The organism is Gordonia alkaliphila, from assembly GCF_023017165.1.
In the GTDB taxonomy this organism is placed as follows: Bacteria; Actinomycetota; Actinomycetes; order Mycobacteriales; family Mycobacteriaceae; genus Gordonia; species Gordonia alkaliphila.
The window spans coordinates 1254187-1369529 of record NZ_JALKBW010000001.1 but is presented as its reverse complement, the minus strand read 5'-3'; the positions used below and the strand labels follow the sequence as shown (position 1 = coordinate 1369529).

Genomic DNA, 115343 nt, shown 5'->3' with positions numbered 1-115343 from the left:
TCCTGTGGATAACTCTGTGAACAAGCCTGTGCAGCATTGGGCGACGCCGATCCCCGCCGGCGTCGCGTTGATCGGTGTCGGTGCCGCCTTCGCGGTCGCCGCGGCCGCGTCGTACACCGAGGGCGCGGCGATGATCCTCTTCGCGATCGCCGCCGCCGTGGTGATCGCGTCCGGAGCGGCGGCACTGCTGCGTCGACCGCGGTTGTCGTTGGCGGCCGGACCGCTGCTGACCGTGGGCACGCTCCGCGGTCGGTTCGACCTGGGGCCCGACGACATCGAGTCCATCGAACTGCTCGCGACCCGACGCCTCGCCTTTCGCGCACGCCAGCTGCTGGTGGAGACCACCGAGCATCGCCTGATGGTGTTCGGGCAGTGGGATCTCGGCGTCAATCCGGCGGCGGTGGCCGAGGAACTGGTCGCCGCGGGTTTCGTCGTGAAAGATCGAACCCGCGGCGACGCTGCCGCGCAGGAGCCAGATCTCGACTGATCCGGCGGTTTATGCCGGGCCGGTCACACGCTGAGCGCGGTCACCAGACCGATTCCGGCGCCGAGCGCGATCACGAAAAGGCCGGCGAGGCCGAGCCAGCCGACCTGATTCACCTTCGCCGCCGTGCGTTGCGCGGGTTTCAGCGCCACCGCGGGCAGCCACACCACCGAGAGCGCGCCGAGCGCACCGAACAGCAGACCGCCCAGGTGCGCCCACAGCGAGATGCCCGGGAGGCTCCACGAGATGACGACGTTCAAGCCGATCACCACCAACAGCGAGGTGGTCGGCAGCTTCATGCGGACGACCACCACCAGCAGGGCGCCCATCAAGCCGTAGACCGCGCCGGAGGCGCCTGCGGCGAGGCTCGGCTCGTGCTGCAGGGCGAGCACCGCGGCGCTACCGCCGACCAGACTGGTGAGGTAGATCGTCAGATACCGGGCCGGGCCGAAGAGGCGTTCCAGGTCGCGGCCGATGATGTACAGCGACACCATGTTGACCAGGACGTGGGTCACCGACCAATGCAGGAAACCCGAGGTCAGCAGACGCCAGTACTGGTAGTCGAGGTAGAAGCCGGTCGGCAGCATGCCGTCGGCCATGATCATCGACTGGGTCAGATCAGTGCCGCCGGCCTGCACCAAGCAGGCGAGGAACAGCACCAGGTTGATGCCGATCAGCGCGTAGGTGACGTACGGCGTCGCCGTGCGGCGGTCTTCGGTCTCCACCGGGCTGGCCGTGCCGACGCGGGCTGAACCCGCCTCCTCGGCGATGCAGTCGACGCAATGCTGGCCCACCGGGGCGGGCCGTAGACACTCCGGACAAGCCGACCGCCCGCACCGCGTACACGAGAGCGCGGTGGGGCGGTCGGGATGCCTATAGCAATACTGCTGCACTTCTCAGCTGAGTTCGATGCTCTCGATGACCACGTCGTCCACGGGACGATCGGCGCGATCGGTAGCGGTGGCTCCGATGGCATCGACGACGGCACGCGACGCGGCGTCGGTGACCTCACCGAAGATGCTGTGGCGACGGTTCAGGTGCGGCGTCGGGGCCACGGTGATGAAGAACTGCGAGCCGTTGGTGCCCGGTCCGGCATTGGCCATCGCCAGCAGGTAGGGACGATCGAACTGCAGGTCGGGGTGGAACTCGTCGTCGAACTTGTAGCCGGGGCCGCCGCGACCGGTGCCGGTCGGGTCGCCGCCCTGCAGCATGAAGCCGTCGATCACGCGGTGGAAGATGCTGCCGTCGTAGAACGGGCCGCTGTCACCGCCCTTGGCGTTGGCCGTGGAGTAGTCGCGCGAGCCGTCGGCCAGGCCGACGAAGTTGGCGACCGTCTTGGGCGCATGGTTCGGGAACAGTTCAATGATGATGTCGCCGCGATTGGTGTGCAGGGTCGCGGTCTTCTTCTCTTCGCTCACCCTTTCCATCCAACCACGTCAAGTGGCTCCGGGCCCGGTGACCTGGCACGCTGGAAGCATGTCGATCAAAGCCGCAGGCATTGCCGCGTCCGCCGTTGCCGCCGTCCTGACCGTGATCGTGCTGGCCGCGCGCCGGGCGCGCACCGTGCATCCGCCGGTGGCCGCTGCGCCGCCGCGGATCGAGGACGTGCGCTGAGTATCGCGGGAGAAAGTGGGGCCGACGGCGCCGAGCGGGTAGTTTAGTTTCGTGGCACCCGAAGAGTCTCGCGATTCCGCGGCAGGTCCGACGCCGAGTGCGGCCGGTCCCGCCGGCTTTACGCCTCCTCCCGGTTCTCCCGGACAGACACCACCGCGTCCTCCAGCCCCTGCCGGTTCCCCGGCCGCCGGCGGACCGACCACGTCGAGTCCGACCCCTCCCGCATCACCTGCGCAGAGTTCCTCGAGCGCGCCGCGACCGCCGAACCCGCATCGCAAGCTGCAGCTGCCCCCCCCGGATCCCGCCGCATCCGGTCACGGCCCTCGGCACCGCATCCCCGGTACGCCGCAGCCCGCAGGCCCGTCCCCGGCAGCACAGGCGCCGTCGCAGCAGTCTGCTGCGCCGCAGGCCCCGGCACCGCGGCCGTCGGGACCGTCATCGAGCGCCCCCATGCCGAACACCCCAGCGCCTAACACCCCAGCGCCGGGACCGCGGGCGCCGGGACCTCAAGCACCCGGTTCCCCGCCGTCGGCCCAGCGCGGCCCGGCCGCAGGTGCCCATTCTCCCGCTGGTCAGGCAGCCATCGCTCAGGCGCCGGGTGGTCAGACGCCTCCGGGTGCCGGTCGGCCGTCGAACCCGGCCGGACCCGCCCAGGACGGCGGCCCGCAGCCGGGTCAGTCCCCCCGTTATCCGGTGCAGAGCGGTCCGGTCACGCCGGAGCCCCGACCGAGCACACCGCCCACACCCGAATCCGCACCCCCGCGCGCATACTCGGCACTGCCACCGCAGGGCGCACCCGGACCGCAGAGCACCTCGGTGCTGAATCCGGCCGCACCCGCCGAGAAGACCACGAGCTACTCGGCCGACCGCACCACCGAGCCCGCGAGCAAATCCCCCGATGCTGCAGAAGGGAAGGCGCCCGTGACGCCCCCGGCCTCCACCTCCTCGGCGACGGCTGCCACCGGCAGCAGCGGGAAGCTGAGCGTGTCGGCGATCGTCGGCTTCGTGCTTTCCGGCCTGGGCTTTTTCTTGATCACCGTGCCGTTCGGTATCTGGCTGGGCTACCGCGGCCGTTCGGAGACCGCGGACGACCGTCTCGAGGGCGGACCGTTCGCCCGATGGGCGATCGTCCTGGGCTGGCTGTGGGTGGCGTTCTGGTTGCTGGCCTTGCTGTCGTACCTGTGGATTCTGCTCTGACGTCAGCGTGAACCTGTCCGCGAACCGGGACTAAAGTCCCGTACGATCGATCACATGCTCAGACGCGCACTGGTGATCGCCGTTACTGCTCTCGCGACCATGACCGCGGTGATCGTCGGAAGCGGGGCTCCCGCGACCGCGGCGCCCGGATGCGCCGGTGTTCAGGTGGTCTTCGCACGCGGAACCGCCGAGATGGCACCGCCGATCGGCATCACCGGGCTGTCGTTCAACCAGGCACTCGACGACAGAGTGCACGGGAAGTCCGTTCGCACCTCGGCGGTGAACTATCCCGCGAGCAGTAACTTCTCCGACCGGTTGGGGTTCGCCCACAACGTCGTCGACGGCATCAAGGATGCGCAGCGCCAGATCAAGTCGATCGCTCGCCGCTGCCCGAACACCGACATCGTGCTCGGCGGATATTCGCAGGGTGCGGTGGTCGCCACCTACGCCGTGGCCGACCGCATCAATATCCCCGCCAAGTACTTCCGTTACCGCTCCTACGCACCCGAGCCGCTCGGCGCCGAGTACTCCAAGCACATCTCCGCGGTGGTGCTGTTCGGTACGCCGTCGTCCCATTGGATCCGCCAGGTCGGCGCACCCGGTATGAAGGTCGGCGCGGCCTATCGCGGCAAGACCGTGCGGTATTGCGTCGCCGGCGACAACGTCTGCGACGGCAGCCCCGTCGGCGGACCGACCGCGCAGCACGTCCTGTACTCGGTGAACGGCGACACCATTCGAGCCGCCGACTTTGTGGCCCGCCGCGTCCACTGACCCGGCGGTACTCGCCATCTCCTGCCGCGTGACCTCGCCGCCCGGGCTGTTTGTCGCATAAGGTCGACCACATGGTTATGGCTGATCGTGAAGGTGTGAAGACCGCGTCGAAGCCGATTGCGGCACTGACGGTGATCGGCATGGCCGACACCATGCTCAACGGGCTGGCGCGCGTGCCGTTCCAGAAGCCGCTGAGCGGCCCGGGCGGCGTTCTCGACAACATCGGTCAGGCGGTGACCCGCCAGACCATCCGATCGTTCCTCGGCTACTCGGTGAGTCTGCCGATCGAGGAGTTCCGGTCGATGGAGAAGATCCTCGACAACATCTGCAAGACGATCCTTCCCCCGATCGTCGGCGCGGCCGGTGGCGTCGAGATCGAGGCCGGCGTCGTCGGCGGCCAGGAAGGCTTCTGGTGCCGGGAGAAGCCGGCCGTCGCCGCGCACGAGGACCCGCCCAAGGCGCACGACAAGACCATCCTGTACCTGCACGGCGGTGGCTACTTCGGTACCACGCCGTCGATGTACACGGCGTTCGCTGCCGCCCTCGTTCGACTGTCCGGCTGCCAGATCTTCATCCCCGACTACCGGATGTCGCCGGAGTTCCCGTTCCCGGCGGCCCTGCACGACGCCGCCGACGCCTACCGCGGCCTCCTCGAGATGGGCATCGGTGCCGACGACATCATCGTGGCCGGTGACTCGGGCGGCGGCGGACTGTCGACGTCACTAATCGTGTACCTGCAGGAGCAGGGCCTCCAGAAGCCCGCCGGTCTCGCACTCTTCTCCCCCGAGGTGGACCTGGACCTCAACCAGGAATCGGTGATAGAGAACTCGCAATCGGACGTGCTCCCGTGGAACATCCCGGTGACCGCCTACCTGCGCGGCATCCAGCCGAACGACGGCCGTGTCTCGGTGGTGTACACCCAGCCGAAACCCGAGTGGTTCCCGCCCACCTTCGTCGCGTGGGGCGACAAGGAGATGTTCCGCGACGGGATCCGCGAGTTCTGCGACAAACTTCGCGACGGCGGCGTCCGCCTGCGAGCGATGGAGCAGCCGGGCATGTTCCACGTCTTCCCGATCCTGATGCCGTGGGCGGAGGCCTCGAAGGACGTGTTCCGCGCCATCGCCGAGCTCGCCGAATCGGAAGGCGTGACCCACAACTACGCGAACACCCCGGACGGGCTCCAGGACTTCAACGGACCAACCGACTCCACTCCTCCACCCGTCGCCCCGGTTGCCTCCGTGGCCTCCGTCGCTTCTGCTACGGATGAGCCGGAGAGCGATCAGCCCGGCCTCGTCGGCCTGTCCTGACTCCCTCCGGCCCGGCTCGACCCGGCCGTCGGTAGAACAACGGCGTCCTGGCGTCCACCAATGCGTATATGCCATCGGTGGGCGTCAGGACGCCGTTGTTTTACCAACCGTCGAGAATCGCGATCCTCTGGGTGTCTGCGGCAGAGGAAAAACCCGGCAAGCGAACGGGCGCTTACCGGGTCTGACGGGAATCTCTCTTTGTGGAGCCTAGGAGATTCGAACTCCTGACATCTGCCTTGCAAAGGCAGCGCTCTACCAACTGAGCTAAGGCCCCGTACCGGCCGGGGCCGGTGGGTCAAGGTGGTGGGCCTAGGAGGACTTGAACCTCCGACCTCTTCGTTATCAGCGAAGCGCTCTAACCGCCTGAGCTATAGGCCCTTGAACCGAAATGGAACATTACCCGACGGATCTTGATCAACCAAAACGGCTGGTCAGCGACGTAAATCCGCGTGCTACCGGGGTCAGTCCAAATCAGCCAAAGTGATCTCGAATCCACCGACGACGTCGGCGCAGACGTTGTAGACGTAGGCCAGGATGGTCGCCAGCGCGGTCATCACGATCGCGGCGAACACACCGAACAGCGCCGAGAAGCCGAAGACCTGCCCGGAGGAGATCAGGTTGGCGCTGTCGCTGGTGCCGTCAGCGCTCACCAGGGTGCCGAACGAGCTGTTGATCTGATCCCAGATCCCCATGCCCGACAGCACGCCGTAGAGCACGGCGATCGCGATCATCCAGATCAGGAAGCCGGCCACGGCGAGCACGCCGGTCACCTTGAAGATCGACCACGGATCCACGCGCCGCACCTGCACCGCCGCGCGCATCGGGGTGCCGATGGTGGCAGCGGCCGAGATCCGGCGCACCGAGGCGCGGTCGACGGCGTCGCTCTTGCCCGCCTCGCCGGCCGGTTCGCGTCGTGCAGGCTCGTTGACCGCCGGACCCGCGGGGGCCGACTTCTTCGGACCTGCCGCGGGCGGCACCGGAGCGGCCGCTGCCGGACCGGTGGCACCCGTCGCCGTCGGTGTCTTCGGGCCCGGTGGCTTCGGACCTTGCGGACCGCCCTGCGGCGGCCTCGGAGGCTCCGGCTGGGGCCGCGACGGCCCCGCCGGCGGGCGGCTGCGGGCGGCGGCCGGAACAGCCGTCGTCGGGGCTCCGGGGCCTCCTCCGGCTGCTGCGCGGGCACGGCGCGCGTCGGCGTGCTCGACGGCGAACCCTCGCCGGGAGCGTTGGTGCGCGGCGGCGGGCCGAGCGGTGCCGACGACTGTCCGGGTCCCGCTGCTGCGGCCTTGGCGACGTCGCCGGCCGTCAAACCGGTCGCGGCGGTCGTCTCCCCGCGCTTCCACGGCGGCGGCACGGCACCGCGCTCGGAAGCGGAGTCCTCGGGCTGATTGCCTTTGGTCACAAACCTGTCCTCACTGCTGGGTTGGTGACAACCCTACGACTCATCGAGCGATTACTGCGGTTCCGCCGCGGGCTCGTCGTCCGGCTCGTCGGCATTGCGCGCGATCGCCAGCAGACTGTCGCCGTCGCCCAGATTCATCAGGCGCACGCCCTTGGTCTGACGTCCGGCCTTGCGCACCTGCTTGGCCATCGTGCGGATCACGCCGCCACCGGAGGTGATCGCATACACCTCGCTGTCGAGGTCGACGATGATGGCGCCGACCAGTTCGCCGCGCTTCGGGTCGTACTGAATGGTCAGCACGCCCTTGCCGCCGCGACCCTGCGCCGTGTACTCGGCGATCTCGGTGCGCTTCGCGTAGCCGCCGGAGGTGGCGACCAGCAGGAACGTGTCGTCCTGCACCACGTTCAGCGACAGCAGTTCGTCGTCGTCGTTGAACCGCATGCCCTGCACGCCGGAGGTCTGACGACCCATCGGACGCAGCGTCTCGTCGTCGGCGTGGAACCGGATCGACTGGCCCTTCTTGGAGACCAGCAGCAGATCGTCGTCGGCCGCGCACAGCTGCGCGCCGACCAGTTCGTCGTCGCCGCGGAGGTTGATCGCCGCGATGCCGCCGGCACGGTTGGAGTCGAAGGCCTCCAGCGCCGACTTCTTGACCAGACCGTTGCGGGTGGCCAGCACCAGGTACGGGGCATCGGTGTAGCCGCTGATGCGGATCACCTGCGCGATGCGCTCCTCCGGCTGGAAGGCCAGCAGGTTCGCCACGTGCTGACCGCGGGCGGTGCGGTTGGCCTCGGGCAGCTCGTACGCCTTGGCCCGGTAGACGCGACCCTTGGTGGTGAAGAACAGCAGCCAGTCGTGGGTGCTGGTGACGAAGAAGTGGGCGACGATGTCGTCCTGCTTCAGACCCGCGCCCTGCACACCCTTGCCGCCGCGCTTCTGGCTGCGGTACAGGTCGGTCTTGGTGCGCTTGGCGTAGCCGGTCTCGGTGATCGTGACGACGACGTCCTCGCGCGCGATCAGATCCTCGTCGGCAACGTCGCCTTCGGCGGCGATGATCTTGGTGCGGCGCTCATCGCCGTACTTGTCGACCACTTCCTTGAGCTCATCGCGCACGATGGAACGCTGACGCTCCGGGCTCGCCAGGATGTCCTTCAGGTCGGCGATCTCGCGCTCGATCTCGGCGAGCTCGTCGATGATCTTCTGGCGTTCCAGGGCCGACAGGCGACGCAGCTGCATCGCGAGGATCGCGTCAGCCTGGATCTCGTCGATGTCGAGCAGGTCCATCAGGCCCGAGCGCGCGGCGTCGGTGTTGGCCGACGCACGGATCAGCGCGATGACCTCGTCGAGGGCGTCCAACGCCTTCACCAGACCGCGCAGGATGTGCGCGCGCTCCTCCGCCTTGCGCAGCCGGTATCGGGTGCGACGCACGATGACGTCGATCTGGTGGGCGACGTAGAAGCGGATCATCTGATCCAGGCGCAGCGTGCGCGGCACGCCGTCGACGATCGACAGCATGTTGGCGCCGAAGTTCGTCTGCAGCTGGGTGTGCTTGTAGAGGTTGTTGAGCACCACGCGAGCGACGGCGTCGCGGCGCAGGGTGATCGCGATCTTCAGGCCGGCGCGATCGGACGACAGGTCGTCGATCTTGCTGATGCCCTTGAGGCGGCCGTCGTTGATCTGCTCGCCGATGTTGTGGATCAGGTTGTCGATGTTCACCTGATACGGCAGCTCGGTGACGATCAGCTGCGTGCCACCGGTCTTGGTCTCTTCGATGTCGACGACGCTGCGCATGCGGATGCTGCCGCGACCGGTGGTGTAGGCGTCCTTGATGCCCTGACCGCCGACGATCAAACCCGCGGTCGGGAAGTCCGGCCCCTTGACCGCGGCCATGCAGGCCTCGAGGGTGGTTTCCTCATCCGCATCCGGATTCTCCAACGCCCAGAACACCGCGTCGGCCACCTCGTTGAGGTTGTGCGGCGGAATGTTGGTGGCCATACCGACGGCGATACCGCCGGAACCGTTGATCAGCAGGTTGGGGATGCGCGACGGCAGCACCGTCGGCTCCTCGGTCTTGCCGTCGTAGTTGGGCGTGAAGTCGACGGTCTCCTCGGTGATGTCGCGCAGCATCTCCATGGCCAGCGGCGTCAGCCGAGCCTCGGTGTAGCGCATGGCGGCGGCGCCGTCGTTGCCGCGCGAGCCGAAGTTGCCCTGCCCGTCGATCAGCGGATAGCGCAGCGACCAGGGCTGAGCCAGACGCACCAGGGCGTCGTAGATCGAGCTGTCGCCGTGCGGGTGGTAGTTGCCCATGGTCTCCGAGACCGGGCGGGCCGACTTCACGTAACCGCGATCGGGGCGGAAACCGGCGTCGAAGGACGCGTACAGGAGACGACGATGCACGGGCTTGAGGCCGTCGCGCACCTCGGGCAGCGCACGGCCCACGATCACGCTCATCGCGTAGTCGATGTAGCTGCTCTGCATCTCCTGCCCGAGATCGACGGGCTCGATGCGGTCGTGGGTGACCGCCGCTGCGTCGTCCGGGACGTTGGTGTCGTCGCTCATGGGTTCACTTTCTGGTTTCGGCGGGCCGAACCGGCGGAGGCGAGGCGGTGCTCGACCTGCAACTCAGGTTCCGACGGGTTCGACCGGCGCGAGGATGGTGAGGGAGTCGCGAGGTGTCTCAGACGTCCAGGAAACGGACGTCCTTGGCGTTGCGAGCGATGAAGCCGCGACGTGCGGCGACGTCCTCGCCCATCAGGATGGAGAACAGTTCGTCGGCGGCGGCCGCGTCGTCGAGGGTGACCTGCTTGAGCACGCGGACCTCGGGATCCATGGTGGTCTCCCACAGCTCGCTGGCGTTCATCTCGCCCAGACCCTTGTAGCGCTGGATGCCGTCGTCCATGTTGATCTTCTTGCCTGCAGCCTTGCCGGCCTCGAGCAGGGCGTCCCGCTCGCGGTCGCTGTAGGCGAAGTCCGGGGCGGCACCCTTCTGCCACTTCAGCTTGTACAGCGGCGGCTGCGCCAGGAAGACGTGACCGTGTTCGATGAGCGGCCGCATGAAGCGGAACAGCAGGGTGAGCAGCAGCGTCGCGATGTGCTGGCCGTCGACGTCGGCGTCGGCCATCAGCACGATCTTGTGGTACCGCAGCTTGGCGATGTCGAACTCGTCGTGGATGCCGGTACCGAAGGCGGTGATGATCGACTGCACTTCGGCGTTCTTCAGCACGCGGTCGATGCGAGCCTTCTCGACGTTGATGATCTTGCCGCGCAGCGGGAGGATCGCCTGGTACATGGAGTCTCGGCCGGACTTGGCGCTGCCGCCTGCCGAGTCGCCCTCCACGATGTAGACCTCGCACTTGGTGGGGTCGTTGCTGCGGCAGTCGGCGAGCTTGCCGGGCAGACCGCCGATGTCGGTGGCGGTCTTGCGGCGGACCAGTTCGCGGGCACGACGGGCCGCCATCCGGGCCTGCGCCGAGTCGGCGGCCTTGCGGATGATGATCTTGGCTTCGGCCGGGTTGGCCTCGAACCAGTGGCCGAGATGCTCATTGCAGGCCTTCTGGACGAAGCCCTTGACCTCGGTGTTGCCGAGCTTGGTCTTGGTCTGACCCTCGAACTGGGGATCGCCGACCTTCACCGAGATCACCGCGGCGAGACCCTCGCGGATGTCGTCACCGGTGAGCTTGCCGTCCTTCTCCTTGATCAGCTTCTTGTCCAGCGCATACTTGTTGACCGTGCTGGTCAGCGCGGCGCGGAAGCCTTCTTCGTGGGTACCGCCCTCGATCGTGTTGATCGTGTTGGCAAAGGTGTGCACCGACTCGGAGTAGCCGGCATTCCACTGCATGGCGATCTCCACCTCGTGGCCTTCACCCTTGGCGCCGAAGCCCACGATGGTGCTGTGGATGGCGGTCTTGGTGCGGTTGAGGTGGCGGATGTAGTCGACCAGGCCGTCCGGGTAGTGGTAGGTCCGGGACTTCACCTTGGCGATGGCCGAGGCCTTCTCCTCCGACGACTTGATGCTGGCGTCGTCCTCTTCGGCCTCGGCGTCGTTGTCGGTGACCCGCTCATCGGTGAGGGTCATCGTCAGGCCCTTGTTGAGGAAGGCCATCTCCTGCAGACGACGGGCGACCGTCTCGGCGTGGAAGTCGGTGGTCTCGAAGATCTCCGGGTCCGGCCAGAACCGCACGGTGGTGCCGGTCTTGGTGCTGGCACCGACCTCGGTGAGGGGTCCCGGCTTGGCGTAGTCGTAGGTCTGCTGCCAGAGGCCGCCGTTGCGCGCGATCTCCAGCTCCACCTTGGTCGAGAGGGCGTTGACCACCGAGATACCGACGCCGTGCAGGCCGCCGGACACCGCGTAGGAGTCGGAGTCGAACTTTCCGCCCGCGTGCAGCTGGGTCATGATGACCTCCACTGCCGGCACGCCGGTCGCGTGCATGCCGACGGGCATGCCTCGACCGTCGTCGACCACCTCGACACCACCGTCGGCGGTGAGCGTCACGTCCACGCGCGTCGCGTGACCTGCCATCGCCTCGTCCACCGAGTTGTCGACGACTTCCCAGATCAGGTGGTGCAGACCCCGCTCACCGGTGGAACCGATGTACATACCGGGTCGTTTGCGGACGGCTTCGAGGCCCTCCAGGATGCTGATGGAGTCGGCGCCGTAATCGCCGGGGTTGCTCTTGCCAGTCTTCTTCGACTCGGATTTGCTGGTGTCGGCCACGGGACGCGTCCGCTCCTTCTCGTTGAGAACACTTGGAGCCAGTGTACTTCGTAGGCGTGCAGAACGTTGCTTCGCCACGTCCTCACGTCGCCGTAGATCGGCGAATCTCGGTCAACATGGGTCCGATTGTGTTCAGCCGAGTTCTATCGCGTCTCGACGCGCGCAGCGACGCGAAACGGATTTCCCGCGACCAGCGGGTTACCCGTAGGTGTCGCGGGGTCCTCGACCGGACACATGCAGCGGTCCCTTGCGCCACGACGGCGCCGCGGGTCCGGTGATCCGCAGGCTCTTGACCACACCGTGGCCGACGGCCGCGGCGATGCTGGCCAGGATCTGCGACTGCATGTAGCGGAGCTGGGTGGCCCATGCGGTCGACTCGGCGCGCACGTGCAGCACGCCGTCGGTGAGCGAGGTGGGTTCGGCGTGCGCGGCGATGTCCGCGCCGACCACCGCGGCCCAGGAACCGAAGACCGTGCCCTCGTTGATCTTCGACGACCAGCCCCGCGCTTGCGCCACCGCGCCGGTCAGACTGCCCAGCGTCTGCGGATCACGACTGTCCGGACCTGCGCCCGACCAGCGACGACGCTTACGATCCCGCCCACCGGTGCTACCGGAGCGAATCGGCCCGCTGCGTCCGCGGCCCACCTGTTTGCCCGCGGCCTGCGCCTCCGCACGCGCCTGCTCCAGCGCGCGCCGCGCCACCTCGTAGCCCGATGAGCGTTCGGCCTGATCGTCGTTCATCCCGCCTCCTCGCTTGCCCGCTCGTCGCCGATGATCGCCGAGCGACGCCCTGCATCGTCCTCCACGACACCGACAGAGATGCGACGTCCGGACAGCACCTGCGGGATGTCGGCGCCGACCGCGGCGGTGATCAGCAGCTGCTCCGCGTCGGCGGTGAACTCGGCCAGCTTCTCCCGTCGGGCGACGTCGAGTTCGGCGAAGACGTCGTCGAGCATGATCACCGGCTCCACTCCGTCGGCCCGCAGAATTTCGACGCACGCCAAGCGCAGTGCGAGCGCCATGGACCACGACTCCCCGTGGCTGGCGAACCCCTTGGCCGGCTCCTCGCCCAGGTGCAGGTAGAGGTCGTCGCGGTGCGGACCGATCAGGCAGACGCCCCGATCGATCTCTCGGCTACGCACCTCGCGGAGTCGATCGCCGAGGATCTCCCGGATGTCGGCCACCGTCTCCGCCCCGCCCGCGATCTCGTCCAAGTCCGGACCGGCCGCCGAGCGGTACGCGATGCCGGCCCGACGCGAATGCGGTGCGATCGACGCGTACGCCTGCTCCACCAGCGGATTCAGTGCGCGCACCACCGCCAACCGATCGGCGGTGACCTCCGCACCGAACTGCGCCAACTGCTCGTCCCACACGTCGAGCGTGCTCATCACCGAATCCGCCTCGGCCGAGGACCGACGCATCGCCGAGCCCGCGGTCTTGAGCAGCGCCGAGCGTTGCCGCAGCACCCGTTCGTAATCGGTGCGCGCCGCGGCCGCGATGGGTCGCAGCTGCACGGTGATCTCGTCGACGAAACGTCGTCGCTCCCCCGGCTCGCCGCGCACCAGAGCCAAGTCTTCCGGCGCGAACAGCACCGTGCGCAAGACACCGAGGACATCACGCGTGCGACGCACCGGTGCGGTGTTCAGGGTGGCCTTGTTGGCGCCCTTCTCCCGGATCGTCAGTTCGACGGTGAGCTCCCGGCCGTCGTTCTCGACGGTGGTCCGAATGCGCGCCGCCGCCGCCCCGGTCCGCACCAGCGGAGCATCCGAGGACACCCGGTGCGAGCGGAGCGTCGCGACGTAGAAGAGCGATTCGAGCAAGTTGGTCTTGCCGAAACCGTTGCGCCCCACCAGGATCGTGGGTTCTGGACGCAGCTCGAGATGCACCGTGTCCCACGACCGGTAGTCGGTCAGCGCGAGATCGCGGACGAACAAGAGGAGATCAGCCCGGCAGGCGCACCGGCATCAGCAGGTAGCTGAAGTCGCTCGCCGGTGCCAGGTAGGCGCCGCTCTCGTCGGCCACCGGCTCGTCCTCCGAACCCGGGCGCAGCACCGCCGGACGGATCGCCGCACGACGCTCACCGGAGCCGTCGGGCTCGGGGTTGGTGAAGCCGAACTGCACCGTCTTGGCACCGATCGCGGCCAGGCCGTCGAGCAGGTAGGTCGGGTTGAAGGCGATCAGGATGGGATCACCGTAGAACTGCACGTCGACCGACTCCTCGGCCTTGCCGGCCTCGTCGCCGCCGGCGGTCAGCAGCACCGAGTCGTTGGAGAAGTCCATGCGGATCTGGGCGCCGCGCTCGGCGACCAGCGAGACGCGCTTGATCGCTTCGATCAGCGCCGCGCTCTCGATCGAGGCCACCGAGGTGTGGCTGGCCGGGAAGAGCTGGCGGAACTTGGGGAACTCGGCGTCGAGCAGCCGGGTGGTGGTCTTCTTCGCGTTGCTCGTGATGCCGAGGATGCCCTCGGCGCCGATCGCGGTGCTCGACCCGAAGGCGAGGGCCACCGAGCCGGCGTGGTCCGCGCCGGCGGACTTGGCCGCGTCGGAGAGCGTCTTGGCCGGGACCAGGGCGGCGCCGGTGGCGCCGGCGTCCCGCGGGTGCCATTCGAGCTCGCGGACCGCGAGACGGAAACGGTCGGTGGCGGCCAGCACCACGCGGTCGCCGTCGATCTCCATGCGGACGCCGGTCAGCATCGGCAGGGTGTCGTCCCGGCCGGCCGCGACGGCCACCTGCGAGACGGCCTCGGCGAAGAGATCACCGGACACGGTGCCGGTCTCTTCGGGCACGTCGGGAAGTTCGGGGTAGTCCTCGACCGGCATGGTCGGCAGCGAGAACTTGGAGCTGCCGCAGGCGATCGCGACGCGGGCGCCGTCGATCGTCACGTCGACCGGCTTGTTCGGCAGTGCCTTGGTGATCTCGGCGAGCAGGCGACCGGAGACCAGCGCGGTACCGATCTCGGCGACCTCCGCGGAGATCACCTCGGAGGCGGAGACCTCGTAGTCGAATCCGGAGACGCGCAGACCGTCCTCGCCGGCGGTCAGGACCACGCAGCCGAGCACCGGGACCGGGGGACGGGACGGCAGGCTGCGGGCAACCCAGGTGACGGCATCGGCGAACTCGTCGCGCACGACACGGAACTTCATCTGCTCTGATTGCCCTTCTCGACGAACCGACCGCGAGCGAACTCGGGTCAGGCGACGGGTGGTCGCCGAATCCCACTGTAGAGCCCGGCGGACGGATCTTGTGACTCAGATCGGGAAGCGACTTGGCCGACCCTGGCGTGTCGCGAGCCGAGTGGCGTTGTGGGTGTGTATCCCCAAGCTTGTTTTAAAAAGAAGATCTTTAGAGACAAAATACTTGTAGTAATAAGTCCTGTGGAACCTGTGGAAATCAGCTGTCGATGCAGGTGAACACACATTTTCTGATGTGGACCGTCAGTGGACGACGGCGGTGGACAACTCCCGATGCCTGTGGAAGACCCTGTGTATCCCCAGCCGTCCAGATGCGGTCCACAGGTTCGGGGGCAGTTGTCCGCAGGCTTTCCACAGGCCGTGGGAGAACTGCGACCTGGGATTTCGCCGACTGCGGCCGCACGCGCCGATGGGCGCGGCGGCCGCAGTCACGACGAATCACAACCCTGCAGGAGTACTTGAGACTCAGCTGCGAGTCTTCTGCTTGATACGAGCAGTGAGCTGCTGAACGTCGTTGTAAACGTCCTGGTCGGAGCCGATCGTGTTGCGGATCTTCCGATCGGCGTGGATCACGGTCGAGTGATCGCGGTTGAACGCCTCACCGATCTGCGGCAGGGAGAGGTCGGTGAGTTCGCGGCACAGGTACATGGAGATGTGCCGGTAGCCCACGAGCGGCCGACTCTTACTGGTGCCGATCAGATCGTCGACGCTGATGCCGTAGTAGTCCGCCGCGATCGCGATGATTCCGGCCGCACTGATGTCGGTCACGCCCGACTCCGGGATGAACTGCTTGAGCACCATCTCGGCCAGCGACAGATCCAGGGCGGTGTTCTGCAGCGAGGAGAACGCGGTGACGCGGATCAGGGCGCCTTCGAGCTCGCGGATGTTCCGTTCCACGCGGGAAGCGATGAGCTCGAGCACCTCATCCGGCACGTCGAGCTGGTCGCTGAGCGCCTTCTTCCGCAGGATCGCGATGCGGGTCTCCAGGTCGGGCGGCTGGACATCGGTGATCAGGCCCCACTCGAAGCGGGTCCGCAGCCGATCCTCCAGCGTTGCGAGCTTGCTCGGCGGACGGTCCGAGGAGATGACGATCTGCTTGTTCGAATTGTGCAGCGTGTTGAAGGTATGGAAGAACTCCTCCTGGATACCTTCCTTGCCCTCGAGGAACTGGATGTCGTCGACCAGCAGCATGTCCACTTCGCGGTAGCGCGTCTTGAACGCCTGCTGACGGTCGTCACGCAGCGAGTTGATGAAGTCGTTGGTGAACTCCTCGGTGGAGACGTACTTGACGCGCATGCCCGGGAACAGTCGTTGCGCGTAGTGGCCCGCGGCGTGCAGCAGGTGGGTCTTCCCCAGTCCCGACTCGCCCCAGATGAACAGCGGGTTGTAGGCGCGAGCAGGGGCTTCGGCCACGGCGACGGCCGAAGCGTGGGCGAACCGGTTCGACGCGCCGATGACGAACGTGTCGAAGGTGTACTTCGGGTGCAGCGTGACCGTGCTGTCGGAGGGCGCGGTGGTGTCGCGATCCTCGAAGTAGGCGGCCCAGTCGCGGGTGCCGCCGGAATCCTGCGTCGGCACGGCGCGCACGGGGGCCTCCGGCTCGGGAGCCGCCGGCGCTGCAGGTCGGGCGGTCGCGGCACCGGTATCGACGGCGGGCTCGACGACCAGGGGGGCGGCGGGCGGCTCGTCCTGGTGTTCGGCGATGCGGACCGCCACTTCCACCGGCTGCCCGAGGTGACGGCTCAGCGAATCGCTGATGGTGTCGCGCAGGTTTCGCTCGATCTGTTCCTGGATCAGTGCATTCGGTGCGGTGAGCAGTGCGAATCCGGAGGTGAAGGTCAACGGTCGGACGTTCGAGAGCCACGCTTTCTGCATGCGGCTCAGCGGCTGGGTGTCCGGTGCGAGGTCGTTGTGCAGTTCGTCGACCACGCGACTCCAGATCGCGCTGAACGAGCCATGTTCGTCGGCCACCGATGTCCTCCTAGATGTTTGAGCTTCGACGTGGATCGTCGCCTCGATCGAGAGGGACATCCACAACGCACTTCCACAGGGCGTCGACAACCGCTGGGTCCGAAACCTGCACCTGCCGACGAACTGTCCACAATGTTATCCACAAGTGTGGAACTCGGGTGACACGATTTCCACAGGCGACGGGAGCGATTGTGTCGTCTGCCGGGTGAAGCGAGCAGAATAGCCGACGCGACGGTGCTCGTTTGATTTGGACACGCACCCTGAGTAGTCTCGACTGGTCGCCCGAGCATGGGCTGAATCGAACCTGGCCGGGCCGGGTTCGGCGCGGTCTGCGCCGCTGGAACCATGCGGGCCGTAGACCACAGTTGTAACGAGACCGAGGAGTTCCCATGGCTAAGGGGAAGCGCACTTTCCAGCCCAACAACCGTCGTCGTGCCCGTGTGCACGGCTTCCGTCTGCGTATGCGGACGCGCGCCGGCCGCGCCATCGTCACCGGCCGTCGTCGCAAGGGCCGCGCCAAGCTCACCGCCTGAGCTGGTCGAGAGTCGGGTCGACCCCTCCGGTGTCTGCTGACTCAACGCGACTGCAGCGCAGTTCCGATTTCACCCGCACACTCGATAAGGGCGTGCGGGTTTCGGCGCGTGATCTGACGATCAACGTACTCCCGCTGCCGGCCCGCTGGCCCGACTCCACCGATGCTCGCAGCGACGTGGCCGTCTTCGGCGGACCGCGGCTCGGGCTCATCGTCTCCAAGAAGGTCGGCAACGCGGTGACGCGGCATGCGGTGGCTCGACGCCTCCGGCACGCGTTCGCGCAGTCGCGGAGCGCACTGGGCTCCTCCGAGGCCTACGTGGTGGTTCGCGCGCGCCCGAGCGCAGCAGCGTGCTCCTCGACAGACTTCGAACGCCAGCTCCGGCGCGGTTTCGAGCATCGCAAGGTGGCGACCGCGGTCGCGGCGGCCGAATCGGTGCACTGATGACGTCCTTCGGCGCGAAGCTCTACGCCTTTCCGCGACAAGCGCTCATCTTCGTCATCGAGCTGTACCGCACGTGGGTCTCCCCGATGCGGATGCCGACCTGCCGATTCGAGCCGACCTGCAGCACCTACGCCGTTGAAGCCCTGCAGAAGCGCGGTTTCGTGTACGGCTCGCTGCTGTCGATCTGGCGACTTCTCAAATGTGGACCGTGGCACAAGCCCGGTTACGACCCGGTACCCGAACGACGCCCACGCCGTCGTGACCGGGATGCCCAGACTTCCCATACCAATGGCTCCACCTCAGACGGTGGGCAAGCTATGTCAGATAGGGGTCAGTGAGCCGTGCTCAACTTCATCTACTACCCGGTGTCCTGGATCATGTGGGTCTGGCACTGGGTGTTCGACAAGCTCACCCCAGACAGCCCCGGGTGGTCGGGCCTCGCGTGGGCGCTCTCGGTGGTCTTCCTGGTCTTCACCCTGCGCGCCATCCTGTACAAGCCCTTCGTCAAGCAGATTCGCACGACGAAGAAGATGCAGGAAATCAATCCTCAGATGCAGGCGATCCGCAAGAAGTACAAAAACGATCGCGTGAAGATGACCGAGGAGATGCAGAAGCTCCAGAAGGAGCACGGCTTCAACCCGCTCCTCGGCTGCCTGCCGATGCTCCTGCAGATCCCGGTGTTCATCGGTCTGTTCCACGTGCTGCGCTCGTTCAACCGGATGGGCACCGGCATGGGCCAGGAAGGCCTGAGCGCGGAGGCCACCCGCTCGCTGGGCAACTACGCCTTCAGCCCGGAGCAGGTGGAGAACTTCCTCGACTCGCGGCTGTTCGGCGTGCCGCTGTCGTCGTTCATCACCCAGCCCACCACTGAGTTCGCCGCGTTCCTGCAGCCCGGTGCACCCCTGGACTTCACCCGCTGGCAGATCGCCGCGGTGGTGGTGCCGCTGATGATCGTCGCCTCGTTCGCCACGCACATGAACTCACGCGCTTCGGTCGCCCGCCAGACTCCGGAAGCCCTGGAGAACCCGCAGACCCGCATCATGAACCGGCTGTCGCTGTGGATCTTCCCGCTCGGCATTCTCGTCACCGGTCCGTTCTTCCCCGTCGCCATCCTGCTCTACTGGGTGGCGAACAATGGGTGGACCTACGTGCAGCAGCACATCGTGTTCGGACGCATCGCGAAGGAAGAAGACCACGCGAAGGCGATCCGCGAGGAGAAGCGTCGCGCCTCCGCTCCCCGACCGGGCGAGCGTCCCCTGCCGGGCAACTTCGCCCCGGGCAAGGCCATGGATCGCGGCTACCTGGCCCTCGCGGAAGGCCGCGTCGGCGACGCCATCGGCGAGTTCCGCAAGGTGACCCGCTACGGCCAGCGCAACACCGAATGGGCCTACAAGGGCCGCAACGGTCTGGTGCAGGCCGCCGACGAACTGGTGCGCCTGTCCGACGACGCGGAGCTTCGTGCGTCCCTGGCCTTCCAGTGGACCGACGCCGCTCGTAAGGAAGCCACCGCTGAGGACGCCGAGATGGGCGCTCTCGATGCCTACCTGACCCTGCGTCGCCAGCAGCTTCTCGCTTGGCTGAACGACGGACACGATGCCCGTCTGAACACCGTGATGCGGGAGGACAACGGCATTCTGACCGCGTACGAAGAGTCGTGGGAGAAGGCGAACGAGAACGCACCGGTGCCCGAGCTGAGTCGGGACCGGAAGGCCGACTGGGCGCGCATGGTGTCGATCGCGATGTTCCGCGCGGGCAAGTACGACGACGCTCGCATCTACGCCCGCCAGGCCGCGGCGATCTACGACCGGATCATCGAGCAGGCCGAAGCGGCCGGCCCCGAGGCGCAGGTGGATGTGGCCGGCTACAAGCGGGAACTGGCGCAGGTGAAGCTGATCGCCGCCGCCCCGTCGGATGGCACGTGGAAGCAGGCCTCGGTGCCCGCCGCGGAGAAGAACACCCGGGAACTGGAAGGCCGCGAAGGCGTCTCGCTGCTGGGTGAGTCGGCCGGGGTCGACCCCGAGCACGTGGCGGCCGCGCAGGCCTGGCACGAGGCAGCCGTCGCCGCGCACGGCAAGAAGGTCGGCGGTTCGGGCGCGATTTCGGACACTGCGTCGGCGCTGAGCGACTCGGTGCTGAAGCCCGGCGAGGCCGGGCCGCAGTCGCGGACCGAGGCCGAACGTCGAGTGCCCGAAACCGCAGTGGTGCGGGAGAACACGGCACCGGCGAAGCCGAAGCAGCAGGGTGCCCCGGGACACAAGCCGGGCCAGCGCAAGGGCAACAAGGGCAAGAAGAACCGCCGCGGCGGTCGCTAGCCCGCCCGCCATTGAACTTCTCGTGAATCAAGTGAGGTACTGAAATGACTGAGCAAGCAACACCGGCACAGGTCGACGACGAGACCATCGTCGACGACGCTGTGGTGGAGTCCCCCGCCGTGGACGATGCCGCGGTGGACTCCCCCGCCCAGAACGACGCGGTGGATTCTGACGATGACGATGATGAGGACCGGTTGGTCGAGGAAGGCGAGATCGCCGGCGATTACCTCGAGCAGCTCCTCGATGTGCTGGACTTCGACGGTGACATCGACCTCGACGTCGATGGCGACCGTGCGATCGTCAGCATCGACGGCGGCGAAGATCTCGATCAGTTGGTGGGGCGCAAGGGTGAGATCCTGGATGCGCTCCAGGAACTCACGCGTCTCGCCGTCCAGCAGGCTACCGGCGACCGCAGCCGACTGATGCTCGACATCGCCCGGTGGCGAGCCACCCGTCGTGAGCGTCTGGCCGCACTCGGCACCGAAGTCGCCGAACGCGTCCGGGATTCCGGCGAGCGCGAGTCGCTGGATCCGATGACTCCGTTCGAGCGGAAGATCGTGCACGACGCGGTCGCCGCCGTCGACGGCGTCTACAGCGAGAGCGAGGGCGCCGAGCCCAAGCGTCGCGTCGTGGTCCTGAAGGGCTGACCGCACGCGTTCCAGTTTCCCCGGGCTCGGCCCGAGAGCGACTCACAGGATCGCCGCAATTCCCTCGACGAGGGTTGCGGCGATTTTGTCGTTTCAGGGGTGGTGTTGGTGCGTTGCGTATCAACGCGTCACGTGACGTTCTGACTCTGGTGTCCGCGTGTGGATGAATTACATCGCTGATATTCCGATGTTTCGCGTGAAGCACTCGTGCCCCGCAGGCTGAGCTTCACTCGCGGGGTGAGCTTGTCGAAGCCTCCGCGGCGCGGCCGATGAGACGCACGCCGCCGAGGTGCTCGCTCTCGCCCGCCGGCGCGCCCCTCGCCATCCCGTCTACGAAACGCGAGTCATGGAGGAACTGCCGTCGGGCGATCTCTCTAGCTGATTGCGCGCTCGGGGTTGCTGGGCCGGATGGCGGGCTACCCACTCCCCTCGCCCGTCGAGTGGCGGTCGATGTCGCGCCTCGAGTGTGCTCGCGAGTTTCACGTGAAACGGGGCTGATGCCTCTGTTTGCTTGGTCGCCGCGCCGCCATGTCGCGAGGGATCAGTCAACGACGGCGGCTGCTTTCAGGCGGGGCAGTTCTTGTCAGGTGCGGCTTATGGGTAGACGAGCTACTGAGTTTCACGTGGAACAGGATGGGAAGGTGTTTCTCGAGGTCTTGCCGGACGGCTTGCCGGGGCGGTGGGTGTGCGTCGGCAGTTCCAGGCGGCGTGGATCGATCGGGTCTTGCATGGGGTGGTGGATGTGCGGTGGGCCCGGAGGGTGCGCGGTGTTTGCTATCGGGTTGGCCTCGGCAGGTCGAGTCCGGGGGCGCTCGGGGGTGTCACCGAGGGGCGAGATAGGGCACTCCGCGGCTGCCGGACTTCCGGGGCTGTCCGGGAGGGCCGCGGCGCGATTGAGAAGAGTGCGGCTGAGAGGTTGGATGTGGCGGATCATGTTTCACGTGAAGCATGTCTGTCAACGGAGGGAGATATGTTGACTCCCCTCCCCGGCGGAATCGCGTCGTCCGGTAGCGGCTGCGGTGTCGTCAACCTCAGTCATCGGCGGACGTTCCCATGTCCCGATGAGCGGAGGCACGAGGGCATGGTCATCGATCGGGTGGGCGTGAACGGGCCGATGCGTCTTAGCCGCGATGGGCTGGAGGATGGCGTGTCCACGGGCACGCTGCATCAGGTTCGGCTGGGCGTCGAGTGGTTCAGCCAACAGGAGCGCACGGAGCATCGGTGATGATCGGGTCTCGACGGGATTGGGTAGCGGAGGGGCTACGACAAGCTCGGCCGGCGAGACGGGCTTTCGATGGATTCAGCCGACCGCGGTGTTCGGTGTCTGCGTTTCACGTGGAACGTGCCCGGAGAGGTGTGCGGAACGTCGAAATCCGTCTATCTGGACGCTCGACTAGGTGGGTGTCGGTTCAACGTGAAACAGTGGACTCAGACAAAAGGAGTTGTGGCGTGAACCAGACAACCGATGGTTGTGAGCCGCGCCCAGAGATCGCCGAGGAGATCTTCGGCGATCGTGTGGGACTGGCAGATCAGTACGTCGAGATCCTCAGCGAGGAAGGCGTGCTCCGCGGATTGATTGGCCCGAGTGAGCCGGCGCGGCTGTGGACCCGACACGTGTTGAACAGTGCGGCGGTTGCGGAGGCGATCGGACCGAATCTGCGCGTCGTCGACATCGGTAGCGGAGCGGGCTTCCCGGGGATCCCGCTCGCCATCGCTCGACCGGATCTGGACGTCGTGCTGATCGATCCCCTGCTGCGTCGGACCACCTTCCTCGCCGAGGTGATCGAGAAGCTCGGCCTCGACAACGTGACGGTAGTGCGTGGCCGAGCGGAAGAGCAGGCGGTGATCGATCAGGTGGTGTCCGCCGACGTGGTGACGTCGCGGGCGGTCGCCCCCCTGGATCGGCTGGCGCGGTGGTCCGCTCCCCTGGTTCGGGTCGGCGGACAGTTGGTGGCTCTCAAGGGACGTACCGCCGCGGACGAGATCGTCGAGCATCGCGAGGCGGCGGCGCGCGTGGGGCTCAAAGAGCTGACCACCCGCGAAGTCGGCTCTCGACTCAGTGAGCCGACCACCGTGGTGATCGCCTCGCGCGTGGAGACCGCAGGCGACCGCAAGGCACAGCGACGTGCGGAGCGCCGGGCGAAGAGGAAGGGCTGAGAGTTGGTTTCCTTCCGGCGTAAGACGCAGAATAGTGACAACAACCAGAGGGGTGACGGGGTGGCGAACCACAGCAAGAGTGAAGCGCAGAGCGCGGTTCCACGTGAAACTCCGGTGGCTAACAGCACCGTGGAACTGGCGGACACACCGATCGCGGCGGCTGCCGAACGGGCCAGCCAGATCCTCACCCCGGGTGGAGCCGGTACCCTCCCCCGCCCGGCCACCCGCCGGATCATGACCGTCGCCAATCAGAAGGGCGGCGTCGGCAAGACCACCTCGGCCGTGAACCTGGCCGCGGGTCTGGCGCTCCACGGTCTGGGTGTGCTCGTGATCGATCTCGATCCGCAGGGCAACGCGAGCACCGCCCTGGGCATCGATCACCGTAGGCCGGGCATCGCCTCGGTCTATGAGATGCTCCTCGACGACGTACCGTTGCGCGAAGCGATTCAGCAGTCGCCCTCGAACGAGCGACTGTACTGCGTACCGTCGACCCTCGATCTGGCCGGTGCGGAGATCGAGCTGGTGTCGGTGGTGGCCCGCGAGAGCCGTCTGCGCAACGCGCTGGACGACGAGGTGCTCGACGAGCTCGGTGTCGACTACGTCCTCATCGACTGCCCGCCGTCGCTCGGTCTGCTGACGGTCAACGCGATGGTGGCCGCGCGCGAGGTGCTCATCCCCATCCAGTGCGAGTACTACGCCCTCGAGGGCGTGGGTCAGTTGCTGCGCAACATCGAACTGATTCAGGCGCACTTGAATCGGGAGCTGCACGTGTCCACGATCCTGCTCACGATGTACGACGGCCGGACCAAGCTTGCCGATCAGGTGGCCGAGGAGGTGCGGTCGCACTTCGGTAGCAAGGTGTTGCAGACGATCATTCCGCGCAGTGTGAAGGTGTCCGAGGCACCGGGCTACGGGATGACGATCATCGACTACGACCCGGGTTCACGTGGCGCCATGAGCTACCTGGACGCCTCGCGGGAACTGGCCATGCAGGTACTGAAGGAGAATGCGAAGTGACCCAGCGGGACACTCCCAAGCGCGGTGGACTGGGACGCGGTCTGGCGGCCCTGATCCCGACCGGCCCGGTGGAGACCGAGCAGCCCGCGGACGCCGCGGGTGCGGGTTCGGCAGCGGCGTCGACGACGGCGACCGGAACCACGGCGACGAAGACCAAGCGACAGGGCATCAACACCACCCGGATGGGCAGCGCCGCGGCGGATGTTCTTCTCGGCGGCGCCGTCCGCCCCGATCCGGAACCGACGGTCGACGAGGTCGGTGCCGTCTACCGTGAGATCCCGCCGGCGGAGATCGAGCCCAATCCGGAACAGCCGCGCACCGTGTTCGATGAGGAAGCCCTCGCCGAGTTGGAGCACTCCATCCGCGAGTTCGGGCTGATGCAGCCGATCGTCGTGCGGGAGCTCGCCGAGCCGAAGGCCGACGGCGTTCGCTATCAGTTGATCATGGGCGAGCGCCGCTGGCGCGCGAGCACCAGCGTCGGCATCGAGCGGATTCCGGCGATCGTCCGCGAGACCAGCGACAGTGATCTGCTGCGCGATGCACTGCTGGAGAACATCCACCGCGCACAGCTGAATCCGTTGGAAGAGGCGGCGGCCTATCAGCAGCTGCTCGACGAGTTCGAGGTGACGCACGAGGAGCTGGCCAACCGGCTGGGTCGCTCGCGCCCGGTGATCACCAACATGATCCGTCTGCTGAAGCTGCCCATCCCCGTCCAACGTCGGGTGGCCGCCGGTGTATTGTCGGCCGGCCATGCGCGGGCCCTTCTCGCACTGGACGCCGGCGCCGAGGCGCAGGAGGCGTTGGCCGCACGCATCGTCGCCGAGGGTCTTTCGGTGCGAGCCACCGAGGAAGCGGTCACGCTCGCCAACCACGACGGTGCGCCCGACTCCCCCACCCCGACCAAGCGTCGGCCCCCGATGCAGATGCCGGGCCTGAAGGATGTGGCCGATCGGCTCGCGGATCGGCTCGACACCAAGGTCACCGTCAGCCTGTCCAAGCGGAAGGGCAAGGTGGTCATCGAGTTCGGGTCGGTCGACGATCTGGAACGCATCGTCGGTGTGATCGCCGAACAGCAAGCTTGATCGACCGTGTGACAGTGACACGGAGGCACCCGCTAATAACGTCACTGTGACACTAGAGCACTATCCCGGTGGCGGCGAGATCGCCGACGGGGAACTGACAGCGAGAGGAGGCGGGCGCGATGGGGGTTACCGTAGCGCCGTTGGAGTTGGACGGCTTCGAGTGCCTACCGCTCCACACTCGTCGTTGCGTGTTCTGGGAGGTGGACCCGGAAGCGGTCGCCGATACGCTCGACGATGCCTTAACCGGTTCGCTCGGCGGCTTCGAGAGTGAGTTCGACAAAGAGGCGTGGGTGTCGGGTCTGCTCCTGGAATGGGGCACCTGCTGCCAGACGGCGATCGAGTCGACGACGGGCCGCGTGGTCGGCACCGCGTTCTACGCGCCGCCGGGTCGGGTTCCGCGGGCCAAGCGGTTCCCGACGGCGCCGGTGAGTGCCGATGCCGTCCTGCTGACCAAGATCACCACCGAACCCGGTTTCGACGACGTCGCTCCCCTGCTCCTGGACGCCGTGGTGGCGGATGCGATCGGTCGCGGTGTGCGGGCGATCGAGGCCTTTGGATACTCGGCATCGGATGCGGACCTCGCGAAGGATCTGGTCGCACTCCTGCTCGGCGGTGGTGTCTCGGGAAACGTGTGCGACGAGTGCCTGATGGGCACCGAGTTTCTGGTCTCCTCCGGCTTCGAGGTGGTGGCCGACGATCAGTACCTGCCGCGGTTGCGGCTGGATCTAGATGAGGGGCTTGGCTGGAAGAGTCAGGTGGAACGAGCCCTGTCCAAGCTGGTGATCTCGGAGACGATCTTGCTGCAGGCCGTGCACTGATCGCGTGTCGTCGTCCATCGAGGTCAACAGAAAGGGCTGAGGTTTCACGTGGAACCTCGGCCCTTTCCGGTCTGTCGAGTGCCCGAGAACTAGTACGAAAGTCGTTCTGCCTCAAGGAGGTCCGCGAAAGTGTAGGTCCCGGTGGGACGGTCGTTCTGGCCCTGCAGATACAGCCGCTTGACAGCTACCAGGATCGCTTCGGCGATGGTGTCCCGGAACTCGGGTGAGTTCAGTAGCTGGGCGTCGGACGGATTAGTCCAGTAGCCGACATCGAGAATCACGGTCGGCATCCGGGTGAGCCGCAACAGATTCCAGGTGCGTTCGTGCACGCGGCAGTCCAGCAACGGCGTTCGAGCCACCACTTCCCGTTGGATGTAGCCGGCGAGATGACGACCGATCGTCGAATACGAGCCGTGGTGGTTGCCGAAGTAGAAGCTTGCGGCGCCGTGCGCCTGCTCGTTCGGGTAACGCCCCAGACGCAACGAGATCATCAGGTCCGCGTCGATCATGTTCGCGATGCGGGCCTTCTCGTCGTCGCTGGGCGACGACGTGCGGTCGTGAGACAGCGATGTGGTCATGCCGGCGGCGGCCATGCGGCCTTCCAACCGCGCGGCCAGATCCCAGAGAATCGCCTTCTCGGCCTCGTCGACGTCGGTGCCGTACGGATCGATCAGAATCCGCTTGCCGGTGAGCTGCGGACCGGAACTGCGGACCAGCTCTTCCTGCCGGATGGCGTGTGGCGATCCGCCGGTCACTCGGGAGCCGAGCCGATTGAGCGAGAGCAGCGTCGCCGGTCCGCAGATGCCGTCCGACGTGAGGCCGTACTCGGCCTGGTACAGCCGCACCGCATCGTGGGTGGTCTCGGCGAAGATGCCGTCGACCAGACCGTGGTAGTAGCCCAGGTTCTGCAGGCGCCCCTGGAGGGTGGCGACGTCGTCGCCGGACATCGGTGCCGACAGCCGGTAGGTGAGCACCCGGCTGCCGAGCCGGTAGGAGGCTTCGCGGAGGGCGGCATAGGTCGAGCGTCCGACGATGCCATCCGCCATCAACCCGCGCTGTTGCTGAAACGCCCGCACGGCTCGTTCGCAGGCTGCATCGAAGAGATCGTCCGCCTGGTCGGAAGCTGCCAGCAGTCCCTGACCGATGAGAATGGCGCGGATCTCGGCCACACCCGAGCCACGATCCCCCGGACGCAACGTTGCCATACAAAACCCGCTTCCCTCATCGATCTGACACCCGCGACGGCGGTTCGTGGACGTCACGACACCGCTCATTCTCTCAGGTCGGCGTTGGACCCGACAAATGTTCTGGCCGAATGCTGTTTCGGTTGATCCGGCCGAATGCTGTATCCGACTAGGCCGAGCCGAGGACGGGTGCCAGCTCGCGCAGGATGGCCGCCTTCGACTTCACGCCGCGCATCGTGGTGACCGCCTTGCCGCCCTGGAACAGGATGAGGCTCGGCACCGCCATGATCTGCAGATCACGCGCGGTCCGCGGGTTGGCGTCGACGTCGACCTTCGCGACGGTGAGGGCATCGCCGTGGTCGCGGGCAATCTCCTCGACCACCGGGGAGAGCATTTTGCAGGGACCGCACCAGGTGGCCCAGAAGTCCACGAGAACGGGCTTGTCGGACTCGAGGACCGTGCTCTGGAAGGTGTCGTCGGTGACATCGATGGTGTGGGCGCCCATGGGTTTCTCCTTCGATAGGCAGATGGTCAGGACTCGCGGGCGGCGAGCCAGCGTTCGGCGTCGATGGCTGCGCTGCAGCCGCTCCCGGCGGCCGTGATGGCCTGGCGGTAGGTGGAATCGACCAGATCGCCGCAGGCGAAGACGCCGGGCAGCGCGGTGTAGGTGGACCGGCCCTCGACCTGGACGTAGCCGTCGTCGTCGAGTTCCACCTGCCCACGAACGAGCTCGCTGCGCGGATCGTGTCCGATCGCGACGAACATGCCCGTCATCGGCAGGACGGTGGCCTCGCCGGTGCGGGTGTCGGTGATCTCCAGTTCCTCCACACCGTTGGTGCCGCGTACCTCGCTGACCGTGGCGTTGGTGAGGAACTCGATCTTCTCGTTGGCGCGGGCCCGCTCGAGCATGATCTTGGACGCGCGGAACTCGTCGCGACGGTGGATCAGGGTGACCTTCCGTGCGAACTTGGTGAGGAAGGTGGCTTCCTCCATCGCCGAGTCGCCGCCGCCGACGACGACGATGTCCTGGTCGCGGAAGAAGAAGCCGTCGCAGGTGGCGCACGACGAGACGCCGCGACCGAGGAAATCCTGTTCGCCGACCACGTCGAGGTAGCGGGCGGCGGCGCCCATCGCCAGGATCACGGCGCGGGCGCGGTAGACCTCACCGGCGACCTCGACTTCCTTGATCTCGCCTTCCAGGCGGAGCGCATCGACGTCCTCGGTTCGCAGGTCGGCACCGAAGCGGGTGGCCTGCTCGCGCATCTCCTCCATCAGGTCCGGACCCTGGATGCCGTTGCGGAAGCCGGGGAAGTTCTCCACCTCGGTGGTGGTCATCAGCGCGCCGCCGTACGAAATGCCTTCGAAGACAAGGGGTTTGAGCTCTGCGCGCGCGGCATAGATCGCGGCGGTGTAACCGGCCGGCCCGGATCCGACGATGATGAGGTCGTGGATCGTGTTGTCGGTCTCGGTCATGGGTCCTCCGTGCTGCAGGGTTTGGGGCGGGATGTGTCGTCAAGCTTCAACAACAGCCTAGGTGGTGGTGTTCCCGCGGCCGCGATTCAGGTGAGTCCGCGGTCGCAACGGTAGATTCGGGTCATCACCCGCCGGTCCTCGTCCGACCGCCGCATTCGACACCCGAAGGGGAGCTACCGATGAACGACGACGCGCCGCTGCAGGTCTGGAAGGCTCGTCGCCCGGTGGGGCGCGGCCTGGCCGCCGGCCGACTGATACTGACGAAGACGCACATCACCTTCGAGCCGAAGGGTCTCGCGGCGCGGGTGGACGGGATGCGCTTCTCCGTGGCGACCAAGCATGTGGCGGCCATCGGCACGATCGAAGGTCAGGGCGGACGCTTCGCCCGGAAGATCGAGCGCCTGTGCCTCACCCTGGGCGACGGTTCGCAGTGGGAGTTCGTCGTCGACGATCTTCCCGAGGTGGTCACCGTGCTCGGTGCCGCCGTGCCGCGCCGAGCATGAGGGGGCTCAGAGTCGCAGGATGTGCTCGTACGTGGCGACGAGCATCGAGGTGATGACCTCGTGAATGGCCTCGGTGGAGAAGAGTTCCGGACCGGACTGCGGGCCGATCGGATCCACCGTCGCCATCTGCCAGTCGACCAGCAGCTGGGTGATGGCGCCGACGAGACCGATCGCGGCCAGGCGCCGACGCGGTGATTCGCGCTCGGTCGGTGCGGTGAAACTCAGGATCAAGTCGGCCCAGTCGTGGATGGCGCCGATGCGGAGCCGTTCCAGTGCCGGGCTCACACCGACCACCTCGATGAAGATGATGCGTGCGCGCCGCGGATCGAACGTCAGCTGGTGCAGGAACGCGCCGAAGGTGACGTTGGCGAGGCCGGGCATGTGCTCGTCCGGAATGGGCTCCCCCGCCATCACTTCCGGGATCTCGGCCAGATAACCGAGCGCCGCGGTGGTGATTCCGGTGCGCGCCTCTTCGACGCAGAAGCGGTACACGGCATCGAGCAGTGCTTCGCGTTCACTGAACGACTCGTAGAAATAGCGCTGGGTGAGTCCGGCTTCGTCACAGATGGCCTTCACCGGCACATTGGGATATCCCTCGGTACCGAAGAGCTGGAGGCCGGCTTCGATCAGCGCGGCACGGCGCTGCTTGCGGCGCTGGTCGGCGCTCACTCCGCGGTAGACCCGTTCACTGTCGTTCGTCATCACGCTCATACTATCGAGCGTTCTCCTCGAAAACCGCGCCGGGCAAATTCTGAGCAGTGTGAATGTCAGAAGCAGGCGAAGATTCGTCCGAATGGAGGACCATGCTGGATCTTCTGCCTCGCCCGCGATGTCGCCGGTGCGCCGCGCTTCCGCGACAAACTCGGTTACGTCCTCGGTCCGCCCGGATGGACTCCGGCGCGCCGGCCGGAGCCGGTCACGACCGGGTGAACGAGATCTGCTTGATGATCGCCTGATACAGCCCGTCGTCGTTCTCGGGCAGTGCCGTGATCCAGATCAGCAGGTAGCCCGACTTCGCCGGCGCGTCGAGCGTCAGCGTGGTGGTGGTCTTGTCGACCTTCCCGCTGCCGACCACCGACGTGCTGTTCAATGCGGGCTTGGCCCTGTTCGCGGTCCGGATGTCGACGGCGAACCCCGGCGTCGGGGTGCGCACCTGGATCTGCGAGACCGACGCACCCTCGGGCAGGCGGAACATGAGCCCGATCCCGTCCTTGAGACCGCCGTATGCGGCCAGACCGCGGTACTGCGACGTCTTCCACGCCGGCGCGGCCCCGGTCAGCACGTTGCCGACGTTCGCGGCGGCCGTGGTGTCGGGTTCGCCCTCCGGATCGAAGACGGTGACCCCGAGCGGCGTCACCGGGACGCTCTTCCCCGGCGACGCGGGTGCGGAGGACGTGTTGTCGGGCAGGAAGGCGTCCAGATCGTTCGGATCGTCGCCGCTGAAGGCGTTGGTCAGCCACAGCACGAGCGCGACGATGACGAACAGGACGAACAGTCCGGCGCCGATCAGCAGTGCCCCGTTCCGTTTGCCCGCCTCACCCTCGCCGAGCAGCCGTTCCTTGCGGGTGCGGCTGAGCGGGGCCACCGACACCGGAGTCCGGTCGTCGGCGACGCGAGGAATCACATCGGTCGCGAGGTCGACGACGGTCGCCTGGTCCAGGATGTGCTGCACGGTGCCGGCGGTGCGGATGCCGCCGCCGCCCTCCAGTGCGCGCGTGGCCACCGCCGAGATCTCGAACGGGATCTCCGAGTGCACGCGCACCGGCGGCACCGGCCGGTCGGGGTCGCTGCCCCGCGTGTCCGGGTCGGCGATCGCCAGGCCGCCGATCGGGTCGGTGCGCTGTGCGGTGGTGATCACCGTGCGGCCGGTCTCGGCGTCGAGCGGCCAGCGATCGAGCAGCAGGGCGTAGAGCACCGCGCCCAGACCGCGCACGTCGGAGGCCCGGTCGTCGCCGGACAGGACGGCCGGGAAGGCCAGGACGGCGTCGCCGTCGATACTGACCCGGATGCGGTCCGGGTGATCGATCGACAGTGCGGCCCCGGCGCGATGCGCGGCTTCGGCACCGGCGGCGAGGGTGCGTACGGCGCGGGCGGCACCGGTGGCGGACGGGTTGGCCTGCGCGGCGTCGGCCAGCGACGTTCCGGGGATCCACTCGGTGACGACGATGCCGCCGGACGCGCCGCGGATCACATCGAGAACGCGGGCCACACCGGCGGTGTGCAGCTGCCCCAGGCGACGCGTGCGGTTCAGGATGGCCTGCGGACCGTCGGGCGCCGTGTCGCGGTCTTCCGGCCGGTACGGCGGAGCGAGCTGATCGGGGTCGACGAAGGTCAGGCCCACCTCGCGGTTGAGCTGGCCGTCGTGCGCCTGCCAGAACTGGAGACCGCGTGTGCCGCCGTGCGGCTCGAGCAGTCGGTAGCGTCCGCCGGCGATCGCCGCGCCCGCGACCAGTCGGGGTCCGCGCGGCTGCGCGGGCGAAGTGTCGGTCATCGGGGGTCGTCCTCGTCCGGGCGTGGCTGGTGGCTTGGGCAGGTCGGTGCGCGTCACCATCTGCGACGGCAGGGGGCGGGGATCGGCGCCGATGCGCGGAATCACGGTGGTCTCCCCGGCAGCGCCACCGCTGGTCACCGCGTACTCCTGCCAGCTGGCGGAACCGCGGTCGAACCGTCGTCGAACCTCGACTTGGCCGGAGTACGGGAGCGCCTCGTCCGGATTGATCCGCGGGAACTGCACCGTCATGGTGGTGGCGTCGCGCTGGTCGTCCGCGTCCGAGCTCGACGGCGTCGGTGCCAGCGCCGGAATGAACCGGCCGACGAGGCGCATCACCGCGTTGCTGATGGTGACCATGTCCGGGATGCGTAGGGCCACCAGCAGCAGGTAGATCACGCCGAGGACCACGATGCCGGTGATGGCGAGGTACGCGACCGAGCCGATCTTGCCGGCCTGGGTGGCCATCGCGGAGAACCGGGTGAGTCGCGCGATGCCCCAGACGGCCGCCGTCACGGCCAGCGAGACCACGATGGTGAGCGTCGTGGTGCGCGCCAGGTGTCGCATCTTCGCGTCGCCCAGGCGTCGATACAGCAGGTAGTGACCCACCAGGGCGCCCACCAGGTACCCCAGACCGTTGGAGAGGGCGAGCCAGCGCACCACCAGTTCGGGGTCGGAGAACAGCACCGGACCGAGGAACGACGCGGCGACCTTGACGACGGTGATGCCGAGGACCATCAGGGTGGGGGTCCAGGCGTCCTCGCGGGCGTAGAAGACACGCAGCTGGACGAGGGTCATCGCGTACGGGATGAGGGTGAAGGCGCCCCACGCCAGGACCGAACCCAGCTGGGCGGCCTGCCCCTGGTCGAATCGGCCGAAGTTGAAGACGGCCACGCCGAGGGCCGGCCCGAAGAAGGTCATGTAGACCACGGTCGGCACCAGTGCGAGCATGGTCAGCCGGGTCGCCAGCGACATGTCGTCGATCACCGCGTCGGTGTCGTCGGCGGCAGCGTTGCGCGACAGCCGCGGCATGATCGCGGTCAGAATGGTGACGCCGAGAACGCCGTACGGGAGCTGCAGCAGTTGCCAGTGCGTGGCGTAGACGGAGATGCCCGAGTCGGTGGCCGAGGCGGCGATCCGGTAGGTGATCACCATGCCGACCTGCAGGATGAGCACGTACGCCACGATCGCCACGGCCATCCCGCCGAAGCGACGGAGCCGGTCGTCGATCCCCCACTGGAGGCGGAGCTTGATTCCGGCGCGCTTGAGGTACGGCAGCAGGATGCCGGCCTGGATCACCACGCCGATGGTGGTGCCGACGCCGAGGACCAGCAGCTTCGGGTCGCTCATCTTGACCGGGTTGAGGGTCAACTCGCCCGGCATGACGTAGAACAGCACCAGCGTCGCGATCTGCACGACGTTGTTCAGGACCGGGGCCCAGGCACCCGGTTTGAACACGTTCTTCATGTTCAAGATGGCCATGAACAGCGCCGACAGGCCGTAGAACAGGATCGCGGGCAGCAGGAGGTAGGCCAGCGCTGTGGTCAGCTGTCTGTCGACCTTGCCGTCGCCCACGTTGAGGAAGGTCAACAGTGGCGCGGCGATGACCGCGATCACGGTGGCCGCGCCGAGAATCACCACGGTGAGCGTGAAGATCCGATTGATGAAGCCGGCGCCGCCGTCGGAGTCCTCCATCTCCGCGCGCACCAGGACCGGGATGACGATCGCGGTCAACACCGCGCCGAGGACCACCTCGGCGATCATGTTCGGCAGTACGTAGGCGGCCTGGAAGGCGGACGACAGGGCGCCGCCGAGCATCGCCAGAACCAGAACGGTCCGCACGAAGCCGGTGATGCGGCTGACGAGCGTGGCGACGGCGATGGAGCCGCCGGTCCGCATCACCGAGGCGTCGGAGTCGTCGACTCCCCCGTCTCGCTGGGCGCCTTGGGCCGCGGTCTCCTCGGCGAGGATCTCACTGCTGGCGAGCGCGTGGGGTTCGGGCGCCTCGGCGAGCGGGCCGGACGGCCGCGGGGATCCGGGCGGGCGGTGTCGATCTGCACTCATGAGTCGTCCTCCCGGTCGCTCGTGGGCGGAGGCAGTGGCGCCTCGGGCTGCTCGCGGGCCCGTTCGACGCGCTCGGCGTAAGGAGCGGAAGCGAGGCGGAGCGAATCGGCGTCCGGCTCCGGTCGGTCTTCGTCGGCCGGATCCGGTTCGCCCCGGAAGCGGTGCCAGAGGCGTCGTGCCGTCAACAGGACGAGGGCGACGCCGGCGGCGATGGTGATCCAGAACAGCGGCTTGCCGTAGGCGTTGGAGTAGATGGAGAGGGAGATCGGTTCGCTGAGCGGGACGCCGGTGGAGGTCAGCATCGAGATCTCGACGGTGGCGCGCTCCGAGGTGGAGGCGCGCGTCGGGATCTGGATCTGCCGGGTGCCCAGCGGCGGGATCTCCTGCACGCCGACGTCGCCGACGTTGAGAGCGTCCGGCGCCTCGATGTCCATCTGGACGCGAATGGGCAGCGCGAGGTCGTTCCGCACGATCAGCAGCAGCGGACTGCGCTCGGAGGCCAGCGTGTACCGGCCTCCGGGGTCGAGCAGCGCCACCGACTGTTTCATGCGATCCAGTGTGGTGGTGACCGCGGTGATTCGCATGGACCGCGCCGCGCGAGTCTGCTCCAGGGTCTGCGACTGCGGGGTGGCGATGGCGCGGAGCGCGTCCTCGCGCAGCGGCGCCAGGTACGACTGCGGGGTCGCGGTGACATTGGGCGAGCGCACCAGGGAACCCTCCAGGGCGCCGGTGACGCCCTGATTGCTCCGCACCATCGCCGCGTCGGCCGCACTGATCGGGAAGCCTTGCGCCACCAGGGGTTCGACGTCGCCCGGTGTCACCAGCTTCGCGGCGTTCGACGCCGCGGGCAGCTGCTCGGACAGGGTGCGCAGGCTCAGCGGTTCGGCGGTGCCCGAGGCCAGCAGCAGATCGGCCGCGTTGAGCAGGCTCATCGCGTCGTCGACCGTCGGTGACCAGTAGGTCGGCGGCATCACGAAGGCGCTGCGCCCGGTCAGGGGACCGGGGCCGTCGCCGTTCTCGGAGTCGGGAACGGTCAGCATCGGGAAGGCCAGGGCCGCGACGGCGGCTTGGCGGCGGGTGACGGCGGATTCGTCGTTGAGTGTGGGCTGCTGCCAGCTCGGCAGGATCGACGGCACCACCGGTGCGGTGCCCGCAGCGCCGAGCGCCGCGCTGATCGGCACCTCGTACGACTGCAGTGCCACCGGTCCGGAACGGTAGCGACCGGCCTCGTCGGGACGTTCCGGCTCGAGCGACGACGAGGCGACGGCGGCCTGCAGATCGTGCGTGGACAGGACGGTGCGGCCGGCCTCGGACAGCGTGCCGACGGCTGGGATGGCGATCCCGCGCAGCGATTCGACGTCGAGCAGTGCGTCGACGATGTCCGAGGCGCCGGTGACCGCCACCGTCGACAGGCCGGCGTCGTCGATCGTCGCCAGGGAGTCCAGGCCGGCCTGCGCGAACGGCAGAGCGGTGATGCACAGGTCGTCGGCGATCGCGCGCAGCTTGGCTAGCCAGTCCGTCGCCGCCTCCTGGCCGGTGCCCGGACTACTCCCCGACGTCTGATCGGCTGGATCGTCGCTGACTTCGTACCCCAGCGTCATGCCGTGGACGGTGACCAGGAGATCGGGGTCGACGGCGACGCAGAGCGTCTCCGCCACGCGCGAATCGACACCCTCGCGGACCTTCTCCAGGGCCTCGAGTTGGGCGCCGAGGCGGCCCTGTGGGGCGAGGGAAGCCGCGAGTTGATCACTGATCAGCCGCACGGGTTCGGTGCCGCCGCCGAGCACTCCGGGCGCGAGCTGCGGTGCCGCCGCCAACGGCCAGATCATGGTGAGGGCGGCCGGTGCCGAGGTGTCCGGTGCCAGCGAGCCGTCGCGGCCGAGTCGTGAGTCGCTGCCGTCGCCGGCCGCGCCGGTGAACTCGGCGGCGCGTCGGGCGTCGGCGGGCAGGGAGACCACCGGCAACTGCGTGCGGGACTGCGCCAGCTGGACGGCGCCGCCGGATTCGGGCACCCCGCTGGCGGTGATCTGCAGCGGATAGACGCCGGTGGTGTCGATCTGCAGGCCCTCCGGTCCGCTGACCGGGGCGGTGAGCTCGAACTCGGCGCTCTCCCCCGGCGCGAGGGTCTGGTCCATGGTCTGCGGTGCGGTCTGCACCGCGAAACTCGACGGCGGCGCCATCAGCGAGGTCCGCAGGGCGACGGCGGTCCGCACCAGCGGACCGCGCTGCAGCCGGAACTGGAGGTTGTTGATCGGCCGGTCGAAGGTGTTGGTGAGGCGACCGCGCACTTTCACCTCGTCTTCGCCGGCGCTGGTGACCGACGACGGGGTGAGTTCGGTGACGGTCAACGTCGCGTAGCGGGGCTCTTCGGCGTGGGCGGGTGCCGCCAGGAACGGTGCCGCGGACAGACCGAGCACCAGCAGCACGCTCGCCAGCAGGGCGGCCAGATGCCGCGCGAGGTCAGCCCGCACCGTCGGTACGATTCCCGGCTCCCCCGCGTCGCGGTCGACGGCGTCGCCGTCGGGGCTTGGCCGGCGGCTCGTTGCGGCGCTGATTGCGGGCTGCGGCGGCTTTCTCATAGTCGTTCGGCTCGGTGCGATTGGCCTCGGCTTCCGACTGCGCCAGCCGAGCCGGGTCATCGCGGAGTTCCTCGATGACCTTCTCGGCGGTGCGGGCGAGCCGTCGCTCGTCAGAATACGTGAGCCGACGCGGCAGCTCGCTCAACGGCACCCACGCCACGGCGCTCACTTCGTAGTCGCCGTCGCAGAGCTCGCCGCCGGTGTAGCGCAGCAGGTAGTGGTGCACCGTCTTGTGGATGCGGCGCCCGTCGCTCACGAACCAGTAGTCGATCTTGCCGAGGGTCGCCACCACGGTTCCGCTGACGCCGGTCTCCTCGGCGATCTCCCGGATCGCGGTGGTCTCCGCGGTCTCACCGGTCTCGATGTGCCCCTTGGGCAGCGACCACATCATGCGTCCGCGACGATCGATCCGGCCGATGAGCACGGCCTTCAACTGATCGAACGGGTCGTGCAGGTTCGACAGCACCAGACCGCCGGCCGACGTCTCCCGCACGGTGCGCAGTCGCTGGGCGGGCTGCTGGCCGTTGGTGCCGCCGGTGTTGGTCCGCTGATGGGTCTCGGCGGTCTTGCCGCCGGCGGGGCTCGCCGGTTTGGTCGACGACCGGGACGCACTGTTCGGACGCCGGCGGGTGGGCGGCATGGCGGCCGGGGTGCCGGCTTCGCTGCGCACGCGCGGGCCCGCCAGATCCGACGGTTTCGGGCCGGTGGGTGCCGACGGCTTCTTCTGGTTCTGCGAGTTCTTCTGGTCGCCGCCGTTGTCGCGGGCCGCGTCGCCCTGGCCGGTGGTGGACGGGACGGCCGCGGCGTTCTGACCGCCGCCTTTACCGCGTCGACGACCGCGTCGACGGCCCCTGCGCTTGGATCGGGACCGGGGGGTTTGGCCGTCGGCAGATGCCGGACCGTCGTTCACGACGTCCGGTCGGCTCACCGACGACTCAGCAGACACACTACGACTCTATCCGCTCGTTACCCACCGTTAGCTCAAGCGACCCGGCAGGCTCGGTAGGCTGGCATGTCATGACCGAAAGTGCTGCCGCAGATGCCGCCGTGATCGCGGCTCGAGCGGAGCGACGCGCTCGGCTCCTCGCCGCCGCCGCGATCACCCTGCGCGACCTCGGCGACGTCCTCACGCCCCTCGCGGAGCTCTTCACCGCGCGCGGGCACGAGCTGTACCTGGTGGGCGGCAGTGTGCGCGACGCCGTCCTCGGGCGCTTGGGCGACGACCTGGATTTCACCACCGACGCCCGACCCGAGGTGATCGCCGACATCCTCGACGCGTGGGCCGACGTGATCTGGAAGACGGGGATCGAGTTCGGCACGGTCAGCGCCGCCAAGGGCGACCAGACCATCGAGATCACCACCTACCGGGCCGACGTCTACGACCGGATCAGCCGCAACCCGCAAGTCACCTTCGGCGACACGCTGGACGGCGACCTGATTCGGCGTGACTTCCGCATCAACGCGATGGCGGTGAAGCTCGCCGCCGACGGCAGCCAGGAGTTCGTCGACCCGCTCAACGGCATGGACGATCTGCTCGCCGGCATTATCGACACCCCCGCCGCGCCGGAGGATTCGTTCCACGACGATCCGCTGCGCATGCTTCGGGGTCTGCGGTTCGTCTCCCAGCTCGGCTTCACCCTGTCGCCGCGGACGTTGGCGGCCACCACGGCGATGGCCGGGGAGATCGACCGCATCACCGTCGAACGCATCGCGGTGGAGCTCGACAAACTGCTGTGCGGCGAGCACCCGATCGAGGCGATCGACCTGCTGGTGCAGACCGGGCTGGCCGAGCGGATCATTCCGGAGATCCCCGGCATGCAGCTCACCATCGACGAACACCACCAGCACAAGGACGTCTACCAGCACTCGCTGACGGTGCTGCGGCAGGCGATCGAGCTGGAGGAGAACGGCCCCGATCCGATCCTGCGCTGGGCGGCGCTGCTGCACGACATCGGCAAGCCGGCCACGCGCAGGCACGAAGACGGCGGCGGCGTCAGCTTCCACCACCACGAGGTGGTCGGCGCCAAGCTCGTGCGCAAGCGGATGCGGGCGCTGAAGTATCCGAAGGCGACCGTCGACGACGTCGCCCAGCTCGTTTTCCTGCATCTGCGCTTCCACGGCTACGGCGAAGGCAAGTGGACCGATTCGGCGGTGCGCCGGTACGTGACCGACGCCGGTCCCCTGCTCGATCGCTTGCACAAGCTGGTGCGGGCCGACTGCACCACGCGCAATCGGCGTCGTGCGCGTCGCCTGCAGGAGACCTACGACGACCTCGAGCACCGCATCGCCGACCTGAAGTCGGCCGAGGATTTGGATCGGGTGCGCCCGGACCTGGACGGCAACGCCATCATGGAGATCCTCGATCTCCCGCCGGGCCCCGAGGTCGGCGAGGCGTGGCGCTTCCTCAAGGAGTTGCGCCTGGATGCGGGACCGCTGTCCCGGGACGACGCAGCCGCGGCATTACGCCAATGGTGGGCACAACGGTAGATTCGAGAGTATGTACTGCAGCGATCTGGGCGAACAGTGGCATGCCGCGCGAATCGAGCCGACGATCGCGCACCTGGACTCCGCCTCGGCGGGCCGTGCGTCGCGCGCGACCATCGACACGATCACCGCGCACCTGTGGCGCGAAGCCGAGCGCGGTTCGTACGTCGCCGCCGATGAGCAGGCGGAGCAGCTGGCGCGGGGACGCCGCGATCTCGCCACCCTGATCGGACATCTGCCCGAGGAGCTCTCGTTCCGGGACAGTGCACGGACCTGCCTGCGCGCGCTGCTGAACAATTGGAACCTGCCGCTCGCGGCCACCGTCTGGGTGGCGGTCAACGAGTTCGGTCCGAACCTCGACGAGTTCGAGCGCCGCGGCATCGCCGTGCGGACCATGCCGTCGGCGGACCGATACGGGCATGTCGATACCGACGCGCTGGAGAACATGCTGCAGTTCGAGCAGCCGGACTTCATCCACGTGTGTCAGGTCGGCTCGGCCAGCGGCGTGGTGCAGCCGGTGATGGACATCGTCGAGGTGGCCCACAATGCGGGCGTCGCGGTGGTCGTCGACATGGCGCAGGCCGTCGGGCACGTCCCCACCGTGACCGGGGCCGACATCGTCTACGGCACCTCTCGCAAGTGGCTCACCGGGCCGCGCGGCGTGGGTTTCCTCGCGGTGCGCGGCGACGCGATCCGTCCGGTGGAAGTGGAGTCGTCGGAGGCCTACGTGGCCGGCGGTCTCGGTCTGGGACAGGCGGTGGCCGACCTGCAGGCGTTCGGTCAGCAGCGGGTGTACCGGGAGTTGGCGAAGATCGGTCAGATCACGCGGGAGCGACTCGACGGCATCGGTTCGTGGGAGGTACTGGAGCCGATCGACGAGCCGTCGGCCCTGGTGACCCTGGCGCCGCCCCCGGGCTGGCAGGCCAGTGACGTCGCCACCGCGCAGGTCGCGCTGCGCGAGACGGGCATCCTGGTGACCGCCGCGGAGTCGTGGCGCGCACCGTTGGCCGGCGACCAGTCGTTGCTGCGCATCTCGCCGCACCTGGACGTGCAGCGCTCGCAGCTCGACGACCTCGCCGCCGCCATCCGCACGATGGGCTACTGACGCCGGATCCGTTACCCGGGGACCCGCCGTCGGGCGTGTCGCGGAACCGTGCCGGGGCGCCGAGCGTCTAACCGGTATGGACGGCCTCGAGTACTTCTTCGGCACCGGCGACGGCACGCTGTCGACGTGGCACAGCCCGGCGGATCTGGATCTGGATCACGACGGCACCCTCGACGCCGTCGCGCTGGATTTCGACGGTGACGGCCTGCGCGACGATGCGATGTGGGACACGGATGCCGACGGCGTCGCCGACCGGGCGATGCTCGACCTCGATGACGACGGCATCGCCGAAACCGGCTTCACCGACTCGGGGGCCGGACTGTGGGAGCTCCCCGCCACCCTCGGCCGCCTGGAGATCGACGACGACGGCGACGGCCTGCCCGATCAGGCCCTGGAAGACACCGACGGCGACGGTCGCGCCGACCGGGTGGTGCCGCTGTTCTGAGCACTGCGGTCAGAACGGCGGTTCGCTCTCCGGATCCATCGTGAGTCGGGTCGCAGCCCGACCGGCTGCGCGCGCGTCGAGCTGTGTCTTGGTCAGGTGCGCTTCGGCCGCCCGCCGTCGTGCCGCGTTCGCGTTCCGCTCGGCCCGGCGTCGTGCGTGCTTGGCCTCGGTCCGCGTCAGCCCGCTCGCCCGCTGCGGCCACTCGTCGACGCTGCCGGTCGCGATCCCGGTGGCCGACGGCTCGGCCAGCTGGTGCCGGCACCGCAGCTGCGCGAGCCGCGGCATCAGCCACTGATTCGGCGCCAGGGCTTCGACGGTCTGCCCGCCCGGAGTGGTGACGGCCGAGTGATACCGGCCGTCGGCGTCGATCCAGAGCTCGTCGACGAAGCCTTCCAGGCTGGTTTTCAACAGGTGATGGAAGCGACACTTGGGAAGTAGATTGCAAATGCAAGTAGGGCCGCCGCGGTCTGGGCAGATGTTGTCGAACTCGGCCACATGGTCCAGATCGCAGGCGAAAGCCGCCCGTTCACACCCCGGGATCGAGCACGTTCCCCACAGGAACCGGGCGAGGAGATCGACGAGCAGATTCGGCCGATACGGATCGCTCGGCAACGCCGTTTTCGCGATCAGGAACCGCGGCTTCAACGCCGATCCGGGCTCGGATTCGCTTGCGGCAGTGCCATTCTCACGATTTTCCGGATCAGGGTGTGCGTCATCGGCCCGGCACTCGTCCGGGCTGTCGGGGCGGGGTCCTTTTCGATGGACCGCCGCCTCGTCGAGGTCGTCGCGGATCTGCGCGGCGGCAGGATCGGGTTCGAGGAGATCGTCGAGGCGGTGTTCGTGAATCACCGCATCGTCACGCTCGGCGATCTGCCGCACGTGATCGCCCGAGATGGGCCCGTAGCCGTCGAGATACCCGCACTGATCGCCGCCCGCGAGGGTCGCGGCATCGCACAGCACATGCACGACGATCCGCGCCGCCCGCGCATCGAGCTGCGGCTCAGCGATCTGCGCGGCGCAGCCATCGCTCTCACACAGGCAGGTGAACGGCTTGCGCTGCAGCAAGGCGATCGCCGCATCCGACCGCGCCTGCGCCTTGGTCCGCGGATCCGCGTCGCAGCGACCGGCGATCACCGCATCCAACATCTGCCACACCAGCCGCACGTCCTCGGCCGTGGCGGTGACCGACAGCTGCGCCATCCCCGCTTCCAGCGTCGACATGCTCACACTCCGGCCCGACTTGGCACCTTCGCGCTCGCGACGTTCAGCGTCGGGGTCGTGGACCGCGACGTACCGTCGCGCAAGCGCGGTGGTCTTGGTCAACGACAGCGACGTCAGACCACCGCCCACACCGCGGATCTCGATGGCAAGGAGTCGGTCGATCTCGGCGATGATCTTCTCGTCGAACACCAACGCCGTCGCCATGGCGATCTTGTGGAAGCGGTCGTGATCGATCAGACCGGACCGCATGGTGTCGTACACCTTCGGCAGCCGATCCCGCGCACAGAGCGCGTCACCGAGCAGGCGATGCGCGGCGTAGTTGGTCGTCCGCATACTCAGCTGCAGTTCCAGCGCGGTCTGCACTTCCAGATCCAACAGCGAACGTTGGGTCGCCGCCGGGTTCGGACTCTGCGCCAGCAGCCGATCGAACATCGACATCGCGTACTGGAACTGCAGCCACTCGAGCTGGCAACGCCGCAGCGTAGTCCCGCCGATCGCCGCCCCGAGCTCGGCGGTCGACAGCTTCGCGAGTTCCTCGCCGGCCGCGGGCAGGCCGAAGCCGACGCCGATTCCCGCAGCCGCGGTCGCCTTCGCCATGCCCTCACCTCCCTAAGCGAGTCAGTGCACCCAGTCGATCAGGCGTACTAATTCCACGTTACCCCGATCCACTTAATAGAACAAGCGTTCGGAGCGGTTTATTTGGCGATTTTTGAAAGAGGCTTTCCCGACCCGGGTGACCGAGCGTGACCGGCTCATCGAACGGGTTGCACGTCGACCGGCGTCTCGAGTCGGGTGGGGACATGCCGCGGATGCATCAGCGTCACGCCGATCGCGGCGAACAGGTAGAGGCCGGCGGCGAGGATCACCAGCATCGGGTCGATGCCGTCGGCGGGCAAGACGGTCGCCGCCAGGATCATCGCGAGGACGAAAGCAGTGTTGAACAGGCCGTCCTGCACGGCGAAGACCTGGCCGCGATAGGTGTCCGAGATGTCGGCCTGCATCGCGAGGTCGCCGCACAGTTTGATGGTCTGACCGACCAGCCCGAGCAGGAGGGCGCTGACGATGACGGTGATCCAGGTGATGTGCGCCAGCGTGGCTTCGGCGACGACCGCCACGGCGAGCGAGGCGACGATGGTCCATCGTCGACCGAGCCGATGGACCGCGGCGGGGGTGGTGAACGCGGCGACCAGAGCGCCCAGCGCCACCCCTGCACCGATCACCGCCAGCGCCCCGACGTCGTGCCCGCGAATGGGGCCGAGGTCTGCGGAACGCACGATGAGCAGGAGCATCAGCGTGTTGACCCCGAAGACGAAGCGGTGCACTCCGATCGCCGAGAGCACCACGGCCACCGTTCGGGTAGTCGCGGCGGCCCGCAGGCCGTGGCCGAGGCCGTGCGCCATCGCATAGACCGCGTTGTGCCCGGCGTCGTCGGGTACGTCGGGACCGAGGAAGCGGCGGGGAAAACCGACGGCGATGCTCGCGGAGATGAGGGCGATCGCGGCGCCGGCGAGCAGCGTGGCGGCCGAGCCGGCGTTGTTGGCTCCGAAGACGGCGCGCAGGCCCACCGAGATCAGGGTGCCGCCGGCCAGTAGCCCGGCGCCCAGCGTGGTGAAGAAGGCGTTCATCTCGATCAACACGTCGCGGGAGGCCACGTGCGGCAGCGCGGCCGAGAGACCGGAGGCCACGAATCGGCTGCAGCCGGTCACCAGAAGCGCCGCGACCAGCACGAAACCGTCGGGTGCGCTGGTGCCCATCGCGAGAGCGACCAGCGCGACGGCGATCGCTCGGAGCACATTGACCCACACCAGGACTCGGCGTCGATCCCAGTGGTCCAGCAGGGCGCCGGCGAACGGGCCGACCACCGAATACGGCAGCAGCAGCACCGCGAACCCGAGCGCGACGGCCATCGGATCGGTGTGGCGGTCCGGGTTGAACAGGATCGAGAACGCCAGGGCGGCCTGGAAGGCGCCGTCGCTGAGCTGGCTTGTGAGCCGCACCAGCAGCAAGCGCCACAGACCGGGTGAATGCCCTAGCGCTCGAATGAATCCCACTAATTGAGCCTACCGATCTCGCAGGCGCCGGGAGGGCGGAGACGACTCGAAGATCGCTGTGCCATGATTGGTTGGTGACTGGCGATGACTTTCGCGATCCGGCGCAGGTCGGACCGGGTTCGGTGTTGATCGCGTCGACGACGTTGACCGGTCCGACCTTCGCCCGCACGGTCATCTATGTCATCGAGCACGACGAGCACGGCACGCTGGGCGTCGTGCTCAACCGCATGAGCCAAGCCGCCGTCTTCAACGTGCTCCCCGCCTGGTCCGAATTGGCGGCGTCGCCGCGCGCGGTCTTCATCGGCGGACCGGTGCAAGCCGAGTCCGCGGTGTGTCTGGCGGTGGCCAAGACCGGTATCGATCTGGCGACCCAGCCGAAGCTGCACCAGGTGCGCGGCCCGGTCTGCATGGTCGATCTCGACGCCGATCCGGAAGACCTGGAACCGGTCCTCACGGGCCTGCGTATCTTCGCCGGTTACGCCGGCTGGGATGGGGGTCAGTTGGACGACGAACTCGCCGAGGGCAGCTGGTTGGTCGCGCCCGGCCTGCCGTCGGACCTGCTGGCGCCGGCCACCGTCGACGTCTGGCAGGCTGTTCTGCGCAGGCAGGACTGGCCGCTCCCCCTGTTGGCCACCTACCCGATGGATCCGCTGACCAACTGACATGCACGAGATCTCCGAATGGTTGACGTCGGTCGTCGACATGGCACCGGCGTGGGCGGTGTACCTCGTCGTCTGCTGCGTGGTCTACCTCGAGACGTCGGTGCTGATCCTCGGCCTGATCCTGCCCAGCGAAGCGGTGCTGATCGCGGCGGGCGTGGCGGCCGCGATCGGTCAGCCCAACATCTACGTGCTCATCGCCTGCGCCTGTGTCGCGGCCCTGTGCGGCGACATGACCGGCTATGCCCTCGGCCACTATTCGGGGCCGCGGATCCAGAACTCGTGGGCGGGCCGCAAGTTCGGTGCCGAGCAATGGATACGCGCGGAGGAGCGCGTGCGGCACAACAGCTACGTCACGGTCCCGGTGGGACGCTGGATCGGTTACGTCCGAACGCTGGTGCCGATCGCCGCCGGCATGTCCGAAGTGCCCGCACACCGCTATGCACTGGCGACCTTCCTCGGCGGCAGCACGTGGGCCACGTGTGTGCTGCTCCTCGCGTACGTGCTCGGTGCCACCGTCGGAGTGCAGTTGATGGGCGTCCTGGTCATCGGGCTGATCGGCGCGGCCGCGGTCCTGGTGCTGGTGCGATGGCTGGTCCATCGCGTCCAGGTCCGTCATGCGGAATCGGGTCGGCTGCCGTAGTGCTGCGGCGCGGCTTCCGCCGTGCGCGCCGATCAGCCGAAGGTCCGCCGCTGATAGGCGGACCGACCGGAACCGGTGGCGGCGACCTGATCGGGCACCGCTCGACGCAGCACCGCATCGCGCAGCGCCTGCGGCAGCAGGCCGGTGACCGCGACCAAGGGGCCGATGTACCCCGGCACGGTGGTGACGAACCGCGGTGCCGCGATCACGTCGACGACGGTCCGCGCCACCTGCTGGGGCGTCAGTAGTTTGGCCGCGCCGGTCGCCGTCCCGACGGCCAGCTCGGTGTCCACGACGCCCGGCAGGATCGCCGAGATCTGCACGCCGCTCCCCCGCAGTTCCTCGCGCACGCCGGTCAGGTAGCCGAGCACGGCGTGCTTGGTCGCGGCGTAGGTCGACTCCCCCGGCGGCGAGAGTTTGGCGGCCGCCGATGCGATGGTGACGATGTGGCCGCGGCCGCGGGCGGCCATCTCGGGGGCGACCAAGCGCACGCCGCGGATCACGCCGATGACGTTCACGTCGAACATGGCGGCCGTGGCGGCTTCCGGTTCGTCGTCGAACGGCCCCACCCACATCACGCCGGCGTTGTTCACCAGGACGTCGATCGGTCCGAGATCGGCGGCGACGGCGTCGAGGAACCCGCGGTACGACGCCTCGTCGGTCACGTCCAGCGGATAGCCGCGGATGCCCAGGTCGGCGGCGGTCGTGGTCGCCTGATCGAGGTCCCGGTCGCCGATGGCCACGCGGGCGCCTGCGGCCTGTGCGGCGGCGGCGATCTCGCGACCGATACCGGCGGCGCCGCCGGTCACCGCGACGACGAGTCCGTGCAACTGTGAGGTTCCCATCGTCTCAGCCTCGCACAGCGGTCCGACGGGGCTGATCCCACGGGGCCGCTCAGGCGGCAGGCGCCGGCTCCGGTTCCGACTGCCGCCCGTAGCGCGTGGCCAGCCAGGAGCACAGGATCAGCTGCACCTGGTGGAAGATCATCAGCGGGAGCACGATCAGGCCCACCGATGATCCCGCGAAGAGCACGGTGGCCATCGGCAGACCCGTGGCCAGCGACTTCTTGGTGCCGCAGAACTGGATGGCGATGGTGTCCTCGCGCGAGAAGCCCAACCGTTTGGGCAGCCATCCGGACAGCATCAGCATCACGATCACCAGCACCGTCGCGATGATCGTCATGAGAACCACCTGCCAGGCGCTCACCAGTGACCACAGGCCCTCCCGGACGCCCTCGCTGAAGGCCACGTAGACCACCAGCACGATGGAACCGCGGTCGACATACTTGGTCGGTTCGGCGTAGCGCGCCAGCCACGGACCCACCCAGGGTCGGAGCAACTGACCCACGATGAACGGCAGCAGGATCTCCAGCATCAGTTTGGTGATCGACGCCCCGGAGAACTGGACGCCCGAATCGGTGCTCATCAGCCACACCACCAACAACGGCGTCAGGAACACGCCGAGCAGGTTGGAGACCGAGGCGCTCACGATGGCACCCGGGATGTTGCCTCGGGCGATCGACGTGAACGCGATCGACGACTGCACGGTCGACGGCACCAGCGTCAGGTACAGCATGCCCATCGACAGGTCGTCGCCGATGAGGTGCTTGAGCAGCGGCGCGAGCACGACGCCGATGATCGGGAACAGGATGAACGTGAAGCTCAGGATGGTCAGGTGCAGGCGCCAGTGCGTGAGGCCTTCCAGCGCCTCCCGGGGATGCAGTCGTGTCCCGTACAGGAAGAACAGCAGCGCGATGGCGGCGATGACGACGTAGTCGAGCACCTCGGCGAAGACACCGGTCGCCGGGAGAAAAGCGGCGACGACCACCGCGAGCATGATGGAGAGAACGAAGCCGTCCAGCGGCGACTTCGCCATGATTCTGCCGAACATCAGCGCCCGCTGGTGCTGCCCGATTCGGAGGAGGCGGCCTCGGATTGCGGCAGGCACATGCCGCTCAGTGCGCAGGATCCGCAGCTCGACTCACCGCAGTCGGCCGCCGCAGCGGCCTCCCCCGCGGCGTCGGGCTCAGCCGCGTCGTCGGGCGTCGAGGAACAGCAGTCGCTGCTGCAACCGCTCGACTCGACGGGTTCGGCGACGGTTTCGGCGGCCCGCACGGCCACGCCGCTCACCACCGAGATGGCCAGCAGGCCCAGGAGGATGCCGGCGAGGGCGTAGAGGAAGCCCCACGAGTTGACCAGCGCGAGCGCGCCGCCGAGCGCTGCCGCCACACCGCCACCGAGGAAACCGGGAGCCGCGACGCGGTGCGCCAACACCCACGCGCGCTCGGAACGGATCGTCTCCGGGGTGCGGACTCCGACCCACCGATTGCCGGGCAGCTTCTGCGCCAGCCCGGCCGCGCCGACGACGATCCACAGCGCGGCGAGCGCGAACGCGAGGACGGCGACGATCAAGGAGGCGGCATACACGCCCCCAACTGTACGACCGAGGCGCTGTGCGAGCGACATCGGCGAGGATTTACCCTGGTCGGGTGAGCATCGCCGACAGCACCCCGGGACATCGTTACACCGCACAGATCGCCGGTGACATCGAATCGCGCTGGCAGGAGTACTGGACCACCGAGCAGACCTTCGCGGCCCCGAACCCGGTGGGGCCGCTCGCCGGTGACTTCTCCGCCTTCTCCGGTTCGGACGCGCAGGCGCCGGACAAGCTGTTCGTCCAGGACATGTTCCCCTACCCGTCCGGAGCCGGCCTGCACGTGGGCCACCCGCTCGGCTTCATCGCCTCCGACGTGTACGCGCGCTTCGCGCGGATGACCGGACGCAACGTGCTGCACACGATGGGCTTCGACTCGTTCGGTCTCCCGGCCGAGCAGTACGCGGTGCAGACCGGCACGCACCCGCGGACCACCACCGAGGCCAACATCGAGCGGTACCTGCAGCAGATCCGCCGCTTGGGCCTCGGCCACGACGAACGACGACGCGTCGCCACCACCGACGTCGACTTCTACCGCTGGACGCAGTGGATCTTCCTGCAGATCTACAACTCCTGGTTCGACGCCGACCAGGGTAAGGCCCGCCGGATGTCCGAGCTGATCGCCGAATTCGATTCCGGCGCACGGACTCTGGACGACGGCCGGGTCTGGTCCGAGCTGGATCAGGCCGCGCGCCGCGAGGTGCTCGACTCGTACCGCCTGGTGTACCTGAGCGATTCGCTGGTCAACTGGTGCCCCGGACTGGGCACCGTGCTGGCCAACGAAGAGGTCACCGCCGACGGACGCAGCGAGCGCGGCAACTTCCCGGTGTTCCGTAAGAACCTGCGCCAGTGGATGATGCGGATCACTGCGTACTCCGACCGGCTGCTCGACGACCTGGACCTGCTGGACTGGCCGGACAAGGTCAAGACCATGCAGCGCAACTGGATCGGCCGCTCGCACGGTGCACGCGTGCAGTTCCCGGTGCCCGGCGGCGCCGCCATCGAGGTCTTCACCACGCGCCCGGACACCCTGTTCGGTGCCAGCTACATGGTCCTGGCGCCCGAGCACGAGCTGGTCGACCAGCTGGTCGCCGAGCAGTGGCCGGCCGACACCGACGCGCGCTGGACGGACGGCGCCGCCGACCCGAAGGCCGCCGTCGCCGCCTACCGGGCGTCGATCGCCGCCAAGAGCGACCTGGAGCGGCAGGAGAACAAGGAGAAGACCGGCGTCTTCACCGGTGCCTACGCGACGAACCCGGTCAACGGCGAGCAGCTGCCGGTCTTCATCGCCGACTACGTCCTGATCGGCTACGGCACCGGCGCCATCATGGCGGTGCCCGGGCACGACGAGCGCGACTACGAGTTCGCCGGCACCTTCGGCCTGCCGATCCGCGAGGTGATCGGCAGCGACGCCGGTATCGCCGAGGCCGCGTTCACCGGCGACGGACCGCTGGTCAACTCGGGTTTCCTGGACGGCATGGCCGTCGACGACGCCAAGGCCGCGATCGTCGAGCGGCTGGAGGCCGACGGCGCTGGACAGGGCACCGTCCAGTTCAAGCTCCGCGACTGGTTGTTCGCCCGTCAGCGCTACTGGGGTGAGCCCTTCCCGGTCGTCTACGGCGAGGACGGCGCGCCGGTGGCGCTGCCGGAGTCCATGCTTCCGGTGGAACTGCCCGAGGTGGCCGACTACGCGCCGGTCTCGTTCGATCCGGACGACGCCGACAGTCGTCCGTCTCCCCCGCTGGCCAAGGCCACCGAGTGGGTCACCGTCGACCTCGATCTGGGCGACGGCCTGAAGACCTATTCGCGGGACACCAACGTGATGCCGCAGTGGGCGGGCAGCTCGTGGTACCAGCTGCGGTACATCGACCCGACCAACCAGGAAACGTTGTGCGCCAAGGAGAATGAGGCGTACTGGATGGGTCCGCGGCCGGAGCTGCACGGTGCGAACGACCCGGGCGGCCTGGACCTGTACATCGGCGGCGTCGAGCACGCGGTGCTGCACCTGCTGTACTCGCGCTTCTGGCACAAGGTCCTCTTCGACCTCGGCTACGTGACGAGCCGTGAGCCGTACCGTCGCCTCTACAACCAGGGCATGATCCAGGCCTACGCCTACACCGACGCGCGCGGCGTCTACGTCCCCGCGGAGGAGGTCGTCGAGCGCGACGGCACGTTCTTCTACGGCGACGAGGAGGTGTCGCAGGAGTACGGAAAGATGGGCAAGTCGCTCAAGAACTCCGTGGCGCCGGACGACATCTGCCGCGATTACGGTGCCGATACGCTGCGGGTGTACGAGATGTCGATGGGTCCGCTGGACCAGTCGCGCCCGTGGGCCACCAAGGACGTGGTGGGTGCGCAGCGCTTCTTGCAGCGCGTGTGGCGCCTGGTGGTCGACGAGGAGTCCGGCGCGGTGCGTGTGCAGGACGTCCCGGCGACCGACGAGACCCTGCGGGTGATGCACAAGACGATCGGCGGCGTGCGCGCAGATCTGGCGGCGCTGCGGATGAACACCGCCGGCGCCAAGTTGATCGAGTTCACCAATCACCTCACCAAGAGCTATCCCGGCGGTGCACCGGCCGAGGCTGTGGAGGGGCTGATCCTGATGCTCGCTCCCCTGGCCCCGCACCTGGCCGAAGAACTCTGGAATCGCTTGGGGCACAATGCTTCTCTGGCGTACGGTCCGTTCCCCGAGGTGAACGAGGCGTACCTCGTCGAGGACACCGTGGAGGTTCCGGTTCAGGTGAAGGGCAAGGTGCGCAGCCGGATCCGGGTGGCGGCCGACGCCGACGAAGCCACCGTGGTCGCGGCCGCCCTCGCGGACGAGAAGATCGCCGCGCTGGTCGACGGTGAACCGCGCAAGGTGATCTACGTGCCGGGCAAGATGGTCAACGTCGTCCCGTAACCGACGCCCGCCCGCCGAGCGTGTCGCGACCCTGATCCCGGGTCGCTCGCGGAGCTCGCGCGGCGAGGCGGCAGCAGGGTCGCGACACGCCGGGGCGGGGCGGGGCGGGGTCAGAGGGTGATGCGCTTCTGCTCGCCGACGCCGAACATGCCGTCGACGTTGAGAGAGGCGTGCTCGGCTTCGATGGCGCCCTCGTACCAGCCGTACGGCGCGTAGTACTCGGCGAGCACCTTGCCGGGGCCGACGTGCATCGTCGACCGTACGGTCGGCGTGAAAGTGATGTCGACGGCGCCGGAGGTGTCGCGGATCAGCCACTTGCCCCACGGTCCCTGCGGCCGTTCTACGGTCACCGGCGGCAGGCGGTGCAGTTGATCGCCGATCCAGATCGCGTTCTCGTTGAACTGCGCCGGGTCGAGGATCTGGTTGTGCGTGAGGTTGAAGCCCTCCACCACGCCGGCGGCGTTGCGGCGGGCCGCAGTGACCCAGTCGTAGCGCATCGGTCGGGGATAGTCGCCGTGGTGGTCGTCGAGAATCGCGAAGCCGCGGTCCTCGGCGAAGCCCACGTGGTCGCCGCCGATCACCAAGTTGCCGGCCATCGGCAACATGACCTTGTGCGAGTACAGGGCCCGGTCCGCGCTGAACGGGTGGACCACCACCAGGTGGGCCGCCTCGTCGGGGCCACAGCGACCGGTCACGTGCAGGCCCATCGAGGGCAGGTCGCGCTTGCCGGGGTGGTGGGCGTCGACGTCGAGGCGCCCGCGATCGAGGTGATTGCCCACTTCGACGCGGAAGTCGGCCACGCGGCCGCGCGACGACGAGCCCAGCAGCCCGCGGGCCACCGACAGGGTCGGCGGCGGCATCTTGACCTGCCAGCGCGTGAGGGTCCCCGCATGCTTGTTCACCGCGATCACCTGAATCAGGCCCAGGGCCTTCGCGTTGTACACCGCGCCGAGGACGAACCAGTCGTCGTCGCCCAGTTGGAAGGCTTCCCACTCCTTGAGCCGCATGTTCCGGTTGGCCCGGCGCAGCGGGTGGAACCGCTGGTCGGTGCCGCCGACGTCGAGCGGGTTGATGATCGGGATGGGGCCGTCGTAGGTGCCGAACTGGTACTGGCCGTCCACCACGAGGGCGGGCGGCGGCGCGACGGGCGACGGGGGATACACGGGAAGGGACATCGGATACGAAGGTAGCCGGTCGGCGCTCAGTAGTGTTCGCGTACCTCGACGACGCGCAGCAATGCCCAGTTCAGCTGGGACAACATCTGCGCGATGTCCGCCTGGGCGACCCGCAGATCCGGTGGCAACTCCGTGAACATGTCGACGATGGTGGTGTCCGAGGAACGCGTGTCGGCGTACTGGTTCTCCACCATGGCGGTGCGGGCCCGATCCGACGATGCCAGCACATGGTCGACGGCGCCGGTCAGGATCGGCGCCAGGACGTCGCGGTGCGGCGCGGGCGGCTCGGAGGTCGACACGACCGCCATCCGGCCGAGCTGATCGGCCCGCTGCGTGATCACCGTCATCAAGCGACCGAGCGAGGCGGCGAGACCGCGTTTACCGGCGAGAAAGCCCAACGACATGCTCTTGGTGAAGTCCTGCAGCGCGATCTGGGCCGCATCGAGCCGACTGACGCCGACGAGCACGGACTGCTCGAGCCCGGGGCCGCTCAGGGCGGCGCGGACCTGCTCCAGGAGATGGTCCAGGGCGTCGAAGTACGCGGCCATCTGATGCAGCAGCGCCGGGCGGGAACTGGTCGAGAAGACCAGGTAGGCGCTGGCGGTGCCGATGACCACACCCGCGGCCGTCTCCGTCACGCGCAGTTCCAGGACGTTCGGGGACAGGATGCCGAGCAGGCCGAACAGCGATGCGATCAGGATGGTGACGAACAGCGCCTGCCAGAGATAGTTCAGCGGCCCGAAGTAGAGCATGCAGAAGACGCTGGCCACACACAGCGCGATCAAGGTCATCGGATTGCCGGCGAGCAGAAAAGCGATGCCGAAGCCGACGGTGACGCCGCCGATCGTGCCCAGGAGCCGTCGCCACGCCTTGGTCAAGATGCCGCTGCGCGTGGTGGCGCCGGTGAAGATCATGAACGACGTGATGACGGCCCAGTACCAGCGATCGGCCGAGATCAGCTCACCGACGACGGTCGACAACGCCGCCGCGACCATCACCTGCACCGCCATCCGGGTGGTCGGCTGCCAGCCCAGCCACGGGCGCAGGCGGGTGTGCGGCGGGGCTGCTGGGCCGGCGGTGCTGGGGAGTGTGGGCAGTGGAGTCGGCGAAGTGGGAGTTGGGCGGAAGGCTGCGGGGGAGGCGTGTGCGTGTCCGGATGCGGGCGCGTCAGATCGATCGCGCGCAGCGTCGCCTGGGCGACGACGGCCCGGTTGGCGATGACGACGGCGAGCTCGTCCGCGTCGTCGGACGCGGTGATGCGCTGGTGCGCGTGGGCACGGTCGGCCGCAGCGGCGACCTCGATCGTCGAAGAGCCCGGCAGCAGTACGGTGCGGAGATCCTCGACCACTGTGGTGAGCAGGCCCGACGTGGTGCCCGTCGGGTCGTCGCGGCGGAGGCGGACGAGCTCCAGGCAGGCGTGCTCCACGCTGATCCGCGCGTCGAGCACGGCGGCGGCGAACGCGGTCGCGTCCGCGTCGATCACCGCTGCGGTGCGGAACTCGGCCTGCCAGGCGTCGACGGCGCGACTCACCTGGTCGATCCGGGACAGCCCAAGGCGACGCTGCGCCGCAACCTCGGCCTCGGGTTTCGCGTCGAGGGCGGCGTCGAGCGAGTAGACGCACGCACCCCGGAACTCGCCGAGGAGAGTGGTGATCTGTCGACGTGGCACCGAGCGGAGGAAGGCGAGCCGGATCAGCAGCACCGACGCCACGGCGCAGGCCGCCACCAGCCAGAACTCGGGCAATTCTTTCACCGGCGGACGCAGAAAGACGGCGAAGAACATGCCGAAGAAGGCGATCATCCCCAGTGCATTGGCGCGCGGTCCGTACTTCCGCAGCCAGGTGGCGGTGCCGGCGATGCCGATGAAGACGACGATCTCCACCGCTCGCCAGCGGTCGAGCAGGGCGCCCAGGCTCAGGGTGGTCACCAGCGGGAACACCAACAGCGCGGTGGTGATCAGGCGGTCGCGGCGGGTCGAGTCCTTGACGACGAGGCCGGAGAACAGGGCGAGGAACGGGCCCATCGCCAGCAGCGCGTGATCGCTGTGGCCGAAGTGCACCAGGGACCAGGCGACGGTCGCGCTGACCGCCACGGCGAGGGCGATGGACGCGGCGTTGATCGCTCGCGCACGCCCGGGATCGGTCGCTGCGAGCCGCCGGAGCCAAGACGCGGGGGACGGAGGACTGAGCCGGTGGCGGGGGTGCACGGATCCCAGTCTGGCAGGCGTCGTGGCGGGACCCTTGGCAAACTATCTTACCGAGTAGTAAGATAAATTCCCATGGCGATCAATCTTGAGCTCCCGGAGAAGCTGAACTCCACGGTCGAGCGCGCGCACCTGGCGGCCGAGCACATCTTCCGGCCGATCAGCCGCAAGTACGACCTGGCCGAGCACGAGTACCCCGTCGAGCTCGATGAGCTGGGCAAACTGGCCAAGCAGTCGCGCGGACAGGAACGGTCGGGTGACGCGGAAGCGTCGGGCGAGGACACCGTCAACGGCACCAATCTGCGGTCGGTACTCAACGCCCGCGAGCTGAGCTGGGGCGACGTCGGTCTGATGCTGTCGATCCCCGGTCAGGGTCTCGGCAACGCTGCGATCGCCGCGGTCGCCAACGAGGAGCAGCTCGAGCGCTTCGCCGACGTGTGGGCGGCCATGGCGATCACCGAGCCGGGCTTCGGCAGCGACTCGGCCGCGGTCACCACCACCGCGGTGCTCGACGGCGACGACTACGTGATCAACGGTGAGAAGATCTTCGTCACCGCGGGTTCGCGGGCCGACCACGTGGTGGTGTGGGCGACGCTGGACAAGAACCTGGGCCGCGCGGCTATCAAGAGCTTCGTGGTGCCCCTCGACGCCGACGGTATCGCCGTGGTCCGCCTCGAGCACAAGCTCGGCATCAAGTCGTCGGACACCGCGGTGATCCGCTTCGACGACGTCCGCGTGCCGTCGGGCAATCTGCTCGGCACCGCGGAGATCAACGTCGAAAAGGGCTTCGGCGGCGTGATGCAGACCTTCGACAACACGCGCCCGATGGTGGCCGCGATGGCGGTCGGCGTGGGCCGCGCCGCTCTCGAAGAGATGCGCCGGATGCTCAGCGAGGCCGGCCACGAGGTGGACTACGACAAGCCGGCCGCCGCGCAGCACGTGGCCGTCGCCGAGTTCATCCGCCTGGAGTCGGACTGGGAGGCGTCGTGGTTGCTGACCCTGCGCGCCGCCTGGATGGCCGACAACAGGGAGCCGAACTCGCTGGAGGCTTCGATGAGCAAGGCCAAGGCCGGCCGCACGGTGACCGACGTGACCAACAAGGCGGTCGAGATCGGCGGCACCGGCGGCTACGCGGAGAGCGAGCTGCTGGAGAAGTGGGCCCGCGACTCCAAGATCCTCGACATCTTCGAGGGCACCCAGCAGATTCAGCAGCTGATCATCGCGCGCCGGGTGCTCGGCAAGACGAGTGCCGACCTGAAGTGATCTGACGGGGCGTCGCCGCTTGCGCGGCGCGGGCGGCTGCGGCCGTCTGCGCTGCGCTTGAGGGGTGTGGCGGCGCCACGGTGGATTCTTCCGGCCGCGCCGATGGCCCGCCGGCAGATTCTGTCGGCGACCGGTGCTACCTTTTCTGCGGGAAGATGCAGAAATGGAAAGACGCAGGTTGTGAAGACATTCGAACTCCGTAACCGGCGCTATCTGGGGTCCAAGCGGGCAGTGTTGCCGGTGATCGCACAGGTGGTGTCCGCGCTGCCGACGGCACCGAAGACGGCCGCCGACATCTTCGCCGGCACCGGTGTGGTGGGGCAGTCGCTGGCCCGCGCCGGGTTGGCGGTCACCGTCAACGATCTGCTGTCGTCGAACACCACGGTGTATCGCGCCTTCTTCGGCGCCGAACCGGTGCGCGGGGAGCGGCTGGCGGAGCTGGTCCACGAGATCAACACCGTGGCCATTGATGTGCTCGCGCCGAACTACTTCTCCACGACGTTCCGCGACACCTACTACAGCGAGCCCAACGCGCGGCTGATCGGGCACTATCGCGAACGGATCGAACAGTGGCACGCCGCCGGCACGCTCAACGAGCGGGAGCGCGCCGTGCTCATCGCGAGCCTGTTGTACGGCATGGACAAGGCGGCCGCGACGGTCGGGCACTACGACGCCTACCGCGAGGGCGCGGCCTCGGAGGCACGGCTGGTCTTCGGCCTGCCGGAGCTGGAGAGTTTCGACGTTCCGCACACCGTGACCCGGCAGGACGCGAATCAGCTTGTGCGGGAACGTCATTGGGATCTCGTCTACATGGATCCGCCATACAACTCGCGGCAGTACGGCGACCTGTACCACGTGCTCGACAACGTGACCGACTGGCAGCAGGGGCCGGTGCAGTTCAAGGCGCGCAAGATGGATCGACGACACCTCAAGAGCGACTACTGCACCACCGCGGCGGTGCCGGCGTTCACCGACCTGATCGACGCCGTGGACACCTCCACGATCATCATGTCGTATAACGACACCGGTGCCCGCGGGAACTCCCGCTCGGCCGCGCGCCTGTCCGACACCGACATCCTCACCGTGCTGGAACGCCGCGGCCGCGTGGACGTGGTCGACGTCCCGCACCGCGAGTTCACCACCGGCAAGTCGGGTATCGGCGACATCGTGGAGCGGCTGTTCGTCTGCCACGTGGAGACACCGCCCTTCGACCCTTCGACAGGCTCAGAGCGGCGCAAGCTCAAGGAACGGAAGGGGCGTAGTGAACGGGCGGGCAGTGCGACGCCGGCATCGGTCCAGGTCGAGGCCGCTGAGGCGGCGCCGGTGACCGTGCGGAGTCCGCTGAATTACACCGGCAACAAGAAGCGGCTGGTGGCCGACATCATGCCGCTGCTGCCGCCGCCGGGAGCCGGTCACGACCGGTTCGTCGACGTCTTCAGCGGATCGATGACCGTCGGCATGAACGCGGGCTACGACCGGGTCGCGTTCAACGACGTGCAGGTGGACGTGGTCGGCCTCGGCCGACTCTTCGGGCAGGTGCCGTACCCCGAGATCATCGCCGAGGTGGAGGCGATCATCGACCGCTACGGTCTGTCCGACAGCCAGCGGCACGGCTACGACGCCTACGGCGCCAACTCGTCCAACGGCCTCGGCCGCGTCAACAAGGACGCGTACCTGCGGCTCCGCACCGACTTCAACCGGATGGACTCGGCCGATCGGGACCGCCCGTACTACTTCTTCACGCTGGTGGTCTTCGGCTTCAATAACCAGATTCGCTACAACCGCAGCGGCGAGTTCAACATGCCGGTGGGCAAGCGCGACTTCAACAGCCGGGTGCGCAAGAACCTCTTCGACACCGTGACCCGCATGCACCAGCTGCAGGCGGAACTGTGGACCCTGGACTTCCGCGACGTCTTCGGCAAGCTCGCCACCACCGACCTCGTCTACTGCGATCCGCCCTATCTCCTGGGCACCGCGCCGTACAACGAGCAGAATGCGTGGACCGTGGACGACGAGACGGATCTGCTCGACGGGCTCGCCGGGTTCGCCGCCCGCGGCGGTGTCTTCGGACTCTCGAATGTGTTGACGCACAAGGGATCTGAACACGACCAGCTCTCGAACTGGGCCACCGAGCACGGCTTCGTGGTGCACACCCTGGACTACAGCTATGCGAACTCCTCGTACCAGCGGAAGGATCGCAACGCGTCGACCGAAGTGCTGATCACCAACTGGACGCCGTAGCGGGACTTCCGGCGGGTCAGGCGAGCGCGCGCAGGGCGGCCACCAGCTCGGTGTTCCACGCCGAGTTGAGATGCTCGACGTCGGTCCGATCCTGTTCTGCCGCAACGAGATCGAGGACCTGCGACAGGGGAGCGTCGGCGATCTGCACCCAGTCGGCGGTGCGCAGCGAGACGATCAGCGGGCAGGCGGTCCCGGCACCGCCGTCGGTGGGCCGCATCTCCATGACGCGGGCGAAGCCGAAGATCCGGGCGACGTTCGGGTCGATCTCGTTGGCGATGAACAGCGTCAGCGTCGGTGAATCGGGTTGCTCGCACGCCAGGTTGGTGGCGTGCCGGAGCACCGGCTCCAGTTCGCCGCGACGCTGCGTGTTCGGATCCATCAGCGTCACCTCCACCAGGATGCGGCGACCGTCGAGGTCGAACTCGATGTCGCCGCGCAGGCCGGGGGCGTGGCTGATCGGCAGGAAGTCGCCGTCCAGGGACAGTCCGAAGGCGGCCCGGGGGTCGAAGGCGCGTCCCGAGGCGTAGTACAGCGATAAGCCGATCAGATACTCGTACATGCACGGCACCGTCGGCTTGCCGCGAAAAGCCTTCTCGCGCACCGTGTTCACCTCCGCCGAGCGGTAGTCGTCGGCGATCAGCTGCAGGTAGCCGCGCACCGTGTCCGGACCGAAGGACGCCGCGATCACCTCGTCGAAGCGCCGACGTTCCTGGGCTTCGAGGAAGCCCTGGATCGCTGTCGGGTCGATCGCCTCCTCGGCGATGATGCGCGCGTCGGTGCGGGCCAGGGCGTCGGCGCCGAAGGCGTGCGCCAGTCCGCGCACCCGGTCGGCAGCGCTCGGCGGGGCGGGTGCCGGCACGGCCATGTCCTCGTCGACGGTGGCGAAGAAGTAGCGCGCGTAGGCGGAGCTGAGACTCACCTGGTTGCCGGCCACCGACAGCAGGCCGGTCGCGGTCAGGATGCGGAGATTGTTGTCGAGGTACTCCAGCACCAGGGCGGTGGTGCGGGAGCCGTTGAACAGGTCGACCATCGCGTGGCGGAAGGCGGCCGCCTCGCCGTGCCACTGCGGGTAGAGCGCCTCCTGGTGGATGGCGAGCGCTCCGGACCCCTTCTTGCGCAGCCCCGGCAGCATGCCGACCGGGTCGAAACGCTTCTTCACCGTGGGCCCGCCGTGGTCCACGGCCTGCCGCAGCTGGGCCAGGGTCCCGGCATCGGGCTGCTCGCGGAAGGCGCTCAGCGCGTCGAGATACACGCGGTAGCGCTCGATGAAGGCGGGACCCTTGCCGTTGGGGAAGGCCTCCGGGGTGAACCTGCCGCTGACGATGTAGTGATCTTGCTCGAGCGTGCGCTCGGCGGCGCCGAGCGCTTCGGTGAGGGAGCCGCCGCCGGTGCGCATCGCCCGGACACCGTCGGCCACGGCGGTCACGTCCGGGCCGAAGACGCGGGCGCCGGCGATGAAGGCCAGGGCGAACTCGTCGGTGCTCAGCGGGCCGAGCCGGTGGAGAACCCGCAGCAGAAGCCGGACGGGGAAGTACCGTAGCCCGCCGGCCTCCTCGGTGTAGGTGAGAGCGCCGCGCAGCACGGCCGAGTTCTCCGCGGTGATCGAGCAACGCGTGTCGAAGCCGTCGAGGGCGGCGTTGTCGGCACCGATGAACAGGATGCCCAGCGGGGTCAGGCGGCGCTGATCGTCGACGAAACCGAGCTTGACCAATGCACTGGTGTACGTGCGGGCCCGCTTCGCGGCGTCGTCCGCGCTGACCCGGCCGCCGCTGCCGAAGATGTCCGGGGCGGCGGACCGGAGGGCGCCGTAGAACTCGAGCTGGGTGACGGCGTCCCAGGGGCGCGCATCCGCGTCGCGGAACTCGGCGAGCGCTTCGAGCATGTCGTGGTAGCCGGCGATGACGTCTTTGCGACGAAACGAGGTGTCGCCCAGGTGCACCAGGGGTGTGTCACGACCGGTCGTCATGTCCTCATCGTGGCACAGCGCGCGCGAGCCTTCGGGCTGCTATCGTACGACGCACTAGAACACGTTCTACTTACTCAGGAGCTGCCCGTGAGCGCTGTGCGTATCACCGACGTCGTCGACGCCTACATCGACCGCCTGACCACCGGTACCGCGGAGGAGATCGTCGATCTCTACGCCGACGGTGCGACCGTGGAGGACCCGATCGGTGCGCCGATCCGGAGCAACCGCGAGGATCTGGTCGAGTTCTACGCGATCATCACCGCCATGGACCGGCGGGAGGCCACGCTCAAGTGGGTCAAGATCGCCGGGGACACCGCGGTCTTCGAGTTCACGCTGGTCACCGGTACCTCCGGCATGGCCTTCGAGATCAGCCCGGTGGACATCATGGTCTTCAACGACGAGGGCAAGGTCGTCTCCATGCGAGCGGTGTGGGATCCGTCGGACCTGAAGCAGCTCTGACGCACTCCACCCCCTGTACGTCGGGTCAGCCGCGGGGGCGCACCGTGATCTCGGTCGGATCGGCATCCGCCGGCGCCGCGATCACCTGCGCTACCGCGGCTGCCACCGTTTCCGGCCGCAGAAACTTCGACCCGTCGTAGTCGCGACCCTCGCGGGCGACGATGTCGCGCTGCATGTCGGTGTCGATGCGCCCGGGGAAGATCGACGTGACCCGCAGTGACGGCTCTTCGGCGCGCACTCCGTCGGCCAGGGCCCGGAGCGCGAATTTGCTTGCGGCATAAGGCGTCCACTGGGCGCGCACGTTCTGCCCGGCACCCGAGTTCAGGAAGACCACGTGCCCGTGCCCGCTCGCGCGCAGCGCGGGCAGCAGGAGCCGCGTGAGTTCGGCGGCGGCCACCACGTTGACCTCCAGGAGCGCCCGCCATTCGTCGACCGGGGTATCGGCGACGGCCTCCAGACTGCTGGCGATCCCGGCGCAGTGCACCAGCACGTCCAGCTCGGTGACCGTCTCCACGGCGGCGGCGACCGCGTCGTAGTCGGTGAGGTCCACCGCGAGGGTCACCGCGTCGTCGAACTCGACGGCCATCGCGTCCAGCTCGGCGGAGCCGCGACCGCCGAGGATGAGCCGGTGCGTGGGGGCCAGGGCGCGGGCGACGCGGGCGCCGACGCCGCGACTGGCACCGGTGATCAGGGCGCAGGGGAGCAGTTCGGTGCGATCGTGCTCGGTGATCATCGACTCAGCTCCGTCCGCCGGTACCGAGGCGACCGGAGGTGTCCGAACCGCCGAACGACGCCGGGCTGCGCCCGCCGCTGCTGAAGCCGCCGTTGCCGAAGCCGCCGTCGCCGGTCGCCTCGTTGATCACCGCATCCACGAGGACCCCGGTGAGGACCGCTGCGCCGTCGTGCGGGTTCTGCTGCTTCCACAGGAGCACATCCTGGCGGGCGAGCGTGAGGGCTTGATCGGCGAGCGCCGTGGCCTGGTCGGCGAGCTTGTCGGCCGCGTGCTCGTCGGCGGTGGACTGGGCCCGATCGAGGAGCCGTTCGGCCTCGGACAGGCTGGTGCGCGCCGGGGTGCCGACCGCGCCGCGGCGGGTGTCGATGAGGCTTTCCGCCGCGCCTACGTGCGCCGTCGCGTAGGCGAGCGCCGTGGACTTCTCGGCGATCAGCACCACGTTCTGGCTGACGTCGGAGATGGCGTCCAGCAGTTTGGCAGCGGTGTCGACGCCGCCTTCGGCCGAGCGGATCGCGGCGGCCGTCGGGAGCCGCAGGTCCGCTTCGTCGGCGACGGCCTCGCGGCCCTGCGCAATGCTGTCCTGGGCGAAGTGGATCAGCTCGCGGGCCAGGGCCGAGTTGCCGATCACCGACTCGGCGACCGCGGTGCTGAAGGATTCGGCCAGGTAGGCCTCGCTTGCTTCCGCCTGATCGAGTCGTTCGGCGAGCGCGTCGCAGCGGTCGGCGAGCGCGTCGAGGCGCGCGTCGGCTCCGTCGACCAGGTCGCGCAGCGTGTCGAACGGCCGCACCTGCTCGTCGAGCGCCTGGTTGGCGTCCGAGCACATGCTGATGATCTGCACGAGGAGGGAGCGGCGCTCGCCGTTGCTCAGCTCGGGCTCCTCGTCGAAGGTGTGCCGAAGCCGGAACGACGTGGCCAGTGCGCTTTCCGCGGTGGTCAGCGCGCCGTGGAAGGCGGCGGTGGCGGTGTCGCCGAACTCGGCGGTGGCCAGCGCGAGTTCGTCGTCGCTGATCGATACCGCGTTGTCGGTGTGGGTCAGCAGTTCGGACGCCCAGGGGTTGAGCGTGGTGATCGGCTGCGTGGTCAGTTCCTCGACGGTGAGGGCGCTGTCCTCGGAGGAGACCTCGTCGCCGGTGGCGAGTGTGCGCCGACGATTCCGCAAGACCAGGTAGGCCGCGGCGATCAGGGCGAGGGCGGCGAGGCCGGCGACGGAGAGGTAGATCCACATCCGGGAGCCGGCGGTGTCGAGTGCCGACGCGGTGTCGAGCGCCGCGTCGGTCCACTTCGCCTCCGCCACGTCCGGGGCGATGGTGTCGTCGGCGATCTTTCGAAGGTCCTCGGCGGGGTAGTCGTCGATCGGCTCGGCGCTGTCGAAGAAGAAGGAGCGGTCGTCGACGTTGATCGCCAGCAGGATGTCCCGGTAGCTCAACTCGCTCTGCTGCTCGGTCTCCCGCGCCCAGTCCTGCGGCGACTTGCCGTCGAAGTTCCGGACGTAGACCACCCACAGCTGCACGTTGCGGTCGGCTGCCAACTCGTCGATCGCGGCGCCGATCTCGGCTTCCTGCTCGCCGGACAGGACGTCGGCGGCGTCGACCACCTGGTTCGGCATCTGAATCGGCTGATCGGCGAGCGCGGCGCCGACTCCCGGGCCGCCGGTGAGAACGGTGAGGCCCAGCACGGTCGCGATCAGAAGACTCAGCGTCGGGAGAACGGCCAGGCGTCGGCGGACGAAGGTCATGGATCCAATCTAGTGCCTCGGCGGGCATGGTGTCCGGAACCGGTGGTGGGAGAGTGACCATATGGAGTACGACGATGTGGTGGTGGGTGCCGGACCCAACGGTCTCACCGCGGCGGCGGTTCTGGCGCGGGCCGGTCGACGGGTCCTGGTGCTGGAGGCGGCCTCGCGCGCGGGTGGCGGGGCGCGTACTGACACCGCGTTCGGTGCGCAGATCCGGCGCGACGTCTGCGCCGCGGTGCACCCCACCGGCTTCGTCTCGCCCGCCTTCGCCGACCTCGATCTGACCGCCCGCGGTCTGCAGTGGTTGCTGCCGGAGTACTCGGTGGTGCACGGGTACGGCCCCGACCGGGCGATGGGTCTCGCCCGCGATGCGCGCCGACGCGGCGACGAGTTGGCGCGGGATGCAGCGGCGTGGGAACGGGTGGCCGGCTGGGCGGGCAGCGCCCCGGGAGTGGTCGACGACGTGCTGAACCTGCCCGCACTCCCGGATCGGCCGGTCGCGGCGGCCCGGTTTGCGGCAGCAGCGGGATTGCCGGCGGCGGCGCTGGTGCGCGGAGCGTTCCGGACGCCGGAGGTGCGGACGCTGTTCGCCGGGGTGGCTGCCCACTCGGCCCGTCCGCTGTCGGCGGCGGCGTCCACCGCACCCGGACTGCTGTTGGCCGCGCTGGCCGGATCCGGTTGGCCGGTGGCGCGGGGCGGCTCGCAAGCCATCACCGACGCCCTCGTCGACGTGCTCACCGAACACGGCGGCACCCTCGAAACCGATTGTCGGATCAGCGATTTCGCCCAGTTGCCGACCGGTGCCCGGCTGTTCTTCGCCACCTCGCCCCGGACCTTCAGCGAGGTGCTGGGCGACCGTCTGCCCGCGCGGTACCGGCGTCGACTGGCGGGGTTCGCCTACGGCCCGGGCACCTGCAAGGTGGACTTCCGGCTCAGCGCACCCATTCCGTGGCGAGACGAGCGGTTCGCCGCGACCGCGACCTTCCATCTCGCCGAGGACGTGCGGCAGATCGCGGTCGCCGAGGCGGCTGCGGCGGCCGGACGAATCCCGGTGCGGCCCTGGGTACTCGGCGGCGAACCGACCCGCATCGATCCGTCGCGCGCGCCGGCGGGCACGCACCTGGCGTGGGCGTACTGCCACGTGCCGGCCGGCTGCACCCGGGACGTCTCCGCGGCGATCGTCGCCGAGATAGAACGCTGCGCGCCGGGCTTCCGCGACGTGATCGTCGAGCAGATCGTCACCACCGCCGACGCGCAGGAGAGCTACAACGAGAACAACGTCGGCGGCGATATCGGTTGCGGCGCAACGTCATTGCGTCAGTTGGTGCAGCGCCCGGTGCTCTCACCGACGCCGCAGGCGACCCCGGTTCCCGGGGTGTACCTGTGCTCGGCGGCTACCGCGCCGGGCGGCGGAGTGCACGGCATGAGCGGCTACCGCGCCGCCCTGCACTCTCTGCGCTAGCGGTACCGGTCGCGCCAGTCGCAGAGCAGCTTGGCGGCCGACAGGTCGTAGTCGGGGCCCTCGGTGGCCACGGTGAGGAGGGAGACGCCCTCGGCGGTGATCGCGTCGGCGAACTGGAGGGTGGCGGCGTCGTCACCCTTGTGCCGGATCTCCGCGGAACGCTCGATCTCGGCCGGATCGCGACCGATGTCGGCGCAGTAGCCGGCGAGCAGGGCGGCCTTCTCGCGGTAGCTGTCGACGCCGACGAAGGCGTGCCAGATGTCGCCGTACTGCGCCACCAGGGGCAGCGTCTTGCGCGGTCCGCTGCCGCCGATCATCACCGGAATGTCGCGCAGGGGAGCGGGATTGAGCTTCCCGAGGCGATCGGTGATGCGCGGGAGCGAGGCGGCGAGGTCGTCGAGCCGGGAGCCCTTGGTGCCGAAGTCGTAGCCGTACTCGGTGTAGTCGCGCTCGAACCAACCGCTGCCGATGCCGAGAATCAGGCGGCCGCCGCTGATGTGGTCGACGGTGCGGGCCATGTCGGCCAGCAGTTCGGGATTGCGGTAGGAGTTGCAGGTGACCAGCGGGCCGATCTCGATGCGTTCGGTCTGCTCGGCCCAGGCGCCGAGCATCGTCCAGCATTCGAAGTGGGCGCCGTCGGGGTCGCCGTAGAGCGGATAGAAGTGATCCCAGTTGAAGGCGATGTCCACGCCGAGATCTTCGGCGCGCAGCACCGCGTCCCGGATCTGCCCGTAGTCGGGTGCGTGCTGGGGCTGCAGTTGGACGCCGATGCGCAAGGGGAGTGTCATGGATCCCAGTCTGCGCCGTTCGATGCCGCCGGGGGGATACCCTGGAGGGTATGAGCACCCACGGACATGATGCACACGACCACGCCGATCACCCGCACAGCGCCGCCGAGTGGGATGAGCGGTACAGCAGCACCGATCGGCTGTGGACCGCGCAGGCCAACCCCGCGCTGCTGCGCGAGGCCGCGGAGCTGACGCCGGGACGTGCGCTGGACGTCGGCAGCGGGGAGGGCGCGGACGCGCGCTGGCTGGCCGACCGGGGCTGGGAAGTGGTGGCCGTCGACATCTCGCAGGTGGCGATCGACCGCGCCGTCGCCATCGATTCACGTGAAACCATCACCTGGCGCCAGGCCGACCTGACCGTCGACGAGGTTCCCGGCACGCCTTTCGATCTTGTTGCGCTGCACTATTTCCCGGTCGACATCGCCCAGCGCGGGGTGATCGCGAAGCTCGTCGGGGCGCTGGCTCCGGGCGGCACCCTGCTGGTGGTCGCCCACGATGCCGAGGGCATCCGTGCGCACGGCCATGACCCGGACGCGTACTTCCAGCCGAAGGACGTCGCCGAGCAGTTCGCCGATGACCTGGACATCTCGATTCTGGAGACCGTCGAACGCGGCCGACCGGCCGGTGGGACGGCCGGACCGCGTCACATGAACGACGTGGTGCTCAAGGCGCGCAAGCGCGCCTGACCCGAGCGGCTCAGTTCACCTCGAGTGAGGCGAACACCTGCTCGGCCGCCGGGGTCGCCGCCGTAGCGACCGTCGGCGTCAGCGACAGTCGGGTGCGGCGTTCGAGCAGATCGGCCGTGTCCAGGGCGCCCTCGGCGAGCGCGCCGAAGAGCAGTTCCGCGCCGGTGATCTCGGTGTCCGGGGCCACCGGCGCGGCCAGCGCGGGGTCGGCCTCAGCCAGCGCCAGCACCGCGGGTGCCTCCAGGCCGTACTTGGCGACGAGGCGGTCGGGGGCGGACACCTGCGCCAGCGTGCCCGGGATGTTCGGGCCGGTCGGTGCACCCACCAGCGGCAGGGTGCGGGTGCGGCAGGCCTGGGCGGTGAGCCCGGAGGCGGCGAGGGCGGCGTCGACCGCGTCCTCGGCCATCCGCCGGTAGGTGGTGAGCTTGCCGCCGACCACGGTGACCAGACCGTCGCCGCGGGTCAGCACGGCATGCTTGCGGGAGACGTCGGAGGTCTCACCGGCGCCCGAGTCGAGCAGCGGCCGCAGCCCGGAGAAGGTGCCGAGGACGTCGTCGCGGGTCAGCGGCGTTCCGAGCGCCAGGTTGATGGTGTCGAGCAGGAAGTCGATCTCCGACTCGTCGGCCTGGGGGACGTCGGGGATCTCGCCCGGAGTCTCTTCGTCGGTCAACCCGACGTACACCAGGTTGTCGGCCTGCGGCAGTGCGAAGACGTAGCGGCCGAAGTGGCCGGGAACCGGGACGGTGAGGCCGGCGCGCAGGCCGCCGAAGCTCTTCTGCGAGAACACCAGATGGGTGCCGCGGCTGGGGCGCAGTGAGATCTCGGAGTCGATTTGCCCGGCCCAGACGCCGGTCGCGTTCACCACCGCGGAGGCGCGGAGGGTGAGCACCTCGCCGGTGAGATCGTCGGTCACGGTGACCGACGTGCCGGTCACGTCCGAGGCGGTGGCGTGGGTGAGGATCGTCGCGCCCAGTCCGGCCGCGGTCCGCGCGAGGCCGACCACGAGGCGGGCGTCGTCGTTCAGCTGCCCGTCCCAGTTCAGCAACCCGCCGCGCAGTCCGTCGCGGGCGACGGTGGGTGCCAGCGCGGTGACCTTCTCGGCCTTGATGCGGCGCGACCGGTTCAGGGTGCGCGACGGCGTGCGCGCGGCGATGCGGAGGGCGTCGCCGGCGAGGAAGCCGGTCCACGTGAGGGCGGTGTCGAAGAACTTCATGCTCGGCAGCAGCGGGACCACCTGCGGCAGGGGGTGCACCAGGTGCGGGGCGATCCGGCAGATCAGCGAGTCGCGTTCCACCGCGCTCTCGTAGGCGATGCCCACCGCGCCGGAGGCGAGGTAGCGCAGGCCGCCGTGGACCAGCTTGGACGACCAGCGGCTGGTGCCGAAGGCGAGGTCGCGACGTTCGATGAGCACGGTGGTCAGGCCGCGGGCGGCGGCGTCGAGTGCCACGCCGGCGCCGGTGACGCCGCCGCCGATCACCACGAGGTCGACCGAGGGCGACTCGGTCAACCGGCGCAGGTCCTCGGCGCGGCGCGCCGGCGACAGCAGGGTGGCCGTGTCGATGGCGGGGTGCGCGGCGAGCGCCTCGGCGGGCGACTGGGGTGAGGAGGTCATGGGCGCAAGTACCTTTCGAGCAGGTCGGTGAGTTCGGCGTCGAGCGTTTCGGTATCGGGGTCACCGTGGTCGTCGGTCACGAAGACCGGGCCGGTGAGGGCGAACGACCAGGCCATCTGAAGCACGGTCGCGGCCATCCGCGACGGTGTGCCCGCGCGGATCTGTCCGTAGCCCTGGGCGACGGTGATCAGGGCGGTGAGGTCGGTGAGCTGTCCGTGCGAGGTGCGGCCGCCGCGCTGAATCAGGTACGGCGTCAGAAACTCCGGATCGAGTTCGATGATGCGCTGCAGCAGGGGGTGTCGTCGTGCTTCGCGCACCAGGTGCACCAGGGCGTCGATGAGGGCGTCGCGGGAGGGCAGGTCGGGCCCGCTGATATCCAGGCGGGCCGCGGCCGCCACGCGCTGGAACTCGCGGGTGGTGACCTGTGCGGCGAGTGCGGTGACGTTGGGGAAACGTCGGTAGAGCGTGGCGCGGGAGACCTCGGCGGCGCGAGCGACGTCGGCCATGGTGGTGCGGCGGATGCCGATCGTGGCCATGAGCTTGGCCGCCGCATCGAGAATGACATCCTCACTGATCGCGTTGGCGGCCGTACGTCGAGCGGGCGAACCGTCGTCGTTGATTTGCTGCGACACCATATGTCACACTGTATCAGCAAATCCGACACGGGAGAACACCATGACGCGCAGTGAGATCGATGTCGACGTCGTCGACTTTCAGCCCGGCCGCTGGGGCAATCCGGCCGAGCCGATGCACCTTTCCGAGTCCGTACTCGGCGCCCTCACGATGCTCGGCATCTCCGAGTCGGCTCCCGCCGCGGTCGAGCCGGTGCTGCCCGCCACGCGGATCGACGACGACACCGTCGCCGCCCTGACGGCCACCGGCGCCGTGGTCGCGACCGACGACGCCGACCGCCGGGCCCGCCTGCGCGGCTTCTCCACCCCCGACTTGCTGAAGTTCCGCGAGGGCGACGGCAGCGACGCCCCGGACGCGGTGGTCGCGCCGACCACCGCCGATCAGGTGACCGCGGTGCTGGCGGTATGCGCGGACCGCGGCCTCACCCTGAACCCGTTCGCCGGCGGCACCTCGGTGACCGGCGGCATGGCGCCGGGTCGCGGAAAGCCGGTGATCAGTCTCGACCTGCGGGAACTGACCGGGCTGCTCGACTTCGACGAGGTCTCGCAGATCGCCACCTTCGCGGCCGGCACCCGGCTGCCGGACGCCGAGCGCCTGGTCGGCGAGCGCGGCTTCGAGATCGGCCACTTCCCGCAGTCCTACGAGGGCGCCACCGTCGGCGGCTGTGCCGTGACTCGGTCGGCCGGTCAGTCGTCGATCGGCTACGGACGCTTCGACGAGATGGTCGTCGGCCTCACCGTGGCCACCCCGATCGGCACCGCCGAGATCGGCACCGCGCCCAAGTCGGCGGCCGGCCCCGATCTCCGGCAGCTCTTCCTCGGCAGCGAGGGAGCGCTCGGCGTCGTCACCGCCGTGCGGGTGCGCGTGCATCCGGTCCCGGCCGTGCGCCGCTTCTACGGCTGGCACTTCCCCGACTTCGCCGCCGGCGCCGCCGCGATGCGCGCGATCGCCCAGGGCAACGTGCGTCCGACGGTGCTGCGCCTGTCCGATGAGGCCGAGACCGGCCTGAACCTGGCGAATCCATCCGGCGCGGGCAGCGCCTCGTCGTCCGGTCCGGTCGGCGGCTGCCTGATGGTGGTCGGCTTCGAAGGCGACGAGGCCGACGTGGACTGCCGCGACACCTACGTGAGCGCCCGGATCGCCGACCTCGGCGGCACCGCGCTGGGCACCGAGCCCGGCGAGCACTGGCGCCTCGGCCGCTTCCGCGGCCCCTACCTGCGTGACCCGCTGCTCGACGCCGGCGCACTGGTGGAGACGCTGGAAACGGTCACCTTCTGGTCCAACATCGACCGCCTCAAGGCCGACGTGACCGCTTCGATCACCGAGACGCTCGGCGCGGCCGGTACCCCGGCGGTGGTGATGTGCCACATCTCGCACGTCTACCCGACGGGCGCCTCGCTGTACTTCACCGTGATCGCCAAGGCGCTGGAAGACCCGCTGGCACAGTGGGGCGCGGCCAAGCGCGCCGCGAACGCCGCCATCCGTGCGGCCGGCGCGTCGATCACGCACCATCACGCGATCGGCACCGACCACCGGGAGACCTACCTGCAGGAGATCGGCGAGGTGCAGGTCGCGGCGTTGCGTGCGGTCAAGAACGCGATCGACCCCGACGGGCTCCTGAGTCCTGGGATCCTGTTGCCATGAGCACCGGGCAGGGTAGGACCGAGCGGGGCGAACAGCCCATCGTCGCGGTGATCAACCCCATCTCCGGGGGCGGTGCCGCGCACAAACAGTGGCCCGCGGTGGCGGCGGCCTTGGCCGAGCGGGGATACACCGACATCACCGAGATCGAGTCGCAGAGCTCCGCGCACGCCACCGAGGTGGCCGCCGCGGCCGCCGCGCGCGGTGCGATCACCGTCGCCGTCGGCGGTGACGGACACATCCGCGACGTCGCCGAAGGCGTCCTGCACACCCCGGGTGCCCGCCTGGGGATCGCCGCCGCCGGGCGCGGCAACGACCTGGCGCGCCACCTCCGTCTGCCGGAGGATCCGGTCGAGATCGCCGCGGTGATCGCGAACGGCGTGTACCGGATGGTCGACGTCCTCGATGTGGAGGTGCCGGACGGTTCGTCGCACGTGGCGATCGGCAATCTCTACGTGGGCCTGGACTCGGTGGCCACCGAGCTGATCAACGATCTGCGGTGGATGGGCCCGCTGGCCTATCGCGTCGCGCCGGTCCTCACCGCCCTGCGGTGGAAGCCGATGAAGGTTCGCCTGAGGATCGACGGCGAGGTGCGCGACGAACTCGCCCACTTCGTGGTGGTGGCCAACTCCGGCGACTACGGCCACGGGCTCCGCATGGTGCCGACGGCGTCGGTCGACAGCGGCCGGTTGGAGGTGCTGATCGTGCACGGCCACGTGCACTCGCTCCAGTTGGCGCCGCTGATGAAGGAGGCCAAGGTCGGAGCGCACGTGGGCCGCGAATACGTCGAGATCGTGTCCGCCTCGCAGGTCGAGTTGATCGGCGACGCCGACCTCCCGGTGCACACCGACGGCGACTATCTCAGCGCACCGCCGGTCAGCGTGTCGATTCGTCCCGGGGTGCTGCCGATTCTGGTGGCCCGCTGATCCGCAGCACCACTTTTCCGTGCGAGCCGGAGAGCGCGACCAGTTCGAGTGCGTCGCGGGCGGCGCGCAGGTCGAAGGTGCGGGCGATCGGTACTTCGAGTGCGCCCGCGGCGAGCAGGTGGAGCAGCTCGCCGCGGACGCCGTCGCGGAACGCGGCGCTGTCCGGCTGACTGCCGGACAGGAAGACCAGGCCGTGCTCACTGGCGGCGGGCGCCGCGGCGACGGTGATGATCCGCGCCCGGTCGGCCACCAGTTCCAGACTGGTCGCGATGGCCTCCGGCGTCCCGGCGCAGTCGAGCGCGGCGGTGATCGGGCCGGGGGCGACGGCGCGGATGCGTGCGGTCAGACCGGGACCGTAGGGCACCGGGATGCCCCCGAAGCGGCGCACCGCCTCCTGCCGCTGCGGTCCGGCGGTGCCGATCACGACGACGCCCGCGCGCCGCGCCAACTGCAGCAGCGTGGTCCCCACCGCGCCCGAGGCGCCGTGCAGCACCACGGTCTGCCCGGCCGTCGCTCCGCAGCGGTGCAGTAGTTCGGCCGCCGTGCAGCCGGCCAGCAGCAGTCCGGCGGCGGACTCGTCGTCGACGGTCTCGGCCAGGACGAAGGCGTCCGCGGCCGGGAAGGTCAGCGCCTCGGCGTAGCCACCGTGCACCCGGAACGCCGCGACCCGTCGTCCGAGCGCGGCAGGCCCGTCGGTGCCGCAGCCAAGTCGTGCTCCGGGGCCCACCGCGGTCACCGTCCCGGCGATCTCGTAGCCGATCGGCATCGGCAGCAGGGCGGGATCGGCGGCGCGTCGCACATGCTTGAGATCGGCCGGATTCACCCCGGCGGCGGAGATCGCCACGGTGATCTCCCCGGGGCCGGGAGCCGGGACCGCGCGCTGATCGAGGACGAAGTCGTCGAGCCCGGTGAAGCCGTGCGCCATCCATGCCGCTGCAGTCGTCATATCCCCAAGTGTGGCCGATCCCACTGCCCATTACAGTGACTGCCATGACTAGCAATGTTGACGCTTCCAACCCCGAGCTGGTGACGGTGGACGTACCGACGCACTGGTACAACCTGGCCGCCGAGCTGGATACGCCGATCCCGCCGCACCTGCACCCGGGCACCAAGGAGCCCGTGGGGCCGGAGGATCTCGCTCCGCTCTTCGCGTCGGGTCTGATCGCGCAGGAAGTGACCGACGAGGTCTACGTGCCGATCCCCGAGCCGGTCCGCGAGATCTACAAGATGTGGCGGCCGTCGCCGCTGCTGCGTGCCCGCCGTCTCGAGGAGGCGCTGAACACCAAGGCGCGCATCTACGTCAAGTACGAGGGCGTCAGCCCGGTCGGCAGCCACAAGACGAATTCGGCTGTGGCGCAGGCGTATTACAACAGCCTGGACGGGGTCAAGAAGCTCACCACCGAGACCGGCGCCGGTCAGTGGGGCAGCGCGCTCGCCTTTGCCGGCGCGCAGTTCGGGGTCGACGTGGAGGTGTGGCAGGTCCGCGCCTCGTACGACTCGAAGCCCTACCGCGGCTTCCTGATTCGCACCTACGGCGGCACCCTGCACCCGAGCCCCTCCGACCTCACCGAGGCCGGCCGCGCGATGCTCGCGAAGGATCCGCACACCACCGGCAGCCTCGGCATGGCCGTCAGCGAGGCCGTCGAGGTGGCCGCGCAGAACCCGGACACCCGCTACGCGCTCGGCAGTGTGCTGAACCATGTGGTGCTGCACCAGAGCGTCATCGGCCAGGAGGCCGTCGACCAGCTGTACGCCGTGGAGCCCGGCGGCGCCGATGTCGTCTTCGGTTGTGCCGGAGGCGGATCCAACCTCGCAGGTCTGGCGTTCCCGTTCCTGCGGGAGAAGATCCACGGTCGCAGCAACCCGCGCATCGTCGCCGCGGAGCCGAGCGCCTGCCCGTCGATCACGCAGGGCGAGTACCGCTACGACCACGGTGACGTGGCCGGCCTGACGCCGCTGCTGAAGATGCACACGCTGGGCATGGATTTCGTGCCGGACCCGATCCACGCCGGCGGTCTGCGCTACCACGGCATGGCGCCTGCGCTGAGCCACACGGTGGAGCTCGGCCTGGTGGAGGGCATCGCCGTCGACCAGCACGACGCCTTCTCCGCGGGCGTGCAGTTCGCCCGGACGCAGGGGATCGTGCCCGCGCCGGAGTCGACCCACGCGATCGCCGCCTGCGCCGCGCACGTGGCGAACAGCGACAAGGAAGAGGTCGTCGTGATCGGCCTGTCCGGCCACGGTCAGCTCGACCTGCCGGCCTACGCGGACTTCCTCGACGGCGGCTTCTGACCTTTCCGGTCCAGCAAGCACTCGACCCCCGGCCCATCAGGGCCGGGGGTCGAGTGCATCAGAGGGTCAGGAGACCGTCGCCGGAACCGGATCCGGCTCGGGGGCATCCTCGTCGTCGGCGATCGGATCCTCCGGCGCCTTGCGCGAGGCGAACCACACCGCCACGGACACGGCGAAGCCGAGGAACAGGAAGATCGACGTGGCGTAGAGCGTCCACCGGGTGGCGTCGGCGAAACCGTCCGACAGGGCCCGGACCACGGCTTCTTCGCCGCCGTGCTCACGCAGCGCGGTGATCACACCGCCCGCGGAGCTGCGCGTGGCCTCGGCCATCGCACCGGCGGGACCGGACAGCGAGGTCAGGAAGTGACCCAGGCCGATGGACAGCACCGAGCCCATGATCGCGGCGCCGAAGGCCGAACCGATCTGCCGGACCGTGCTCTGCGTGGCCGAGCCCTGGCCGGACGCGTCCAGCGGGATGTCGCGCAGGACGGTGCTGGTCAGCTGGGCCGAGGCCAAGCCCAGACCGGTGCCGTAGATCAACAAGATGCCGGCGATCATCCACACCGACGAGTTCGCGTGAATGGTGAGGCCCAACGTGATCACGCCGATGAACTCCAGCAGGACGCCCACCAGGACGGTGCCGGCCGCGCCGATCACCGCGGCCACGTGGCGGGCCATGGCGCCGGAGAAGAACGCGCCCGCGGCCATCGCCGCCAGGACGTAACCGGCCGTCATCGTGCCCAGGCCCACCGCGTTGATCAGGTAGAGCGGCAGCACGAAGATCAAACCGAACTCGCCGATGGCGATCATCATCGCGGCCACATTGCCCCAGCTGAAGGTGGGGATGAAGAACAGGTTCAGGTCGAGCAGAGCGGCACGTTGATTCTGGGCGCGGTGACGCTCCCAGAACATGAACAGCACGAGCGCCACGATCGAGATCAGCAGCGCCACCGGGACAATCGAGATCGGCATGTCCCGCGACCACGTGAAGCCGAGGATGTGCAGGTCGCCGATGGGAGCCGCGACGTTGCACCGGCGAGCGGGTCTCGGGGACCACGATGAAGGCGGCGACGATCAGCACGAGACCGACCGGCACGTTGACCCAGAAGATCCACTCCCACGAGAAGGAGCTGGTGAGCCAGCCACCGAGCAGCGGGCCGAGCGCGGCCGCGCCGGAGATCACGGCGCCCCACACGCCGAAGGCAGCGGCGCGGGCCTTGCCGCGGAAGGTGTCGCTGACCGTGGCCAGCGTCGACGGCAGAATGCACGCGCCGCCGATGCCCTGGAGGACGCGGGCGCTGATCAGCAGTTCGGCGCTACCGCTGAGGGCGGCCCAGGTGCTGCCGCCGATGAACAGGGCGATACCGATGATGAAGATGTTCCGGCGACCGAACCGGTCGCCGAGTGCTGCGGCGGTCAGCAGCAGGGCCGCGAGCACGATCGCGTACAGGGAGTTGATCCACTGTCCGTCGGTGAGGTCGAGGTGGAGGTCGTCGATGATGGTCGGCAGCGAGACGGCGACGATGGTGCCGTCCATCACGATCATCGCCAGACCCAGCGAGAGCACGCCGAGCGCCCACCAACGGCGGGAGCCCTGCAAGTGCTCCGGGGGCTCCGGCGCAGAATTCTGGACAGTAGTCATGACTAGGACGTTAGTCGGGCACGACCTATCTTCTCATCCATCGAAAGACGGAGGATTGTACGTCGGATACTACGGAACGTCTATGCGCTATATGCGGGTGTCGAATCGTGCGCTGACCAGGGACGTGCCGACTCGGTTTCAGTTGCGGCGGGGAGGGCCTCTATCCTGGTTCTATGTCGAAAGTCCTGAGCTCGCTGCCCATTGGTGAGCGTGTCGGTATCGCCTTCTCCGGCGGCCTTGACACCTCCGTCGCCGTCGCGTGGATGCGCGAAAAGGGCGCGATTCCCTGCACCTACACCGCCAACCTCGGTCAGTACGACGAGCCGGACATCGATTCGGTGCCCGACCGCGCGCTGGAATACGGGGCTGAGCTCTCCCGCCTGGTCGACTGCCGCGAGGCGCTGGTCGAAGAGGGCATCGCCGCCCTGCAGTGCGGCGCCTTCCACATCCGCAGCGGCGGGAAGACCTACTTCAACACCACCCCGCTCGGGCGTGTCGTGACCGGCATGCTGCTGGTGCGCGCCATGAAGGACGACGGCGTCAACATCTGGGGCGACGGTTCCACCTACAAGGGCAACGACATCGAGCGGTTCTACCGCTACGGCCTGATGGCGAACCCGAACCTGCAGATCTACAAGCCGTGGCTCGACGCCGACTTCGTCGAGGAGCTCGGCGGTCGCACCGAGATGAGCGAGTGGCTGCAGGCGCGCGACCTGCCGTACCGCGACTCCGCTGAGAAGGCGTACTCGACCGACGCCAACATCTGGGGCGCCACCCACGAGGCCAAGGTGCTCGAGCACCTGGATCAGGGCATCGACATCGTCGAGCCGATCATGGGCGTGCCCGCGTGGCGCGAAGACGTCGAGGTGATCACCGAAGAAGTCACGGTCACCTACGAGCAGGGCCGTCCCGTAGCCATCAACGGTGAGCGTTTCGCCTCGGCCGTCGACCTGGTGATGAAGGCCAACGAGATCGGCGGCCGCCACGGACTCGGCGTCTCCGACCAGATCGAGAACCGCATCATCGAGGCCAAGTCCCGCGGCATCTACGAGGCCCCGGGCATGGCGCTCCTGCACATCACCTACGAGCGTCTCGTGAACGCCATTCACAACGAGGACACCGTCGCGACCTACCACAACGAGGGTCGTCGTCTGGGTCGCCTGATGTACGAGGGCCGCTGGATGGACTCGCAGGCGCTCATGCAGCGTGAGGCGCTGGTGCGCTGGGTGGCCTCGGCGATCACCGGCGAGGTGACCGTGCGCCTGCGTCGCGGCGACGACTACCAGATCGTCAAGACCTCCGGCCCGTCGTTCAGCTACCACCCGGACAAGCTGTCGATGGAGCGCGTGGGCGACTCCGCCTTCGGCCCGTCCGACCGCATCGGTCAGCTGACCATGCGCAACCTGGACATCGCCGACTCGCGCAGCCGACTCGAGCAGTACGCCGCGATCGGCATCGTCGGCGGCGCGACCGCCGACCTCATCGGTGAGCTCTCGGAGGGTGGCGCGGACGCCATCGCCGCCGGCCAAGGTCCCGAGGACGCCGCCGCGGAGATGCTCGACCGTGCGGCCATGGAGTTCGGCACCGACTGATCGACGGCGCGGCGCGCCCGCGAACCGACATCGCGCCCCGGGACTTCCTCGCGAAGTCTCGGGGCGCAGTCGTCACTACGGGTGGTCGCGGGGTACGACTACTCGCTCCAGCGCGCTGACCTTGATGTCCTCCTAATGGAGGACATGGTGCGGGTCTACTCGCCGGTGCCGCATATGGGGCAATTGCTGTGGTGTTCAATCTCCTTCTATAGGCAAACGAATCGGGATCGTCGAAGACCACGAATCGATGGTTCTCGGCGTCGGCGCGATGTTCACCGGTCGGCCCGAGCTGGAGTTGGTGGCGTCGTCGGAGACCGTGCCCGGGTTGCTGACTCAGCAGCAGGAGCTCGATCTGGTCCTGCTGGATCTGCGGTTGGCCGACGGCTCGTCGCCGACGGCGAACATCGACGCACTGCATGCGGCGGGCTGCCCGGTGCTGGTCTACACCGGGGCGGAGAACCCGTACCTCGTCCGCCTCGCGGCGAAGGCCGGGGTGCTGGGAATCGTGCGGAAGTCGGCGCCGGTGGACTTGGTGTTGGACGCGATCGAGGCCGCTGCGGTCGGTGAAGCGGTGATCACCACCGAGTGGGCGGCCGCGGTGGATGCCGACCCGGAGCTGGACGCGGTGGATCTCAGCCCGCGTCAGCAGGAGGTGCTGTCGCTGTACGCCTCGGGGGAGAAGGCCGATCGGGTAGCGCGCCTGACCGGGCTGTCGACGGAGACGGTGAACGACTACGTGGGTCGGATCCGGGCGAAGTACGCGGCCGCGGGCCGACCGGCCGGAACCAAGGTGGACCTGTACCAGCGCGCGGTCGAAGACGGGCTGCTGCCGATCCCGGAGCGGTAGCGGTGGCCTCGAGAACGTGGTCGGCGGTGCCCCACCAGGAGAATCTGCTGCGCGTCGCGCGACTCTTCGCCCTCTTCGTGGGCGTGGGCTATCTGGGCTATCTGCTCCTGCTGTCCGGCGATATCGCCGGACTCGCCCCGCGCATGGCGTCGTGGTGGACGCCGACGATGGTGATTCTGGTCTTCGGGCCCGGCCTGGCCCTGGGGATTGTCGCAGCGCGGCGGCACGCCGCCGGAACGCGGTGGCTCGCGGCTACGGCCGCGCTCACCTTCCTCGTCGCGGTGGCGACGTGGCCGATGGCGTGGGACGGATCGCAGGGCTCGCAGTTGGCCGGCGTGTGGCTGGCGGCATTCCACGGACTGGCCAGTCTTGCGGCGGTGGTGGCGTGGCCGGCGTGGATCGCGGTGGTGCATATGGTGGTCGGATGTGTCGGCGTGCAGCTGATCAACTTCGCTCTGCGCACCGACGTACCGGCGTCCATGCTGGTGCCGGAGATCCTCTTCGCAATCATGTTCTGCAGCCTCTTCGTCGGTGGAGCGGTCATGGCCTTTCGAACCGGCCGGCTCCTGGACGAGACCACCGACGAAACCCACGCCGACGCTGCGGAAGCGGCCGCGCAGCGCGCGTTCGGTGGAACGCGAGCGAATCGACGCGCTGATCCACGACAGCGTGCTGTCGACCCTGTTGGTGGCCGCGCGTAGCGGAGCCACCCGGGATGACGTGCCTGTCCTCGCGGCGGCGACGATCGCCGAGTTGGACCGCATCCCTCACGACGGAGGCGGCGACCAGACTTTCGAGCCGCGTCAGGCGTTGATCTACCTGCGGGCGACGGCTGCCGAAGCGGATACCGGAGCGGTGTTCGGTGTCGGTCTCGAGACGGTCGACGAGCCGGGAGACACCGCGGAATGGATACCCGCGGACACGGTGCGCACCCTCGGCGCGGCCGTCGCCGAAGCCCTGCGCAACAGTCGTCGACACGGCGGTATCGGAACCACGCGGACGGTCAGCGGGACGGTCGGTCCCGACCGCACCAGCACGACCGCGTTGACCACGCGACCACCTTCACGGACCTTCATCGTCAACGCGTCCGCGGCGACGAACGTGAACGGGCCCGCTTCACTCAAGGGGCGGTGCCGGAACTGCTCGACGTGCTCATCGAGATCAGCGGCCATCCGCGAGACCTGGGACTTCGACAGCGAGTTGATCCCCAGTGTCTTGACAAGCTTGTCCATGCGGCGGGTGGACACCCCGGCGAGGTAGCAGTCAGCGACCACGGTGATCAACGCTGCTTCGGAGCGTTTGCGCCGCTCGAGCAGCCATTCCGGGAAATACGTGCCCTGCCGCAGTTTGGGGACAGCGACATCGATCGTTCCGACCCGAGTATCGAGGGCGCGGTGCCGGTATCCGTTGCGCTGGTTGGTGCGCTCAGCTGATCGCTGCCCCCATTCAGCGCCGCATACCGCGTCGGCATCAGCGGAGAGCAGGGCGTTGATCACAGCTTGCAGCAGTTCGCGCATCAAGTCCGGCGACGCATCGCTCAGGGGGCTTGGCTCAGCAAGCCCGAAGGGTCGACAATGTGTGGTGCGGTCATCGTGATGACTCCGTTCGAGTGGGTTGTAGGAGATTCCTCGAAGGATCACACGGTGACCGCTCCCGCTCCGAGCAACGACACGCTGCTCGTCATGGTCCCGGTCACCGGGCTACACCACTCTATGGGGCACTACTCCCGTGGCAGCGGGAGATGCTGACCGCGTGGCCGATGTCGACCCGTTCGACGCGACCGCTGAAATGCCGGCAGTGATCGTCGCCGGTAGCCAGGATCCCGCGCTTCGTAAGACGCTGCCGTGGGCGATCGCGTCGCGGGTGGTGGTGATCGGCGGCGACGAGGCGGACGGTGTCAAGGGCGGCTTGCGGCATCTCGCTGACAGTGCAGGCGTCGCAGAACGACTGCGGGTACTCCTCGCCGCTGAGGTGGGGATGCCGCAGGGGCTCGTGCGGATCTCCCGACGGGAGCAGGAGGTTCTCACCACCTACGTACTGGGCGCGACGGTGGAGGAGACCGTCGAGGAGCACTTCGTCGCGGCGAGCACCGTGCGGACGCATTACCGTCGTGCCACTCAGCGATACAGCGACGCCGGGCGACCCGTCCTGAACAAGACGCAGTTGCTGCTGCAGATGATCGCCGACGGCTGGATCGACGTCCACGGCGGCTCGAAGCCGTCGAACACGATGGGCCTCCGGCGCTCGCGGGACCCGGAATCGTGCGAATGCGCCTGAGACGTGGGGTGTGCGGAGGCGTGTAGCGCCGCCGCGTCGTCGACGAATCTCCGGGCGGGCATGCCCGCCACCTCGGAAAATTCCGATACCACGGTGTGCGGAAGCGGCAGGGGCTCGGCGAGCCAGGTGATCTCGCACGTCGACCCGGTGCTCCATGTGCTGCTCGAGCGCATCGTAGGTCTGGTGGATCGCGACGACGCCGTCGCCCGGCTGCTGCGCGACGCGCTCTTCGACGCCACGCGTCTGCACATCCTGGACGCCTACGGCACGTGCCGGCGCGCGGTCGCGCCCGAGGGCGGGCGTGAGCTGGACGACGTCACCCGCGATCGGTTGAGCGAGTTCCTGCACGACAGTCTCAATCGCGAGGTGAATCTCGCGGCCCTGGCGGAGATCGGCGTGCTCACCGGCTTCGTCGACGAGGAACCGGGGCGGCGACGACACCGGCGGAGCAGGCCAAGCCGTCACCTCAACCGCAGCAGGACGATGATCCGGGCGGTCACCCGTGCACCGATCAGTCGGGCGCTCCGGGACAGCTGATTCCGAGGTCTACGGGTGGCTGGGTCTCCGAGATCACCGGCGATGCCCCGCAGAACTGATGCACTAGAGCACGTCGGCGTGACCGTGTCGCCGGCACCAACTGGTGATGTACCGCGCGTGCAGACCGCACCAGCGGTACACGGAGCCCTGCGTGAGGGGCAGCCGGCCGTCGTGCTCGGCGCGGGCCAGCAGCATGGGGCCGAGGTAGTGGCTGGTCACCTTGTTAGCGGTGCTGGGCGAGACCTTGGCGACGGCGGCCAGCGAGGCCCCGTCGGAGGCTCGTCCGGAGGCGATCGCGCCGGCCATGCGCGCGGCGGTGTGTCCGCGGCGGTCGGCGAAGAGTTCGTAGAGCGGTGGTCGGCCGACGATGCTGACGGGCGGCGGGGGGAGCCGACGTCCCAGCGCGGCCGCCCGCAGGGAGTCCATGATCACCGGGAGACCGCCGGCCTTGGGCATCACGCCGAAGACTTCGGGACGCAGACGGGCTTCCTCGAGGTGATCGGCCTCCATGCTGTGCCCCTGCGTCGCCAACAGGACCGGGGCGGGACGTTGGGCTTGGTTCAACCGATCGATCACGTCGAGGCCGTCGAACGTCCACTCCATTTCGGGGCGATTCCAGATCAGGTCGGCGGCGACGACGTCGTACCGCACGGTGCCGGAGATGATCGCCATCAGTTCGTCGTCGGTCGTGGCGACGGCGACGGTCACGTCGTCGAAGGCCGCCTCGAGGGGGCCGGAGATCACTCGCCCGAGGGGGGAGGCGATGAGGATGCGTAAGCCGACTGCCATCTCCTGATCGTAGGGCGCACGCTCGGCAAATGTGTGATCACGCACGATGATCCGACAAACGCGAAGATTTCCACCCGAAATCGGATCAGAAGTGTCAGCTAGCAGGTTGACTGCGTTCGCGCAGCCCACCAAACTGAGGACGTCATTCAGTGGAGTGCATGGCCCGGGCGGGAAGAAGGACGGTCACATGGGACCAGGACGAACGGTGGGGGTGGTGGTGGAACACGATCTCGCGGACCAGGCGACGATCGGTGTGGTGGACCGGTGCGGCTATGCGGCGATCGCGGTGAACTTCGAGCAGCCGCCCGGGGCGGCGGAGGGGACGGTGGGCGCCATTCTGGTGCGGGATCTCGAGCGATTGGAGATGGTGGCCACGGATCCGCGGTACGCGAGTGCCGGGGTGGCGATGGTGCTGTTGCACTCGGGAGAGCAGGAGGTCACGGTGCCACGAGGGGTCACCGTGATTCCTGCGACCGACGATGCGCTCAAGCACCTCCGCGAGTTCCTGACGACCGCGTTGGGTGAGCCGCACTCGCCGACCGCGATTCGGCTGAGCCCCCGGGAACGGGAGGTGCTGACGACGTACGTCCTCGGGGCCACCGTGGAGGAGACCGCCGCGGCGCACTTCCTGGCTGCGTCGACGGTGCGCACGCACTATCGGCGGGCCACCGATCGATATTGCGCGGCGGGGCGGCAGGTGAGCAACAAGACGCAGTTGCTGCTGGAGATGATCGCCGACGGGTGGATTCCGCTGCCCGAGCATGCGGGCGCCGTCGCGAGCTGAGGTGCCGCCTACCGGCTCGGCGCTTTCGCACGGATCACGGTGGCCAGGGCCGGGAACAGCAGCACCGACAGCATGCCGCCGCCGACCAGCACGGCTGCGGCGGTCGCGGAGATGTAGCCCGCGGCCACACCGGTGGTGGTGGCCACGATGATGATCGGTAGACCGGTGGCGCCCATCAGGGCCACCGAGAGTCTGGTGCGACGGTCACTGCCCTCGGGGGCGGCCAGTGCAGAGGGGAGGCCGCGGGCGACGAACAGGGCGAGGGCGACCACGGGGAGCAACGCCAGCGTCCAGGGCTGTTCCAGCAGCGCGTCCAGGTCGAACTCGATGCCGGTGACGATGAAGAAGATGGGGATCAGGAAGCCGAAGGCGAGGCCTTCGATCTTGCTCTCCACCGCTTCCTGAGTCTCGGGGTCGGCGTCCCGGATCAGGATGTGCCAGATGATGCCTGCGGTGAAGGCGCCGAGGAGGATGTCGACGTCGAGCCATGCGCTCAACGCGACGAGCGCGGCGACGATCAGCAGCACCAGCCGGACGGCGAACTGCGCCGACGTATGCAACGTGCTTTCGACGAAGCGGTGCAGCTTGCCGGTCTCCAAGCGCAGCGCGCGCCAGATCGCGAGCACGGCCAGCACGCCGAACGCCACGAGGACGAGGATGGCCGCGAGAGTCGAGCGGTTCGACAGCATCACCGAGATGGCGACGATCGGTCCGAACTCGCCGACGGTGCCGATTGCACCCACGGCGCGGCCGAAGGGCGAATGCAGGTCGCCGTTGTCTCGCAGCACCGGGATGAGGGTGCCGAGCGCCGTCGACGACAGTGCGATGCCGATGATCACCGCGCCCACGCCGGGCACCAGGATCCAGCCCATCCCGATGCCGATCGCCAGGCTGAGCAACCAGCCGAGCCCGGCCCGGGCGCCGGTGCGCCCGCGCAACGCCGCCGCGTTGATCTCGGTGCCGGCCATGAAGAAGAGCATGGCCACGCCGAACTCGGAGAGCAGTTGCAATGCCTCCACCGGCTCGACCAGTTCCAGGACCGACGGGCCCACCACGATGCCGAGCAGCAGCTCGAAGACGATCACCGGCAGGACCACCCATCGCCGCAGGCCGCGCGTGATGATCGGGGCGAGCACGGCGAGGAGCGGAACGAGCACGAGGGTGGCGGCGGTCACGGATCGAGCGTAGTCATCGGTATGTGCGGACGAACGAAGAGTCGCCGCGGCGGCCTGACGACGGTGGTGCGCTGGGGAGTGAGGCGAGTTCCCGGAGTGATGGTGAGTTTTGCTTCCGCGGAGGCACCTGTGAGGTGCTTCTGCGGACATAAAACTCTTGCTGGATGGCTGCCGTGGGTCTTCCTAGGCGGGTGACATCGAAGTCGGGACCACCGCGACGGCACCGATGATCAGGGCGGCCAGGATCGCGATCACCGCCCAGCCGGCTAACTTCCACAGCGACGAGGTCTTGCCCGCGGGAGCTCGGACGATGGCCAACACCGCCGCCACAAGGAGGGACAGCGCCACCGGGCTGAAGGCCACCCACTGACGCCAATTCTCCAGCGGCAGCAGCACTTGGGCGCCGTAGAGAGCGAGGACCAGGGCGGGTACGCCAAGGCCGATCGACAGCAGCGCGACGAGCTGATTCAAGCGGGTCTGCGCGTCGGCTTCACGGGATTCGGCGGTTGACGAGGCGCCGTTCAGCAGATTCATCAGGGCTTCGGATTCGTGCCGCACGGTCAGCGCCAGGTGCTCGCACTGACGCACTGTGGCATCGTGCAGCCGCATCCACGGGCGAGTGAGCGGGGTGGCGGGTTCGACGTCGACCAGCAGATCCGGGTCGCGACGTCGGCGGTAGGCCGAGTAGGCCTCGCTGTCGTCCAGGTAGACGTAGAGCCCCTCGCGCACCGCGGTCTCGGCGATGTCGACGACGCGACCTCCGATGATGTGGAGCTTGAGGATCGACGCCACGATCGACGTGTGAAGTTCGGAGGCACTGCCTTCAGACTCCTCCGCGAGCGCGTTCTCCCAGTGGTAGCGGAACTCGCGGAGTTCTGCCGCGGCATTCCGCGAGACTTCGGCGATCGCTTTCGCATGCCTCGTAACGGTGAACGAGAGGTCCTCGTTCTCACGTCGCTTGGGAAGGATCGGTGCGACAGCCGGTTTCAGGCCGGCGAGAGGTCCGGGGCCGCGGTCGGGGTCGATCCTTGATTCCGGGCCGATTCCCGCCGAGTCGAGGTCCCATGCGTGGCCGCCCCACACGCGATAGTCGATGCCGGACTCGTGAGCGACGACGACCACTTCGCCGACGATGAAGCGGCAGGACATGGGGTCGGACGCCCCGTCCTCCACCGGCACGGCCAGAACCAGTGGAACCACGCGCACGTGCCGCTCGGCGGTGGCTGCGAGTTCGTGATAGGAGGGCTGATTCGGAAGGACACTCAGTTCGACCTGATCCATCTCAGTGCTCACCGGGCCGATGGTAGCTGCTGCAGAAGTCAGGATCTTGGGGCGTACGCAGAACGCCCCTCCCGACACGAGGGTCGGGAGGGGCGTTCAGGATCGACCCTTCGACAGGCTCAGGGAGCGAGGAGGCTCAGGGAGCGTGCGAGGGGAGTGAGCGCAATCTTACTCGGCGCCGATGATGAAGGCTTCGAGCTGGGCGCGGGCCTGATCGTCGGGGATCTGGACCGGCGGGCTCTTCATCAGGTAGGCCGAGGCCGGGAGGATCGGGCCGCCGAGGCCGCGGTCCTTGGCGATCTTCGCGGCGCGCACGGCGTCGATGATGATGCCGGCCGAGTTCGGGGAGTCCCAGACCTCGAGCTTGTACTCCAGGTTCAGCGGAACGTCACCGAAGGCGCGACCCTCGAGGCGGACGTACGCCCACTTGCGGTCGTCGAGCCACTGGACGTAGTCCGACGGGCCGATGTGCACGTTCTTGTCGTACACCTTGCCGGCCAGCGGGCCTTCCAGGATGGAGGTGACGGCCTGGGTCTTGGAGACCTTCTTGGACTCCAGACGCTCACGCTCGAGCATGTTCTTGAAGTCCATGTTGCCGCCGACGTTCAGCTGGTACGTACGGTCCAGCTCCACGCCGCGATCCTCGAACAGCTTCGCCATCACGCGGTGGGTGATGGTGGCGCCGACCTGGCTCTTGATGTCGTCGCCGACGATCGGGACACCGGCGTCGATGAACTTCTGGGCCCACTCGGGGTCCGAAGCGATGAACACGGGGAGGGCGTTGACGAACGCGACACCCGCGTCGATGGCGCACTGGGCGTAGAACTTGTCAGCCTGCTCGGAGCCCACCGGAAGGTAGCTCACCAGCACGTCGACCTCGGCGTTCTTCAGCGCCTGGACCACGTCCACACCGTCGCCGTCGGCCTCGGTGATGGTCTCGCGGTAGTACTTGCCGAGCCCGTCGAGGGTGTGGCCGCGCTGCACCGGGACGTTCATCGGGGGCACATCAGCGATCTTGATGGTGTTGTTCTCGCTGTTGGCGATCGCCTCGGACAGGTCGAAGCCGACCTTCTTGGCGTCGACGTCGAACGCGGCGACGAACTCGACGTCGCGCACGTGGTACTGACCGAACTTCACGTGCATCAGGCCGGGGACGGTCGAATTCTCGTCGGCGTCTTTGTAGTACTGAACGCCTTGGACCAGGGAAGCGGCGCAGTTGCCCACGCCGACGATGGCCACGCGCACTGTATTGGTGTCACCCATGGTCGGGTTCTCCTTCTTGTTGCGGCGGAACGGCGGAATGCGGTGCCGCCGAGTTCTTTCCTTCTTCACCACGCCCGGCTGGGCCGGAGGTGGGGAGTTCTGTGGGGGCTGAGCCGGATGCCTCGTCGGCGATCAGCCTGTTGAGCCACTGCACTTCGCGCTCGGAGGTCTCCAAGCTGAGCTCATGCATCTGGCGGGTGTAGTGGTCCGAGCCGATGCCGGCGCGGCTGAGCAGCTCGCGCAGGCCTTCGCGTCGTTCCTCCACCTGGCGGCGTCGACCTTCGAGGATGCGCATGCGCGCCATCGCGGGGGTGCGGCTGAAGAACGCCAGGTGCACGCCGAAGCCGTCGTCGGTGTAGGTCTGCGGGCCGGTGTCGGCGACCAACTCGGCGAAGCGGGTCTCGCCCTGCGGAGTCAGTCGGTAGACGCGACGGCCGCGGCGCACCTTGACGCCGACGGCGCCGGGAGTGTCGTCCTCGACGATCAGGCTGTCGTCCTGCATGCGGCGCAGCGTCGGGTAGAGCGAGCCGTACGAGAAGGCGCGGAACGCGCCGAGGAGACCGGTGAGCCGCTTGCGCAGTTCGTAGCCGTGCATCGGCGATTCGAGCAGGAGTCCGAGGATGGCCAGTTCAAGCATGGACGCACCGCTCCTCTCCCTCGATGTCCGGTCGACGCGTTACAACGTCCTGATGTAGCGACAAATGTATCGCACCGATATAACTTCTCTGCAACTCTGCGGTAGGTTCGGCGCTTGATCTGCATCACACGCAGGGGCTCCACGGCGCGGGTCTAGGCTGGGAGTCGTGCACCGACGGGTCGTGAACTATGCGCTGGCCAAGCGTTCCAAGCTGGCCGACGTACGCGCGTCCCGAGTCGCTCTGGACGAGGTCTGCGACGCAGGCTCCCAGCTGCTGCGCGCCGCGCAGTTCCATGGTGTGCCCACCGAATCGGCCTGCCCGATCTGCCGAAAAGAGCAGGTCACGCTGGTTTCGCTGCTGTCGGGGTCGTCGTTGGGGCACCTGTCGGGCTCCGCGCGCACGCCCGCGGAGATCGTGCGCCTGGCCGCTCGGATGCCCGAGTTCGCGGTGAACGTCGTCGAGGTCTGTCGCACATGTCGCTGGAACCATCCGGTCCGCTCGTACGTTGTCGGACTGACTTCGTCGGCGCCGCCGGCCCGGCGAGCCGCCGAATAGGACAGTTGGCACCGAGCCCGGTGTGCCGTCACAGTGGTGAGAGAAGCTTTCGACCCGAGCGCGCCGAAATTGCGGAGAAGTGAGTGAGTATGAGCAGCGAGAAGAAGCAGGCCGGGAGTCCGAACGGGACTCGGCGGTCCGGCGGTGCACGGATCCTCGCGTGGGTGCTCGGCTTGGGGGCCGCCGTGGTCCCCGTGGTGGCGATCGTCGGCGTCTTGGCCTTCCTGGTGACGTACCTGGTGGTCGACGTCCCCGGACCCGGTGACATCAAGCAGAACCAGGTCGCGACCATCCTGGACAGCAAGGGCGGTGTGATCGCCCGCGTCGTTCCGCCGGAGGGCAACCGTACCGACGTCAAGTACGACCAGATCCCCGCGTCGCTGGTCGACGCGGTGAAGGCCACCGAGGACCGCGATTTCGACTCCAACTCCGGCTTCTCCATCCGCGGCTTCTCGCGCGCAGCGCTCGGCAAGATCACCGGCAACGCTGGCGCCGGCGGCGGCTCCACCATCACCCAGCAGTACGTGAAGAACGCGCTGGTGGGTGACGAGATCTCGTACAAGCGCAAGTTCAAGGAACTCGCGATCTCCACCAAGATGTCGCGCAAGTGGTCCAAAGAAGACATCATGACCGCCTACCTGAACACCATCTATTTCGGTCGCGGCGCGTACGGCGTGGCCGCGGCGTCGAAGGCCTACTTCAACAAGGACGTCAGCAAGCTCGACGTGGCGCAGTCGGCACTGCTGGCCGCGGTGATCCGTTCGCCGTCGGTGTACGACCCGGCCGTCGATCAGGAGCTCGCGGAAGCGCGTTGGAACTTCGTGCTCGACGGCATGGTCATCACCGACACGCTGACCCAAGCGGACCGGGACGAGCAGAAGTTCCCCAAGGTCATCGCGCCGAAGCCGGTCGCCGACGACTCCTCGAAGGGGCCGGACGGACTGATCAAGCGTCAGGTGTTGGCCGAGCTGGAAACGCTCGACATCACCGAACAGGACGTGCGGACCGAGGGTCTCAAGATCACCACCGCGATCGATCCGAAGGTCCAGGACGCGCTGGAGGACGCCGCGAAGGAGAAGCTCACCGGGGAGCCCAAGGACCTGCGCACGGCATCGGTGTCGGTGGACCCGCAGACCGGCGGCATCCAGGGCTACTTCGGCGGCTGGGACGGCGTCGGCTGGGACTACGCGTCGACCGGTCTGCAGACCGGTTCGGTGTTCAAGGTCTTCGCCCTGGTCGCAGCGCTGGAGCAGGACATTCCGCTGTCGCAGCGCTACTCCTCGGCCCCCTACTCGACGGGCACCGGGCTCACGGTGGAGAACTCCGACGGCGAATCGTGCGGCACCTGCAACCTGGCTACGGCCACCAAGATGTCGCTCAACACCGTCTTCTACCGACTGATGATGGACCTGAAGAACGGTGCCGACGACATCGTCGACGTGGCGCATCGGGCCGGCATCTCCAAGACGCTCAACGGCAAGCCGACCCTGGTCAACGCCAACGGTCGCGCCGAGGGCGGCGTGGTGCTCGGTCAGTACGACTCCACGGTCCTGGACATGGCGTCGTCGTACGCGACGCTCGCCGCGTCGGGCATCTACCGGGCGCCGTTCTTCGTGCAGAAGGTCGAGACCTCCACCGGCACCGTCCTCTACGACCGCAAGCCGGACCCGGGCAAGCGGGTCTTCCCGGCGAAGGTGGCCGACAACGTGACGGCGGCGCTGGAGCCGATCGCCGCGTACTCCAACGGCAATGCGCTCTACGACCCGTCGCTGGGTTCGCGCCCGTCGGCCGCCAAGACCGGTACCGCGCAGCTGGGCAACACCGGGTACAACCGCTACTCGTGGATGGTCGGGTACACCCCGCAGCTGTCGACGGCCGTCTGGGTGGGCACCGCCTCCGGTGACAAGCCGCTGCGCAACTACTCCGGTGCGTCGATCTACGGTTCCGGGCTGCCCGCGCAGATCTGGAAGGCGGCGATGGACCAGGCGCTGGCCGGTGAGCCGATCGAGAGCTTCCCGGAGCCGGAAGCGGTCGGCGGTCAGGCCGGTCTGCCGTACGAACCCCCGCCGGTCACCTACACCACTCCGAGCGAACGCTCGACCCGTCCGACGCGGCCGCGACTGCCGGGCCAGGGCGAGGACGGCAACGTGACCGTCGCCCCGGGCTGGACCATTCCGTGGGGCAACGGCGGTACCGGCGGCGACGAAGGCGGCGACGAACCGCCGACCACCACGCGTAGTCCCGGCCGCAACCCGGGCAATACGACGACGGAAGTGACGCCGCCGCCGACCTCGGAGCCCCCGGCGAACAGCCAGGTCCCGGCGGCCTGACCTCGCCGTGAACGACGGCAGGGAGTGGGAATCGCCGGCTCCGCTGGACGCTGACCAGCGCATCGACACCGACCGCGAGCTGCCCAGCCGCAGCAATGCGCAGGTGGCTGCGGCGAGCGGAGTGATCGGCGGCCCCGTCGGACTGCACGCGGCCGTCGGGCGCAGCCGCTTCTGGACGCCGGTGCGCGCGGTCCTGCTGATGGCCCTGGTGGTACTGGCGGTGTCGTGGACGGGCAAGGCCGGCTGCCTGCAGCAGTCGCCGGTGCCCGCCGCGCCCGGCGAGGACGCCACCGGGGAGATGCGGCTGAACTGGGACAACCAACGCCAGTACTACAGCCTCTGCTACACCGACATCGTCGCGATGTACGCCGCGCAGCGGCTCACACCGCGGGACCTGCAGCAGGGCACCATGCCCTACCGCACCTACTGGTACGACGATGCCGCGTCGACCGGCACCAAGCGCTACACCGATCAGCCGGTGCTGATCGGGCTCACCATGTACGTGGCCGCCAAGGCGACGCAGGGATGGCAGGCGCTGGTCGACGGCACGGCCATCCCGAAGCAACTCGACGTGGTGACGTTCTTCAACATCGCGGCGTTGCTGATCACCCTGTTCTGGCTGCTCGCGGTGTGGGCGACCATGAAGACCGATCGCCGACGGCTCTGGCGCGGCGCGCTCGTGGCCCTGTCGCCGCTGGTGCTGGTCCACGCCTTCACCGCGTTCGACGTGATCCCGGTGGCGCTGGTGGCCCTGGCCCTGCTGTGCTGGTCCCGCGAACGGGTGCTCCTGGCCGGCGTCTTCGGCGGGCTGGCCGCGGCCGCCGCGCTGTATCCGCTGCTGCTGCTACCGGCGCTGGCGGTGATCTGTGTCCGAGACCGTCGCATGCAGGACTTCTGGGCCTTCCTCACCTGCGGAGGTATCGCCTGGCTGGCGGTGAATCTGCCGGTCATGGTGAGTTATCCGCGCGGTTGGGGCGAGTTCTACCGCACCTGGTGGCAGCGGGGCGTCGAGCCGGACAGCCTCTACCACCAGGCGATGCGGCTGGCCGGGTGGGCGCCGTCGACCACGCTGCTCAACGTGCTGAGCCTGACGCTGCTGGCCGCCGTGATCGCGGCCGTCGCGTATCTCGCGCTGCGCGCCGAGGTGACGCCGACCCTCGCGCAGCTGATGTTCCTCTTGGTCGCCGGCTATCTGCTGGTGGGCACCACGTGGCACCCGCAGTCGTCGCTGTGGCTGGTGCCGTTGGCGGTGCTGGCGGTCCCGTACGTCCGGCTGCTGGTGGCCGTCATGGTGATCGACGCACTGGTGTGGGTGCCGCGGATGGGCCTGTTCCTCGACCCCGAGCGCAAGTGGCTCAACGAGGACTGGTTCTCGGTGGCCGTCGTGATCCGCGCGATCGCGGTGTTGATTCTCTGCGCGGTGGTGGTGCGGGACCTGCTGGCTCGGACGCCGCAACAGCGTCCCCCGGCCCCGCCGGTGCCGGCCGCGCCCTACGCGGGCGCGACCAGCTGATCGACGCGGTCCACCAGGTCGGCGCGGGCCTGCGTCCAGTCGTCGACGGTCATCGAGAACTGCGCGGTGGTGCGCCAGCCGTCGCCGAAACGACGGTGCTTGCGCAGCAGTCCCTCGAACGTCGCGCCGAGCTTGGTGACCGCGGCCCGTGAGTGCGCGTTGTCCTCGTGCGTGTGCCAGACGACGCGGACCGCGCCTGCCTGGGTGAAGGCGTAGTCGAGCAGCATGAGCTTGGCGGCCGGGTTCACCACGGTGCCGTGGACGCGGGAGGCGTAGTACGTGTAGCCGATGATCACCGCCAGGTTCGGCTCGTCGACGTCGTAGTAGCTGGTGGTGCCGATCAGTTCGCCGGTGGCGTCGTCGATCACCGCGAAGGGCAGGCGTCGTCGATCATCGTGGGCGGCGCGGATCCACTCCAGGGCGGCCTCGGTATCGGTCGGCACCGCCGGAATGTAGCGGCCCAGCTCGGGCTCGGCGCCGCCGATGGCGGCCAGCGCGGGCGCGTCGGACACGGTCAGCGGACGGAGCGTGACGCCAGCGCGAGTCAGGACCGGGGTGCCCAGCCAATGCCAGGCGGCGGCGCTGTCGGCGTCGGCCAGGCGGGTGAGCGGCGGTCGCGGCGGCAGGGCGGTCCGCATGAACGACGCCAACGGTTCGCGCACCTGCATGCGTGCGGCGGTCACCAGGAAGTAGGCGAGCAGGATCGCGTGGCACCACACGCCCAGCTGGACGCCGGCGTCGATGTACCAGGGCGTCGGCCGGTCGGTCGCCAGGTAACCGAACATCCGGAAGATCGACAGATCCAAGGTCACGTCGGTCACCAGGTAGACGGCGATGGCCGGCCACGGCACGCGCAGCAGCACGAAGAACGGCAGCACCCACAGGGTGTACTGCGGCGAATGGACCTTGTGGAACAGCATGAAGCCGGCGAGCAGCGCGAAGCTGGCCCCGATCCAGGGGAAGACGCCGTCGATCGTGTACTGGCGCCACGCCAGGTAGGTCGCGGCCACTACGGCGAGGATGATCAGCAGTGTCGACGCGACGCCGACGATCGAGTTGTAGAGGTCGATGTTTCCGTTCAGCAGCGGCCGAAGTCCCCAGTACCAGAAGGTGTTGGTGTCGATGTCGGCCTTGCGCTTGCCCTGGAAGTCGAGCGCGGCTTTCCAACCGTCGTACCCGGCGATCATGAACGGCACCTGCGCCACCAGCGTGGTGACGACGGCGGCGACCACCACCCAGGCCGCACCCACCCAGTCGTAGGCGCGACGGGCCGCGGACCGGCCGAGCTCGCCGTGGGTGAGCACGTAGAGCGCCAGCGGCAGCACGAACATGCCGGGATAGATCTTCAGCGAGAAGCCGATGGCCAGGAGCACCGACGCGATGATCGACGACGTGCGCAGACTCATCCGTCGCTGCCCGGTCTTGCTGCTCGCACTGGCGCCCCACGCCATCACGGCGATGGCCGCGACGGAGGTGAACACGACGGGCAGTTCCCAGTTGTGGAACGCGTACAACACCAGCGCCGGGGTGGCCGCCCAGAGCAGCACCCACCAGCGGCTCATCCACGCCAGGAGAATCGTGATGACCAGGGCGAACGGGGTCAGGATCAGCGCCGTCTGCATGAAGAAGCCGAGGTCGGTGTGCTGCCCGATCGCCCCGAGCCACATGAGCAGCCCGGACAGCACCGGGTACTCCACCACGCCGCCGAACAGGTGGCCCTGCTCGGTGATGCCGCCGTGGATGTACGGGAAGACGTGGTTGTCGATGTCACGACCGACCCACAGGAACATCAGGTCCGAATAGCAGGGAATCACCGCGTTCGGATCGCCCACCGGGAACTTCGCGCTGCGCCCGAACTGGTCGAACGGTGCTCCGCCGCACGCCAGCTTGGCCCGATAACCCCAGGTCAGCGCTGCAATGGTGAAGAGCAGCGAGGTCACCATGATGATGACGCTCTCGCCGCGGTGCAGCAGTCCTCGGCGGACGGCGAGGTCCGAAGCAGCAGAAGGCATGGGGAAGACTCTAGCGGTGATCGGGATTTCCCTGGTCACGGGCTACTCGTGTATCTTGAACGGGTTGCCGACGCAGGCGACCCTCCTGTCGTGGAAAGTCCACGGCCGATAGCCCATAGGAGGTGATGTGGTCTTATGCGTCACTACGAATTGATGGTCATCCTCGATCCGAGCCTGGACGAGCGCACCGTCGCCCCATCTCTGGATACGTTCCTCAATGTTGTCCGCAGCGAAGGCGGCTCCGTCGACAATGTCGACATCTGGGGCAAGCGCCGGCTCGCGTACGAGATCGAGAAGAACGCCGAAGGCATTTACGCCGTCGTCGAACTCACCGCGTCTCCCGCGACCGTCAGCGAGCTCGATCGTCAGCTGGGTCTGAACGAGTCGGTGCTGCGCACGAAGGTCATGCGCAAGTAGCCCACCCGGCACTGTTCATCCACGTCCGTGAATGACCTCCGCGTTCGTCGGAGGCGGCCACTAGTCTGGTTCTCGAACCATTCGGCCGCCGCCATCGAATGTGGCGGACATCCACACGATTCAGGGGAAACACCATGACTGACACGGTCATCACCGTTGTAGGAAACCTGACCGCCGATCCGGAACTGCGGTTCACCGCGTCCGGCGCGCCGGTGGCGAACTTCACGGTGGCCTCCACTCCGCGTACCTTCGATCGCCAGACCAATGAGTGGAAGGACGGCGAAGCGCTGTTCCTCCGCTGCAGCATCTGGCGCGACGCCGCGGAGAACGTGACCGAGTCGCTCACCAAGGGCTCCCGCGTGATCGTGCAGGGCAAGCTCAAGCAGCGGTCGTATGAAACCCGTGAAGGGGAGAAGCGCACCGTGGTGGAGCTGGAAGTGGATGAGATCGGCCCCTCGCTGCGGTACGCCACCGCGAAGGTCACCCGCACCCCGCGCGGCGGTGGTGGCGGAGGCAACTTCGGTGGCGACCGCGGCAATCAAGGCGGCGGCGGATACGGCGGCGGCAACCAGGGCGGCGGCTACAACGCCCCGTCCGGCGGCAACCGCCAGCAGTCGCAGCAGGCCGATGACCCCTGGGGAAGCGCACCGCCCACCGGCGGTGGCAACTTCGCCAGCGGGGATGACGAACCACCTTTCTGATACCGGGCTCGCCAGCCCGAGGAGCATCAACGGAGCACTCATATGGCAAAGCAAAAGGGGCGTAAGCCTCGCGTAGAGAAGATCACCAAGGCCAAGGCCTGCAGCTTCTGCAAGGACAAGAAGGCCGGCGAGATCGATTACAAGGACACCGCGCAGCTGCGTCGTTTCCTGTCCGACCGCGGCAAGATCCGTTCGCGTCGGGTGACCGGCAACTGTGTCCAGCACCAGCGTGACGTCGCGGTGGCCGTGAAGAACGCACGTGAAGTGGCGCTGCTGCCCTTCACCTCGACCGGTCGCTGAGCGGGAAAGGAATCACTGACATGAAGCTGATCCTTACCAGCGCTGTGGAAAACCTGGGCGAAGCTGGCGACACCGTTGAGGTGCGCGATGGCTACGGCCGCAACTTCCTGCTGCCCCGCGGCCTCGCGATCGTCGCCACCCGTGGCGCCGAGAAGCAGGTCGAGGGCATCCGTCGGGCCCAGCAGGCTCGCATCGTGCGGGACCTGGACCACGCCAACGAGCTGAAGCAGGCCCTCGAGGGCCTGGAGTCGGTCTCGCTGACCGTGAAGACCCACGACTCGGGCAAGCTGTTCGGTTCGGTCACCGCGGCTGATGTCGTCGGTGCCATCCGCACGGCCGGCGGTCCGTCCGTCGAGAAGCGGAACGTGGACTTCCCGAAGGGCCACATCAAGGCCGTGGGCACCTACCCGGTGTCCGTGAAGCTGCACCCGAAGGTCGAGGCGAAGGTCAACGTCGCCGTCGTCTCGGACTAAAGCTCCGCGCCTACACGACAAGCGCCGGTTCCCCTCGCGGGGGACCGGCGCTTCGTCGTCGGTGGGACCGGTTCCCGGTCAGCGCAGGTGCGGTGGGAGGTACTTCGGGGCGGGGTTGGCGTTGTGCCGACGGTCGCCCTTCGGGTAATAGAACTTGTGCCATGCGCGGCTGAGGATGAAGGCGCGGTTGTTGGTGGCGCAGGAGACCACGTTGCGGCGCGGAACGGCGCAGACGGTGCCGGCGACGGTGATGCGCTGGCCCACCTTGAGGACGGGGGCGCGGAAACCGGCCTGGGAACCGAACCGGTAGGTGGTGCCCGGGGGAACCCACAGCGGGCCCTGCAGGTCGTTGGTGATCGCGGCGCCCTTGGTGCGCGGCGGCGCGGTGGCCGGGCGGCCCTGGCACGCGACCGAACCCGGACGCGGGCCGATCTGGCAACGCCACTGCCCGGCGACGAAGAACGTCCGGCCGTCGTCGGCGAAGCGCAACGACTGGTACTTGGCGGCGTTCACCGGCGCGAAGGAGCCGAACCGCAACTCCGGAGGCGGCGGGGCCGCGGCCGCGGGCGGCGCGGCCAGGAGGCCGGCGGCGACCAATGTCGAGGTCAGCAGGACGAGAAGTGCTGCCAGGGGACGTGGACGGGACGGACTCATGGGGGCGCGCACGGGCCCATTCCACCACGGGCCGCGGGTGCCACGTCGTTCTTCGGGCAAGAAGGGCGACCCTCAACGGGATGTCTACACCTGACGGGCCGATGTGCAACGCGACACGCCGAGGAGGCGGAAATTCAGGGCCTGTGGGTAGTGGAAAAGCGTTCTTACCTGCGGCAATGGGTGTGATCTAGGGTAAATCCACCGCGCTTTCCACATGGCTGTCCACATTCCCGCCCGCAAGACGCGGAGTTGTCCACAGACGGTCCACAGGTTTGCCCACAGGGACGGTTTGCCGCCTGTCGTACCCGGGCCCTAATCTTCCCGGGGGACACGGTTAACCGTGCAGTAACCGTGTTGGGGCATCGATCAGAGTCGAGTAGGGGAGTTTTGCGTGGCGCTTGACGACACACACGAACCGTCAGACTCGCAACCTCCGGCCACCCCGGAGGAAACGCTCCGGCAGCCGCCTCAGGACACCGCCGCCGAGCAGTCCGTGTTGGGCGGCATGCTGCTGTCCAAGGACGCGATCGCCGACGTGCTGGAGCGGATCAAGCCCGACGACTTCTACAAGCCGGCGCACCAGGCCGTCTACGACGCGATCCTGGAGCTGTACGGCCGCGGCGAGCCCGCCGACGCGGTGACCGTCTCCGCCGAACTCGACCGCAAAGGCGAACTGCGCAAGGTAGGCGGCGCCCCATACCTGCACACGCTGATCTCCACGGTGCCCACGGCGGCCAACGCCGGCTACTACGCCGAGATCGTCGCCGAGAAGGCCCTGCTGCGCCGTCTGGTCCAGGCCGGCACGCGCATCGTCCAGTACGGCTTCGCCGGGGCCGACGGCCAGGACGTCGCCGAGGTGGTCGACCGCGCGCAGGCCGAGATCTACGACGTCACCGAGCGCAGCGCCTCCGAGGACTATGTGATCCTCGACGAGCTGATGCAGCCCACCCTCGACGAGCTCGACTCGATCGCCTCGCGCGGCGGCCTGTCGTTGGGTGTGCCGACCGGATTCGCCGATCTCGACAAGCTGACCAACGGCCTGCACCCGGGCCAGATGATCATCGTCGCGGCCCGCCCAGGCGTCGGCAAGGCGCTCGCCCTCGACACCCCGCTGCCCACCCCGACCGGGTGGACCCGGATGGGGAAGGTCGCCGTCGGCGATCACCTGATCGGTGCCGACGGCGAGCCGACCCGCATCGTCGCGATCAGCGAGGTGATGACCGCGCGCCCGTGCTTCGAGGTGGAGTTCGCCGACGGCGCCGTGATCGTCGCCGATCGCGACCACCAGTGGCCGGTGGAGCTCGACGACGACGCTCGCGTGCTCACCACCGACGAACTGCGCGCACATGTGGGCAATGTGGGGATCCGCAACGCAGCGCCCCTCGAATTGCCCGAGCGTGAGTTCGCCTACGGCCCGTACACCGTCGCCGCGCTGGCCGGCATGGCCTACGACGATCCGGAGATCGCCGTCCGAATCGAGGCCGAGGGCCCCGTCGAAGTGATGACGCTGATGGCCGACCTGGCCGGACTGATTCCGTCCGAGTATCTGCGCGGCTCCGTCCGACAGCGTCGTGCCGTCCTGGCGGGCCTGCTCGACGCGCGCGCCCGCGTGGAGGACGACGGCTGGATCACCATTCCGATCGTGACCCGCCGCATGTCCGAGGTGATCACCGACCTCGTCGCCGGCCTCGGCTACGTGTACCAGCGCGAACCCACCGGCTGGATCCGGATGGCCGCCGACGACGACGTGTTCACCGTGCACAAGAAGGCGGTGCGCCACAAGGAACTGCGCGGCAAGGCCGGCTTCCGGCGGATCGTGGCGATCCGGCCCGTCGACTCGGTGCCGGTGCGCTGCGTGCAGGTCGACAACGCCGACCACCTCTACCTCGCCGGTGAGGCCATGGTGCCGACGCACAATTCGACGCTCGCCATGGACTTCCTGCGGTCGGCGTCGGTGCACCACGGCCTGTCGGCCGCGATGTTCTCGTTGGAGATGAGTAAGACCGAGATCGTCATGCGACTGCTCTCGGCCGAGGCGCGCGTGAAGCTCGGCGACATGCGGTCGGGCAACATGAGCGACGACGACTGGAGCCGGCTGGCCCGCCGCATGGGCGAGATCAGCAGTGCTCCGCTGTTCATCGACGACTCCCCGAACCTCACCATGATGGAGATCCGGGCCAAGGCGCGGCGCCTCAAGCAGCGGCACGACCTCAAGCTCGTGGTGATCGACTACATGCAGCTGATGAGCTCGGGCAAGAAGGTCGAGTCGCGTCAGCAGGAAGTCTCCGAGTTCTCCCGCTCGATCAAGCTGCTGGCCAAGGAACTCGAAGTTCCGGTAGTCGCGATCAGTCAGCTGAACCGTGGACCGGAGCAGCGCACCGACAAGCGCCCGCAGGTCTCGGACCTGCGTGAGTCGGGTTCGCTGGAGCAGGACGCCGACATGGTGATCCTGCTGCACCGCCCGGACGCCTTCGAGCGCGACGACCCGCGCGCCGGTGAGGCCGACATCATCGTGGGCAAGCACCGTAACGGTCCGACGGCCACCATCACCGTCGCACACCAGCTGCATCTTTCGAAGTTCGTCGACATGGCCCGCGGCTGAGTCGAAGCGACGACCGAATCGGCACAGGTCCGGCACGCGGTCTGTTAAGTGCGCAGACAGTTCATTCCAGATTCAGAAGGGATGGAGCGTGAAGTCGATTCCGATTTCTGGCGCGACGGTCCTCGGGATTGATCCGGGCTACGCTATCCAGCTCCATCTCTCTAACGGCGGCGTGCTCTCGATAGAGGATCCGATCGTCGTCGTAGCCGGTAGCACTGTGACTGGGCTCAGCCCATCTGTGGGATGTTCGAGGTTGCGACGTTGAGTGGGCGTGTTCATGCTGGGGCCGTCCGATCCAGCCTTCGGTTTGCTGGTGCTCGGCTCACTTGTCGTGTTGAATCGCCCCGGCGTGTCCGGAGACTCTGTTCGTTGTGAATCGTGTCGGGTTTGATGGAGGGTAGGAACACCCGGAAGGACCCGCCATCATGGCAGCACCTCGTAAGTACCCCGCCGAGCTCAAAGAGCGGGCAACGCGCATGGCGATCGACGCCCGCAAAGACCCTGAGACCCGCACCGGCGCTTACAAGCGCGTGGGTGAGCAGCTCGGTGTCCATCCCGAAGCGCTGCGCACCTGGGTCAAACAAGCCGAGACCGACGAGGGCCTGCGTCCGGGCCGCACGACTGAGGAGTCCGCGCGGATCGCGGAGCTCGAGCGCGAGGTTCGGGAGTTGCGTCGGGCGAACACGATCCTGAAGCAGGCGTCGGCTTTCTTCGCGGCGGAGCTCGACCGCCCGTCCCGATGAGCGAACGCGTCCGGTTCGTCGCGGAGCATCGTGGCGAGCATGGGGTCGAGCCGATCTGCCGGGTCTTGGAAGGAACGCCCGGCCAGATTGCCCCGTCGACGTTCTATGCCGCTCAGTCTCGGTCGCCCTCGGCGAGAGAGGTCCGCGACGGGCAGCTGCTGGAGCTGATCCGGAAGATCCACTCGGACAACTACGGCGTTTATGGAGTCCGTAAGATCCACGCCGAGCTGCGCAGGCAGGGCGAGAAAGTCGCCGAGTCCACGGTCCGGCGTCTCATGCGCGAGGCCGGGCTGCGTGGGATCTCGCGGGCGAAGGGTCCGCGGACGACGAAGCCGGCACCGGAGACGGGCAGGCCGTTGGATCTCGTGGGGCGCGAGTTCGTCGCGTCGCGTCCGAACGAGCTCTGGGTCGCCGATATAACCTATGTCCACACGTTCTCCGGCTGGGTCTATGTCGCGTTCGTCACCGACGTGTTCAGTCGTCTTGTCGTCGGCTGGCAGGTCTCTACAAGGCTCTATACGGACCTCGCGCTCGACGCCCTGAAAATGGGGATTTGGCGGCGCCAGCATGCCGGCGACGACCTGACCGGCCTAATTCATCACTCCGATCGCGGGGTCCAGTATCGAGCGATCCGCTACGCAGAACGTCTCGCCGAATGCGACGCCGTCGCCTCTGTCGGGTCAAAGGGCGATAGCTATGACAATGCGATGGCCGAGGCGCTGAACTCGCTTTACAAGGCCGAGTTGATCCGCAACCGCGGTCCCTGGACGGCGATCAACGACGTCGAGATCGCGACGGCGGAATACATCGACTGGTTCAACAACCGTCGCCTCCATGGCGAGATCGGGCACGTCCCGCCCGCCGAGCTCGAGGCGGCCTATCGCGCCACTGCGCGCGAGCACTCATTAACCGAAACCAAGTAGATCAGCCTCTACCAAACCCGACACTTGACACCCTTCAGCAGTACCCACCCCAGCCCTGCCGCCAAGCCCCGAATTGATCTACCAACCCTTCGCCGAAGGTACCCCGGAGGCGGGCACCGTGGCGCCGACCTTCCTGCCGGGTCGGGGTGTCGAACAGGTGAATTGCACGACTAGCCCGGCGGACACTCCTCGACTTTCGCTATTATCAGTAGCACTTCGTGCGAACCAAGATCGCCAGGCGCGCCCGAGAGCAGTCTCGGGGATGGGAGTGTGGGTGCGGTGATGGCGGCCAGGCGCGACGCGGGTCCTCGGTCCAAGGACGTGATGGATGACAAAGACCCGCGTTTGGTTCGTTCACGCAACCGGTTGGTTGATGCGGCATCTGCCCTGTTGAAGACCGGCGGGGTTAATGCAGTCACGGTCGGGGCGGTCTCCCGGATGTCGCGAGTGGCTCGAACGACGTTTTACCGGCATTTCGACGGCACCACCGATTTGTTGGCTGCGGCGTTCGAACGATTGTTGCCCCACGCCGACGTCCCTGACGCGCACGGACCAATCCGCGACAGTTTGGTGCGGTTGGTCCGTGCTCAGGCTGCGTTGATCGAGCAGGCGCCACTGCAATTGACCGCCTTGGCGTGGCTGGCGATGGTGCCGGAGGAGCCCGGGGAGCAGCAGAACACCCTCGCGCCGCTGCGCGCTCGTGTCATCGCGCAGTACCGGGAACCGTTCGATCAGGTGTTGCAGAGCGCCGCCGCCCAGAAGGAACTCGACGAGTTCGATCCCGGCGTGGCCATCACCCAGCTCGTGGGCCCGCTGGTCTTCGCGCGGCTGTCCGGCCTTCGCTCGATGAGTGGCGCGGACTGCGAACAGCTTGTCGACGACTTTCTCGCCGCCCACCGCCGCTGATCCGATAGTCCCGCGTCGCCGAACAATCCATTCCTTTCGCTACATGCTGTAGCGTAGTGATACCGATTGATTCATTTGTCGAAGGGTGTGCGATGCCAACGCAGCGATGGATGCGTGAGCAGTGGTGAAGCTTCGGCGATCGACCGGTCGCGGTGAGTACAGCCGGTCGCTGGGGCAGGTGGGACGCTTCGTCTTGTCGCACAAAGCGCTGGTAGCGGGCGTCTGGGTGGCTGTTGCCGTGGTGTTGGCTGTGCTGTTTCCCCAGTTGGAAACAGTTGTGCGCCAGCAATCGGTGGACCCAATTCCTAAGGGCGTGCCGTCGTTTCAGGCGCTCGATCGCATGGGCGAGGCGTTCGACGAAAAGGGCGCGAAGACCACGGTGTTCGTGGCAATGGAAGATCCGGCCGGACTCACCGAGCCCGCCCGCCAACGCTATGACGACCTCGTGGTCCGGCTCCGCGCCGACCGCGATGATGTGCAGGCCGTACGCGACCTGCTCGCCGACCCGATCACTGCCCGACAAGCGCTCAGCGAAGACGGCAAAGCCTGGTACTTGCCCGTCGGGGTCAGCGGCAGCCTCGGCGGGCCGACGGCGGCCCACGCTGTGGAATCGATCCGCGAGACCGCAGCAGAGGTCTTTACCGGCACCAGCACGACAGTCCACGTGACCGGACCAACAGCGACCTTCAGCGACCAAATCGTCACCGCTGAAAAGGATCTGGTGGTCATCACCATCGCCACCGTCGTGCTGATCGCCATAATCTTGCTGATCGTCTATCGGTCGGTGTTCACTGCGTTGCTACCGCTTCTGGTCATCGGTATCAGTCTCGCCGTAGCCCGCGGAGTCATGTCTGCGTTAGGCGAACTGGGCATGCCAGTCTCGCAATTCACCGTTGCGTTCATGACCGTCATCTTGCTCGGCGCCGGTGTGGACTATTCGGTCTTTCTGATCAGCAGATACCACGAAAGGCTGCGCCAAGGCGCCGCCGCGTCCGACGCTCTCATCGATGCCACCGCCACCATCGGACGGGTGATCCTTGCGTCGGCAAGCACTGTTGCTCTCGCGTTCTTAGCCATGGTCTTCGGGCAGCTCAGCGTCTTCGCCACCCTCGGCCCCGCCTGCGCAGTGGCGATCCTCATCGGATTCCTCGCCACCGTCACGTTGTTGCCGCCAGTGCTGCTGTGGGCTGCGCGATGGGGGTGGGGTGCCCCGCGCAAAGACCTCACGCGGCGCTACTGGAACCGCATCGCGGTCCTCGTCGTACGCCGCCCGGCGCCGTTGCTGGCCGTCAGCCTCGTCGGATTGACGATCCTGAGCGTCACCGCGCTGGGCATTCAGATCACCTACGACGACCGAGACGGTCAACCCACAACCACCGACAGCAACGAAGGTTACGCACTGCTCAACCGGCACTTCCCGCAAGACATCACCATCGCGGAATTTGTCGTCGTGGATTCGCCCACCGATCTGAGAACAACCAACGGACTTGCCGACCTTGATCAGATGGCAGCTCGGATTGCGCAGATCCCCGGCGTCACCCGTGTGGTCGGTGTCACTCGCCCGACCGGAGCCAAACTCGAACAAGCCCAACTCTCCTGGCAGAACGGGCAGATCGGCGATCGGGTGGCCGGCTCAGTGGGTGAGGGCCAAGCCCGCAAAGGTGACCTCGAACAATTGCGTTCTGGTGCAGACCAACTCGCCGACGGCCTCGAACAACTCGACATACAGATCCGCACCAATCTCACCCCACTGGCTGGCATTCTTAACCAAGTCACCACCATCGGGGCCGAAATAGGTCAATACCAACCACTTCTACAATCACTGACCGCCGCCGCACCCCAACTCGACCAAGCCGCGCAGAACGCCCCTCAGCTAGCAGCCCTGGCCGAACAGTCATCAGCCGCCATAGCCACAATCACCTCAGTGCTCCCGTTACTGGATAACTCAGCGCTGTGCACTCAACTACCCCAATGCAGCACCCTGCGCCAACAAGCCCGCGATCTCGCCGCACTCCGCGACAGCGGGTTCTTCACCCAGATCACGACACTGTCCACCCAGCTCGCGCAGATGGACACCCCCCTCACCGCGGTCACCAACCAACTCAACGCCACCGTCGCCACCCTCGAGACCACGCTGGGAACCATCGGGGCCCAAGACCTGCCAACCAAACTCGCCCAACTGCAGACCGGGGTCTCCCAACTCGCCGCCGGCTCGCGAACACTCGCCGAAGGCGTATCTGCACTCGTCGACAGCAACCTTCAACAACTCGCCGGCATGGCCACGCTCGCCGCCCAACTACAGACCACCGCGCGCGAAACCCGCGGCTCGGACTCGGCCACCGGCTTCTACTTACCCAAAGATGCTTTCGCTGACCAGCAATTCGCCGACGTTGCGCGCCAATTCATCTCCCCGGACGGACACACCGTGCGCTACGCCGTCCAGACAAGCTTCGACCCCTACAGCGCGGACGCCATGCGCCTGGCCAGCACCATCGCCACCGTCGCCAACGACGCAAAACCCAACACCACCCTGACCGACTCCACCGTCTCCGTCGCCGGCTTCCCCGCTATCAACGCCGACCTGCAACGACTGCTCACCAACGACTTCCGCCTCCTGGCCCTGGCCACCCTGGCCATCGTCGGCATCATCCTGATCATCCTGCTGCGCTCACTGGTCGCACCCATCTACCTACTCGGCACCGTCGTACTCAACTACACCGCAGCATTGGGCATAGGCGTCCTGATCTTTCAGCACATACTCCACACCGACATCGCTTGGCCTGTGCCCCTATTAGCGTTCATCGTCCTGGTAGCCGTCGGCGCCGACTACAACATGCTGCTGGTCTCACGATTGCGCGAAGAATCACATCACAACGTCCGAGTCGGAGTGCTCCGCACCGTCACCAACACCGGCTCAGTTATCACCTCAGCAGGCCTCATCTTCGCCGCCAGCATGTTCGGCCTCATCGCCGGTTCCATCGGCATCATGACCCAAGTCGGACTCATCATCGGCGTAGGCCTTCTCATCGACACCTTCATCGTCCGCACCATCGTGGTACCAGCCATCGCCACACTCCTCGGCAACGCAAGCTGGTGGCCCCAAAAGCCAACGACCCCTCCCACCCAACGCCGCCACCGACCCCACCCGCAAAGCAAACATAAAGCCGGGGGACTGCTGCACGACCAGGTGACAGTTTCGGTGTCATGCCGCTGAGGCGGCTGTGTTGATGATCGTCTCGTATTCGATCGGGGTCAACCGGCCGAGGCGGGCCTGACGACGGCGTCGGTGGTAGGTCCGTTCGATCCAGGTGACGATCGCGATCCGCAACTGCTCGCGGGTGCTCCAGCGGTGCCGGTCCAGGACGTCCTTCTGGAGGAGCGCGAAGAACGATTCCATCGCTGCGTTGTCGCCGGCGGCACCGACTCTGCCCATGGACCCAACCAGGCCGTGTCGGTTGAGCGCGGACACGAACTTCCGCGACCGGAATTGAGAGCCCCTGTCCGAATGGACAATACAACCCGAAACATCGTCCTCTCGGCAGTGCACCCATCAAATGGAAACCGACGACTCACAGAACGTCCGGACCGAATGAAGGGGGCGGCTCATGACGACTGTCGATCCGAGCAACGGCGATCCGGATGTCCGGATCGTCGAGCAGCAGTTGGTTGGGAAGACTATTCGCGGGGCCGGTTATGGGGACGACTACACCCTCTCGCTTCTACTCGACGACGAGGTTGTTCTTCAGGTGGCACCGATAGCCGACGGGTTCGAGTCCTGGTCAGTGTCGGTGCCGCCGGACTTCACGGTGGTCGGGAGTGCTGAATTCACTTAGCGCTTTGTACGGTTCGGTGATTCGGTCGAGGTGTTTCTGCCTGCACACCCCAGCGGGATCGAACCGGGCAGCGCTCGGACGCGGAAGGTCGGTTCCATATGTCCATCCGGGGTGTTTGTGCCTGAGGCTCCCGTTCGGCGAGATACTGGGGCATGACGTTGATTCCGGAACGCGCGCCCATCAGCGAGCCAGCTCCCCCGGCCGAGTCGAACGACTACCACCTGTCGGTCGGGTGTCAACGTATCCGCGTGCGCTACCGCCCGGGGGCGGGGATACCGCTCGTCCTCTGCAACGGAATCGGGGCGAGTCTGGAAATCCTCGATCCGCTGGTGGAGCAACTCGATCCGACGCGGCCGGTGGTGCGCTTCGATGCGCCCGGCACCGGTGAATCGCCGCCCTCCCTGCTGCCGTACGGCTTCCCCTATCTGGCGTGGGTGCTCGGCCGCGTGCTCGATCGCTTGGAGATCGACGTGGTGGACGTCCTCGGCTTCTCCTGGGGCGGATCTCTGGCGCAGCAGTTCGCCTTCCAGAACCCGCGCCGGTGCCGACGCCTGATCCTGGTGGGAGCCGGGACCGGCGCCGTCATGGTGCCCGGATCGCCGACGGTGCTGTCGAAGATGATGACGCCCAAGCGATTCCGCGATCCGTCGTACGGTGCGTCCATCGCGGGCGAGATCTACGGCGGGTCGGTGCGCGACAGCGGGCAGCCGGTCGCCGAACTGTTCATGCGCCCACTCCACGCCGGGTCGGGCAAGGGCTACGCGCACCAGTTGCTGGCCGGGGCCGCATGGACCTCGCTGCCGGCGCTCCCGGCCATCCGGCAGAAGACGCTGATCATCGCGGGCACCGACGACCCGATCATTCCGATGGCGAATGCGCACGTCCTCAAGATGCTGCTTCCGCGGGCCACGCTCCACGCGCACGACGGCGGGCACATCGACCTGGTGCTCAACGCCGAGGTCTTCGGCCCGGTCATCGACGGATTCCTCGGTCCCACCAAGCCCCTTCGGGGTAAGTGGACCAAGACCGCGGACGTGAAGATCACCCCGGGCGGATAGCGGGTCGATCCGGTTCGAATGGTCCGCCGCGGATCGCGGCGGACCGATGCGGCGGGGGTCAGCGCAGCCGCGCCAACGCCAGATTCGAGGTGAGGTGTCCGCCGTACAGGCCGAGGCCGATGAGCCCGGCCTTCCGTGTCTTCGGCACCGCGATCAACGCGCCGACCACCGTCTCGAAGGCGCCGTTGATCATGAGGAAACGATCGGTGTTCTTCGGAAACGCCTGTTCGGTGAGGCCGCGGAACATGTCCGGCGCGGCGAAGTGCGCCAGGCCGGTGGCGGCGAGGCCGACCCCGCCGAGCGTCGCGAGCAGATTCGAGGAACTGCACTGATCAGCGCAAGTGGAGGAAGCCACGTTGATCTCACCTTCGTTCGGCCGTCGCAGACGGCAATTGGATTCATGTCTACACAACCGGCCGCGGTCCTGCGCAGACTTCGGGCTTTGACGTGGGCTGCGGGAGTTCTACAGCTGTGCGGCGGGAATGCGCGGGAGCCGGCGGGCGATGATCAGACCGATACACGCGAGGAAGATCGCCAACAGAATGGCGGACTTGATGGCCGACATCTGCGCATCCAGATAGTTGTTGATGAGAGTATTCATTTCGTCGGCCGGGATCTGATACTGCGTGCCGATCGCCTGCAACTGGTCTTTGGCGAGGATCTCGACGCCGTCGGCCGTGGCCTTTGCGACCTGGGTCTTCGTCTGCGACGACACCGTCGGATCCGCCTGCACGGCACTGTTGAAACCGCTGCTGAGCGCGGACACCAGAAGGGCGCCGAGCAGCGCGATGCCCACCGATGTGCCGATGTTCTGCGCGGTGCCCTGCATGCCGCCGGCCTCCCCGCGCTCACGCTCGCCGATCGACGACATGATGACGTTGCCCAATTGGGAGGCCACCAGGCCGAAGCCGGCGCCGAAGACCGCCAATCCGATGGCGAAGACGATGCTCTTCATGGTCGGTTCGATGGTGGTGACCAGCAACGCCGCACCGATGAGGACGCCGAACAGCCCGATGGTCACCAGCCGCCGCGGAGACTGCGTGGTCGCGAAGCGGGGGCTGCTGAACGCGGCGATCAGCATGGCGATCGACATGGGAGCCAGGCTCAGACCGGTCTCGAAGGAGTTCTTCAGGAGGACGTACTGCAGATAGACCGGGATGACGAAGAACATGCCGCCGATGATGGATTGCTGCGCGAGCAGCATCACCAGGCCGTTGCGCAACTGCAGTTTCCGCAGCAGCGACGGATGCATCAGCGGTGTTCGGCCGCGGGCGATGACCCGATTCTCCCAGCCGACGAAGCCGTAGAGGATCAGGATTCCGGCCGCGATCATGAACGGCACCACCGAGAAGCCGAACGGGGTGATGGACTTTCCGGCGATCACCAAGGCTCCGGTCGGCTTGATGAAGCCCCACGAGCCGGCTTGGACCAGCCCGAGCACGATCAAGCCCAAGCCCAGCGCCGAGAGGGCGGTGCCGCCCCAGTCGATCGCGGTGCGCTGGGGCTTCGCGTCGTCGGCGATCAGGCGGATGCCGAGCAAGATCACGATGCAGACGACGGTCTCGCTGAAGAACACCACCCGCCAGGTGAGCGCTTCGGTGACCCAGCCGCCGATCAGCGGTCCGGCTGCTGCACCCGCGGCGGCGATACCGCCGAGCGCGCTGTAGGCGACGGCGCGGTCCTTGCCGTCGTAGTTGGCGGCGATCAACGAGATGATCGCCGGAATCACCAGGACGGCGCCCGCGCCTTCGACGAACGACCAGCCGAACAGCAGAACGCCGATGTTGGGACTGAAGGCGGTGATGAGGGAGCCGAGGCCGTACACCAGCAGCCCGATGCCGAACACGCGTCGACGGCCGAACGTGTCGCCCAGACGCCCGCCGAGCATGATGAACGATCCCATGACCAGCGTGTACAGGGTGATCGCGAGCTGCAGCTGGGTGAGCGTGGTGTCGAGGTCGGCGACTACTTGGGAGACGGAAACGTTCATCACCGTGGTGTCGAGGACCATGATGAACTGCGCGGCGCACAGAATGGCGAGGACGCCCCATCGCTTCATCGGAAAAATGCTACGCCGACCATCGTGGGCGCGGGGGTGTCTTCGCGCGACGGATTCGGCAGCTCAGCAGTCGCGGCGGGGACCGACCGACGGGGACGCCGGGAAGACCGTCGGGGGTCGGAAGCCGGCCGCGGCGAAGCGGGCGCGGACCGAGACGGTGACGGCGGGGGCGTCGTCGCGGGAGACCAGGGCGATCGCGGAGCCGCCGAAGCCGCCGCCGGTCATCCGGGCGCCGAGGGCGCCGGCGGCCCGGGCCGTGTCGACGGCGGTGTCGAGTTCGGGGACGGAGATCTCGAAGTCGTCGCGCATCGATGAGTGCGAAGCCGTCAGCAGCTCGCCGATCGCGCGCGGGCCCTGTTCGGTCAGCGCGGCGACGGTGTCGAGGACGCGCTGATTCTCGGTGACCACGTGCCGGACGCGGCGAAACACGTCTGCGTCCAGCAGTTGCGCGGCGCGCGGGAGATCGTGGACGGTCAGGTCGCGAAGGGAGGCGACGCCCAGCGACCGCGCACCGAGTTCGCAGGCCGCATGTCGTTCGCGGTAGCCGCCTGTCGAGTGCGCATGCTGCACCCGGGTGTCGATCACCAGCACTTCCAGTCCGGCGGCGGCGAAACCGGTCGGCACCGAGCGGTGCTCCAGCGAACGGCAGTCGAGGAAGGTCGCCGCGTCGGCGCGGCCCAGCATCGACGCCATCTGGTCCATGACCCCGGTGGGGGCGCCGACGGCGTCGTTCTCGGCACGACGACCGGCCTGCGCGAGGGCCACGGCGTCGAGCCCCAGCTTCCACAGGTCGTTGAGCGCGGCGGCGACGACGCCCTCGATCGCGGCCGACGAGGAGAGCCCGGCACCGACGGGGACCTCCGAGGCGATCGCGATGTCCAAACCGAGGGCCTCGACCTCGGGGCGCAGTGCACGCAGCGCCCAGGCGACGCCGAGCACATACGCCGACCATTCCGGGACACCCGGCGTCGAGCCCGGGGGAGTGGGGAACAGAGCATCGAGGTCGTCGACCCGGGCGACGACCAGGTCGTCGGCGAAGGTCGACCGGACCCGGAGCTCGCCCGTGCCGTTGCGCACGACGGCGGCGTAGGTGCGCTGCTCGATGGCGAACGGCAGCACGAAACCGTCGTTGTAGTCGGTGTGCTCGCCGATCAGGTTCACCCGGCCGGGTGCGGACCAGATTCCGTCGGGCTCGCGGCCGGTGAACTCGACCAGCAGCGCGCGGGCCGCGTCGAGCGCCGTCACGACAGCTCGCGCGGATCGGGGACCGACTCGATCGCCGTGCGCAGCCGCTGCGCCGCGACCTCCGGCAGGATCTCCGCGGTCCACGCGCCCATCGCCGCTTCCGAGCCGGCCAGGAACTTCAGCTTGTCGGCGGCCCGTCGCGGACTCGTCAGCTCCAAACGCATGCGCACCACGTCGCGCCCGACGCCGACCGGCGCCTGATGCCAGGCGGCGATGTACGGGGTCGGGGAGTCGTACAGGGCGTCGACGCCGCGCAGTAGCCGCAGATAGAGGGGAGCGAGTTCGTCGCGCTCGGCGTCGTTCAACGCCGTGAAGTCGGGCACGTGGCGGTGCGGCATCAGCTGCACTTCCAACGGCCAACGCGCCGCGAACGCGACGAACGCCGTCCAATGCTCGCCGCGGAGCACCACGCGCTCGCCCGCCTGCTCGGACTCGAGGACCCGCGTCATCAGGTCGTCCCCGTCGGCCGCAATGCTGCGCAGCAGGGTCTGCGTCCGCGGCGTCACGTACGGGTAGGCGTAGATCTGGCCGTGCGGATGCGGCAGCGTCACGCCGATTGCCTCGCCGCGGTTCTCGAACGGAAACACCTGCTCGACGCCCGGCAGTGCGGACAGCGCGGCGGTCCGGTCCGCCCACGCCTCGATCACCGTGCGTGCCCGCGTCACCGACTGCGTTCCGAACGAGCCGGTGTGCTCGGGACTGAAGCACACCACCTCGCACCGGCCCACGCTGGTGCGCGACCGGTCCAGCACTGTCTCGTCGTGCAGCTCGTCGACACCGACCGCGGCCAGCGCGGGACCGAACGCCGGCGACCGATTCTCGAACACCGCGACGTCGTAGTGCGACGGCACCTCGGACGGATTGGTCGGCGACTGCGGCGCGAGGGGGTCGGCGTCGGAGCTCGGCATCAGGACGCGGTTCTGCCGTCCGGTGGCGAAGGTGATCCAGTCGCCGGACAGCACGTCCCGGCGCATGGCGGCCGTGACCGGTCGTTCGACGACGGGGCGCGCGTCGGCACGCCGCTCGGGCCCGAGGCGAGTGCCGGGGTCGTCGTAGTAGATCAGTTCGCGACCGTCGGACAGCCGGGTGCTCCGTTTGACGACACCGGCGCCCAGCGTCGTCGCGGGCAACGGGTCGGGACTCACGGGTTCGCTACGAGGCGAAGACGTAGGTGTCGTTGACGAATCCGCTCGCGGCACCGGAGAACGCGACCCCGGAGGCGGTGCGCGCACCGAGCAGCTTGTGCAGCAGGGTGTCCGGCGCCACCGTCACGGTGCCGACGCCCACCGCGGGTGTGCCGATCCGCAGGTTGGAGTTGGTGGTCACCACGAACTCGCCGTCCTTGTTCTTGGTCCACAGCTGGTACACGACGCCCGGATTGGGCACCTCGACACCGGTGGGCAGGAGGTACGGCGTGAGGTCGGCGCGGGCGGACGTCGGGGCCAGCTGGCCGCCCGCGGTGGCCGTCATCACGCGCGGGATCGAGCCGACCGATCCGCGATCGAGGGTGATCGGGGCGAGTTCCGTCGGGTATCCGACGGCCGCCTTGGTGTCCGACAGCAGGCGGTTGGTGTCCAGCTGGGACAGCATGTACATGTTCTCGGTCACCAGGTCGGGCAGCTGGCGGGACTCGGCCTTGGTTGGCGGCACGATCGACAGCGCCGCCTCCGACAGTGCGAAGGCGCCGATCTTCGTTCCGTTCACCGTCGCACTGGCGCAGCGCGACGACTCCACGAGGAGCGTCGCCGTGGGAGCGAGTCGGAACCCCTTGGGCAGCAACGCTTGTGCCCGGGCCTGCTGAGCCGGCGACAGGCTGATCGTCACACCGAGGTTCTCGCAGTTCTTCGAGACGACGGTGGCGACCCGCTCCGCTCGCGGTGCTGCCTGGGCTGTTGCGGCCAGGCCCGTCGTCGCTACGGCCGCGACACAGGCGGCGCCGATCCACGTGGTCGCGCGGTGCAGCACGGGTCCTCCAGAGGTTGATGAGTGTTTTAGGCGTTTCTCCCCAGCGGTGAAGGCTACGCCACTACGGTGATGGCGGTGGGGGGCCAAGTCACACGTAATCACCGCTGAGATGGTAGTTACCGCCAAGTAACGCTAAGGTGAGCGTCGTTAGTCCTGAATCTCGGGGCCGCGCCCGTATCGCCGACCTCGGTCGATGACTGCGAAGCGCCAACCGACGTTCGTGTCACGTCATCGATCCGGAGAAGTGCATGACCACCGAGCAACCGAAACCCAAGATGCAGCGATCGCGGCTGATCCGCTTGATCGTCGCCATCGCGGTGACCATTCCGCTTGTCATCTCGGCCGTCTACATGTGGGCGCTGTGGGACCCGACCAAGAAGGTCGACGAGATGCCCATCGCCATCGTGAACAGCGATGTCGGCTTCGGCGAGGGCGCCGATCGGGTGGACGCCGGTCAAGGCGTCGCCGAGAACCTCGTCAAGAGCGGCGCGCTCGGCTTCGAGCTGGTCGACGAGCAGAAGGCGTACGAGGGCCTCCGCGCCGGCGACTACTACTTCGTGATCCAGATCCCCAAGGACTTCAGTGAGAGCCTCGCGAATATCGCGACGGTCACCGAAGCTCCGGCGCTGATCTCGGTGACCTTCAACGACTACAACACGTTGAAGGCGTCGTCGATCGGTGGATCGGCGATGGAGAAGATCCAGCAGTCCGTCCTCAAGGGCGTCGCCGCGACGACGGTCGGCACCCTGGTCGACGGCGTGCAGAGCCTCGGCGACGGTCTGCGGACCGCCGCGGACGGCTCCACCCAGCTCGCGGACGGCACCACGACGCTGCGCGAAGGCATCGAAAACGAGCTGGCGCCGGGCGTCGGCCAGGCCACCGAAGGCGCGGGCAAGCTCGCGACCGGTGCGGGCACTCTGTCGCAGGGCCTCTACACCCTGCAGGCGGGCACCGACAAACTCGGTGACGGCGCCACCCAGATCGCCGACGGTATCGAGCGACTGACCGGCCGGATCCCGCTTGCCCAGGTGGAGCAGCTGCTGCAGCAGGCCAAGGCCGCACTGCCGAACGCCTCGCAGTTGGACACCGTGATCGAGCTCATCGAGGGCCTGAAGGCTCTGCAGGCGGGTAGCCGCCAGGTGGCCAACGAGCTCACCGACCCGAACGCTCAGTACCGCGGCGGCCTGAACAAGCTGGTCGACGGCGGCGCGCAGCTGTCCAGCGGCGCAGGCGAACTCTCCGCCGGCATGGTCAAGATCGACGCCGGTGTCGCCAAACTCGCCGACGGCGCACGCCAGCTCGACGAGGGTGCGGGCAAGCTCAGCACCGGCCTGAACGACGGTGCCGAGCAGGCCCCGGACTTCGGTGACCAGGATCGTCGCACTTCGCTGGCCAAGCTGATCTCGACTCCGGTCGGCAAGGAATACAAGCACGTCGCACAGGCCCAGTTCAACGGTCCCGGCGCGATGGTGGTGCTGCTGATCATCATCACCATGCTGATCCCGATCGTGGTGTTCATGAGCTTCCGCGGGCATCGCTTCATCACCGACAACGAAGCTCCGCGCAGCGTCCGGGACATCGCCCGCCGCGGCGTGGCCGTGGGAGCCATCAGCCTGCTGGCCGTGTGGGTGGCCGCCGCGCTCGTCTGGTTCTTCATGCTGTCGCCGTCGCCCGATCCGGTCAGCCTCTGGCAGGTGTACCTGATCACCGCGGCAGGCACCTTGATGAACGTCGCCTTGATATCGGTGCTGTTCACGTTGTTCGGCTACGTGGTGGGTGCGGTGACGTCGTTGGCGTGGATGATGTTGCAACTGTTCTCCTACGGCGGCATCTGGATGTACCAGACCGTTCCGGCGCCGTTCCAGTGGCTGCACTGGATCTCGCCGATGACACTGATCCAGAAGGGTTACACCGCCGGCTTCAACGGTGTGTCCGGGTTCTGGCCGGCCTTCGTCAGCATCATCGTGATCGGTGTGGTGGCCGCGGGCATCACCTTCGCGATCGTCCAGTGGCAGAACAAGCGCTATCAGTCGCTCACTGCCCCGGGCTCCGGCGGTGACGCGGACACGGAGATCCTGACGCCGACGCACTAGGTCGCGCAGATCACTGACTCCCGGCGAGGGGTGGGTTCTTCCCGCCCCTCGCCGGGAGTTTCGCATCGGCGCCGAAAGTGCGCCGCGCCTCACCTTGACCCGACGAGAAGTGCAGGCCACGATAGATACGAGGACGTTAGAGTTTCTCGTCCGGCCATCGTCGCATTCACGTCAAGGAGTTCTGCATGCCCCAGCCCGACCAGGACCAGAAGGTCATCGCTGCGGTGTCGGACGGGATCGGCTCGTTGACGCTGAACCGGCCGTCGTCGATCAACGCGCTCGATCACGACATGGTCGGCCTGATGGTGGAAAGCCTGAACGCCTGGGCTGACGACCCGCAGATCCGAGCCGTGCTGGTCTCCGGCGCCGGTCCGCGCGGGCTGTGCGCAGGCGGCGACATCGTCGCCATCCACCGGGACGCCGCCGCCTTGGCCGGGACCGACGACGCCGCCGCGACCGCGAGCGGCTCGGCCGAGTTCTGGCGCGACGAGTACCGATTGAACGCCGACATCGCCGAATACCCCAAGCCCTACATCGCCCTGATGGACGGCATCGTGATGGGCGGCGGCGTCGGTATCTCGGCGCACGCCAACACCCGCGTGGTCACCGACCGCACCCGCCTGGCCATGCCGGAAGTCGGGATCGGACTCGTGCCCGACGTCGGCGGCACCTGGCTGCTCGCGCACGTACCCGACCAGCTGGGCACCTACGTGGCGCTGACCTCGGCACCGCTCGACGGGGCCGACGCGATAGCGTGCGGCGTCGCCGATCACTACATGCCGGCCGAGCAGCTCGACGCCTTCCGCGCGGCCCTGGCCGCGGGCACCGTCGAGCAGGCTCTGGCCGACTTCGCCGTCACCCCGCCCACCTCCAAGCTGGCCGCCCAGCGCGAGTGGATCGCGGCAGCCTTCGCCGCCGACTCGGTGCGCGAGATCGTCGCCAACTGCCGGGCCGCCGGACACGACGACGTGGCCGACACCATCGAATCCAAGTCGCCCACCGCGCTGTCGGTGACGCTGGCGGCACTGCGGGCTGCGGCCGGCGAGTCGTCGTTGCGCGAAGCGCTGGTGCGCGAATACCGCACGTCGGTGCGTTGCCTGCAGCACCCGGACCTCGCCGAGGGCATTCGCGCCCAGGTGATCGACAAGGACCGCACGCCCACCTGGCAGCCGAGCACCCTCGCCGAGGTCGGCGCCGACACCGTCGCGGGTTTCGCCGCGCCGCTGGCCGCCGACCTCGAACTGACCTACTGAACCCCGGAATCACGAGCCCCGAACGAGCAGGAGAACCCGCATGTCTGAGACCACCTACGCCACGATCCTCGTCGAGCAGCGCGACCGCGTCGGCGTGATCACGCTGAACCGTCCGAAGGCGCTGAACGCCCTGAACACCGAGGTGATGCACGACGTCGTGGCCGCAGCCCAGGCGTTCGACGTCGATCCGTCGGTGGGCGCGATCGTGATCACCGGTTCCGATCGTGCGTTCGCCGCCGGCGCGGACATCAAGGAGATGTCGGAGAAGGGCTACAGCGACATGCTCTCCGAGCAGTTCTTCGTCGGCTGGGATGCGTTGGCGGCGCTGCGCACCCCGACGATCGCCGCGGTCAACGGGTACGCCCTCGGCGGTGGCTGCGAGCTGGCGATGATGTGCGACCTGATGATCGCCGGTGATTCGGCGGTGTTCGGGCAGCCGGAGATCAACCTCGGCGTGATCCCGGGTATCGGCGGCTCGCAGCGGCTCACGCGTGCGATTGGCAAGGCCAAGGCGATGGACATGATGCTGACCGGTCGGCAGATGAAGGCCGACGAGGCCGATCGCCTCGGGCTGGTCTCGCGACTGGTGCCCGCCGACACGACGCTGGAGGTCGCGTTGGACGTGGCGGCGGAGATCGCGAGCAAGTCGTTCGTGGCGTCGTCGCTGGCGAAGGAAGCGGTGAACCGGTCGTTCGAGTCGGGCCTGCTCGAGGGCATCCGGGTGGAGCGGGGCCTGTTCTACTCGACCTTCGCAACCGACGATCAGACCGAGGGCATGGCGGCGTTCGTGGAGAAGCGCAAGCCGAACTTCACCCACCGCTGATCCGCCAGCGCACGACACCGGGCGCGCCGGAGGAACCAATAGGGTCTCCGGCGCGCCCGCCGTCGTTGCGATGCGGCCGATTCCGCGGGGCGGCGATCGCCAGCGGGACGGCAGGTCGGGGCGCTCATCCCCGGGCGGGAGACCGCCGTTCCCGAACCTGGTTGAGCACGAGCGCGACGAAGACCACGGTCGCGGTCATCGCGCCCACGCCGAGGGCCACGGTGATGCCGTGCTGGCCCGGGTTCGCGGCGAGGATCGACGCCACGATGGCGCTGCCGACCGCGCCGCCGACCGTGCGCAGCACCTGGTTGAAGCTGACCGCGCTGCCCACCTCGAAGATCGCGACGCTGCGGGCGATCAATGTCGGCATCGCGGCATACGCCGCACCCATCCCGAGGCCGAACAGCAGCATGCCGAGCAGTACTTGCCACAGTTCGTCGTTGGTGAGCCAGAGCATGAGGGCGGCGGCCGCCATCAACGAGGCGCCGGCCGGAAGCATGGTCGTCATCGATCCGGGGCCGAGGCGTCGAACGAAGCGATTGCCGGCGAGGCTGCCCACCGACAGCGGCAGCATCACGAAACCGGCCCAGAACAGCGGCAGTTCGAGGCCGTAGCCGGTCGCCTGCTTCGCCTGCGCGATGATCGAGACGATCGACAGGCTCATGTACATCGCGGCGCCGAGGCCGATCGCGGTGAGGTTGGCGAGCAGCACGTCGGGCGACTTGACCACGCGCAGGTTGATCAACGGATCGCTGGAGCGCAGTTCCACCAGCGTCCAGGCGACAAGGCAGAGCACGCCGGCGAGTGCGGCGAGGATCGTCGGCGCCGACGCCCAGCCCCAGTGCGAGCCCTGGCTGATGGCGATCAGCACGCCCGCCATGCCGATGGACAGCAGAGCCGCCCCGGCGGTGTCGAACGGGCGCGAACGCCCCTCCGCGCCGTCGGCGGGCACCCACTTGGCGACGACCACGATCGCGGTCAGCACGAAGACGCTCGCGAACCAGAACGCGACGCGGAAGTCGAGCAGGCTCGCGAGGATGCCGGTCAACGGGTAGCCGAGGCCCAGTCCGGTGGCCACGGTGACCGACAGCGTGGAGATCGCCGGGTCGGCCTTGCCTTCGCCGAGGTGGCGGCGCGCCAACACGATGGTCACCGGCACGATGCCGTACGTGAGGCCCTGCAGTGCGCGGCCCAGCAGGAAGACGCCGAAGTTGGTGGCCGCACCGGCGATGATCGAGCCGATCAGAATGATGGCGAGCGAGTACAGCAGCAGCTTCTTGGTGTTCCGGCCGTCGGACAGGCGGCCCATGATCGGGGTCGCCACGGCGCCGACCAGCAGGTTCAACGTCAGCATCCACTGGGCGGCACTCACGGACACCTGAAAGCCGGCGGCGATCGAGGGCACCAGGAGCATGCCCAGCGAACTCACGATCGACGTCGTGAGTGCCGCGTAGATGAGACTGGGGACGAGCGTCCGCGGCGGGGTCATCAGGTAGCCGCCCCGGACCGGTCGGTGCGCGGGGCGGAGGGGTGAGTCACGTCTTCCGTTGTACCCCCGGGCGGTCACAGACCGTGCATCGGGCCGGTGTCGGGCACTGTGAGACGCTGACAGCCGAGTTCGATTCAGACGAAAGAGGCGCAGATGCAGATCCAGGACCGAGTGTTCGTGGTGACCGGGGCGGGCAACGGCATCGGTCGGTGCGTGGCCGTCGAGTTGCTGGCGCGGGGCGGCCGCGTCGCCGCTGCGGACCTGAGCGAAGCGGGTCTGGCGAGTCTGGCCGAGGAGACCGCCGCCGGGGACCGACTGTCCACGCACCTGTTGAACGTCGCCGATTCGGAGGCCGTCGCGGCGCTCCCGGCGCAGGTCGTCGAGGCACACGGGCAGGTCGACGGTCTGTTCAACATCGCCGGGATCGCGCAGAACTTCGAGAGCGCCGCGGGCATCCCGGAGGCGCGGATGCAGCAGATCCTGGACGTGAATTTCTACGGCACCGTCGAACTGACGCGCGCGTTCCTGCCGCTGCTGGAGGCCCGTCCCGAGGGGGGCGTCGTGATGGTCACCGCGAGCCTGGCGGCGATGGTGCCGGTCCCGGGTGCCGCGACCTACGGTGCGTCGAAGGCGGCCGTCGCCGCGTTCGGTTACGGGCTCAAGCAGGATCTGCGCAACGCCAAGTCGAAGGTCACCGTCACCACGGTGCTGCCCGGCACCATCTGGACCGACCTGGTCCGGGAGAGCGCGCAGACGCTCGGCACCCCGGAGGTCGTCGCGAAGACTTTCGCCATGCGCGCGGAGAAGGCGGCGCACCGGATGATCGAGACGACGATGAAGGGCCGCGGCCGCGTGGTGATCGGC

Annotated in this window: 97 protein-coding genes, 2 tRNA genes, 4 pseudogenes and 1 other annotated feature (1 of these 104 running past the window's edge); of the genes and pseudogenes, 54 read left to right on the top strand and 49 right to left on the bottom strand. The window is 68.0% G+C overall.

What is annotated here, in order from left to right:
- Positions 1–16: 16 nt before the first annotated feature.
- Positions 17–487, top strand: coding sequence for a PH domain-containing protein (locus MUG78_RS06065; protein ID WP_246993176.1), 471 nt, complete (start codon positions 17–19; stop codon positions 485–487).
- A gap of 23 nt (positions 488–510) precedes the next feature.
- On the opposite strand, the gene MUG78_RS06060 is transcribed toward MUG78_RS06065, so the two are convergent.
- Together MUG78_RS06060 and MUG78_RS06055 are read right to left on the bottom strand one after the other, a co-directional pair.
- Positions 511–1278 carry a rhomboid family intramembrane serine protease gene (locus MUG78_RS06060; protein WP_246993173.1) on the bottom strand — a complete coding sequence of 256 codons (768 nt, stop codon included), beginning with the start codon at positions 1276–1278 and terminating at the stop codon, positions 511–513.
- A gap of 102 nt (positions 1279–1380) precedes the next feature.
- Positions 1381–1911 carry a peptidylprolyl isomerase gene (locus tag MUG78_RS06055; RefSeq protein ID WP_246993170.1) on the bottom strand — a complete coding sequence of 177 codons (531 nt, stop codon included), beginning with the start codon at positions 1909–1911 and terminating at the stop codon, positions 1381–1383.
- Positions 1912–1960: 49 nt separating this feature from the next.
- On the opposite strand from MUG78_RS06055, the gene MUG78_RS06050 reads away from it, so the two are divergent.
- The 4 genes from MUG78_RS06050 (at position 1961) to MUG78_RS06035 (ending at position 5373) form a co-directional block, all read left to right on the top strand.
- Positions 1961–2098, top strand: a complete 138-nt coding sequence (locus MUG78_RS06050; protein WP_246993167.1) for a hypothetical protein — start codon at positions 1961–1963, stop codon at positions 2096–2098.
- An 816-nt stretch (positions 2099–2914) separates the two neighbouring features.
- A complete protein-coding gene (locus tag MUG78_RS06045) occupies positions 2915–3295 on the top strand; it encodes a DUF4190 domain-containing protein (RefSeq protein ID WP_246993164.1) in 381 nt (126 codons plus the stop codon).
- Positions 3296–3349: 54 nt separating this feature from the next.
- Positions 3350–4066 carry a cutinase family protein gene (locus MUG78_RS06040; protein ID WP_246993161.1) on the top strand — a complete coding sequence of 239 codons (717 nt, stop codon included), beginning with the start codon at positions 3350–3352 and terminating at the stop codon, positions 4064–4066.
- Positions 4067–4137: 71 nt separating this feature from the next.
- Positions 4138–5373, top strand: a complete 1236-nt coding sequence (locus MUG78_RS06035) for an alpha/beta hydrolase (RefSeq protein ID WP_246993158.1) — start codon at positions 4138–4140, stop codon at positions 5371–5373.
- Positions 5374–5574: 201 nt separating this feature from the next.
- Here MUG78_RS06035 and MUG78_RS06030 read toward each other — a convergent pair.
- The 3 genes from MUG78_RS06030 to MUG78_RS06020 all read right to left on the bottom strand — a co-directional run bounded on the left by MUG78_RS06030 (position 5575) and on the right by MUG78_RS06020 (position 6350).
- Positions 5575–5647, bottom strand: a tRNA-Ala gene (locus MUG78_RS06030).
- Between the two features lie 27 nt (positions 5648–5674).
- Positions 5675–5751, bottom strand: a tRNA-Ile gene (locus MUG78_RS06025).
- A gap of 83 nt (positions 5752–5834) precedes the next feature.
- Positions 5835–6350 carry a DUF3566 domain-containing protein gene (locus tag MUG78_RS06020; protein ID WP_246993155.1) on the bottom strand — a complete coding sequence of 172 codons (516 nt, stop codon included), beginning with the start codon at positions 6348–6350 and terminating at the stop codon, positions 5835–5837.
- Positions 6351–6566: 216 nt separating this feature from the next.
- On the opposite strand from MUG78_RS06020, the gene MUG78_RS06015 reads away from it, so the two are divergent.
- Positions 6567–6758 carry a hypothetical protein gene (locus MUG78_RS06015; protein WP_246993152.1) on the top strand — a complete coding sequence of 64 codons (192 nt, stop codon included), beginning with the start codon at positions 6567–6569 and terminating at the stop codon, positions 6756–6758.
- A 65-nt stretch (positions 6759–6823) separates the two neighbouring features.
- Here the strand turns inward: MUG78_RS06015 and gyrA are convergent, their stop codons facing one another.
- The 6 genes from gyrA to dnaA all read right to left on the bottom strand — a co-directional run bounded on the left by gyrA (position 6824) and on the right by dnaA (position 16649).
- The gene (gene gyrA, locus MUG78_RS06010) at positions 6824–9331 is read right to left on the bottom strand and encodes a DNA gyrase subunit A (protein ID WP_246993149.1); all 2508 of its coding nucleotides are present in this window, start codon (positions 9329–9331) and stop codon (positions 6824–6826) included.
- 118 nt (positions 9332–9449) lie between these two features.
- The gene (gene gyrB, locus MUG78_RS06005) at positions 9450–11486 is read right to left on the bottom strand and encodes a DNA topoisomerase (ATP-hydrolyzing) subunit B (protein WP_308221336.1); all 2037 of its coding nucleotides are present in this window, start codon (positions 11484–11486) and stop codon (positions 9450–9452) included.
- Positions 11487–11684: 198 nt separating this feature from the next.
- Positions 11685–12227 carry a DUF721 family protein gene (locus tag MUG78_RS06000; RefSeq protein ID WP_246993146.1) on the bottom strand — a complete coding sequence of 181 codons (543 nt, stop codon included), beginning with the start codon at positions 12225–12227 and terminating at the stop codon, positions 11685–11687.
- A complete protein-coding gene (gene recF / locus MUG78_RS05995) occupies positions 12224–13420 on the bottom strand; it encodes a DNA replication/repair protein RecF (RefSeq protein ID WP_246993143.1) in 1197 nt (398 codons plus the stop codon). The genes MUG78_RS06000 and recF overlap by 4 nt, the downstream gene beginning before the upstream one ends.
- 7 nt (positions 13421–13427) lie before the next feature.
- The gene (gene dnaN / locus MUG78_RS05990) at positions 13428–14630 is read right to left on the bottom strand and encodes a DNA polymerase III subunit beta (RefSeq protein ID WP_246993141.1); all 1203 of its coding nucleotides are present in this window, start codon (positions 14628–14630) and stop codon (positions 13428–13430) included.
- A 513-nt stretch (positions 14631–15143) separates the two neighbouring features.
- Complete coding sequence (gene dnaA / locus MUG78_RS05985) at positions 15144–16649, bottom strand: chromosomal replication initiator protein DnaA (RefSeq protein ID WP_246993137.1); 1506 nt, start codon at positions 16647–16649, stop codon at positions 15144–15146.
- A 389-nt stretch (positions 16650–17038) separates the two neighbouring features.
- Between dnaA and rpmH the strand changes: the two genes are divergently transcribed.
- From rpmH to MUG78_RS05935, 10 genes and pseudogenes are all read left to right on the top strand, one after another.
- On the top strand, positions 17039–17182 hold the full coding sequence (gene rpmH, locus MUG78_RS05980; RefSeq protein ID WP_246993135.1) for a 50S ribosomal protein L34: 144 nt from the start codon (positions 17039–17041) through the stop codon (positions 17180–17182).
- 29 nt (positions 17183–17211) lie between these two features.
- The gene (gene rnpA / locus MUG78_RS05975; RefSeq protein WP_246993132.1) at positions 17212–17625 is read left to right on the top strand and encodes a ribonuclease P protein component; all 414 of its coding nucleotides are present in this window, start codon (positions 17212–17214) and stop codon (positions 17623–17625) included.
- Positions 17625–17963 carry a membrane protein insertion efficiency factor YidD gene (yidD, locus tag MUG78_RS05970; RefSeq protein ID WP_246993129.1) on the top strand — a complete coding sequence of 113 codons (339 nt, stop codon included), beginning with the start codon at positions 17625–17627 and terminating at the stop codon, positions 17961–17963. The genes rnpA and yidD overlap by 1 nt, the downstream gene beginning before the upstream one ends.
- Before the next feature lie 3 nt (positions 17964–17966).
- Positions 17967–18881, top strand: a pseudogene (gene yidC, locus MUG78_RS05965) (membrane protein insertase YidC); the annotation flags it as partial.
- Positions 18882–19981: 1100 nt separating this feature from the next.
- The gene (locus MUG78_RS05960) at positions 19982–20584 is read left to right on the top strand and encodes a Jag family protein (protein WP_246993127.1); all 603 of its coding nucleotides are present in this window, start codon (positions 19982–19984) and stop codon (positions 20582–20584) included.
- A 1081-nt stretch (positions 20585–21665) separates the two neighbouring features.
- On the top strand, positions 21666–21809 hold the full coding sequence (locus tag MUG78_RS05955; RefSeq protein ID WP_246993125.1) for a hypothetical protein: 144 nt from the start codon (positions 21666–21668) through the stop codon (positions 21807–21809).
- Positions 21810–22033: 224 nt separating this feature from the next.
- The gene (rsmG, locus tag MUG78_RS05950) at positions 22034–22741 is read left to right on the top strand and encodes a 16S rRNA (guanine(527)-N(7))-methyltransferase RsmG (protein ID WP_246993121.1); all 708 of its coding nucleotides are present in this window, start codon (positions 22034–22036) and stop codon (positions 22739–22741) included.
- Between the two features lie 114 nt (positions 22742–22855).
- Positions 22856–23758: a ParA family protein gene (locus MUG78_RS05945; protein WP_246993118.1), complete on the top strand. Its 903-nt coding sequence runs from the start codon at positions 22856–22858 to the stop codon at positions 23756–23758.
- Positions 23755–24840, top strand: coding sequence for a ParB/RepB/Spo0J family partition protein (locus MUG78_RS05940; RefSeq protein ID WP_246993115.1), 1086 nt, complete (start codon positions 23755–23757; stop codon positions 24838–24840). The genes MUG78_RS05945 and MUG78_RS05940 overlap by 4 nt, the downstream gene beginning before the upstream one ends.
- Before the next feature lie 119 nt (positions 24841–24959).
- Positions 24960–25658 carry a hypothetical protein gene (locus MUG78_RS05935; RefSeq protein ID WP_246993113.1) on the top strand — a complete coding sequence of 233 codons (699 nt, stop codon included), beginning with the start codon at positions 24960–24962 and terminating at the stop codon, positions 25656–25658.
- An 89-nt stretch (positions 25659–25747) separates the two neighbouring features.
- Here the strand turns inward: MUG78_RS05935 and MUG78_RS05930 are convergent, their stop codons facing one another.
- From MUG78_RS05930 to trxB, 3 genes are all read right to left on the bottom strand, one after another.
- Positions 25748–26863, bottom strand: a complete 1116-nt coding sequence (locus MUG78_RS05930; RefSeq protein WP_246993110.1) for an N-acetylmuramoyl-L-alanine amidase — start codon at positions 26861–26863, stop codon at positions 25748–25750.
- Positions 26864–27011: 148 nt separating this feature from the next.
- Positions 27012–27347, bottom strand: a complete 336-nt coding sequence (gene trxA / locus MUG78_RS05925) for a thioredoxin (RefSeq protein ID WP_246993107.1) — start codon at positions 27345–27347, stop codon at positions 27012–27014.
- 26 nt (positions 27348–27373) lie between these two features.
- Positions 27374–28315 (bottom strand): thioredoxin-disulfide reductase, encoded by a 942-nt coding sequence (gene trxB / locus MUG78_RS05920; RefSeq protein WP_246993105.1) that lies wholly within the window; start codon positions 28313–28315, stop codon positions 27374–27376.
- Positions 28316–28494: 179 nt separating this feature from the next.
- Here trxB and MUG78_RS05915 point away from each other — a divergent pair, with 179 nt between their 5' ends.
- Positions 28495–28818, top strand: coding sequence for a hypothetical protein (locus MUG78_RS05915; protein ID WP_246993102.1), 324 nt, complete (start codon positions 28495–28497; stop codon positions 28816–28818).
- A 6-nt stretch (positions 28819–28824) separates the two neighbouring features.
- Here the strand turns inward: MUG78_RS05915 and MUG78_RS05910 are convergent, their stop codons facing one another.
- From MUG78_RS05910 to MUG78_RS05895, 4 genes are all read right to left on the bottom strand, one after another.
- Entirely contained in the window at positions 28825–29520 is a 696-nt protein-coding gene (locus tag MUG78_RS05910; RefSeq protein WP_246993100.1) for a TetR/AcrR family transcriptional regulator, read from the bottom strand.
- A 214-nt stretch (positions 29521–29734) separates the two neighbouring features.
- Positions 29735–33370 carry a murein biosynthesis integral membrane protein MurJ gene (gene murJ / locus MUG78_RS05905; RefSeq protein ID WP_246993097.1) on the bottom strand — a complete coding sequence of 1212 codons (3636 nt, stop codon included), beginning with the start codon at positions 33368–33370 and terminating at the stop codon, positions 29735–29737.
- A complete protein-coding gene (locus MUG78_RS05900; protein ID WP_246993093.1) occupies positions 33367–35841 on the bottom strand; it encodes a DUF6049 family protein in 2475 nt (824 codons plus the stop codon). The genes murJ and MUG78_RS05900 overlap by 4 nt, the downstream gene beginning before the upstream one ends.
- A complete protein-coding gene (locus MUG78_RS05895; protein WP_246993090.1) occupies positions 35831–36895 on the bottom strand; it encodes an NUDIX hydrolase in 1065 nt (354 codons plus the stop codon). The genes MUG78_RS05900 and MUG78_RS05895 overlap by 11 nt, the downstream gene beginning before the upstream one ends.
- 71 nt (positions 36896–36966) lie before the next feature.
- Between MUG78_RS05895 and MUG78_RS05890 the strand changes: the two genes are divergently transcribed.
- From MUG78_RS05890 to MUG78_RS05880, 3 genes are all read left to right on the top strand, one after another.
- Complete coding sequence (locus MUG78_RS05890) at positions 36967–38436, top strand: CCA tRNA nucleotidyltransferase (protein ID WP_246993088.1); 1470 nt, start codon at positions 36967–36969, stop codon at positions 38434–38436.
- Positions 38437–38446: 10 nt separating this feature from the next.
- The gene (locus MUG78_RS05885) at positions 38447–39538 is read left to right on the top strand and encodes an aminotransferase class V-fold PLP-dependent enzyme (RefSeq protein WP_246993086.1); all 1092 of its coding nucleotides are present in this window, start codon (positions 38447–38449) and stop codon (positions 39536–39538) included.
- A gap of 76 nt (positions 39539–39614) precedes the next feature.
- A complete protein-coding gene (locus MUG78_RS05880; RefSeq protein WP_246993083.1) occupies positions 39615–39983 on the top strand; it encodes a hypothetical protein in 369 nt (122 codons plus the stop codon).
- Between the two features lie 9 nt (positions 39984–39992).
- Here MUG78_RS05880 and MUG78_RS05875 read toward each other — a convergent pair whose 3' ends face one another.
- Both MUG78_RS05875 and MUG78_RS05870 read right to left on the bottom strand, forming a co-directional pair.
- Entirely contained in the window at positions 39993–41801 is a 1809-nt protein-coding gene (locus tag MUG78_RS05875; protein ID WP_246993080.1) for an HNH endonuclease signature motif containing protein, read from the bottom strand.
- Positions 41802–41956: 155 nt separating this feature from the next.
- Complete coding sequence (locus tag MUG78_RS05870) at positions 41957–43255, bottom strand: MFS transporter (RefSeq protein WP_246993078.1); 1299 nt, start codon at positions 43253–43255, stop codon at positions 41957–41959.
- Between the two features lie 74 nt (positions 43256–43329).
- On the opposite strand from MUG78_RS05870, the gene MUG78_RS05865 reads away from it, so the two are divergent.
- Both MUG78_RS05865 and MUG78_RS05860 read left to right on the top strand, forming a co-directional pair.
- Positions 43330–43917 (top strand): YqgE/AlgH family protein, encoded by a 588-nt coding sequence (locus MUG78_RS05865; protein WP_246993075.1) that lies wholly within the window; start codon positions 43330–43332, stop codon positions 43915–43917.
- Between the two features lies 1 nt (position 43918).
- Entirely contained in the window at positions 43919–44557 is a 639-nt protein-coding gene (locus tag MUG78_RS05860; protein ID WP_246993073.1) for a DedA family protein, read from the top strand.
- A 32-nt stretch (positions 44558–44589) separates the two neighbouring features.
- On the opposite strand, the gene MUG78_RS05855 is transcribed toward MUG78_RS05860, so the two are convergent.
- Genes MUG78_RS05855 through MUG78_RS05845 form a run of 3 tightly spaced genes read right to left on the bottom strand, consistent with a single transcriptional unit; the run spans position 44590 to position 46983 of the window.
- Positions 44590–45402, bottom strand: coding sequence for an SDR family oxidoreductase (locus MUG78_RS05855; protein WP_246993070.1), 813 nt, complete (start codon positions 45400–45402; stop codon positions 44590–44592).
- Positions 45403–45451: 49 nt separating this feature from the next.
- Positions 45452–46447 carry a bile acid:sodium symporter family protein gene (locus MUG78_RS05850; RefSeq protein ID WP_246993067.1) on the bottom strand — a complete coding sequence of 332 codons (996 nt, stop codon included), beginning with the start codon at positions 46445–46447 and terminating at the stop codon, positions 45452–45454.
- Positions 46447–46983, bottom strand: a complete 537-nt coding sequence (locus tag MUG78_RS05845) for an SdpI family protein (protein ID WP_246993065.1) — start codon at positions 46981–46983, stop codon at positions 46447–46449. The genes MUG78_RS05850 and MUG78_RS05845 overlap by 1 nt, the downstream gene beginning before the upstream one ends.
- A gap of 62 nt (positions 46984–47045) precedes the next feature.
- On the opposite strand from MUG78_RS05845, the gene leuS reads away from it, so the two are divergent.
- A complete protein-coding gene (gene leuS, locus MUG78_RS05840; protein WP_246993063.1) occupies positions 47046–49892 on the top strand; it encodes a leucine--tRNA ligase in 2847 nt (948 codons plus the stop codon).
- Positions 49893–50002: 110 nt separating this feature from the next.
- Here the strand turns inward: leuS and MUG78_RS05835 are convergent, their stop codons facing one another.
- From MUG78_RS05835 to MUG78_RS05825, 3 genes are read right to left on the bottom strand one after another with little or no spacing between them, the layout of a single operon-like run.
- Positions 50003–51067: a DUF2804 family protein gene (locus MUG78_RS05835; protein ID WP_246993061.1), complete on the bottom strand. Its 1065-nt coding sequence runs from the start codon at positions 51065–51067 to the stop codon at positions 50003–50005.
- 26 nt (positions 51068–51093) lie between these two features.
- Positions 51094–52077 (bottom strand): FUSC family protein, encoded by a 984-nt coding sequence (locus MUG78_RS05830; protein ID WP_246993059.1) that lies wholly within the window; start codon positions 52075–52077, stop codon positions 51094–51096.
- On the bottom strand, positions 52062–53159 hold the full coding sequence (locus tag MUG78_RS05825; protein WP_246993057.1) for a hypothetical protein: 1098 nt from the start codon (positions 53157–53159) through the stop codon (positions 52062–52064). Before MUG78_RS05825 ends, MUG78_RS05830 begins: the two co-directional genes overlap by 16 nt.
- Positions 53160–53345: 186 nt before the next feature.
- On the opposite strand from MUG78_RS05825, the gene MUG78_RS05820 reads away from it, so the two are divergent.
- Positions 53346–54533 carry an acyl-CoA dehydrogenase family protein gene (locus MUG78_RS05820; protein ID WP_246993055.1) on the top strand — a complete coding sequence of 396 codons (1188 nt, stop codon included), beginning with the start codon at positions 53346–53348 and terminating at the stop codon, positions 54531–54533.
- 180 nt (positions 54534–54713) lie between these two features.
- Entirely contained in the window at positions 54714–56774 is a 2061-nt protein-coding gene (locus tag MUG78_RS05815; protein ID WP_246993053.1) for a DNA adenine methylase, read from the top strand.
- Between the two features lie 16 nt (positions 56775–56790).
- Here the strand turns inward: MUG78_RS05815 and MUG78_RS05810 are convergent, their stop codons facing one another.
- Entirely contained in the window at positions 56791–58740 is a 1950-nt protein-coding gene (locus MUG78_RS05810) for an AlwI family type II restriction endonuclease (protein ID WP_246993051.1), read from the bottom strand.
- An 87-nt stretch (positions 58741–58827) separates the two neighbouring features.
- On the opposite strand from MUG78_RS05810, the gene MUG78_RS05805 reads away from it, so the two are divergent.
- Positions 58828–59199 (top strand): nuclear transport factor 2 family protein, encoded by a 372-nt coding sequence (locus tag MUG78_RS05805; RefSeq protein WP_246993049.1) that lies wholly within the window; start codon positions 58828–58830, stop codon positions 59197–59199.
- A 25-nt stretch (positions 59200–59224) separates the two neighbouring features.
- Here the strand turns inward: MUG78_RS05805 and MUG78_RS05800 are convergent, their stop codons facing one another.
- Both MUG78_RS05800 and MUG78_RS05795 read right to left on the bottom strand, forming a co-directional pair.
- A complete protein-coding gene (locus tag MUG78_RS05800; protein ID WP_246993046.1) occupies positions 59225–59932 on the bottom strand; it encodes an SDR family oxidoreductase in 708 nt (235 codons plus the stop codon).
- Positions 59933–59936: 4 nt separating this feature from the next.
- A complete protein-coding gene (locus tag MUG78_RS05795; RefSeq protein ID WP_246993044.1) occupies positions 59937–61667 on the bottom strand; it encodes a TPM domain-containing protein in 1731 nt (576 codons plus the stop codon).
- A gap of 61 nt (positions 61668–61728) precedes the next feature.
- Here MUG78_RS05795 and MUG78_RS05790 point away from each other — a divergent pair, with 61 nt between their 5' ends.
- The gene (locus MUG78_RS05790; RefSeq protein ID WP_246993042.1) at positions 61729–63129 is read left to right on the top strand and encodes a phytoene desaturase family protein; all 1401 of its coding nucleotides are present in this window, start codon (positions 61729–61731) and stop codon (positions 63127–63129) included.
- Here MUG78_RS05790 and MUG78_RS05785 read toward each other — a convergent pair.
- On the bottom strand, positions 63126–63917 hold the full coding sequence (locus tag MUG78_RS05785; RefSeq protein ID WP_246993040.1) for an LLM class F420-dependent oxidoreductase: 792 nt from the start codon (positions 63915–63917) through the stop codon (positions 63126–63128). The genes MUG78_RS05790 and MUG78_RS05785 overlap by 4 nt on opposite strands.
- Before the next feature lie 50 nt (positions 63918–63967).
- Here MUG78_RS05785 and MUG78_RS05780 point away from each other — a divergent pair, with 50 nt between their 5' ends.
- Positions 63968–64603, top strand: coding sequence for a class I SAM-dependent methyltransferase (locus MUG78_RS05780; protein ID WP_246993037.1), 636 nt, complete (start codon positions 63968–63970; stop codon positions 64601–64603).
- 10 nt (positions 64604–64613) lie between these two features.
- Here the strand turns inward: MUG78_RS05780 and MUG78_RS05775 are convergent, their stop codons facing one another.
- Together MUG78_RS05775 and MUG78_RS05770 are read right to left on the bottom strand one after the other, a co-directional pair.
- On the bottom strand, positions 64614–66215 hold the full coding sequence (locus MUG78_RS05775) for a glycerol-3-phosphate dehydrogenase/oxidase (protein ID WP_246993035.1): 1602 nt from the start codon (positions 66213–66215) through the stop codon (positions 64614–64616).
- Entirely contained in the window at positions 66212–66850 is a 639-nt protein-coding gene (locus MUG78_RS05770; RefSeq protein ID WP_246993032.1) for a TetR/AcrR family transcriptional regulator, read from the bottom strand. Before MUG78_RS05770 ends, MUG78_RS05775 begins: the two co-directional genes overlap by 4 nt.
- Positions 66851–66890: 40 nt before the next feature.
- On the opposite strand from MUG78_RS05770, the gene MUG78_RS05765 reads away from it, so the two are divergent.
- Both MUG78_RS05765 and MUG78_RS05760 read left to right on the top strand, forming a co-directional pair.
- On the top strand, positions 66891–68492 hold the full coding sequence (locus MUG78_RS05765) for an FAD-binding oxidoreductase (RefSeq protein ID WP_246993030.1): 1602 nt from the start codon (positions 66891–66893) through the stop codon (positions 68490–68492).
- Entirely contained in the window at positions 68489–69415 is a 927-nt protein-coding gene (locus MUG78_RS05760; protein WP_246993028.1) for a diacylglycerol/lipid kinase family protein, read from the top strand. The genes MUG78_RS05765 and MUG78_RS05760 overlap by 4 nt, the downstream gene beginning before the upstream one ends.
- On the opposite strand, the gene MUG78_RS05755 is transcribed toward MUG78_RS05760, so the two are convergent.
- Positions 69366–70361, bottom strand: coding sequence for a quinone oxidoreductase family protein (locus MUG78_RS05755; RefSeq protein ID WP_246993026.1), 996 nt, complete (start codon positions 70359–70361; stop codon positions 69366–69368). The two genes, MUG78_RS05760 and MUG78_RS05755, sit on opposite strands and share 50 nt — an antisense overlap.
- Before the next feature lie 44 nt (positions 70362–70405).
- On the opposite strand from MUG78_RS05755, the gene MUG78_RS05750 reads away from it, so the two are divergent.
- On the top strand, positions 70406–71707 hold the full coding sequence (locus MUG78_RS05750) for a TrpB-like pyridoxal phosphate-dependent enzyme (protein WP_246993024.1): 1302 nt from the start codon (positions 70406–70408) through the stop codon (positions 71705–71707).
- A gap of 66 nt (positions 71708–71773) precedes the next feature.
- Here MUG78_RS05750 and MUG78_RS18415 read toward each other — a convergent pair.
- Positions 71774–73349 (bottom strand): annotated as a pseudogene (locus MUG78_RS18415) (MFS transporter).
- A gap of 173 nt (positions 73350–73522) precedes the next feature.
- On the opposite strand from MUG78_RS18415, the gene argG reads away from it, so the two are divergent.
- From argG to MUG78_RS05730, 3 genes are all read left to right on the top strand, one after another.
- Positions 73523–74941, top strand: a complete 1419-nt coding sequence (gene argG / locus MUG78_RS05740) for an argininosuccinate synthase (RefSeq protein WP_246993021.1) — start codon at positions 73523–73525, stop codon at positions 74939–74941.
- 172 nt (positions 74942–75113) lie between these two features.
- Positions 75114–75788 carry a DNA-binding response regulator gene (locus MUG78_RS05735; protein ID WP_372493280.1) on the top strand — a complete coding sequence of 225 codons (675 nt, stop codon included), beginning with the start codon at positions 75114–75116 and terminating at the stop codon, positions 75786–75788.
- A gap of 2 nt (positions 75789–75790) precedes the next feature.
- Positions 75791–76489, top strand: coding sequence for a hypothetical protein (locus tag MUG78_RS05730; RefSeq protein ID WP_246993010.1), 699 nt, complete (start codon positions 75791–75793; stop codon positions 76487–76489).
- Positions 76490–76807: 318 nt separating this feature from the next.
- Here MUG78_RS05730 and MUG78_RS05725 read toward each other — a convergent pair.
- Positions 76808–77379, bottom strand: a pseudogene (locus tag MUG78_RS05725) (transposase); the annotation flags it as partial.
- A 161-nt stretch (positions 77380–77540) separates the two neighbouring features.
- On the opposite strand from MUG78_RS05725, the gene MUG78_RS05720 reads away from it, so the two are divergent.
- Positions 77541–78065: a helix-turn-helix transcriptional regulator gene (locus MUG78_RS05720; RefSeq protein ID WP_246993008.1), complete on the top strand. Its 525-nt coding sequence runs from the start codon at positions 77541–77543 to the stop codon at positions 78063–78065.
- 60 nt (positions 78066–78125) lie between these two features.
- Positions 78126–78602, top strand: coding sequence for a hypothetical protein (locus MUG78_RS05715; protein WP_246993006.1), 477 nt, complete (start codon positions 78126–78128; stop codon positions 78600–78602).
- A gap of 63 nt (positions 78603–78665) precedes the next feature.
- Here the strand turns inward: MUG78_RS05715 and MUG78_RS05710 are convergent, their stop codons facing one another.
- Positions 78666–79391, bottom strand: coding sequence for an MSMEG_1198 family transcriptional regulator (locus tag MUG78_RS05710; protein ID WP_246993004.1), 726 nt, complete (start codon positions 79389–79391; stop codon positions 78666–78668).
- A gap of 187 nt (positions 79392–79578) precedes the next feature.
- On the opposite strand from MUG78_RS05710, the gene MUG78_RS05705 reads away from it, so the two are divergent.
- Positions 79579–80175, top strand: coding sequence for a LuxR C-terminal-related transcriptional regulator (locus tag MUG78_RS05705; RefSeq protein WP_246993002.1), 597 nt, complete (start codon positions 79579–79581; stop codon positions 80173–80175).
- A gap of 8 nt (positions 80176–80183) precedes the next feature.
- On the opposite strand, the gene MUG78_RS05700 is transcribed toward MUG78_RS05705, so the two are convergent.
- The 4 genes from MUG78_RS05700 to MUG78_RS05685 form a co-directional block, all read right to left on the bottom strand.
- Positions 80184–81350 (bottom strand): cation:proton antiporter, encoded by a 1167-nt coding sequence (locus MUG78_RS05700; RefSeq protein ID WP_246993000.1) that lies wholly within the window; start codon positions 81348–81350, stop codon positions 80184–80186.
- A 183-nt stretch (positions 81351–81533) separates the two neighbouring features.
- Entirely contained in the window at positions 81534–82643 is a 1110-nt protein-coding gene (locus tag MUG78_RS05695; protein WP_246992997.1) for a hypothetical protein, read from the bottom strand.
- Between the two features lie 156 nt (positions 82644–82799).
- Entirely contained in the window at positions 82800–83894 is a 1095-nt protein-coding gene (locus MUG78_RS05690; RefSeq protein ID WP_246992995.1) for an inositol-3-phosphate synthase, read from the bottom strand.
- Complete coding sequence (locus tag MUG78_RS05685) at positions 83887–84531, bottom strand: PadR family transcriptional regulator (RefSeq protein WP_246992994.1); 645 nt, start codon at positions 84529–84531, stop codon at positions 83887–83889. The genes MUG78_RS05690 and MUG78_RS05685 overlap by 8 nt, the downstream gene beginning before the upstream one ends.
- A 166-nt stretch (positions 84532–84697) precedes the next feature.
- Between MUG78_RS05685 and MUG78_RS05680 the strand changes: the two genes are divergently transcribed.
- From MUG78_RS05680 to MUG78_RS05670, 3 genes are all read left to right on the top strand, one after another.
- Positions 84698–85087 carry a DUF5318 family protein gene (locus MUG78_RS05680; protein WP_372493132.1) on the top strand — a complete coding sequence of 130 codons (390 nt, stop codon included), beginning with the start codon at positions 84698–84700 and terminating at the stop codon, positions 85085–85087.
- An 89-nt stretch (positions 85088–85176) separates the two neighbouring features.
- A complete protein-coding gene (locus MUG78_RS05675) occupies positions 85177–87417 on the top strand; it encodes a transglycosylase domain-containing protein (RefSeq protein WP_246996867.1) in 2241 nt (746 codons plus the stop codon).
- Between the two features lie 7 nt (positions 87418–87424).
- Positions 87425–88930 (top strand): glycosyltransferase family 87 protein, encoded by a 1506-nt coding sequence (locus MUG78_RS05670; protein ID WP_246992992.1) that lies wholly within the window; start codon positions 87425–87427, stop codon positions 88928–88930.
- Here MUG78_RS05670 and MUG78_RS05665 read toward each other — a convergent pair.
- The gene (locus MUG78_RS05665) at positions 88909–90942 is read right to left on the bottom strand and encodes a GNAT family N-acetyltransferase (protein WP_246992990.1); all 2034 of its coding nucleotides are present in this window, start codon (positions 90940–90942) and stop codon (positions 88909–88911) included. The genes MUG78_RS05670 and MUG78_RS05665 overlap by 22 nt on opposite strands.
- Before the next feature lie 135 nt (positions 90943–91077).
- On the opposite strand from MUG78_RS05665, the gene rpsF reads away from it, so the two are divergent.
- The 4 genes from rpsF (at position 91078) to rplI (ending at position 92833) form a co-directional block, all read left to right on the top strand.
- Positions 91078–91359 (top strand): 30S ribosomal protein S6, encoded by a 282-nt coding sequence (rpsF, locus tag MUG78_RS05660; RefSeq protein WP_246992987.1) that lies wholly within the window; start codon positions 91078–91080, stop codon positions 91357–91359.
- 134 nt (positions 91360–91493) lie between these two features.
- Positions 91494–92060: a single-stranded DNA-binding protein gene (locus MUG78_RS05655; protein ID WP_246992985.1), complete on the top strand. Its 567-nt coding sequence runs from the start codon at positions 91494–91496 to the stop codon at positions 92058–92060.
- A 42-nt stretch (positions 92061–92102) separates the two neighbouring features.
- Positions 92103–92360 carry a 30S ribosomal protein S18 gene (gene rpsR, locus MUG78_RS05650; RefSeq protein ID WP_246992982.1) on the top strand — a complete coding sequence of 86 codons (258 nt, stop codon included), beginning with the start codon at positions 92103–92105 and terminating at the stop codon, positions 92358–92360.
- A 20-nt stretch (positions 92361–92380) separates the two neighbouring features.
- Positions 92381–92833, top strand: coding sequence for a 50S ribosomal protein L9 (rplI, locus tag MUG78_RS05645; RefSeq protein ID WP_246992980.1), 453 nt, complete (start codon positions 92381–92383; stop codon positions 92831–92833).
- A gap of 78 nt (positions 92834–92911) precedes the next feature.
- Here rplI and MUG78_RS05640 read toward each other — a convergent pair whose 3' ends face one another.
- Positions 92912–93499, bottom strand: a complete 588-nt coding sequence (locus MUG78_RS05640) for a hypothetical protein (protein WP_308221334.1) — start codon at positions 93497–93499, stop codon at positions 92912–92914.
- 379 nt (positions 93500–93878) lie between these two features.
- Between MUG78_RS05640 and dnaB the strand changes: the two genes are divergently transcribed.
- The 4 genes from dnaB to MUG78_RS05620 all read left to right on the top strand — a co-directional run bounded on the left by dnaB (position 93879) and on the right by MUG78_RS05620 (position 101875).
- Positions 93879–96089 carry a replicative DNA helicase gene (gene dnaB / locus MUG78_RS05635; RefSeq protein WP_308221333.1) on the top strand — a complete coding sequence of 737 codons (2211 nt, stop codon included), beginning with the start codon at positions 93879–93881 and terminating at the stop codon, positions 96087–96089.
- Between the two features lie 425 nt (positions 96090–96514).
- A protein-coding gene (locus tag MUG78_RS05630; RefSeq protein WP_246991597.1) for an IS3 family transposase occupies positions 96515–97755 on the top strand; the annotation gives its coding sequence in 2 pieces (ribosomal slippage) (positions 96515–96794 and positions 96794–97755; 1242 coding nt in all).
- Positions 96793–96927 (top strand) — a sequence feature (AL1L pseudoknot). (Overlaps the previous gene by 135 nt.)
- 282 nt (positions 97756–98037) lie before the next feature.
- Positions 98038–98661: a TetR/AcrR family transcriptional regulator gene (locus tag MUG78_RS05625; RefSeq protein WP_246996862.1), complete on the top strand. Its 624-nt coding sequence runs from the start codon at positions 98038–98040 to the stop codon at positions 98659–98661.
- A gap of 121 nt (positions 98662–98782) precedes the next feature.
- A complete protein-coding gene (locus MUG78_RS05620) occupies positions 98783–101875 on the top strand; it encodes an MMPL/RND family transporter (protein ID WP_246992978.1) in 3093 nt (1030 codons plus the stop codon).
- Here the strand turns inward: MUG78_RS05620 and MUG78_RS05615 are convergent.
- A pseudogene (locus MUG78_RS05615) lies at positions 101864–102175 on the bottom strand (integrase core domain-containing protein); the annotation flags it as partial. The gene MUG78_RS05620 and the pseudogene MUG78_RS05615 sit on opposite strands and share 12 nt — an antisense overlap.
- A gap of 91 nt (positions 102176–102266) precedes the next feature.
- Between MUG78_RS05615 and MUG78_RS05610 the strand changes: the two are divergent.
- A complete protein-coding gene (locus tag MUG78_RS05610; protein ID WP_246992976.1) occupies positions 102267–102494 on the top strand; it encodes a DUF6188 family protein in 228 nt (75 codons plus the stop codon).
- 152 nt (positions 102495–102646) lie between these two features.
- A complete protein-coding gene (locus MUG78_RS05605) occupies positions 102647–103552 on the top strand; it encodes an alpha/beta fold hydrolase (protein ID WP_246992974.1) in 906 nt (301 codons plus the stop codon).
- A 58-nt stretch (positions 103553–103610) separates the two neighbouring features.
- Here MUG78_RS05605 and MUG78_RS05600 read toward each other — a convergent pair whose 3' ends face one another.
- From MUG78_RS05600 to MUG78_RS05580, 5 genes are all read right to left on the bottom strand, one after another.
- A complete protein-coding gene (locus MUG78_RS05600) occupies positions 103611–103907 on the bottom strand; it encodes a DoxX-related protein (protein ID WP_246992972.1) in 297 nt (98 codons plus the stop codon).
- Between the two features lie 108 nt (positions 103908–104015).
- A complete protein-coding gene (locus MUG78_RS05595; protein WP_246992970.1) occupies positions 104016–105611 on the bottom strand; it encodes an MFS transporter in 1596 nt (531 codons plus the stop codon).
- A 63-nt stretch (positions 105612–105674) separates the two neighbouring features.
- Positions 105675–106856: a galactokinase gene (gene galK, locus MUG78_RS05590; protein ID WP_246992968.1), complete on the bottom strand. Its 1182-nt coding sequence runs from the start codon at positions 106854–106856 to the stop codon at positions 105675–105677.
- Entirely contained in the window at positions 106853–108001 is a 1149-nt protein-coding gene (galT, locus tag MUG78_RS05585; RefSeq protein WP_246992965.1) for a galactose-1-phosphate uridylyltransferase, read from the bottom strand. Before galT ends, galK begins: the two co-directional genes overlap by 4 nt.
- Positions 108002–108008: 7 nt before the next feature.
- Positions 108009–108821: a hypothetical protein gene (locus MUG78_RS05580; protein WP_246992963.1), complete on the bottom strand. Its 813-nt coding sequence runs from the start codon at positions 108819–108821 to the stop codon at positions 108009–108011.
- 248 nt (positions 108822–109069) lie between these two features.
- Here MUG78_RS05580 and MUG78_RS05575 point away from each other — a divergent pair, with 248 nt between their 5' ends.
- From MUG78_RS05575 to MUG78_RS05565, 3 genes are all read left to right on the top strand, one after another.
- Entirely contained in the window at positions 109070–110914 is a 1845-nt protein-coding gene (locus tag MUG78_RS05575; RefSeq protein ID WP_246992961.1) for a YhgE/Pip family protein, read from the top strand.
- Positions 110915–111099: 185 nt separating this feature from the next.
- Positions 111100–112167 carry an enoyl-CoA hydratase/isomerase family protein gene (locus MUG78_RS05570; protein ID WP_246992959.1) on the top strand — a complete coding sequence of 356 codons (1068 nt, stop codon included), beginning with the start codon at positions 111100–111102 and terminating at the stop codon, positions 112165–112167.
- Positions 112168–112207: 40 nt separating this feature from the next.
- Positions 112208–112990: an enoyl-CoA hydratase gene (locus tag MUG78_RS05565; RefSeq protein ID WP_246992957.1), complete on the top strand. Its 783-nt coding sequence runs from the start codon at positions 112208–112210 to the stop codon at positions 112988–112990.
- A gap of 124 nt (positions 112991–113114) precedes the next feature.
- Here MUG78_RS05565 and MUG78_RS05560 read toward each other — a convergent pair whose 3' ends face one another.
- Entirely contained in the window at positions 113115–114479 is a 1365-nt protein-coding gene (locus MUG78_RS05560; RefSeq protein WP_246992954.1) for an MFS transporter, read from the bottom strand.
- Between the two features lie 153 nt (positions 114480–114632).
- Here MUG78_RS05560 and MUG78_RS05555 point away from each other — a divergent pair, with 153 nt between their 5' ends.
- Positions 114633–115343, top strand: partial view of an SDR family NAD(P)-dependent oxidoreductase gene (locus tag MUG78_RS05555; protein WP_246992952.1) — the 5' portion only. It continues 102 nt past the right edge of the window; the window shows 711 of its 813 coding nt (coding positions 1–711); it begins with the start codon at positions 114633–114635; the stop codon falls past the right edge of the window.

What these genes read in the sequence shown, in the direction of transcription:
- MUG78_RS05930 (WP_246993110.1), bottom strand. Translation starts at nt 26,863, where the DNA reads ATGGCAACGTTGCGTCCGGGGGATCGTGGCTCGGGTGTGGCCGAGATC.
- MUG78_RS05775 (WP_246993035.1), bottom strand. Translation starts at nt 66,215, where the DNA reads ATGACCTCCTCACCCCAGTCGCCCGCCGAGGCGCTCGCCGCGCACCCC.
- dnaN (WP_246993141.1), bottom strand. Translation starts at nt 14,630, where the DNA reads ATGAAGTTCCGTGTCGTGCGCGACGAGTTCGCCGATGCCGTCACCTGG.
- MUG78_RS05860 (WP_246993073.1), top strand. Translation starts at nt 43,919, where the DNA reads ATGCACGAGATCTCCGAATGGTTGACGTCGGTCGTCGACATGGCACCG.
- rpsR (WP_246992982.1), top strand. Translation starts at nt 92,103, where the DNA reads ATGGCAAAGCAAAAGGGGCGTAAGCCTCGCGTAGAGAAGATCACCAAG.
- MUG78_RS05915 (WP_246993102.1), top strand. Translation starts at nt 28,495, where the DNA reads ATGAACGACGACGCGCCGCTGCAGGTCTGGAAGGCTCGTCGCCCGGTG.
- MUG78_RS05610 (WP_246992976.1), top strand. Translation starts at nt 102,267, where the DNA reads ATGACGACTGTCGATCCGAGCAACGGCGATCCGGATGTCCGGATCGTC.
- MUG78_RS05830 (WP_246993059.1), bottom strand. Translation starts at nt 52,077, where the DNA reads ATGGCGGTGCAGGTGATGGTCGCGGCGGCGTTGTCGACCGTCGTCGGT.
- MUG78_RS05575 (WP_246992961.1), top strand. Translation starts at nt 109,070, where the DNA reads ATGACCACCGAGCAACCGAAACCCAAGATGCAGCGATCGCGGCTGATC.
- murJ (WP_246993097.1), bottom strand. Translation starts at nt 33,370, where the DNA reads ATGAGTGCAGATCGACACCGCCCGCCCGGATCCCCGCGGCCGTCCGGC.
- MUG78_RS05595 (WP_246992970.1), bottom strand. Translation starts at nt 105,611, where the DNA reads ATGAAGCGATGGGGCGTCCTCGCCATTCTGTGCGCCGCGCAGTTCATC.
- MUG78_RS05795 (WP_246993044.1), bottom strand. Translation starts at nt 61,667, where the DNA reads ATGACCTTCGTCCGCCGACGCCTGGCCGTTCTCCCGACGCTGAGTCTT.
- MUG78_RS05790 (WP_246993042.1), top strand. Translation starts at nt 61,729, where the DNA reads ATGGAGTACGACGATGTGGTGGTGGGTGCCGGACCCAACGGTCTCACC.
- MUG78_RS05565 (WP_246992957.1), top strand. Translation starts at nt 112,208, where the DNA reads ATGTCTGAGACCACCTACGCCACGATCCTCGTCGAGCAGCGCGACCGC.
- argG (WP_246993021.1), top strand. Translation starts at nt 73,523, where the DNA reads ATGTCGAAAGTCCTGAGCTCGCTGCCCATTGGTGAGCGTGTCGGTATC.
- MUG78_RS05885 (WP_246993086.1), top strand. Translation starts at nt 38,447, where the DNA reads ATGTACTGCAGCGATCTGGGCGAACAGTGGCATGCCGCGCGAATCGAG.
- MUG78_RS05935 (WP_246993113.1), top strand. Translation starts at nt 24,960, where the DNA reads ATGGGGGTTACCGTAGCGCCGTTGGAGTTGGACGGCTTCGAGTGCCTA.
- MUG78_RS05770 (WP_246993032.1), bottom strand. Translation starts at nt 66,850, where the DNA reads ATGGTGTCGCAGCAAATCAACGACGACGGTTCGCCCGCTCGACGTACG.
- MUG78_RS05850 (WP_246993067.1), bottom strand. Translation starts at nt 46,447, where the DNA reads ATGTTCGGCAGAATCATGGCGAAGTCGCCGCTGGACGGCTTCGTTCTC.
- rplI (WP_246992980.1), top strand. Translation starts at nt 92,381, where the DNA reads ATGAAGCTGATCCTTACCAGCGCTGTGGAAAACCTGGGCGAAGCTGGC.
- MUG78_RS05690 (WP_246992995.1), bottom strand. Translation starts at nt 83,894, where the DNA reads ATGGGTGACACCAATACAGTGCGCGTGGCCATCGTCGGCGTGGGCAAC.
- MUG78_RS05715 (WP_246993006.1), top strand. Translation starts at nt 78,126, where the DNA reads ATGCCCGCCACCTCGGAAAATTCCGATACCACGGTGTGCGGAAGCGGC.
- MUG78_RS05675 (WP_246996867.1), top strand. Translation starts at nt 85,177, where the DNA reads ATGAGCAGCGAGAAGAAGCAGGCCGGGAGTCCGAACGGGACTCGGCGG.
- MUG78_RS05705 (WP_246993002.1), top strand. Translation starts at nt 79,579, where the DNA reads ATGGGACCAGGACGAACGGTGGGGGTGGTGGTGGAACACGATCTCGCG.
- MUG78_RS06050 (WP_246993167.1), top strand. Translation starts at nt 1,961, where the DNA reads ATGTCGATCAAAGCCGCAGGCATTGCCGCGTCCGCCGTTGCCGCCGTC.
- MUG78_RS05560 (WP_246992954.1), bottom strand. Translation starts at nt 114,479, where the DNA reads ATGACCCCGCCGCGGACGCTCGTCCCCAGTCTCATCTACGCGGCACTC.
- MUG78_RS05665 (WP_246992990.1), bottom strand. Translation starts at nt 90,942, where the DNA reads ATGCCTTCTGCTGCTTCGGACCTCGCCGTCCGCCGAGGACTGCTGCAC.
- MUG78_RS05835 (WP_246993061.1), bottom strand. Translation starts at nt 51,067, where the DNA reads ATGTCCCTTCCCGTGTATCCCCCGTCGCCCGTCGCGCCGCCGCCCGCC.
- MUG78_RS05625 (WP_246996862.1), top strand. Translation starts at nt 98,038, where the DNA reads ATGGCGGCCAGGCGCGACGCGGGTCCTCGGTCCAAGGACGTGATGGAT.
- rpsF (WP_246992987.1), top strand. Translation starts at nt 91,078, where the DNA reads ATGCGTCACTACGAATTGATGGTCATCCTCGATCCGAGCCTGGACGAG.
- MUG78_RS05570 (WP_246992959.1), top strand. Translation starts at nt 111,100, where the DNA reads ATGCCCCAGCCCGACCAGGACCAGAAGGTCATCGCTGCGGTGTCGGAC.
- MUG78_RS05875 (WP_246993080.1), bottom strand. Translation starts at nt 41,801, where the DNA reads ATGGCGAAGGCGACCGCGGCTGCGGGAATCGGCGTCGGCTTCGGCCTG.
- rpmH (WP_246993135.1), top strand. Translation starts at nt 17,039, where the DNA reads ATGGCTAAGGGGAAGCGCACTTTCCAGCCCAACAACCGTCGTCGTGCC.
- MUG78_RS05890 (WP_246993088.1), top strand. Translation starts at nt 36,967, where the DNA reads ATGACCGAAAGTGCTGCCGCAGATGCCGCCGTGATCGCGGCTCGAGCG.
- MUG78_RS05960 (WP_246993127.1), top strand. Translation starts at nt 19,982, where the DNA reads ATGACTGAGCAAGCAACACCGGCACAGGTCGACGACGAGACCATCGTC.
- MUG78_RS05765 (WP_246993030.1), top strand. Translation starts at nt 66,891, where the DNA reads ATGACGCGCAGTGAGATCGATGTCGACGTCGTCGACTTTCAGCCCGGC.
- MUG78_RS05755 (WP_246993026.1), bottom strand. Translation starts at nt 70,361, where the DNA reads ATGACGACTGCAGCGGCATGGATGGCGCACGGCTTCACCGGGCTCGAC.
- MUG78_RS06035 (WP_246993158.1), top strand. Translation starts at nt 4,138, where the DNA reads ATGGTTATGGCTGATCGTGAAGGTGTGAAGACCGCGTCGAAGCCGATT.
- MUG78_RS06040 (WP_246993161.1), top strand. Translation starts at nt 3,350, where the DNA reads ATGCTCAGACGCGCACTGGTGATCGCCGTTACTGCTCTCGCGACCATG.
- MUG78_RS05785 (WP_246993040.1), bottom strand. Translation starts at nt 63,917, where the DNA reads ATGACACTCCCCTTGCGCATCGGCGTCCAACTGCAGCCCCAGCACGCA.
- MUG78_RS05800 (WP_246993046.1), bottom strand. Translation starts at nt 59,932, where the DNA reads ATGATCACCGAGCACGATCGCACCGAACTGCTCCCCTGCGCCCTGATC.
- MUG78_RS05810 (WP_246993051.1), bottom strand. Translation starts at nt 58,740, where the DNA reads ATGACGACCGGTCGTGACACACCCCTGGTGCACCTGGGCGACACCTCG.
- MUG78_RS06000 (WP_246993146.1), bottom strand. Translation starts at nt 12,227, where the DNA reads ATGAACGACGATCAGGCCGAACGCTCATCGGGCTACGAGGTGGCGCGG.
- MUG78_RS05655 (WP_246992985.1), top strand. Translation starts at nt 91,494, where the DNA reads ATGACTGACACGGTCATCACCGTTGTAGGAAACCTGACCGCCGATCCG.
- MUG78_RS05955 (WP_246993125.1), top strand. Translation starts at nt 21,666, where the DNA reads ATGGTCATCGATCGGGTGGGCGTGAACGGGCCGATGCGTCTTAGCCGC.
- MUG78_RS05605 (WP_246992974.1), top strand. Translation starts at nt 102,647, where the DNA reads ATGACGTTGATTCCGGAACGCGCGCCCATCAGCGAGCCAGCTCCCCCG.
- MUG78_RS05760 (WP_246993028.1), top strand. Translation starts at nt 68,489, where the DNA reads ATGAGCACCGGGCAGGGTAGGACCGAGCGGGGCGAACAGCCCATCGTC.
- MUG78_RS05750 (WP_246993024.1), top strand. Translation starts at nt 70,406, where the DNA reads ATGACTAGCAATGTTGACGCTTCCAACCCCGAGCTGGTGACGGTGGAC.
- trxA (WP_246993107.1), bottom strand. Translation starts at nt 27,347, where the DNA reads ATGGGCGCCCACACCATCGATGTCACCGACGACACCTTCCAGAGCACG.
- MUG78_RS05855 (WP_246993070.1), bottom strand. Translation starts at nt 45,402, where the DNA reads ATGGGAACCTCACAGTTGCACGGACTCGTCGTCGCGGTGACCGGCGGC.
- trxB (WP_246993105.1), bottom strand. Translation starts at nt 28,315, where the DNA reads ATGACCGAGACCGACAACACGATCCACGACCTCATCATCGTCGGATCC.
- MUG78_RS05710 (WP_246993004.1), bottom strand. Translation starts at nt 79,391, where the DNA reads ATGGCAGTCGGCTTACGCATCCTCATCGCCTCCCCCCTCGGGCGAGTG.
- yidD (WP_246993129.1), top strand. Translation starts at nt 17,625, where the DNA reads ATGACGTCCTTCGGCGCGAAGCTCTACGCCTTTCCGCGACAAGCGCTC.
- MUG78_RS05780 (WP_246993037.1), top strand. Translation starts at nt 63,968, where the DNA reads ATGAGCACCCACGGACATGATGCACACGACCACGCCGATCACCCGCAC.
- MUG78_RS05685 (WP_246992994.1), bottom strand. Translation starts at nt 84,531, where the DNA reads ATGCTTGAACTGGCCATCCTCGGACTCCTGCTCGAATCGCCGATGCAC.
- MUG78_RS06055 (WP_246993170.1), bottom strand. Translation starts at nt 1,911, where the DNA reads ATGGAAAGGGTGAGCGAAGAGAAGAAGACCGCGACCCTGCACACCAAT.
- MUG78_RS05820 (WP_246993055.1), top strand. Translation starts at nt 53,346, where the DNA reads ATGGCGATCAATCTTGAGCTCCCGGAGAAGCTGAACTCCACGGTCGAG.
- MUG78_RS05910 (WP_246993100.1), bottom strand. Translation starts at nt 29,520, where the DNA reads ATGACGAACGACAGTGAACGGGTCTACCGCGGAGTGAGCGCCGACCAG.
- gyrA (WP_246993149.1), bottom strand. Translation starts at nt 9,331, where the DNA reads ATGAGCGACGACACCAACGTCCCGGACGACGCAGCGGCGGTCACCCAC.
- MUG78_RS05880 (WP_246993083.1), top strand. Translation starts at nt 39,615, where the DNA reads ATGGACGGCCTCGAGTACTTCTTCGGCACCGGCGACGGCACGCTGTCG.